The sequence below is a fragment of the Rhizobium sullae genome (genome assembly GCF_025200715.1).
GTDB lineage: Bacteria > Pseudomonadota > Alphaproteobacteria > Rhizobiales > Rhizobiaceae > Rhizobium > Rhizobium sullae.
On sequence record NZ_CP104144.1, the window covers coordinates 1881767 to 1997109 of the forward strand.

Annotated in this window: 106 protein-coding genes and 10 pseudogenes (1 of these 116 cut by a window edge); 44 read left to right on the plus strand and 72 right to left on the minus strand. The window is 58.3% G+C overall.

Annotated features, from left to right (window positions below; genetic code table 11):
* On the minus strand, positions 1–183 hold the beginning of the coding sequence (locus tag N2599_RS29630) for a C45 family autoproteolytic acyltransferase/hydrolase (RefSeq protein WP_027512828.1). It extends 876 nt beyond the left edge of the window; 183 of the gene's 1059 nt are visible here — the first part of the coding sequence; it begins with the start codon at positions 181–183; its stop codon lies off the left edge, out of view.
* 209 nt (positions 184–392) lie between these two features.
* Here N2599_RS29630 and N2599_RS29635 point away from each other — a divergent pair, with 209 nt between their 5' ends.
* The 5 genes from N2599_RS29635 (at position 393) to rctB (ending at position 3743) form a co-directional block, all read left to right on the plus strand.
* Positions 393–1121 carry a helix-turn-helix transcriptional regulator gene (locus N2599_RS29635; RefSeq protein ID WP_027512827.1) on the plus strand — a complete coding sequence of 243 codons (729 nt, stop codon included), beginning with the start codon at positions 393–395 and terminating at the stop codon, positions 1119–1121.
* Positions 1122–1196: 75 nt separating this feature from the next.
* A complete protein-coding gene (locus tag N2599_RS29640) occupies positions 1197–1877 on the plus strand; it encodes an acyl-homoserine-lactone synthase (RefSeq protein ID WP_063829627.1) in 681 nt (226 codons plus the stop codon).
* Positions 1878–1887: 10 nt separating this feature from the next.
* Positions 1888–2073: a hypothetical protein gene (locus N2599_RS29645; RefSeq protein ID WP_027512826.1), complete on the plus strand. Its 186-nt coding sequence runs from the start codon at positions 1888–1890 to the stop codon at positions 2071–2073.
* Positions 2074–2386: 313 nt separating this feature from the next.
* Positions 2387–2839, plus strand: coding sequence for a helix-turn-helix domain-containing protein (locus N2599_RS29650; RefSeq protein WP_037143374.1), 453 nt, complete (start codon positions 2387–2389; stop codon positions 2837–2839).
* A gap of 430 nt (positions 2840–3269) precedes the next feature.
* The gene (gene rctB / locus N2599_RS29655) at positions 3270–3743 is read left to right on the plus strand and encodes an SMa0974 family conjugal transfer regulator (RefSeq protein ID WP_156915351.1); all 474 of its coding nucleotides are present in this window, start codon (positions 3270–3272) and stop codon (positions 3741–3743) included.
* Positions 3744–4148: 405 nt separating this feature from the next.
* Here the strand turns inward: rctB and N2599_RS29660 are convergent.
* Positions 4149–4296, minus strand: a pseudogene (locus tag N2599_RS29660) (helix-turn-helix domain-containing protein); the annotation flags it as partial.
* Between the two features lie 419 nt (positions 4297–4715).
* Between N2599_RS29660 and N2599_RS29665 the strand changes: the two are divergent.
* Together N2599_RS29665 and N2599_RS37680 are read left to right on the plus strand one after the other, a co-directional pair.
* Positions 4716–5273: a hypothetical protein gene (locus N2599_RS29665; protein WP_027512823.1), complete on the plus strand. Its 558-nt coding sequence runs from the start codon at positions 4716–4718 to the stop codon at positions 5271–5273.
* A 501-nt stretch (positions 5274–5774) separates the two neighbouring features.
* On the plus strand, positions 5775–6044 hold the full coding sequence (locus tag N2599_RS37680) for a hypothetical protein (protein WP_156915350.1): 270 nt from the start codon (positions 5775–5777) through the stop codon (positions 6042–6044).
* 4 nt (positions 6045–6048) lie between these two features.
* Here the strand turns inward: N2599_RS37680 and N2599_RS29675 are convergent, their stop codons facing one another.
* Complete coding sequence (locus N2599_RS29675) at positions 6049–6396, minus strand: hypothetical protein (RefSeq protein ID WP_027512821.1); 348 nt, start codon at positions 6394–6396, stop codon at positions 6049–6051.
* Between the two features lie 126 nt (positions 6397–6522).
* Here N2599_RS29675 and N2599_RS37685 point away from each other — a divergent pair.
* From N2599_RS37685 to N2599_RS29705, 6 genes and pseudogenes are all read left to right on the plus strand, one after another.
* Positions 6523–6859 (plus strand): annotated as a pseudogene (locus tag N2599_RS37685) (hypothetical protein); the annotation flags it as partial.
* Between the two features lie 420 nt (positions 6860–7279).
* On the plus strand, positions 7280–9148 hold the full coding sequence (locus N2599_RS29685) for an alpha/beta hydrolase family protein (protein ID WP_027512819.1): 1869 nt from the start codon (positions 7280–7282) through the stop codon (positions 9146–9148).
* Between the two features lie 116 nt (positions 9149–9264).
* Positions 9265–9897: a hypothetical protein gene (locus N2599_RS29690; protein ID WP_027512818.1), complete on the plus strand. Its 633-nt coding sequence runs from the start codon at positions 9265–9267 to the stop codon at positions 9895–9897.
* Positions 9894–10088, plus strand: a complete 195-nt coding sequence (locus tag N2599_RS29695) for a hypothetical protein (protein WP_260308494.1) — start codon at positions 9894–9896, stop codon at positions 10086–10088. The genes N2599_RS29690 and N2599_RS29695 overlap by 4 nt, the downstream gene beginning before the upstream one ends.
* Before the next feature lie 583 nt (positions 10089–10671).
* On the plus strand, positions 10672–11835 hold the full coding sequence (locus N2599_RS29700) for a beta-barrel domain-containing protein (RefSeq protein ID WP_209444086.1): 1164 nt from the start codon (positions 10672–10674) through the stop codon (positions 11833–11835).
* Positions 11836–11944: 109 nt separating this feature from the next.
* Positions 11945–14020: a peptidase domain-containing ABC transporter gene (locus N2599_RS29705; RefSeq protein ID WP_051336774.1), complete on the plus strand. Its 2076-nt coding sequence runs from the start codon at positions 11945–11947 to the stop codon at positions 14018–14020.
* A gap of 21 nt (positions 14021–14041) precedes the next feature.
* Here the strand turns inward: N2599_RS29705 and N2599_RS29710 are convergent.
* Positions 14042–14187, minus strand: a pseudogene (locus N2599_RS29710) (IS5/IS1182 family transposase); the annotation flags it as partial.
* A gap of 325 nt (positions 14188–14512) precedes the next feature.
* Here N2599_RS29710 and N2599_RS29715 point away from each other — a divergent pair.
* A complete protein-coding gene (locus N2599_RS29715; protein WP_027512813.1) occupies positions 14513–14992 on the plus strand; it encodes a GNAT family N-acetyltransferase in 480 nt (159 codons plus the stop codon).
* 562 nt (positions 14993–15554) lie between these two features.
* Here N2599_RS29715 and N2599_RS29720 read toward each other — a convergent pair.
* Positions 15555–16145, minus strand: a complete 591-nt coding sequence (locus N2599_RS29720; protein WP_027512811.1) for a hypothetical protein — start codon at positions 16143–16145, stop codon at positions 15555–15557.
* A 785-nt stretch (positions 16146–16930) separates the two neighbouring features.
* On the opposite strand from N2599_RS29720, the gene N2599_RS29725 reads away from it, so the two are divergent.
* On the plus strand, positions 16931–17191 hold the full coding sequence (locus N2599_RS29725) for a YxzC family protein (protein ID WP_037143394.1): 261 nt from the start codon (positions 16931–16933) through the stop codon (positions 17189–17191).
* A gap of 213 nt (positions 17192–17404) precedes the next feature.
* Here the strand turns inward: N2599_RS29725 and N2599_RS29730 are convergent, their stop codons facing one another.
* From N2599_RS29730 to N2599_RS29805, 16 genes are all read right to left on the minus strand, one after another.
* Entirely contained in the window at positions 17405–18553 is a 1149-nt protein-coding gene (locus N2599_RS29730) for an alginate O-acetyltransferase AlgX-related protein (RefSeq protein ID WP_027512809.1), read from the minus strand.
* Positions 18554–18567: 14 nt separating this feature from the next.
* Entirely contained in the window at positions 18568–20004 is a 1437-nt protein-coding gene (locus N2599_RS29735) for an MBOAT family O-acyltransferase (protein ID WP_027512808.1), read from the minus strand.
* Between the two features lie 233 nt (positions 20005–20237).
* On the minus strand, positions 20238–21428 hold the full coding sequence (locus N2599_RS29740; protein ID WP_051336764.1) for an AGE family epimerase/isomerase: 1191 nt from the start codon (positions 21426–21428) through the stop codon (positions 20238–20240).
* A 15-nt stretch (positions 21429–21443) separates the two neighbouring features.
* On the minus strand, positions 21444–22832 hold the full coding sequence (locus N2599_RS29745; protein ID WP_027512806.1) for a tetratricopeptide repeat protein: 1389 nt from the start codon (positions 22830–22832) through the stop codon (positions 21444–21446).
* Positions 22833–22921: 89 nt separating this feature from the next.
* Complete coding sequence (locus N2599_RS29750) at positions 22922–24376, minus strand: phosphomannomutase (RefSeq protein ID WP_027512805.1); 1455 nt, start codon at positions 24374–24376, stop codon at positions 22922–22924.
* Positions 24377–24409: 33 nt separating this feature from the next.
* Complete coding sequence (locus N2599_RS29755) at positions 24410–25519, minus strand: alginate lyase family protein (RefSeq protein ID WP_084606626.1); 1110 nt, start codon at positions 25517–25519, stop codon at positions 24410–24412.
* Positions 25520–25587: 68 nt separating this feature from the next.
* A complete protein-coding gene (locus tag N2599_RS29760; protein ID WP_027512804.1) occupies positions 25588–28440 on the minus strand; it encodes a tetratricopeptide repeat protein in 2853 nt (950 codons plus the stop codon).
* 39 nt (positions 28441–28479) lie between these two features.
* Positions 28480–29148, minus strand: a complete 669-nt coding sequence (locus N2599_RS29765) for an alginate O-acetyltransferase AlgF (protein ID WP_027512803.1) — start codon at positions 29146–29148, stop codon at positions 28480–28482.
* A gap of 14 nt (positions 29149–29162) precedes the next feature.
* Positions 29163–30578, minus strand: coding sequence for an alginate O-acetyltransferase AlgX-related protein (locus N2599_RS29770; protein ID WP_027512802.1), 1416 nt, complete (start codon positions 30576–30578; stop codon positions 29163–29165).
* Entirely contained in the window at positions 30575–33592 is a 3018-nt protein-coding gene (locus tag N2599_RS29775; RefSeq protein WP_027512801.1) for a tetratricopeptide repeat protein, read from the minus strand. Before N2599_RS29775 ends, N2599_RS29770 begins: the two co-directional genes overlap by 4 nt.
* A 4-nt stretch (positions 33593–33596) precedes the next feature.
* Entirely contained in the window at positions 33597–37343 is a 3747-nt protein-coding gene (locus N2599_RS29780; protein WP_027512800.1) for a right-handed parallel beta-helix repeat-containing protein, read from the minus strand.
* A 12-nt stretch (positions 37344–37355) separates the two neighbouring features.
* Positions 37356–38351, minus strand: coding sequence for a hypothetical protein (locus N2599_RS29785; RefSeq protein WP_027512799.1), 996 nt, complete (start codon positions 38349–38351; stop codon positions 37356–37358).
* A gap of 20 nt (positions 38352–38371) precedes the next feature.
* The gene (locus N2599_RS29790) at positions 38372–39862 is read right to left on the minus strand and encodes a mannose-1-phosphate guanylyltransferase/mannose-6-phosphate isomerase (protein WP_051336762.1); all 1491 of its coding nucleotides are present in this window, start codon (positions 39860–39862) and stop codon (positions 38372–38374) included.
* A gap of 47 nt (positions 39863–39909) precedes the next feature.
* A complete protein-coding gene (locus N2599_RS29795) occupies positions 39910–40956 on the minus strand; it encodes a PilZ domain-containing protein (RefSeq protein ID WP_027512798.1) in 1047 nt (348 codons plus the stop codon).
* Complete coding sequence (locus N2599_RS29800; protein ID WP_027512797.1) at positions 40956–42485, minus strand: glycosyltransferase; 1530 nt, start codon at positions 42483–42485, stop codon at positions 40956–40958. Before N2599_RS29800 ends, N2599_RS29795 begins: the two co-directional genes overlap by 1 nt.
* A gap of 6 nt (positions 42486–42491) precedes the next feature.
* Positions 42492–43808: a nucleotide sugar dehydrogenase gene (locus N2599_RS29805; protein WP_037143369.1), complete on the minus strand. Its 1317-nt coding sequence runs from the start codon at positions 43806–43808 to the stop codon at positions 42492–42494.
* Positions 43809–44599: 791 nt separating this feature from the next.
* Between N2599_RS29805 and N2599_RS29810 the strand changes: the two genes are divergently transcribed.
* A complete protein-coding gene (locus N2599_RS29810; protein WP_156915349.1) occupies positions 44600–45820 on the plus strand; it encodes an alginate lyase family protein in 1221 nt (406 codons plus the stop codon).
* Positions 45821–45859: 39 nt separating this feature from the next.
* Here the strand turns inward: N2599_RS29810 and N2599_RS29815 are convergent, their stop codons facing one another.
* Together N2599_RS29815 and N2599_RS37690 are read right to left on the minus strand one after the other, a co-directional pair.
* Positions 45860–46213 carry a hypothetical protein gene (locus N2599_RS29815; protein WP_156915348.1) on the minus strand — a complete coding sequence of 118 codons (354 nt, stop codon included), beginning with the start codon at positions 46211–46213 and terminating at the stop codon, positions 45860–45862.
* 225 nt (positions 46214–46438) lie between these two features.
* Positions 46439–48202, minus strand: a complete 1764-nt coding sequence (locus N2599_RS37690; RefSeq protein WP_051336761.1) for a polysaccharide lyase family 7 protein — start codon at positions 48200–48202, stop codon at positions 46439–46441.
* A 284-nt stretch (positions 48203–48486) separates the two neighbouring features.
* On the opposite strand from N2599_RS37690, the pseudogene N2599_RS29830 reads away from it, so the two are divergent.
* Positions 48487–48867: pseudogene (locus N2599_RS29830) on the plus strand (NADPH-dependent FMN reductase); the annotation flags it as partial.
* A 57-nt stretch (positions 48868–48924) separates the two neighbouring features.
* On the opposite strand, the gene N2599_RS29835 reads toward N2599_RS29830, so the two are convergent.
* Positions 48925–49161 (minus strand): hypothetical protein, encoded by a 237-nt coding sequence (locus N2599_RS29835; RefSeq protein WP_027509820.1) that lies wholly within the window; start codon positions 49159–49161, stop codon positions 48925–48927.
* Between the two features lie 307 nt (positions 49162–49468).
* Between N2599_RS29835 and N2599_RS29840 the strand changes: the two genes are divergently transcribed.
* From N2599_RS29840 to N2599_RS29860, 5 genes are all read left to right on the plus strand, one after another.
* On the plus strand, positions 49469–51091 hold the full coding sequence (locus tag N2599_RS29840; RefSeq protein WP_084606448.1) for a putative bifunctional diguanylate cyclase/phosphodiesterase: 1623 nt from the start codon (positions 49469–49471) through the stop codon (positions 51089–51091).
* A 405-nt stretch (positions 51092–51496) separates the two neighbouring features.
* On the plus strand, positions 51497–52495 hold the full coding sequence (locus tag N2599_RS29845) for a phosphatase PAP2 family protein (protein WP_051336547.1): 999 nt from the start codon (positions 51497–51499) through the stop codon (positions 52493–52495).
* An 86-nt stretch (positions 52496–52581) separates the two neighbouring features.
* Positions 52582–53304, plus strand: a complete 723-nt coding sequence (locus tag N2599_RS29850) for a sterol desaturase family protein (protein WP_245209237.1) — start codon at positions 52582–52584, stop codon at positions 53302–53304.
* Complete coding sequence (locus N2599_RS29855) at positions 53301–53978, plus strand: methyltransferase family protein (RefSeq protein WP_037141837.1); 678 nt, start codon at positions 53301–53303, stop codon at positions 53976–53978. The genes N2599_RS29850 and N2599_RS29855 overlap by 4 nt, the downstream gene beginning before the upstream one ends.
* A gap of 5 nt (positions 53979–53983) precedes the next feature.
* On the plus strand, positions 53984–54142 hold the full coding sequence (locus N2599_RS29860; RefSeq protein ID WP_156915263.1) for a hypothetical protein: 159 nt from the start codon (positions 53984–53986) through the stop codon (positions 54140–54142).
* A gap of 93 nt (positions 54143–54235) precedes the next feature.
* Here N2599_RS29860 and N2599_RS29865 read toward each other — a convergent pair whose 3' ends face one another.
* Both N2599_RS29865 and N2599_RS29870 read right to left on the minus strand, forming a co-directional pair.
* A complete protein-coding gene (locus N2599_RS29865; RefSeq protein WP_027509817.1) occupies positions 54236–54415 on the minus strand; it encodes a hypothetical protein in 180 nt (59 codons plus the stop codon).
* 21 nt (positions 54416–54436) lie between these two features.
* Positions 54437–54595, minus strand: a complete 159-nt coding sequence (locus N2599_RS29870; protein WP_156915262.1) for a hypothetical protein — start codon at positions 54593–54595, stop codon at positions 54437–54439.
* Positions 54596–54816: 221 nt separating this feature from the next.
* Between N2599_RS29870 and N2599_RS29875 the strand changes: the two are divergent.
* Positions 54817–55031, plus strand: a pseudogene (locus N2599_RS29875) (IS21 family transposase); the annotation flags it as partial.
* A gap of 79 nt (positions 55032–55110) precedes the next feature.
* Here N2599_RS29875 and N2599_RS29880 read toward each other — a convergent pair.
* Positions 55111–55274: pseudogene (locus N2599_RS29880) on the minus strand (IS30 family transposase); the annotation flags it as partial.
* A complete protein-coding gene (locus tag N2599_RS29885; protein ID WP_027509814.1) occupies positions 55270–55779 on the minus strand; it encodes a hypothetical protein in 510 nt (169 codons plus the stop codon). The pseudogene N2599_RS29880 and the gene N2599_RS29885, both read right to left, overlap by 5 nt.
* Positions 55780–56067: 288 nt before the next feature.
* Between N2599_RS29885 and N2599_RS29890 the strand changes: the two genes are divergently transcribed.
* Positions 56068–56592, plus strand: a complete 525-nt coding sequence (locus N2599_RS29890) for a tetratricopeptide repeat protein (RefSeq protein WP_027509813.1) — start codon at positions 56068–56070, stop codon at positions 56590–56592.
* 141 nt (positions 56593–56733) lie between these two features.
* Here N2599_RS29890 and N2599_RS29895 read toward each other — a convergent pair whose 3' ends face one another.
* The 14 genes from N2599_RS29895 to N2599_RS29960 all read right to left on the minus strand — a co-directional run bounded on the left by N2599_RS29895 (position 56734) and on the right by N2599_RS29960 (position 69658).
* Positions 56734–57312: a hypothetical protein gene (locus tag N2599_RS29895; protein WP_027509812.1), complete on the minus strand. Its 579-nt coding sequence runs from the start codon at positions 57310–57312 to the stop codon at positions 56734–56736.
* Positions 57313–57376: 64 nt separating this feature from the next.
* Positions 57377–58681: a DUF8689 domain-containing protein gene (locus N2599_RS29900; protein WP_027509811.1), complete on the minus strand. Its 1305-nt coding sequence runs from the start codon at positions 58679–58681 to the stop codon at positions 57377–57379.
* 16 nt (positions 58682–58697) lie between these two features.
* Positions 58698–59642: a type II secretion system F family protein gene (locus tag N2599_RS29905; protein ID WP_027509810.1), complete on the minus strand. Its 945-nt coding sequence runs from the start codon at positions 59640–59642 to the stop codon at positions 58698–58700.
* A gap of 3 nt (positions 59643–59645) precedes the next feature.
* Positions 59646–60599: a type II secretion system F family protein gene (locus N2599_RS29910; protein WP_027509809.1), complete on the minus strand. Its 954-nt coding sequence runs from the start codon at positions 60597–60599 to the stop codon at positions 59646–59648.
* Positions 60596–62050: a TadA family conjugal transfer-associated ATPase gene (locus tag N2599_RS29915; RefSeq protein WP_027509808.1), complete on the minus strand. Its 1455-nt coding sequence runs from the start codon at positions 62048–62050 to the stop codon at positions 60596–60598. Before N2599_RS29915 ends, N2599_RS29910 begins: the two co-directional genes overlap by 4 nt.
* 16 nt (positions 62051–62066) lie before the next feature.
* Positions 62067–62633, minus strand: a complete 567-nt coding sequence (locus N2599_RS29920; RefSeq protein WP_027509807.1) for a L,D-transpeptidase — start codon at positions 62631–62633, stop codon at positions 62067–62069.
* A complete protein-coding gene (locus N2599_RS29925; RefSeq protein WP_027509806.1) occupies positions 62630–63772 on the minus strand; it encodes a response regulator/pilus assembly protein in 1143 nt (380 codons plus the stop codon). Before N2599_RS29925 ends, N2599_RS29920 begins: the two co-directional genes overlap by 4 nt.
* A gap of 28 nt (positions 63773–63800) precedes the next feature.
* Positions 63801–64442 (minus strand): TadE/TadG family type IV pilus assembly protein, encoded by a 642-nt coding sequence (locus tag N2599_RS29930; RefSeq protein WP_027509805.1) that lies wholly within the window; start codon positions 64440–64442, stop codon positions 63801–63803.
* Positions 64436–64915 (minus strand): TadE/TadG family type IV pilus assembly protein, encoded by a 480-nt coding sequence (locus tag N2599_RS29935; RefSeq protein ID WP_027509804.1) that lies wholly within the window; start codon positions 64913–64915, stop codon positions 64436–64438. Before N2599_RS29935 ends, N2599_RS29930 begins: the two co-directional genes overlap by 7 nt.
* Positions 64915–66522, minus strand: coding sequence for a TadE/TadG family type IV pilus assembly protein (locus tag N2599_RS29940; RefSeq protein ID WP_027509803.1), 1608 nt, complete (start codon positions 66520–66522; stop codon positions 64915–64917). Before N2599_RS29940 ends, N2599_RS29935 begins: the two co-directional genes overlap by 1 nt.
* A 93-nt stretch (positions 66523–66615) precedes the next feature.
* Entirely contained in the window at positions 66616–66957 is a 342-nt protein-coding gene (locus tag N2599_RS29945; protein ID WP_245209235.1) for a hypothetical protein, read from the minus strand.
* Positions 66902–68383: a type II and III secretion system protein family protein gene (locus N2599_RS29950; protein WP_027509801.1), complete on the minus strand. Its 1482-nt coding sequence runs from the start codon at positions 68381–68383 to the stop codon at positions 66902–66904. The genes N2599_RS29945 and N2599_RS29950 overlap by 56 nt, the downstream gene beginning before the upstream one ends.
* A gap of 60 nt (positions 68384–68443) precedes the next feature.
* On the minus strand, positions 68444–69355 hold the full coding sequence (gene cpaB, locus N2599_RS29955) for a Flp pilus assembly protein CpaB (protein ID WP_027509800.1): 912 nt from the start codon (positions 69353–69355) through the stop codon (positions 68444–68446).
* Positions 69356–69445: 90 nt separating this feature from the next.
* Complete coding sequence (locus N2599_RS29960; protein ID WP_084606447.1) at positions 69446–69658, minus strand: hypothetical protein; 213 nt, start codon at positions 69656–69658, stop codon at positions 69446–69448.
* A 262-nt stretch (positions 69659–69920) separates the two neighbouring features.
* On the opposite strand from N2599_RS29960, the gene N2599_RS29965 reads away from it, so the two are divergent.
* The 5 genes from N2599_RS29965 (at position 69921) to N2599_RS29985 (ending at position 76189) form a co-directional block, all read left to right on the plus strand.
* On the plus strand, positions 69921–70502 hold the full coding sequence (locus N2599_RS29965; RefSeq protein WP_084606446.1) for an A24 family peptidase: 582 nt from the start codon (positions 69921–69923) through the stop codon (positions 70500–70502).
* 1835 nt (positions 70503–72337) lie between these two features.
* Complete coding sequence (locus N2599_RS29970) at positions 72338–72880, plus strand: sugar transferase (RefSeq protein WP_167333896.1); 543 nt, start codon at positions 72338–72340, stop codon at positions 72878–72880.
* Positions 72881–73089: 209 nt separating this feature from the next.
* The gene (locus tag N2599_RS29975) at positions 73090–74532 is read left to right on the plus strand and encodes a GMC oxidoreductase (protein ID WP_027509798.1); all 1443 of its coding nucleotides are present in this window, start codon (positions 73090–73092) and stop codon (positions 74530–74532) included.
* A gap of 13 nt (positions 74533–74545) precedes the next feature.
* Complete coding sequence (locus N2599_RS29980; RefSeq protein WP_027509797.1) at positions 74546–74989, plus strand: hypothetical protein; 444 nt, start codon at positions 74546–74548, stop codon at positions 74987–74989.
* Between the two features lie 78 nt (positions 74990–75067).
* The gene (locus N2599_RS29985; protein WP_051336546.1) at positions 75068–76189 is read left to right on the plus strand and encodes a glycosyltransferase; all 1122 of its coding nucleotides are present in this window, start codon (positions 75068–75070) and stop codon (positions 76187–76189) included.
* Positions 76190–76226: 37 nt separating this feature from the next.
* On the opposite strand, the gene N2599_RS29990 is transcribed toward N2599_RS29985, so the two are convergent.
* Together N2599_RS29990 and N2599_RS29995 are read right to left on the minus strand one after the other, a co-directional pair.
* Positions 76227–77216, minus strand: coding sequence for a phosphoribosyltransferase family protein (locus N2599_RS29990; protein WP_027509796.1), 990 nt, complete (start codon positions 77214–77216; stop codon positions 76227–76229).
* Positions 77217–77293: 77 nt separating this feature from the next.
* On the minus strand, positions 77294–78790 hold the full coding sequence (locus N2599_RS29995; RefSeq protein WP_027509795.1) for a lipopolysaccharide biosynthesis protein: 1497 nt from the start codon (positions 78788–78790) through the stop codon (positions 77294–77296).
* Positions 78791–79363: 573 nt separating this feature from the next.
* On the opposite strand from N2599_RS29995, the gene N2599_RS30000 reads away from it, so the two are divergent.
* Positions 79364–80842 (plus strand): thiol-disulfide oxidoreductase, encoded by a 1479-nt coding sequence (locus tag N2599_RS30000; protein WP_027509794.1) that lies wholly within the window; start codon positions 79364–79366, stop codon positions 80840–80842.
* Positions 80843–81014: 172 nt separating this feature from the next.
* Here N2599_RS30000 and N2599_RS30005 read toward each other — a convergent pair whose 3' ends face one another.
* The 11 genes from N2599_RS30005 to N2599_RS30055 all read right to left on the minus strand — a co-directional run bounded on the left by N2599_RS30005 (position 81015) and on the right by N2599_RS30055 (position 91772).
* A complete protein-coding gene (locus N2599_RS30005) occupies positions 81015–81437 on the minus strand; it encodes a DCC1-like thiol-disulfide oxidoreductase family protein (protein WP_037141831.1) in 423 nt (140 codons plus the stop codon).
* A complete protein-coding gene (locus N2599_RS30010; RefSeq protein WP_156915261.1) occupies positions 81434–81610 on the minus strand; it encodes a hypothetical protein in 177 nt (58 codons plus the stop codon). The genes N2599_RS30005 and N2599_RS30010 overlap by 4 nt, the downstream gene beginning before the upstream one ends.
* Positions 81611–81831: 221 nt before the next feature.
* Entirely contained in the window at positions 81832–82872 is a 1041-nt protein-coding gene (locus N2599_RS30015) for an acyltransferase family protein (RefSeq protein WP_027509792.1), read from the minus strand.
* A gap of 112 nt (positions 82873–82984) precedes the next feature.
* On the minus strand, positions 82985–85174 hold the full coding sequence (locus tag N2599_RS30020; protein WP_027509791.1) for a GDSL-type esterase/lipase family protein: 2190 nt from the start codon (positions 85172–85174) through the stop codon (positions 82985–82987).
* 476 nt (positions 85175–85650) lie between these two features.
* Positions 85651–87645, minus strand: a complete 1995-nt coding sequence (locus N2599_RS30025) for a glycosyltransferase (RefSeq protein WP_027509790.1) — start codon at positions 87643–87645, stop codon at positions 85651–85653.
* Positions 87627–88859, minus strand: a complete 1233-nt coding sequence (locus N2599_RS30030) for an HlyD family secretion protein (protein ID WP_027509789.1) — start codon at positions 88857–88859, stop codon at positions 87627–87629. Before N2599_RS30030 ends, N2599_RS30025 begins: the two co-directional genes overlap by 19 nt.
* A 509-nt stretch (positions 88860–89368) precedes the next feature.
* On the minus strand, positions 89369–89767 hold the full coding sequence (locus N2599_RS30035; protein WP_027509788.1) for a type II toxin-antitoxin system VapC family toxin: 399 nt from the start codon (positions 89765–89767) through the stop codon (positions 89369–89371).
* Complete coding sequence (locus N2599_RS30040) at positions 89764–90015, minus strand: AbrB/MazE/SpoVT family DNA-binding domain-containing protein (protein WP_027509787.1); 252 nt, start codon at positions 90013–90015, stop codon at positions 89764–89766. Before N2599_RS30040 ends, N2599_RS30035 begins: the two co-directional genes overlap by 4 nt.
* A gap of 267 nt (positions 90016–90282) precedes the next feature.
* Entirely contained in the window at positions 90283–90708 is a 426-nt protein-coding gene (locus N2599_RS30045) for a GFA family protein (protein ID WP_027509786.1), read from the minus strand.
* 124 nt (positions 90709–90832) lie between these two features.
* Complete coding sequence (locus N2599_RS30050) at positions 90833–91309, minus strand: DUF2867 domain-containing protein (protein WP_027509785.1); 477 nt, start codon at positions 91307–91309, stop codon at positions 90833–90835.
* A gap of 58 nt (positions 91310–91367) precedes the next feature.
* Positions 91368–91772 (minus strand): hypothetical protein, encoded by a 405-nt coding sequence (locus tag N2599_RS30055; protein ID WP_198521566.1) that lies wholly within the window; start codon positions 91770–91772, stop codon positions 91368–91370.
* An 83-nt stretch (positions 91773–91855) separates the two neighbouring features.
* On the opposite strand from N2599_RS30055, the gene N2599_RS30060 reads away from it, so the two are divergent.
* Together N2599_RS30060 and N2599_RS30065 are read left to right on the plus strand one after the other, a co-directional pair.
* Positions 91856–92413: a TetR/AcrR family transcriptional regulator gene (locus N2599_RS30060; protein ID WP_027509783.1), complete on the plus strand. Its 558-nt coding sequence runs from the start codon at positions 91856–91858 to the stop codon at positions 92411–92413.
* A 569-nt stretch (positions 92414–92982) separates the two neighbouring features.
* Positions 92983–93174 (plus strand): annotated as a pseudogene (locus tag N2599_RS30065) (DUF4143 domain-containing protein); the annotation flags it as partial.
* 201 nt (positions 93175–93375) lie between these two features.
* Here the strand turns inward: N2599_RS30065 and N2599_RS30070 are convergent.
* The 5 genes from N2599_RS30070 to N2599_RS30090 form a co-directional block, all read right to left on the minus strand.
* Positions 93376–93597, minus strand: coding sequence for a hypothetical protein (locus N2599_RS30070; RefSeq protein ID WP_027509781.1), 222 nt, complete (start codon positions 93595–93597; stop codon positions 93376–93378).
* Positions 93572–94507: a pirin family protein gene (locus N2599_RS30075; RefSeq protein WP_027509780.1), complete on the minus strand. Its 936-nt coding sequence runs from the start codon at positions 94505–94507 to the stop codon at positions 93572–93574. The genes N2599_RS30070 and N2599_RS30075 overlap by 26 nt, the downstream gene beginning before the upstream one ends.
* 165 nt (positions 94508–94672) lie before the next feature.
* Positions 94673–95548, minus strand: a complete 876-nt coding sequence (locus tag N2599_RS30080; protein WP_027509779.1) for a LysR family transcriptional regulator — start codon at positions 95546–95548, stop codon at positions 94673–94675.
* Between the two features lie 40 nt (positions 95549–95588).
* Positions 95589–96620, minus strand: coding sequence for an LLM class flavin-dependent oxidoreductase (locus tag N2599_RS30085; RefSeq protein ID WP_027509778.1), 1032 nt, complete (start codon positions 96618–96620; stop codon positions 95589–95591).
* Positions 96621–96801: 181 nt separating this feature from the next.
* Entirely contained in the window at positions 96802–97461 is a 660-nt protein-coding gene (locus N2599_RS30090; RefSeq protein ID WP_027509777.1) for a hydrolase, read from the minus strand.
* Between the two features lie 153 nt (positions 97462–97614).
* Here N2599_RS30090 and N2599_RS30095 point away from each other — a divergent pair, with 153 nt between their 5' ends.
* On the plus strand, positions 97615–98529 hold the full coding sequence (locus N2599_RS30095; protein WP_051336545.1) for a LysR family transcriptional regulator: 915 nt from the start codon (positions 97615–97617) through the stop codon (positions 98527–98529).
* Positions 98530–98954: 425 nt separating this feature from the next.
* Here the strand turns inward: N2599_RS30095 and N2599_RS30105 are convergent, their stop codons facing one another.
* From N2599_RS30105 to N2599_RS30155, 11 genes and pseudogenes are all read right to left on the minus strand, one after another.
* A complete protein-coding gene (locus tag N2599_RS30105) occupies positions 98955–100277 on the minus strand; it encodes an NAD(P)/FAD-dependent oxidoreductase (RefSeq protein WP_027509776.1) in 1323 nt (440 codons plus the stop codon).
* Between the two features lie 9 nt (positions 100278–100286).
* Positions 100287–101171: an ABC transporter permease gene (locus N2599_RS30110; RefSeq protein ID WP_037141824.1), complete on the minus strand. Its 885-nt coding sequence runs from the start codon at positions 101169–101171 to the stop codon at positions 100287–100289.
* A 12-nt stretch (positions 101172–101183) separates the two neighbouring features.
* Positions 101184–102134: an ABC transporter permease gene (locus N2599_RS30115; RefSeq protein WP_027509774.1), complete on the minus strand. Its 951-nt coding sequence runs from the start codon at positions 102132–102134 to the stop codon at positions 101184–101186.
* A gap of 101 nt (positions 102135–102235) precedes the next feature.
* Positions 102236–103852 carry a peptide ABC transporter substrate-binding protein gene (locus N2599_RS30120; RefSeq protein ID WP_084606451.1) on the minus strand — a complete coding sequence of 539 codons (1617 nt, stop codon included), beginning with the start codon at positions 103850–103852 and terminating at the stop codon, positions 102236–102238.
* Between the two features lie 144 nt (positions 103853–103996).
* Entirely contained in the window at positions 103997–105328 is a 1332-nt protein-coding gene (locus N2599_RS30125) for an NAD(P)/FAD-dependent oxidoreductase (protein ID WP_027509773.1), read from the minus strand.
* Positions 105329–106027: an SDR family NAD(P)-dependent oxidoreductase gene (locus tag N2599_RS30130; RefSeq protein WP_027509772.1), complete on the minus strand. Its 699-nt coding sequence runs from the start codon at positions 106025–106027 to the stop codon at positions 105329–105331.
* A 21-nt stretch (positions 106028–106048) separates the two neighbouring features.
* The gene (locus N2599_RS30135) at positions 106049–106534 is read right to left on the minus strand and encodes a MarR family winged helix-turn-helix transcriptional regulator (RefSeq protein WP_027509771.1); all 486 of its coding nucleotides are present in this window, start codon (positions 106532–106534) and stop codon (positions 106049–106051) included.
* Positions 106535–106815: 281 nt separating this feature from the next.
* The gene (locus N2599_RS30140; protein ID WP_027510012.1) at positions 106816–108462 is read right to left on the minus strand and encodes an ABC transporter ATP-binding protein; all 1647 of its coding nucleotides are present in this window, start codon (positions 108460–108462) and stop codon (positions 106816–106818) included.
* A 105-nt stretch (positions 108463–108567) separates the two neighbouring features.
* Positions 108568–108878: pseudogene (locus N2599_RS30145) on the minus strand (type II toxin-antitoxin system HicB family antitoxin); the annotation flags it as partial.
* Between the two features lie 78 nt (positions 108879–108956).
* Complete coding sequence (locus tag N2599_RS30150) at positions 108957–109469, minus strand: GNAT family N-acetyltransferase (RefSeq protein ID WP_027509770.1); 513 nt, start codon at positions 109467–109469, stop codon at positions 108957–108959.
* A 3-nt stretch (positions 109470–109472) separates the two neighbouring features.
* Entirely contained in the window at positions 109473–109775 is a 303-nt protein-coding gene (locus tag N2599_RS30155; RefSeq protein WP_027509769.1) for a type II toxin-antitoxin system TacA family antitoxin, read from the minus strand.
* A gap of 179 nt (positions 109776–109954) precedes the next feature.
* On the opposite strand from N2599_RS30155, the gene N2599_RS30160 reads away from it, so the two are divergent.
* The 9 genes and pseudogenes from N2599_RS30160 (at position 109955) to N2599_RS30200 (ending at position 113268) form a co-directional block, all read left to right on the plus strand.
* Positions 109955–110257: a hypothetical protein gene (locus N2599_RS30160; RefSeq protein ID WP_156915260.1), complete on the plus strand. Its 303-nt coding sequence runs from the start codon at positions 109955–109957 to the stop codon at positions 110255–110257.
* A gap of 157 nt (positions 110258–110414) precedes the next feature.
* Positions 110415–110666, plus strand: a complete 252-nt coding sequence (locus N2599_RS30165; RefSeq protein WP_027509767.1) for a type II toxin-antitoxin system VapB family antitoxin — start codon at positions 110415–110417, stop codon at positions 110664–110666.
* A gap of 362 nt (positions 110667–111028) precedes the next feature.
* A complete protein-coding gene (locus N2599_RS30170) occupies positions 111029–111295 on the plus strand; it encodes a type II toxin-antitoxin system ParD family antitoxin (protein WP_027509766.1) in 267 nt (88 codons plus the stop codon).
* Between the two features lie 3 nt (positions 111296–111298).
* Positions 111299–111463, plus strand: coding sequence for a type II toxin-antitoxin system RelE/ParE family toxin (locus N2599_RS30175; RefSeq protein WP_156915259.1), 165 nt, complete (start codon positions 111299–111301; stop codon positions 111461–111463).
* Between the two features lie 23 nt (positions 111464–111486).
* Positions 111487–111612 carry an ABC transporter ATP-binding protein gene (locus N2599_RS37695; RefSeq protein WP_311319511.1) on the plus strand — a complete coding sequence of 42 codons (126 nt, stop codon included), beginning with the start codon at positions 111487–111489 and terminating at the stop codon, positions 111610–111612.
* A pseudogene (locus N2599_RS30185) lies at positions 111572–112096 on the plus strand (MBL fold metallo-hydrolase); the annotation flags it as partial. The gene N2599_RS37695 and the pseudogene N2599_RS30185, both read left to right, overlap by 41 nt.
* On the plus strand, positions 112087–112434 hold the full coding sequence (bigR, locus tag N2599_RS30190) for a sulfite-sensing transcriptional repressor BigR (RefSeq protein WP_100770458.1): 348 nt from the start codon (positions 112087–112089) through the stop codon (positions 112432–112434). The pseudogene N2599_RS30185 and the gene bigR, both read left to right, overlap by 10 nt.
* Positions 112431–112841: a YeeE/YedE family protein gene (locus N2599_RS30195; protein ID WP_027513909.1), complete on the plus strand. Its 411-nt coding sequence runs from the start codon at positions 112431–112433 to the stop codon at positions 112839–112841. Before bigR ends, N2599_RS30195 begins: the two co-directional genes overlap by 4 nt.
* Positions 112838–113268, plus strand: a pseudogene (locus tag N2599_RS30200) (DUF6691 family protein). Before N2599_RS30195 ends, N2599_RS30200 begins: the two are co-directional and overlap by 4 nt.
* Before the next feature lie 279 nt (positions 113269–113547).
* Here the strand turns inward: N2599_RS30200 and N2599_RS30205 are convergent.
* The gene (locus tag N2599_RS30205; RefSeq protein WP_198521567.1) at positions 113548–114060 is read right to left on the minus strand and encodes a cytochrome b; all 513 of its coding nucleotides are present in this window, start codon (positions 114058–114060) and stop codon (positions 113548–113550) included.
* 482 nt (positions 114061–114542) lie between these two features.
* On the opposite strand from N2599_RS30205, the gene N2599_RS30210 reads away from it, so the two are divergent.
* Positions 114543–114743 (plus strand): type II toxin-antitoxin system VapB family antitoxin, encoded by a 201-nt coding sequence (locus tag N2599_RS30210; RefSeq protein ID WP_027513968.1) that lies wholly within the window; start codon positions 114543–114545, stop codon positions 114741–114743.
* Entirely contained in the window at positions 114740–115123 is a 384-nt protein-coding gene (locus N2599_RS30215; protein WP_027513969.1) for a type II toxin-antitoxin system VapC family toxin, read from the plus strand. Before N2599_RS30210 ends, N2599_RS30215 begins: the two co-directional genes overlap by 4 nt.
* Positions 115124–115343: the final 220 nt, after the last annotated feature.

Below are 115343 nucleotides of genomic sequence, written 5' to 3' on the forward strand. Positions count from 1 at the left end.
GCCCAGAAGATATGTCCACGACGAACCAGCGACCTTTTCTGCAGCGCTCCAACCCGCCTCCCCCGCCCGCTCCCGGAGCGCGTCGAGAGCCGCTCGGATCGAAGAGGAGAAGAGAGACCCATGCTGGCGACCGCGCTCGAATGGAGGGCCATACAAAACTACGATAGGAAAGCGTCGCGACATGGAAAATCCGGATGGTGAAAGCGATTTTTCCATATTATGAGATTTCCACGTCGCGCGTCCATGGATGGCAATTTTGAGTGGTTCGAAAGTTGAACACACGGTAGAGAGTTCAACGCAGCTTTCAGCGGCAGGGACGGTCGACCAAGCGATTGCGACGTGTCCATATTTTGGAAATTTTTTTTGCCTGACTTGCGACGGAGTGATCTGGGGTGAACAGGATTTTAGCCAACCTCATGTTTGATTTTCTCAAGGCATGCGACGCAGCGCATGCGTCCATCGAACTGTCGGGTCTCGTCGGCAAAGTGGTAACGGAACTTGGATTTGAGAGCTTTGCGATGGCAGCATTGCCTCTTCGCCATGAACGGTTAGAGGGCCGCTTTTTGCTCAAAGGCTGGCCTCGGGAATGGTTCGAGAGGTATCTTCACAACAACTATATCCACCGCGATCCGGTCGTCGATCTCGTCAGACAAAACGACAAGCCGATCATCTGGTCGAAGGCGATCGACCACCGGGGACTCGCGCCGAAAGCGCGACAGATCATGAAGGAGGCGGCTCAATTCGGGTTGGTGGACGGCCTCACCATTCCGGTACACTCCAATGCCGGGCTGGACGGTGTTTTCTCAGTTTCCGGCCCACGCCTCGATATCTCGACGGAAGAAAACAACCTGTTGCGCATTGTTGCCGCGAGCGCCTTTGCCAGGCTTCTGGATCTCAAAGGCATCAAAAACAAGATTCGCAAACCTGTGGCTGTCACGCGCAGCGAGAGCGAATGCCTTGCATGGTGCGTAGCGGGCAAAACAGATTTGGAAATTGGCAGGATCACCGGCCGGTCGCAAAGGACCGTACAGATCCACCTGCGTAATCTCCAGCAAAAACTGCAGGCCAAAAATAGAGCCCAGTTGATCGCGGAAGCGTTCCGGCAGGGCCTGCAGCGATAAAAACTACGACAATTTGCGAATAGTTTTTGGGAACCGACGGTTGTAAACTCACGACGTGCGACCTGAGGTGACTTTATGCTTCAAATTATCCACGGCAAGCAGGCCAATGACCAAGCGCTCATGGAGGCCATTTGGCGTTATCGCCATCGCCGCTTTGTGGAAGAGCTTGGCTGGGAGGCCATACGCCGCGTGGATGAACGCGAGCGGGATGCCTATGACACGTCCCGCACCATTCACCTCGTTCTGACTCACCGGCACAGCATCATCGGCTACTCGCGGCTGCTCCCCACGACCTTCCCGCACCTTCTCTCAAAGGTATACCCTGAGATCATGGAGGGGAAACCGTACCCATGTGGCCCACGCGTCTTCGAATGGGGACGATGTGCAGCGGAAAAGGCGGCCCCGCGGATTGATAACGTTGCGGCTGTGGACCTGTTGATGACCGGCGTTCTGGAGTACCTGGTGCTTGTTGGCGCAGAGGCTGTGATCATCGAGGCGCATCCGAAGCTTGTCGAGATGATGAAGGGTAGAGGCTACCCTGTCCGGTACCTGTGCAAGCCAGCGCTTTACAATGGTGAGACGATGGTTGCCGCTGCAGTTTACCCGTCAGCAACCGTGCTTCAACACCATCGATTGGCTTATGGCATAACGCAATCTTTGCTCCCGCCCAACCTTCAATGGCGGCTGAATCGCATTCGCGACCTACCCGTCGATCATCACCCGATCTGGAAAGACTCAACTCGTGGGACTAGGTAGGAAATCACTGATGGATGCGACTAGCGCCGAGCGATTGATCAAGGCAATGGTGCACGACAAGACCCAGAACCTTCTCAGGATCGTGGAGGAAGTTTGCCGCCGCTATCCACCGATCGAAGACCTGGAGTTCATACGATATTTGCTCGGAATGATCGTTCACGCGACAGACGACGGAAATGACGAAGACCGGCACTGATGGTCCAGATGTTGCGGACGGCAGCAACAACAGAATGAACCAGCCGTTTTAAGATCTGATCTTAAAGTTCTTTGCAATCGTGAGTTACGTTGTTAGACTGCACTGGAGGCGACGCTGTTCGTCTTGGGGCGTGGAAACCCCTTTTGATTGATAACGCGCTTTGTGAGCGACTACTTCGCGACCTTTCAGGTCGGGGAGCCTGTGGAGTATACAAAAGGCCTTCGGGCTAAAGTCCACAGGGGCCGGTAATCAACGGCTTTCCAACTCCCCGACTGCTGGATCCGCCAGGATTTCTGGCTGTGGGAGCTCATATATGGCACAGAACTATCCGCTTGAAAGGCCGGCATTTCCGGTTGAGGAAACAGCCAGCAACCCGGTCTCACTTCACCCCGTCGACCAAGAGGTCGGAAGACGCATTCGTGTACGCCGTCAGCAATTGCGAATTTCTCAGGCCGCGCTCGGTGCGGGCGTTGGTGTTTCATTCCAGCAAATCCAAAAGTACGAGCGTGGCGTTAACCGCGTCAGTTCGTCTGTACTCTATGAGATTGCTGCGGTCCTTGACGTACCAATGGGCTATTTCTTTGAGACGCTCTCGAAGCCTGATTGTGGCAGCAGTGCAGCATTGAGCCGCAAGGCCGAAGTACGTGAGGAATTCATAGCGACTGACGAGGGTCAACGGCTGGTGGATGCATTCATGGCGATACCGAAGAAGATGCGTCCGAAGTTCATTTCTCTCCTGGCCACTTTCAGCAGCGCGGACGACTGAATTCGTTCCTACAAACCGGGCTGGACGCGCCTGCTGGACGTGTGGCGTTGGGCGCGTTTTATCGCATCCGACAGCTACTGACAGCCCGGTGGCGTCCGCCTCCGACTTTCCTCGACATCCCCGAAGCGGCATCGCAAAGATGGCTTTGAGAACCGCCGAAACCATCTAACGCGTGCCGCGCGGCGCCGCTCGCGAGCTTTCTCGAGGGCCACTGCGCAGAGGTCGAGGTCAGCGCGACGCCGAACTCGGCTTTCGATAGAAGCGCCGTCCAAGCTTCGTCATGCGTCGCTGCAGGCCCGGCTTGGCGACGTGGGACTCCGCATTTGTCCTCAATCGAGTGCCGAGGCAAAGGTCGCAATAAGATCGCCGGCGGTTGCGCCAGGATCTCTACGCATCGACTTTCCCGACAGACCAAGGAGGTAACATTGTGGTGGCAGCTGACGATCAATCAATACGAGAAGCCGGAGCCTATGGGCATGCTGTCGAGAGCTATGTCTTGGCGTCGAACCCGTGCGACCTCATTGAGCAGATTTCCCTGCCGATCTCCCATCTCGCCCGGAGGGTCAATGGCAAAGGGACGGAACGGACGCTAGTCTTCGATGAAGGCAAGGCAATCGTCCGGGGCTTCGAGGGAGGCCTCCTGCTATGGGTCTGTGCCAGCAATCTCGTCGTCCGCCACGCTCTTCAGATACTGCTTGAGAGCAGTCTCTTTCTCGCAACGTCGGAGAACCGGCTGATGATTTCCTGGTATCCAACTGCAGGCGAGCCTTTTGTGGTGATCGAGGGGCTGCTGGGACACATCATCACGATTCCACCGGTTAAGCGCGGCGATGACTGCCAGACCATCTGCAAAACTACCGCTAGCGACGTGAAGAACTGCCCAGCCTTGCGAGAGGATCAATAGATGACGATCGAGATTTCGGTGCATCCTGCATAGTTGGAAACAACGCAAGGAGAGGCGATGCTTCAGTCGGAAGAAGGTATGGCTATGGCCGCATCGCACAAGACGAGCTTCGAGGGATTGGCACGAGCGTCACTCGATTGCGGCATCGCCGGCTCCTGCGGTTGTTCCTCCTGCACCGGCAGGCGGCATGATGGGGCTCCGAATTCTTGTAGTGGCGAGACGAGGAGCCACCCCTAGACTTCGCCGTGGCTTTCTTTTCAGGACTGCTGAGTATTTCTTTTGCGCTGACGCCGGAGGGGTATTTTGCAAGCTTGATCGCCGCTGCCCCACCGGCTGCACTTAGGCTCCAGTCGATAGACGGCGTATCCTCGAGGCGCACATGGCCGGGCGCCTGGACACGTTCGTAGTGAAGATGGTCGGATTACGCTTTCCCCACTCCAGATCGCTCAAATACTCTTTGGGCGAGGCCCGACCGCGATTCCACCTCCTCCTGCGTCAGACCCTTTTCTTGGCGCAGAGGCGCAAAATTCGGCCGGGCAAGCGCGATATCCATGCGAGCAGTGGGGACAGCCGGGCTCGCGTGAGTTTGTCAGCTATATCAGAAGAGTACCAGAAAAGCGCGAACGCAAAGTTGCTTGGGGCGCTCAACGAACTTGTCTTCAGCAGGATCCCTTCCGATCCGACGTCCAGCGCCCATCCTTTCCTGTCGCCGAACGACGAGTTCGCCAACTTCGAGGCACGACGATGACCGTCACCGCGCGATCCTAATACCCCGCCGATCTGGTACACACCGTAAGCAGCGAGTCATTGCATGACGCACTCATTGACACGGGCGCAAAGACCAATGTTTAGTCTGAGTGAGGGCCGCAGCCCGGCAGCCTCGCGCTCAACGGCGGGCTCGCGAAGCTGCAGGAGAGCGGGAAACACGGACAAGCGCCTTGCGCGACCCTCACGGCCAATGGGAGCCGACTCATGACAGCAGAGAAAATCCGCTCGCCTGCGGCGATCGCCCGAAGAGCAAAGCGCGAGCTCAAGGAATATGCCTTTCTATCCGCGTATCTGTACGTCTGCTTCGGAGCACTCGTTCTTTACAAGATGGCGATCCTTGGCGGGCAGGGTGTGCATTTCTCGGCATTTGGCATCCCGGCTATCAAGGCGCTGATCCTCGGCAAATTCATCCTGCTCGGCCACGTCCTCAAGTTGGGTGAACGAGATACAAGGCGGAGGCTCGTTTCCGTTATACTCTACAAGGCGATGCTCTATCTTGTTCTGCTCATCGCCCTCTCGGTCGTCGAAGAGGCGATCGTCGGGCTCAGCAACGGCAGAACGATCGCCGCCACGCTCGCGGAAATTGGAGGCGACAAGCTGCCGGAGATGATGGCGACGAGCGTGATCATGCTGCTGATACTCATCCCCTATCTGGCTTCAAGGGAACTCGACGTCGCGCTTGGCGAGGGGAGGCTGTGGGATCTGCTGCTCGCATATCGCGACCGTATCGATCATGACCGACCAGTAGTCTCGAAAGAGTGACGTTTGCTGTAGCGGCCTGCACGATGTTGACGAGCGGTCAAGCTTCCGGAGGAACTCGACAATTCCAGATGCGACCGCTTTGGGCTTGTTCTAAGGGAAGGAGATGGGCTGCCGCAGGAACAGTGACGAGCGTGGTCGGCGGGGTTCACAGCAGGTCCAGAACTCGGTTTCGCCGACGGGACAGAAAGTGCGGGGTGCACCAGGTTAATCGCTTGAGCGATAGAACAGGGTCCGACCCGTCGGCAGCAACTGAAGCAGACAGTCGAAGTCACTCACATTGGCCGTGAGAACGGTGAGGCCGAGCTTTTGCGCCTGCAAGAAGAGGACGCAGTCGTGAAGGGCGCGTAGGCGGGCATCGCGCTGGTAGCCTTACAATCGACATAGCATCCCAGACAGGAGAGCCGCGCGTCTCAGTATATCGGCATCCGGCGCGAAGATGCGGTGCGCCGGCATTTCACGGATCATCGTCCTGATCTGCCGAACCGCCGTCCTCGCGCCGGGATGCTCGGGATCGAGCGCGCCGACCGTGTGCATCAGTTCCTGGACAGCGATTGTCGAATGATTGCTATGGCGGATGTCGAGCAAGTCCGCAACGATGTCAGGGGCACGTCCCTGCAAACCATCTATGTAGACGCACGTGTCGCGAAGGAGTTCTTGCCCGGCCTCCGCCACATCACCGAGGAACGGCAACTCATCATCATCGCGCCGCGCCAAGGTTTTTCCCGGATCGAACCGTGCCCAACGGACGGCCGCGTCGAAGTCGAGGCCTGACACATTAGAACCCGAGCTTCAAATCAGGATCGACGGTCCGCCGTGTCTTGCGGAAAGTGGATCCAAAATCGTCGTCGAGAGCTACATTCGCCAGGGCGAATTCGATGAGATCGGTATCGGTTTCAATGCCTGTGTGCTTCTTCGCCTGCTCAATAAGCGCGGGACTGATACGGCCCCCTATTCGCTTGCTTTTTTCCCCGAGCAGGCCGGAATGTTCGGCAGCTCTCATCACGGCATTAAAGCGTGCCTTACTTATCGCAACGAACTTTCCAGTTTTTACGTGACGTCCCGCCTTTGTCAGAAGCCCGTCGTCCCCTGTTGTCGGCTTTTTGGAGCTGCTTTGCTTTCTCATGACCTCGGACTCGTTCCATGTCCAACAAAATTAAGTCTTGTCGAACATAGCATTCACAGTCTTTTTTCAGGAAGGTGTTTCTTTGACTGTGCGCTTGAGTACTGTAGCGGACGCCAAGGCCCGCTTTGGGGCCGGTCCGACTTTAATGCGTCGACGCGTGGGAGGTTGGTGCTGGCGGTATTCTGGAACTGGGAGGACGTCGATCCAGCAAACGAGGTCAGCGATCAGTGGTTCGTCGCGGGGCTTGAATGCAGTGGTGACGGCGAGAGCTATCCAGGCGACACGGTCCAGACGGCGCCGGGTCGTCAATCTGTACACGAGCTTGGCGTTTCCCGCCAACAAGAAGGTCTGGGTTTACGTCGGTCTCGCTGACGAGATTTGGGCACTGCTCAACGACCTCAGCATCGATATCTCGATCGACCCGGCGTGGTGGCTCAACTCCATAGCCATCCGGTCAATATGAAACCAATAGGCGGAAAGGCAATCCACTTCTATCCGGCTCGGCGATTGGATTCAAAGCCTCTCCGCAAGAGCCAATGACGGAATGCTCGAGAGCCACTTCCTCTCGGACGTCCTCAAAATTTGTTCCTGCCAACGATGCCCCATGTCCTCTTCGACGCCAAGCGAAGTAACCAAAGCAGCATCTGTGTCACGACGACACCACCAGGCGGAGTCTTTCTTTTTCGCGCATCCGGAGCCGAGATCAGCCAGCAAAGCCGCTGAGCTATCTGGTCATCGCCCGTGATCATCCTGAATGATGCACTTGGCGCAGGTTCTCCAAAAAAGAGCAGCGGCACTTGAACATCGGTGACGCTGGACCATCCTCTCATACGCCCTAGGCCGGCGCTACCGCGCCCCCAATTGCGGACGAGTGAGGGATCGATTGCTTTCCACCAGCCGATTTTACGCTGACGCGCGCGCCGTATGGGGATACGAACCAAGCCACGACGGCACGCTGATGGCATGGTGGGGTTCCAAACTCGGCGTTCGTGCCGTGTTCGTTGGGGAGCTTGTTGGCGCAAAATTGAATCTGCTCGCCACTTTCAAAGGCGGTGTCGTCCATTTTGGTTGGCGACGATACGCGAACCTTCTTGTTCTCACCCAGAATGACCGCCTGTGGGAGGTCGATCCCAGGCGGCCGCAGACAAGAACCGACGTGACACCAAAAGGATTGCGAACCTGGCAGGTCATCGCGGAATCACGACATGCCGCCGACGGCCAATCGATCCTTTCATATGACCGAAACCCCACCTTTGCCGACCTTTACTCAGCGAGGGCAGACGGAAACGGCAAGCGGCTGATCGAACAAAATAATGGCCGGACGGAAAGCTGGCTGTTGAATGATGCCCAGGTCCCGTGCCTCCGCGTTGAACTCACCTCGTCCGGAATGAGGCGCTATCTTCACCGAGCCGGCGAGAAAGAGCCGTGGCGGGAACTCGCGATCATTGAACCCGAAGATACGCTCATCGTTTGGCGCACGGACAGAAACGGCAAGAGCTACGAGGCTCTCTCAAACCGGCAACGGGACAAAGTTGCGTTAGTGTTCCTGGATCCCGCAACCGGCGCTGAATCCGTTCTCGCCGGAGACAACAACGTAGACGTATCGGACGCATTCCGCTTCACGCCCGCCGAGCCGACGGATGTCGCCGTCATTCATGATGGCTATCCCCGGTATCTCGCGCTGTCGGAAAGAGGCGCGGTTTTCACTGAGCTCATTTTTGATCGCGGCAGGCATTGTGATGTTGAGATATCAGGCTCGTCAAAGAATGGCTCCCTCGTCACTGTCGCAATTTCTTACGATGAAGAACCCTATCAGCACTACCTTTTGGACTTAAATCAAGGGAAGAAGACGCTCCTTGCCCCGTCCGCTCGACGGCCGCTGCCCGCTCCATCAGCGGTAACCAGGCCCGTGAGCTTTAAGGCCAGAGACGGCGAGCGGATACCAGCGTTGCTGACACTTCCGGTGGATGCCTCCTGCCCCGTCCCAAGCATCGTGATGGCCCATGGCGGCCCTGCACGACACGACCGCTGGGGTTACGATGTCGAGAAAAGTTTCCTTGCAAGCCGTGGATACGCGATCTTATCCGTCAACTATCGAGGCTCCACCGGCTTCGGGAAAAGATACCAATCCCTGGGTTATCGGCAGTTCGGGCGACGGATCCAGGATGACATTGCCGATGCCGGGCTTTGGCTGATCGCAGAAGGCATAGCCAGAAAGGGAAAACTTGCTGTTGCCGGCGAAAGCTACGGCGGGTTCGAAGCCGCACTGGCGATGAGCAGTGATGACAAGCTTTATTCGGCGGCAATCATCGATTATGCGATTTTGGATCTACCCTACCAGATGCAGAACAACCCTGCCGGTTGGGGATTATTCCTGAGCCAGGTCATACGCTACTTCGGAGATCCGGACGAACCTGGGGAGCTTGCGCAAATGCGGACCTTCTCACCGGTCCACAACGTGAAGAAATTGCATGGCTCGTTCTTGCTCACTGCCGGCTTGGAAGATGCGGTCGTGGGATTTGAACAAACGAAAGCGTTCGAGAACGGATTGCGCGGCGCGGGCCTCGATGTCACGGCTCTCTACTTCCGGCGCGAAGGTCATGGGTACCTGGGCTGGCAGACCAAACTGGTTCGAGCACGCGAGATTGAGATGTTTCTGAAGCGGATGCTGGGTGGCAGGGCAAAAAAGATAGACGCATTCGCCTGGTTGTTAAAGCACTGGATTCGGAGGCGTTTTATGAAGCGACATTGAATAACTCGCGCTTTCCGTGCGCTAATTGCGAAAAACAAACCTTGATACCCTCCCTGATTGCCCTAACCTCCCCTCGTTCGCCCGATTGGCGGTTTGGCTTTACCTCGGAGGCACCTATGGTTGACGTTCAGAGTGTTAATGCGGATTCCAGCGAATATTACATTTATCCCCTTGAGGATGACGAAATCGACGCGGTGACAGGCGCCGGCTCCTGGGTCGGCCATGTCGATCGCGGGCTCATAGGTGGCGGATACGCGGCAGGCGGAACCTACGCGACGACCGGCAGCATCGGCAAGGCCGGTATCGCGGGCGGCGTGGGGTTCGCGGCGGGCGCGACTGGCAGTATCTATAACGGTGGCCTTTCCGGCGGTGGCAACAGTAGTGGTCGTGTCATCTGCACCCACTTCTTCCGTCGCGGGATGCTGGACCGCGATCTTTGGCGCGCGGACCTCGAATTCACGTATCAGGCGTTATCGCAGACAACCGTCCGCGGTTATCAATATTGGGCAATTCCTTACGTCCGCCTGATGCGGCGCAGTCCTCTGGCGGAAAAAATCATGTACCCACTCGCGAAGGCCCGTGCCGAGGAGATCGCTTATCAGGCCGGCCGCCGCTCCAGGGGGTCGCTGGGTGGGAAACTCGTGCGCCTCATCGGCGAACCGCTATGCTTCCTGATTGGCAGCGTGGTGAAGCAGAAGGACTGGGCTCCGCTTTGGGCCGAAGGCCGGCAATCGTCAGGAGGACAATGATGACAGCTCTTTCAAAATTGATCGCCCTGGAGATTGCCTTGTCGGCGCTATTGGCGGCCGTCGCAGTCATCGGCATTCCGAAACTGACGGATCCGAACACCACCGCCAACTATCCCTTGGCGATAGGCGTATTCCTGGCAATGTCCGCAACCTTCGTGGCATACGAGTTCCTAACCAGGAGACCGTCCTGATCGTATAGGACCACTCGCTATTCGTGGTAGATCCATGATGTGTCAGGGCCGAGAGAATAGATCTCTCGGCCCTTTTTCCTGTGCCGAATGTCGAGCGTAAAGCCAATAATCATCATCTTCAGGTTGACGTGATCGCCGCCAGGCCTAGTTTTCCCGTGCACGTGGTGCTTTCGACCCTTTCCGAAGAAACGAATGGTGAGTTAAGTGCAAGGCATCAAAGACCTCTCGAAAACGGAGATCGAACACAGTGCTGGTGGTGCCGTCAGCGCCGGCGTTCGAAGCGGAATCGACGCGACAGCCGCGCGCGCAGGCAGCCGTAGCCTGGCCTATCCCGCAGCCATTGATGCCGGTATCGGCCTTTCTGCCGTTGGTGTTGGAGCGCTTGCTGCGGCCGGTGTTGCCCGTAATGCATATGATGTTTGCAGATTAGCCAGAGCTTTCACCTGAGCATTGAAACAGGAGGCACTCCGTCCAAGAGGCGGGGAGCCTCCCCTTAGCCTAACGGTCGCATCTGATCAGCATGAGTCTGTTTCGTCGAGAGGCCCTCGAACGTCAGTCCCAGCGTTTAACGGGATCGGTGTCGATGGCGGTGCCCATGGGGTGGCACGCAACTGGCTATCTGATGGCCAGCGTTCTTGTTGCCGTTGTCCTGTTCCTCTCCATTGCAAGCTACGCCCGGATCGTCACCGCGACGGGCGTGATATTGCCTGATAGCGGCGTGGCTGCGGTGATGCCGCCGCGTTCCGGCGTCGTCATGAAGATGATGGTCCATGACGGCGACCTGGTAAAGGAGGCTCAAGAGCTCGTGGCTGTACGCTCCGAGGACTACCTGGTGAGCGGTGAATCGGCGTCCCAGAAAGTCGCACAGATGCTCGCCCGGCAAAACGCAAGTATTACCGAGCAGCTGATCGAGGTGAAGAACGATCAAGCCTCCCAGACTGCGCAATTCGACGCGCAAATAGCCGGCTACCGGACGCAAATCGAGAAACTGCAAAATCAGATCGTCTTGCAGCGAGACCTGGTCGCTTCGATCGAGCAGGACGTTGAGCGGATCCGGGGGCTGGTGGATAAAGGGATCGTTCCAAAACGTGACGTGCTTTTGCGCGAAGATTCGCTCACGGAACGGCGGCAACAGATGGCCGTCCTCGAAAGTACATTGACGGAGCGACGGTCGGATCTATCCGACGCCGAGCGGATGCTCGATCAGGTCAAGGCAAGGGCGAACGAGAAAATTGCCGCACTTCAATCTCAGCGTGAGGATATCAATCGCAGCATTGCCGCCAATGAACAGTCCCGCGCCTACGTCATCAGGTCCCCGATCGCCGGAACCGTTTCTGGGCTCACGGCCAAGATCGGCGAACCGCTGAACGCGCAGCAGGCGCTCATGAGCATTGTGCCCCTGAATGCCCCGCTGCACGCGCAACTGGACGTCCCGAACGCAGCAGTCGGCTTCGTGGAAGTCGGACAGGCGGTGCGCCTGGCGATCGATACCTTTCCCTATCAGAGTTTTGGAACGATCGCGGGGCGCGTCAAGAGCCTCTCGAAGAGCCCGGTCAATCGCGGCAATGGCACGAATACCAACCTGAATTATCTCGTAACGGTAGAGCTCGAGCGGCAGAGCATAATGGCCTTCGGTAAGCCGCAAGCCCTGTTTGCGGGCATGACATTGTCCGCCCGAATTGCGACGGCCCGTCAGTCGCTGCTCGAATGGCTGTTCGAACCCCTGTTCGCGTTGCAAAGACGATAGGATAGCGCGATTGTCTCCAACGCCACTTCAAGCCGGATTCCTGTCGATCGCGCGTATTCGTCTCATTCGCCAGAATGAAGTCAGCGAATGCGGCCTGGCTTGCCTGGCCATGATCGCAAGCTTCTACGGGCGCCAAATCGACCTGGCAACCATGCGCCGCCGCTTCACCCCCTCTTTCCGTGGAGCTCCGCTTTCAAGCCTGATAAAGATCGCCGACCAGATCGGCCTTCTTCCGCGCGCGGTAAAGCTTCCGCTCGAAGCGCTGGCCAATCTCGCGCTGCCTGCCATCCTTCACTGGAACATGAACCATTACGTCGTCATCGAACGGGTTTCGGGTGAAAAGGCGTTGATCCACGACCCCGCCGGCCGCAGCGAATGGCTGAGGATGTCCGAGATCTCGGAGCACTTCACGGGCGTCGCCCTCGAGCTGCGGCCGAACGAAACATTTGAGAAAAAGACCGAGCGCACCGTATTGGGCTGGTCGCAGCTCTGGACCCGGATCAACGGCCTTGGAAGCTCCTTTCTGCAGGTTGTCGTTCTAAGCGTCGTGCTGCAGGTCTATGTTCTTGCACTTCCCTACTTCCTGCAGATCGGAATAGACAACGCTTTGCCTGCACTCGATCACGACCTGCTTTCGGTCCTGGCGCTGGGCTTCGGCCTGTTCACGCTGTTTAACGCCAGCGCCAGCTTTCTTCGCTCCTTCGTGATTTTGGCCGCGGGGTCGGCCCTTGGCTTCGGCATTGCTTCCAACATCGCCAGGAAGCTGTTCCGGTTGCCGCTCGATTGGTTTCAAAAACGCGAGGTCGGCGACATTCTTTCCCGCTTCCAGTCGGTCGAGCCAATCCAGAAGATGCTGAGTGAAGGCGTCGCCGGAACGCTTGTGGACGGACTGCTTGCCCTGACGACGCTCGCCATCATGTTCTTCTACAGCGCCAAATTGGCGCTTGTCGCGTTGACGGCCTTCGTCCTTTATCTCGTTGTCCGCCTGCTGTCGTTTTCATTCGAACGCCGTGCCCGGGAAGGCGCGATCATTGCGCATGGCAAGGAGCAGACAGCGCTGATCGAGACGATACGCGGCATCCAGACGTTCCGCCTCTACAATCGCGAAACGATGCGTCATGCGATGTGGCAGACGCTTTTGACGGATGCGGTAAACGCAAACATTCGCGCTTCCCGCGTTGGCATTTGGCAGGCGACGGGCAATGCTTTGCTGTTTGGCCTTGAAAACATCCTGACGATCTATCTTGCGATCGGCTTCGTCATGGACGGCGGCTTCAGCGTCGGCATGGTCTTTGCGTATCTCGCGTATAAAGGCCAGTTTCTCGAAAAAGCCGGAAATCTCGTCGACCAAGGAATGGCGTTCATGATGCTGAGACTGCATCTCGAACGGCTGGCCGACATCGCCCTGGAGGATGACGACAGAAGCTTTGGAGCAAGCTCGGTCGCCGTTACGGAGCTCAAAGGGAGGATCGAGCTGAAAGGTGTGTCATACCGCTATTCCTCAACCGATCCTCCCGTCTTGAGCGACATCGACCTCGTTGTTGATCCAGGCGAGCATGTCGCGATCACGGGGCCATCAGGAACTGGAAAATCAACGCTTTTGAAGGTCATGCTTGGTCTTTTCGAGCCGCAATCGGGTGACGTCCTAGTGGACGGCATGGCCCTGCGACAGTTCGGTTATAAGAGTTTTCATAATCAGATCGCGGCCGTCTTGCAAGACGACAACCTCTTTGCCGGTTCGATAGCGGACAACATCACCTTGTTTGCCGAGCAGGCCGATCCCGTCGCCATTGCCGAGGCGGCAAAGGCTTCGGCAATTCATGATGAGATCATGAAAATGCCGATGCAGTACGAAACGCTCGTCGGCGACATGGGCTCGAGCCTGTCGGGCGGTCAAAAGCAGCGGGTTCTGCTCGCTCGCGCTCTCTATCGAAAGCCGAAGATGCTGTTCCTGGACGAAGGCACGTCTCACATGGACGCAGCGAACGAAGATCGCGTGAACCAATCCATCCGCTCGCTCGGCATCACCCGCATCGTCGTCGCTCACCGGCAGGAAACCATCGCATCTGCCGACAGGATACTCTACATGGACGGCAGCGGCCTGCAGGCGATCAGCCAGCCAAGCGAGGCTGGAAATCAAGAACCGGCCGAGTGCTCAGGCGCTCTGACGCAGGCAAAAATTTAGGTGTTCGGAAGCCGACGGGCATCGGGCCGGACTGTTTTCATAAGCGGTGTCGGCCATGACGATGTTGGCGGGCAGGCCTCGATCAGGGCATCGGCTTGCGGCGCATCGCCCTTCTGGCCTGCAGTCAGTTTGAAGCGGACCGGGCAGCCGAGACCACGCAGACCTAGGGGATCCATGTCCGCCGTCGCTCGACATCGAACACCTTCCGCTGGATAGGCGGAATATGCTCCTCTGGTATGCAGTGACACAGGCGCCGAGCAGCCGATGACGACAATTCATCCTCCTCCCCACGAAGAGCGCGACATAGATCGCGCTCTTCGTCAAGCAGCGGTGCTTGCAAGATCGCCGGCAAATCACATAATTGAGATGCAGGCGGTCAAGAAACTCCAATCTTCGCAATGCCGGCTGGTTTCAATTCGGTTGCGGACGGACGAAATGGGCGTGGGGCCGCGGAGCGCATTTCAAAAATCAAAGAGGCTGTGAGGGATTTACATGGCATTGACCATACGTGAGGCTGTGCGCGCAGACGCCGCGACGCTGTTCGGTTTTATCCGCGAATTGGCGATTTACGAAAAGGCCGAGGACGAGGTCACGGCAACCGTCGAGACGATCGAGGAATCGATCTTTGGCGAAGGCTCCGTTACGCGAGCGCTGGTTTGCGAACAGGATGGCCAAGCGATTGCCATGGCGATCTGGTTCTTCAACTATTCGACGTGGCAGGCTAGGAACGGCATCTATCTCGAGGATCTCTATGTGACGCCGAAGGCGCGCGGGTTGGGTGCCGGCAGGGCACTGCTGAAGCAGCTGGCGAAGATTGCGCAGGAAAACGGCTGCGGCCGCTTCGAGTGGAGCGTTCTGGACTGGAACGAGCCGGCGATCCGCGTTTACGAGGCGATCGGCGCAGAGCCGCTGCAGGAGTGGATCCGCTACCGGATGTCAGGAGACATGCTGAAGAGCTTTGCCGATACCTAAAATGTGGGATTCGCGTCCGGCATCTACATCGATCTGCGTTTCGCGCCACTTGCACTTGCAGGGCTTTTTGGCGGCGCGATTGCCGCTGCGGCTTGCGTCGCTGGTTCTTGGCTGGAGGAATCTGGGCCGGATTCCTGCGCCAATGACGGTTTCCCGCCGATTATTGCCCATATGGACCCCAAAAGCATTCGACGCATAAGGTTCAACGAAAGGCCTCCTGATTAGACGCAACGCATCACGGCGACGGCTCGAATGGGTCGAGCAACGCGTACGAGCGAATCTGAAAGATGCTGCGGGCAGCACCCGGCATCTTTTCGCCTGGAGGTAACTGAGAGATAGCCCTCAGAGCCACTGACACAGCTCCGTAACAAGCTGTCAGTCCACGACGGCTATGCGGAACGTCATCTCCCAACAAGCAGCGCCGATTTTGGTGCGCTCACTACTCACCACGCTTCTGCGAGCCTTGTAGCGCACCAAGCCGTCTGGACTGGTAGTTGTGCAACCAGACAGGGAGCGACATCGCGGCAATCGACAGAATGAATATACATGGTGACGGCAGGCGTCACTGCGTCAGCGACTGGATCCGATCATATCGAACGGTGAACTCGTCGGCCGTGCCTTCGTCGTAGACCTTCGCCAAAGTAGCCTGGAGTTCAGGCGAATAGAGCACGCTCAAGACGTCGATCTGTTCGTCGCCTTTCTTGGTGACCTGCTTGATCCGGAACACCTTATATTTGCATTCCCCGAGGCTGAAGCTTTCCTGTCCGGCGACCGTCAGTTCCAGGCTCCAGCGCGTATCAGCCGGTTCGATCGGACCAAGCGGCACGAAAGCGATGTTGGCATGGGAACGTTTCTTGAGCGGGAGAATGCGGCTGAGATCAGACAGCGGATGCATGACATATTGCTCATCCTTGCTGAAACGGGCCAGATCGAACAGACCGGCAAACGAGAACACCGTCTGCCGGGGTGAACCGTCAAAGTGATTGACGGTTTTGACGATTGGCCCTTCGGCCTTTCGGAATTCGCTTCGTGCGCCGGTGGTTTCCAGCACAAAACCTTTGTCGGCGGTATTTGCGGACGGGCAATCCGCGCCGTGGGCTGCGGCCGGCAGAAGGGCTGCGATAAGCAATAAAGTGAAACGGCTTCTCGTCATGGTCTCGTGTTTCCGAAGGGATTGGTTTGCTGTCCAGTTGGGGGTTTTCGGCGGCGAACTCGTTGGAGGCGGAGTCCCTCGGCGCTCAGCCCAGGCCGAACTTGCGCCCTGAGTGACGAACGAGTTTTTCATTAATGCCCTCAGCGAATCTCAACCCTGAGATGATTATGCACATCGTGCAATTGTTTGGAAGTTCAGAAAGCTGAGCCCACGTGTCGATCGTCATTTCAAGGCCGGCTCTCGGTAAGACGAATGTACCGCTGAATCGTCCGCCTGCACTCAAGGCAGGAATTGGCTGTGTGGAAACTTCGCCTTTATCGAGAACAACCGCGCTGACTGCCGTAGAACGTTCATCCAGCGGCGGTTAGAGCCCGGCGGTTTTGAATACGCAACCGGCGGAAACGCGAAGCTTTCATCTCGCGCAGCGTTGCCGGCTTATTGGGGATTAGTTCGAAAGCGGGTCTCGTCGCAAAGGAAACGAAGCCCGTAGCTTCGCTTGTCACTCAACATTTGAGGCCAGCTACAAAAATATGGATCGAAAGGCTTTAAGATATTGGAAAACGGACGGTTCCGATATTATGGAACCATTATGCCAGCATCCAAGCCCGGTACGATGATCGGCAGACGCTTGGTAAGGGAATGGAATCCGAGTACAGGTCTCACGCGAACATGGCATGAAAGCTTAGATGCTGCGGGAGCTGTACGCCAAGTTCGGCCACAGACCGGAGGTCCGAAGGTTCACTTCCTCTTTAACGAGACCCGTAAGCTCAGTAAAAGGTGGTGAAATGAATATAGATCTGAACCAAATACGCGATAAGTTTGATGGTTTGTGCAGCGGCTCCGCGAGTCGCGAGGAGGTCGCACGTTTTGCAAGTCGGGCAATCGAGGCGGATGATATTGGCAAATTGCACATGGAGAAGTCGAATGAAGCAAAAATATGGGAAGCGATCCTGTACCTAAGCGGGGTGGATTTAATGGACGTTCCGGGAGAATATTTGCACACGGTATCGGATTTTGAAAATGCACGACGTGAGCTGGGCGTGTAGTGCTCGCTTGATGCCGTCGAACTTGCTTACCCGTGAGCCGTCGTGCTGTCGGCGGCCATCTAGAGCCGTGTTTCCGAGCGGCCGCCCGGCAGCCCGCCTTGCCCTTCCTGCACCGCGATCAACTCTCCTCGGTGCGCCTCGTCACCGATGCCTCCGGCAATATCGATGCAGAACTCGGTCGGGAGCCAACATCGACCATTTAACGTACCCGCTTCAGTACGCCACCTCATCAAAATAGCGAAGTGGCATTTCCCATATGACATATTTGAGTTGCTTCTGCTGGTGGAGCTTCTCTTTGAGGAAGGTCTCCATCGGGGTGAACGGCCCTTTTCCTTCCTCAGCGAAATTAACAACGTCGACTTTCGCCTCCACCTTCAACTGGGCTTCGAAGCTCCATTTGGCATTGGCGCTGTAGCTAGAGCCCACTATCGCTATCTCGGGCCCCTCATCGTCGTCGGATATCAGGTCGTCAAGGCTGGCATCCGGGGTCACGGCGGCAAGCGACGCGAGAGGATCGCCGGGCATGGGGACGAAGCGCTCAAAGATCGAGAACTTGGCGAATTTGTAGAGGTCACCCATGTGCACGATTTCTCCTTCTGGCTTCAACGCAAATTCTTTGTGCTTCAGCTCGGAATCATGTGCTAGCACCTGCGCGACGGAACGGGCGGCCACACCAGCGCCTTGCACAGTCCAGTGAGTGTCGGACTTCAGGAAGACCGGCTTTTGTTCACGAGCTTGTCGGAAGGCCTTCTGCAGATCGGGAACCGGTGCACCCATATTGCTCAGCCGCAGCCGCACGCTTTCATAATAGTGCTCACGTGACGAAGGCTCGGCGGCATTGCCGAGCTTATCGCGATAAATGTCCGCCTTTTCCGGAACCAAAAGAAGAATAGGCTCCACACCGGCCCCTCTTAACGTGGAAAGCGTGTCCTCGACGAAGCTTAGATGCTTCTCAAGCATGCTCAAGGATTTGCGGTTCCAGCTGAATTCCTCATCACTGAAGAACCAGCCGTCGCTCCCCTTGATCAGTCCCTTGCGCGCTTCGCCAAATACCGTGAAGCTTATGAGGTTCAACAGACCGGTGGAGAAGTCCCTAATCGGGAAGGTATCTTTGTAAATCCTCTCGACCGCCAATGCCTCACGCCCCTGGACGACGTCGGCGAGGGAACGCTTCGACTGCATATGCTCAGCCACCTCCTTGCTATTCCAGAAGTGACCGAGGACCGCAACGCCGCAAGCAAACAGGATAAAAATCGACAGAGCTGGGAGATAGGCCAGTGTCCCCTTCAGACTAAGTCCGTCTTTTTTTGGCGTGAGAGTATCTATTTCGCCGGAAGTGATAACCTGAGAGATCTCGTCCATATCAGGGGCTCTCCTTAGAACTGAAAATAGAGGAAGGGTGTGTCGCTATCGGCCACGAGCTTGACAATCGCAGCCAGACCGAGAACGGCCGCGGTAACTGCCAGGACCGGATTGACATGCGGATAATCGATCCCTCCGACGTACACCAGTTCGTTGGTCGTTTTCAGACCGAAGAACCGGCGCAATTGCGGCTCGCCAAGCGCCGTGAGAACGCCGACCACCATCAGCAGAAACCCAAAGTTCGGAAACTCCCAGGCATAGTCGCTCCGCAAACCAAATCCATTCCGCCCGACCATGCCGGCGAGCATGCTCATCGCTTCGGTCATATTGGCCGACCGGAAGAAGACCCAGCCGATCACCACGAGCAGCATGGTGAAGAGCCAGGACGAAACGCGAAAGGGCGCACTAGCCGAAACCTTGAAATAGCGCTCCACCGCAAGCCAGAACCCGTGCCAAGCCCCCCAAACCAGGAAGGTCGTATTTGCTCCGTGCCACAGTCCTCCAAGCACCATGGTTGCCGCTAAGTTGAAATAGGTGCGTCCAACGCCTTTTCGGTTGCCACCCAGCGAAATGTAGAGATAGTCGCGTAGCCAGCTCGACAGAGAAATGTGCCAGCGGCGCCAGAAATCGGTAATGTTGACGGATCTGTAGGGCGCGTCGAAGTTCTCGATAAAATGGAAGCCTACCATCATGCCGAGTCCGATCGCCATGGACGAATAGCCGGAAAAATCGAAATAGAGCTGGAGCGTGTATGCAATGGCGCCGAGCCAGCTCTCTGCCATCGTCGGATTTGGGATCGAAAAGGCGGCGTCAGCGACCGGAGCGATTGAGTCGGCGATCAGCACCTTTTTGGCAAGCCCCGTCAGGAAGCGCATCGCACCGTAGTTGAACTTCGCCCAGTTGTGTTCACGGCCATAGAATTGCTCGGCAAGATCGGAAAAGCGCAGCACCGGACCGGCGATCTGATGCGGAAAGAAGGCGATGAAGGCCGCATAATCAGCGAAGGTCCGCGACGGTTCGAGATCGCGCCGATAGACGTCGACGACATAGCTGACGTTGTGGAAGATGTAGAAGGAGATGCCGATCGGCAGGATGACGTGCGGCAACGACCAGCTGTAGGGCTCGCCCTGATTGAACACATAGGCGCTGCTGTCGGCGAAGAAGTTGAAATACTTAAAATAGAAGAGCAGCGCGAGGTCGCCGGCGATGGTTGCCACGAGGAACAGTCTTCGCCTTTGCTGTGTTTGAGCCCCGTGGATCAATAGCGCCGCGCCATAATTGAATGCTGTCGTGGCCAGCATGAGCAGCGAGAAATCCACCCGCCACCAGGCATAGAAGCAATAGGAGCCAATCAGGATAAAATAGGACCTATATCGAACCGGGCAGGCGTAATAGAGCGCGAGGAACAGCGGCAGATAGACGAAAATGAAGATGACCGACGAAAAGACCATGTCCGCAACCTCTCCTAGCTCTGGCGGGAACTCGAGCGGCAACCGGCGCGGCTCGATATGGCCGGCGCAACCTCCCGCGAGAACGAGTAAAATGCGCATCCGGGCAAAGCTGCGCCCTCATGGTCAGAAACAAGATCAGTGGCCAAGTTGATGTCCTCATTTTGTGATTGCCGGCCGGCGGCGAACCATTCCGTTCGGCCTGTCGGGTCAAGTCAGACCGGCAAAGCCGGAATTCACTGCAACTCTTTTAGGGTGTCGTCGACTTCGTAGATCGAGCAAAGGATGTGGTAGAAACTGCTGGCAGGCGCAGGCTCGTTGACAAACTGCCCGCTCGGCGGGAGTTTGTCGTACCAGAGCCCTGGAATGTCTGTGGCGAGGAATTTGCGTAGCGCGGCTGCCGCCTTCGCTGCCTGGCGCAGATAGTAGGTCCGTTGCTCGCCGCGGCTGATCTGGGCGAGCAGCGCGGAAGCCTTCAGCCACTCGGTCTGCGGCCAAAGCCTGGCGACGTGGTCAGAAATCGAAAAATCGTCGAACAGCCCCATGAAGGCTACCTGTCGCTCCTCGCAGACGCCGTGTTCGACGCCGATTTCGAAAAGTCGCTCGGCGACTGCAATTGCCTTCGGGACATCGCGCGCAATCCCCCAGCGGGTCAGAAGCCATGCCCATTCAAATTGATGGCCGGGCTCGACGATCCGCCCCTTATCACCGGGAAAGGGTGTCCAGTCACGGTCGAAGAACTCCCTGAGCGCTCCGGTCTCCCGATCGATGAACCGCGTCATTGCGAGATTGGCGATCTCATCGGCCAATGCCGTCCAGGGTGTAGGATCGGCGGCGACCCGCTCCCAGGCGAGGCAGGCCTCGAAGAGATGCATGTGCGGATTGGAGCACAACGGCAGCTTGACGGGGCAGTCTTCCTCGAATCCAGCTTCCGGATGGGCATATTCCGCCTTCAGCGTGCCGAGCAGGGCGCGCGCCTTTTCTTCCATCGCGTCCTTCTGTTCGGGGGCGGACAGGGCTAACTGGGAAAAGGCGAACAGGGCGAAGGCCTGATTGTAGAGGTCGAAGCTTTCGTCGATCATCTCGCCCGAAGGGGACGCGACACTGCCGAAGAACGCATCGCCCCTGCGATAGACGCGCTCGAACCACGAAAATCCGTGCTGGATCAGTTCGCGCCAATCGACAGACAGATTGCGCGCGCCGGCCGCGGCAAAACAGTAGATCTGCCGCGGATGCACCCGAGCCCTCCGGTTGTCCGCCATGCAAGGCGTGCCATCCAGCCCGATCCGTTCAAAGAAGCCTCCAGCCTGCCGGTCGTAGCCGACCTCGTACCAGAGCGGCAGCGCGTCACAGTGCAACCAGTCGCGCAAAAGAGAGACCTCGTCCGAAAAGGCGGCCAAGGCGCGTGAATACTCAGCGTCCAACATTCGCCGATGCTCCCGTTAGGTCTTGGATTTGAGATAAGTCAGGGCGAAGGGGTCACCCTGCCCCGCTGCCTCGTTGAGATATTGCAACGCCATCTGCTTGGATTGCGGATTGCCACCATTCTCGTAGAGATCGACGCCGAGCTCGTATTGCGACTTGGCGTCGCCCGCGTCGGCTGCCCGTTGCAGCCACTTGAGGCTTTCCGTCCGATCGGCAGGCTTGAAGCCGCCGATACGGTAGAGGGAGCTTAGCGAGCGGGCCGCCTCGACATTACCTTTTTGTGCCGCCTCGACGACACCGTCGAACAGGATGTCAGCGGCCTGCCGCCCGGCTTCCGCACGCATCAGCTGGGAAATCATCAGGTCCAGTGCCTCGGGCTTGCCCTTGGAATAGGCCTTGACGAGGAGACCGTTGATTTCGCTTGGGTCGCCGCGCATACCGATGTAAATAGCGGCCAGTTCATAGGATGCATTCGGATCGTTGTTGCGCGCTGCTGCCTTCAGCGGTTCGAGGATTTTCGCCCGGTCCAGATCAGTCTTTGCGCTGCGATAAGCTTCCAACAACTGCTCTCGCGACAGCACGTTGACGCCGGCGGACGTCGCAACACTGATCAGATAGGATCCGTCACGCCCGCCCGAGGTGGCACGATAGACGCGTGCGGCCAGTTGGCCAGCGCCCTGCTTGTCGAGCTTACGCGCCAGTTCAAGCCAGGCGTGACCGAGCTTCGGGTTGGAGCCGCTTTCGAGGCCGAGATATTGGACCCGCGCTTGGCGCAGGGCACGATCGGCCTTCGATGTCTTGTCCGCCCCGTAGTAATAATCGGAGGCAAGCGCGACATTGCCGGACTTCTCGGCCCGCTCGGCCAGTTCGCGGAATGCCTTCGTTGAACCTGCGGATGCCGCTTCGTTGAGCCAGGCGTCGGCGGTGCGGAACTCCCCACCTCCGATCTCACCTCTCTCAAGCAACTGCGCCAGGAGCAGCCTCGTGTTTGCGTCGGACTTGTCCGCTGTCAGCGGCAGATAGACCGAACGAGCGATCATCGGGACGTTTGCCGGACGATAGACCCCATCGAGATGCCCCTTGACAAGGCGGCGGCCGGAGCTGGCATCGCCGGCAAGTGCAGCGCGCTCGAAAGCGGTATAGGCCTCACCGCTCTTGCCGCGACCACGCACCAAGTTGGCATAGGCGCGGTTGTAGCGGATTACCTCGTCCTCAGCCTTCGCATGCTGCGCGGCATAGGCAAGCAACGGTTCCGGATCACGGCGCGACTTGAAGCCCGCCTTCTCGTAACCGATCTGGGCCTTAGCGTCGTCATAAGCAAACTCAGGCGAACTCGTGCACGCGGCCGCTGAGATCACCATGGTTCCCACCATCAGTGCCTTACTCAAACTCATCATCTTCTTCATTGTCAGTTCACCCTTACCCCTCAAATACATCTAACGGCGGCCCTAACCGATCGAGCGTCGGTCGATTCAATCCACCACCAACGCCAGCGTCAGGCCGGCCCTATCCCCATGTTCAGCACCGATCGGGCTGTGTCGAAGTCGCGCAGTAATCCCATCCCTGTATCGAGCACCTGCGCCGTCTCCTCGAGGCTGCCGGCCTCGACATAGCAGCGCATCTCAGGAGCATTCCCGGACGGCCTGAAATGGACGATCCTGCCGTTGCTCAAAGTCACCCGCAGTCCGTCGAGCTCGCTGATCCCGGAGACTTGCCCCAGCGGGGCAGTAAAGCGTTCAAGATTAGTGTCATCAGCACGCAGCCAAGCCATCAATGCGGCACTCCGCTCAGTCGCAAAGTTCTCCAACCGATCGGCAGCTGTGAATGGCAGACCGAGGTCCAGTTTCAGCGTGGACAGCGCCTGGCCGGTAGCCGCCGCGGTGGCGAGCACGGCCAGAATGGGAAGGAACGAGTCACGTGTTGGCAAAGGCTCGAGCAAGCCTGACGCCACCGGAAAGGAGGAACCGGTCAACGTCCCACCATTGGCCTCGAAACCAACGACGCCTTGGTATGTCTTCAGTGCTTCTTGCATCGCGGCGACCACAAAGGGCGAGCCTACCTTGGTGCGCACGACGTGACGGCCAAGCGCCTCTATGCCCGAGTTGGAGGTGACCGGCGTGACAATCGCATCGGCGCCGAGAAAGCGGGCGGCGATCAGACCGCATACGTCTCCATTGATCGGCGTGCCGGTCTCGTCGGCAATCAGCGGCCGGTCACCGTCACCATCGGTCGATACGATTGCGTCGAGGCGAAACTCGGCGGCCCACTGTTGCAACGCCGCGATGGTTTGGACGGAGACGGCTTCCGTATCGACCGGAATGAAGACTTCGGATCGGCCTAGGCCGAACACCTCGGCCCCGTAATAGTTCAGGATCTCGTTCAGCAAGTCGCGCGCAACCGTCGAATGCTGGTAGACGCCGACGCGCATACCGGACAAGGCATTTTTTGGCAGCAAGGTCTTGTTGCGATCCATGAACAGCGACACGGCATCCGCCGCCCCATCGGCTTCCTTTGCCGGATCCGTCGCGACAGGCAGCTCCAAACCGACCAGTTCCTGGGCGATCGCGGAAATTCCCTGCTCGTGATTTTTGTCGATTTCTCCGTCGGGGAGGTAGAATTTGATGCCATTGCGATCGGACGGAATGTGCGAGCCGGTGATCATCATCGACGCAGCGCCCGTGCGGATCCCGTAGAAGGCGAGCGCGGGGGTAGGCAGATTGCCGCAATCGACCGGCTGCAGGCCGTGTGCGCCAAGCGCCAATTTGACGTTGGCGGCGATCGCCGGACTGGAGTCGCGGAAATCATAGCCGACCAGAACGCGATCGCCCGGTTTTGCGATCCGGTTTCGCAGCAGAAAGGTTGCAAACGCTGCCGAGTAGACGAAGGAGGGCTTCCCCTTCAGATCCACAGACAGACCGCGCAGTCCACTCGTACCAAATTTCAGGCTCAAACCAGCCTCCTTGAAGCAAAACGCAATTAAAGGTCAGTCTCGTTGTGATACGTTGTAGAGGACGCTGACGCGTCCTCCGAGATTCGAGGAGAACAACGCCCCTTCGAACAGTTTTCCGTAAGCCTTTCTGTCCTCTGGATAATAATGCAGGTAGGCATCCAGCCATGCGATGCGATCAGGGCGGATCAGGCCGTTCTTGTCGCGCGGCAGTTTGACCTGCGGTTCTCCCGCCAGCATCTCCATCTTCGACGGGTCGTTGATTGAATCCAAGGCGAAGTGCGCCAGCCTCTCCAGGCCGTTGTCGCATTGCGACAGCGCATCGTATCCGTTGGCCTCTAAAAGCGACGCCATCATCACCAGAGGCCCGGCGGCATGGAGGTGGTAGTCGCGCGCCTTCTTCTTGCGCATGAGTTCGAGAGGCAGCGCACCGTCGGCCGTCACCTGACAAACGCCCAACTTGTAGCTTTCGAAGCCGAAATCCAGGAAATCCTTGCGCCCGATCGCAACTCCGACCGCGCTCACGGCAAACCCGCCCCAGTAGCGATGATTCTGCTTGTTAGAGTTGCGGTCGCCCGATTCCGTGTAGACGGGGATCGTCCGTTCGGCGAGGTCGCCCAGCCACTTTTCGATGGCACCGGTATCGAACTTGAGCAGCGCCGCAGCAGGGCGAACCTGAACATAGGCTAGGGCGGCACCGGCCAGAATTCGCGTCGTGCTCAGATAACTCTGGCGCGTAGTCAAATCCGAAAGCGCATCGGCCCGCGCCCAACTGTCCAACGCCTTTAGGGCACAGCTTGCCGCATCCAGACGGTTGCCATCTGTCTCGGTATAGTTGCTCGCATATTTCGTGACAAAGGCGGCAAACTGGCGCGTCAGGGCAATTGCGTTGTCGTAGCGCTCCTTATTCTTGGGATCGATCGTCGAATGGCTCTCGTCTTCATCCTCGTAGATGCTGGTCAGACTGAGCGAAATCACCGGCAAAGGTAGGCTGACCGTGCAGGTCGTCTTGCCATTGTTCTTCGCGACATGCCTTGCGAGCTCAAAGGGCACCATCAATGTGGCGCCCTGAACGGCCTGTGTTGTGCCCACCACGATAAAGGCACTTGCCAGAAGGCTAAATCTCGAAAGCTCGACCATTGCCATTTACTCGGTTCATTTCGTTGCATCGCCGGTTTCCAGCCCCGGTCTTCACGACCGGTGCTGAATGCTCTTCATTGCCCCGTGGACAGGGCCTTGTATTTGCTGTCCCAATAGGCAGCCTTGTCGACATCGGGATCCAGTCCGACAACGCCGACCTTGTAAGCGACGGCTAACTCGCGCATAGCCTTGGAATTACCGGCGTCCGCCGACTTGGTCAGCCAGTCGACGGCCTTGGCGGTATCCTTTGCCGCGCCGTTGCCGAAGAAATAGGCTTGATAGAGGCGATACATGGCATGTGGCTCTCCGGCCTCGGCCGAAACTGTCAACCAACGAATGGCCATGGCATCGTCCCGGCTCCCTAGCTTGCCGTCGATATTGAGGCGCGCGATCTTCAGCAGATACTTGCTAGGCGCATTGATGTCCGGCCCAAGGAAAATCAGAAGCTGGTTCACTTCGGCCGGCGTCGACGCGATGCGTTCGCCGGCAATCTCGCTGATCAGCTTGTTGGCCGCATCCTTGTCGCCGGAGGCATAGAGCTTAAGCAGGTCTTCCTTGGCGTTTTCGGCGGAGGAGTCGGTCCACATACCCTGCAGATGGCCTTCGGCCAGGTCGCGCAGGACGGAGATGCGCCCAAGCGCATAGGAGCGCAGGAAGAAGCCTTCTGCCTTGCCACGGTTGTCTACGCCGTCCACCCCGTCGCGAAATGCGGCGCCGACCGCGTACAAGTCGTCGGCATCCTGATCGGACATGCTCTCGGCCACCGACAGCCAGTAGCGTGCCAGGGTCTTGGCCTGAGGATCCGGCAGGGTCGAATAGACACGAGCCACATTGACGATGGCATCGACCGAGCAAGCCTCGCCCGCGGCGGTCATTTTCGCCAGGTCCTGCAGCGCGTTCGGATCGCCGGGATCGACAAGCGAGATCCTCGCCTTCAAGTCGCCGGCATCTGCCGCCCTGCGCAGCCAGGCGCGACCGGGCGCGGCGTCCTGTGACAGGTCGGTAAGAAGGATCTTGCCGTATTCCCGCATGCCGCGCGGATCGCCCATTTCGGCAAGTTTCTTGTAGATGTCGTTGAGAGCCGCCGGCGTCGCCTGCCCGGCTCGCTGCAAGAGCTGTGCCCTCAGCATCAGGGCATCCCGGTCACCTGTCTCGGTCAGCGGATCAAGGGCGGCGATCTGGACAAGCTTGTCGCTGAGCTTGGTCATCACATCGAAGCGGTTGCTAACGATCGACAGTTGCGCCAGACGCTGCTGCTCCTTGTCCCTGAGCGACGAGACGAAGCGAAGCAGACGCTGCGCAGCTTCTGGGTTTCGCTCGAAGCTGTCGGCACCGGTCTCCCAGCGGGCAACGACATAGCCGATGGCGTCCGGACTACCCTTAAAGGCTGCCTGCTGGACGTATACGCGCCCCTTGGCGCGATCAGCCTCCTCCGCCTTGGTCAGCATGTTCAGACCTGTAACATAGATCGAATGGACCGACCCAAAGATCGCCGCCTTATGGCGCCAGTCGTTTGCCAGTTCAACGGAGATTGGGGCGCCCTGTCCGCAGGCGAACATGCCGGCGAGTTTTGCAGCACCGTCGGAATTCCCGGCCATCGCAGCTTCGCTGAAGAAGTGCATGGCTTTGCTTAGGTAGTTGGGATCCTTTCGGCCCATCTGCAGATAGATTTTGCCGATCTCGTCACTGGCATCGGAGGAGCCGGCCGCGGCGGCGGCTTGCAGGACCTTCAGTGCCTTCTCGACGTCATCTTTTGAGGCATCGCTCCTGGCAAGAAACTCGCCATACTGCACCGGCACATCTTTCGAACGGTCCGGGGCCTGCATGGCGCGCTCGAAGTAGGTTTTCGCCTTCGCGTCATCGCGGTCGCCGCCGAATTCACCCGCATAGATCCGGGCCAGCCACTCGTCTGCCGGACGAAGCCCGGCTCCGGAGGCGGCGCCTAAATATTTCACGGCCAGCTTGAGGTCCTGCGGCACCGAGATGCCGGTCGCATAAGCCTTGCCGAGGCTGAACTCGGCCGACGACATTCCTCCGTCGGCGGCCTGCTTGAGGTAAGTCATCGACTTCTGGATGTCGATCTGGTCGATCTGGTTTGAGCGGTAGAGTTCAGCCAGGTTCTGTGCCGTTTTCGGATCACCGGTTTTGGCGAAGGCTTCGAGCCACTTGAGCGCGGTTTCGACCTCTTTACTGACGAGGTTGCCGCGCAGATAGAGAAAGCCGATCTGGTTCAGGGCCGAGCAATCGCCCTGCTTGACCTGTGCCATAAGCCCGAGAAGGGCGTTGGTCACCGCACTCTTCTTCTGATCGTCAGAAGCCTGCGGGTCGAGCGTAACGATGCGGGCATATTCGATCATCCCCTGCGGGTCGGATGCCAGGGCCGACTTTTCCAGGTAGAAACGCGACTTTGTCAGATCACGAATCTCGCTTGGACCCTCCTCGCCATAGAGCTGACCGAGGACGAAAGCAGCACGGGTACTGCCCGAACCATAGGCATCGAGCAGATAAGACTCCGCCTCGCGGAGTTCATCGGTGGTCGATCCGTTCTCCATCAGCACGCGTGCGAGAGGAATGAGGAAGATGACACGCCGGGCGGGATTTTTCTCCAGGCCGGCGCGCAAGAGTTCCTCGGCCAAAGCAGGCGCCTTCTGCACCCGCTCGCTGCCCCGGCTGTATTCAACAGCAAGAGCAATGACATCCTGCGCCGGCAGCTTGATGTCGCCGATCGGACCCTTCGTCCAATCGCGATCGAGTTTCACGCGCGCCGCCTGATTGGTTACAGGCTTGCACACAGCCTTGTAATCGAGATTCGGAGGGTCGAGCGGGATTGCCGGATTGCCGGCCCGGACTGTAGTCGCAAACCCGACCGAAGCGGCCACGACCGCGACGGCAGCGACTAAAGACTGATGAAACTGAAATTTGCGCACTCTACTCGTCCCCACTCTCGTGCCCCATACGTTTCGAAATTATCGGTCGATGCCCGTCGCTGCCAGGAAACCGGCCGGACCGTTCGGCGTCTCAACGACAACGACATTCTGTCGGTCCTTAGCTGTCAGAGAAACTTTCGCCAGCTCGGTGACCTTCCTGTCCCCCTCAGAGACTTCCAGGCCGATGTCGATGACCGGCAGTTCTTTGGATGCCATGGCGGCTGGCGCAAGATTTTTGAACAGCACCTTGCTGTCGCCGTTGAGGCGCAGGGACAGGTTGGCCGGCTTTGTCGAGAAATTGTAAAAGCTCAAAGCTGACTTCGAGGGATTTTCGACCTCCTTGTCGGGAATAACCACGATGCCTTTTTGCCCGGCGCCGTCCGCGCCGACCGCCACGGTGTAGAATTTGCCGGGTTCGAGCGTGGCTTCGGTCGAGCTTGCATCGTCGGAAATCTTATAGGAGCCGTTGCCGATCAGCCGGTAATTCGACAATGCGACAGGATCGACGTCGAACTTCTGTCCCGAGAAGTCGAGGCTCACTCCGTTCTTCAGCTTCACATTGAGGAAGCGAACGAGGCTTTTGTCGGCCGGGATCGGCGCATCGTAGAGGCCGGCATCGTTTGCCAGAAGGTGCGTTGAGAAGGTGCCTGCGGAGGCTCCTCCCAAGACGAGTGCAATAAGGACTGCTTGGATTTTGCGTTTCATCATCTCATCATCACTCTTCAATTGGAGGTTGCTGCATTCTGGAAAATGCGTTCTGGGTAACGGCACAGTTTCACCGAGCCCGCCGATTTTGCCGCTCCCTCGATCTTGAGGCGAACGTGGACAGGTGCATTCCGCGTCCCTCCCGGGAGCGCCCGATAAAGCTTAGCAAGTCCGCTCACGCGCGATGGGTTTTCGAAGGAAGCGTTCTTGGCGGGACCGTTGGCGTAGCTATAGGTCGACTGGAACCCGGTCAGTGCTTTGTTGGTAAACGCGTAGGCGAGGTAATGATCGGACGCCTTGCCAACCAACGTAGGCAGATCAAGATCAACCGTATCGGTCTCATCAAACGTCTTCTCGGCGAGCTTTAATTTACCGTCGCAATCACCGACAATTGCAGGAACGATCGTCTCGTCAATATAGTCCACGCTTCGCAGCACCGACTGGAGATCCGAGTACTCCCACACCAGTATTTCAGGCTTCTTGGCCAATCCATTGGCGTTCTGCGTCCAGCCGTAAATCGACTGTGTCAAACCACCGCCAGCAATCGAGAAGCCAGATACATCGTGCTTCAGGGCCTCCCGAAGGAAGCCGTTGAAGTTGAAATCCATCCGCTCATCGGTAAAAGACGTGCCGACGACATGGACGACTTCCCGGCCCGGCGTGTCACCCTCGCTCAGCAGGGCATCCAAGTTATCGACATTGCGCTTAGTCGAATAGCCGGTGACACTTTCGGTAGGGATCTTCTCTTGGCATAGCTCATTGAGCGCTTTGCCCATATTGAAGCGTATCGGAGCGGCCTTACCAGTCAGTTCAGTCTTAAACTCAACCGTGTCAGTAATGTCCCCAGCCAAGCCACGAATCTTCTCCGCCAGAGCTTGGGCGACAACTTGCGCGCCCTCCGGAGTCCAGTGAATATCCCGCTTCAGATAATAGGCACTCCAGTCGAAATCCGGTTTGATGTCTTTGATTTTAGTAATGTCGATTGCATCAATCCCGACGTCGCGCAAAGACTGAACCATCGCTCGGAACTGCTTGGCGGAGAACGCCGGATCGTAGAACATGTCAGAAAATATGCCGCCATCGGGGATAGACTGCGCACCGGCAATGCCACGGGGCAGCATCGGCACCAAAATGAGGTGAATGCCTCGATGGCGCAGGGCGTCGCTCACGTCCTTGAATGCATCCAGTGTTTCCGCAGACAGCTCATACATGTTCTCCATGTCGCCTTCGCGGAAGAACCAGCCGCCATAACCTTGATACATTTTCACTGCCATCGAGGTCTGAGGAGACTTTTCCTCGAGCCCCTCGCACTTGTAGAGTATTTCACCGGCCGACACGGAAGCCACCGAAAGAGCCCAGGTAAGAGCTGCCATGCCGGCCATGGAAAAAACGCTCAATAAACGCGCCGTGCTGAAGGAGTTGACTTGCATCATTTCGAAACTCCTGCACGGGCTTCCTTGACGTAGGAGTTTTTCAGGCGCCGCGCGAACTGGCTGCCCAATTCCTCGGCGTGGTCGAGCAGGGCGAAGATCTCATCCTTGTTGGCGTCCTTGTCGCGGCCATAGAGCAGAACGGCTTTGCGCAGGATCATGTCCGGAACTTCGGCCGCAACGAGCGCGTTGAGCCAACGCTCGGCCTCGGCGTTCTGGTTGGTCGGGTTCTTGATGAAATGGTAGTAGTAGAGCTGAATCATCGCGTCGGTGTTACCGAGCTCGGCAGCTTTCTCCAGCCAAGCAACGCCCTTTTGCTCGTTCTGCACGGCACCGGCACCGGCAAGATAACTCCGACCCATCTCCGTCATGGCGGTGACGGACCCGTTGAGCGCGGCCTTGATGTAATAGGCGAAGGCTCGTGATTCATAGACGCGCGAGCTCGGTCCCTTGGAATAGTTGCGCGCCAGCGCCAGCGCGCTGCGGTTAGATCCCATGAAGGCCAGATCCCGATAGAGCGCTTCGGCCCGATCGCGATCCATCTCGACATCATGGCCGAAATAATAATTAGTCGCGATGCTGTTTAGAGCTTCCTCATTGCCCAATTCAGCCGCCTGCTTCGTCAGTTGGTCGGCCTTGGTGAAGTCCCTGGGCCTGTATTGGCCGTTCAGATACTGCCGGGCAAGGAACATACGCAGATTGCCGTTGGTCGGCAGATGCGGCAGTGCGCCTTCGACGGTATCGATCAAATAGCGGAAGCTCTCGTCGCCGACCACCTTGGGATTGACGTTGACGGCGACGCGCGTGAGTGGCCCGCCTTGTCCACGTTCGGCAAGGATGTTGCACCAGCCGACCACCTTGCGGAAGTTTAACGCTTGGCTCGACGGCCATTTCTGGCGGAGCTTGAACGCGGCGATGATCGCATTGACGTCACGCCGGTCCGCGAGTTGTGCCAGCCGCACTAGAATCGGTTCAGCAAAATCTTCGCTGAGGCCATCCTCCTGCGTTAGTTGCTGAACGAAGCCGAGTAGAGTGGCATCGTCGCCCTTGAAGGACACGACGACATCTTTCATTTGTCGATGCGCTTCAGCCGCATCCAGCTTGCCAGCCGCTCGCCTGACTTGGACCAAGAGAAAGCGGCCAGTCGGCAGTTCCAACATTTCCGGGGTGTCCAGCAGGACCTCTGCCTTGTCGAACTGCTTGAGCGCAAAATCGATCTTAGCGAGCTGCACATTGCTTTCCGGCGTCAGGATGCGCGGATCGAAATTTGCGTAGACATCAGCAAGACGTTTGAGCTTGTCGGCACTGCCGGTGGAAAGCGCGAGTCCGGCGGCATCCGGGCCGGCGGTAAAATAGCCTTGCGACAGCGCATTCAGAAGCAGAGTGAATCCGGCTTCCGGATCGGCTTCGAACTGCGGCGCCCCCTTGGCCAGCAGCATGCCATATTCCTTCATCGCCCACAGGTTATGCTGTCCGGCCAGCTCGCGGACCTCGGCATAGTAGGGCGAATAATTCAGCGTAACTTCGAGATCTTGCCGAACCAGCTTGGCAAGCGCCTCGCGCAGCTTGAGCTGCATCTCGGGCGAATCCGCATACTGCTGTTTCAATCCCTCGTAGATCGAATGGGCCCTGGCCGGCTCTGCCTTGACCAGCCGCCCCTCGCGAAAGATATCACCGAGGATGAGGCCTACCGAAAGGTCACCCGCGTCATAGGCGCTCGACAGTTCGGCGACGAGCTGCTCCGGCGAAATGGGCATCGCCACCGATGTCGCATAGTAGCCGGCCTTCTCGGCGCTGACGACTATGCGAGCCAGACGACCGATGACCGACGATTTTCCGCCCTTCCAGATGTCCAGGTAGATCGGCAGGGCGTATTTTGCGATCAGGCTGTCCGACAGGTTAATGCGGGCGAAGCGGTCTGCTACGACGAGACGCTCCTGTCCTGCCTCGGCGGCACCGTCCACCATGCGGTCCATAGCAGCGGTGGCGCGGGCCAGATCTTTCTCGACATAAATGCCCTGGTAATAGAGCTTGGCGATCAGGTAATTGGCACGGTAGCTTCTGGCCTCTTCAAGCATCGATACGGCCCACTTGGAATCGGCCTCGTCGAAGCCGTAGACGTTCTCATCAACTAAATCGAGCGCGATAAGCTCGGCTGCGCGGCTCGAGCCGCCGTCGACGAGCTCCCACATCAGATGACGCAGTTCGTCCTTGCCGAGGATGGAAAACAGCACATCCCGGTTCTTCTCGATGATCGCGACGGCACTATCGTTGCCGTAACCGGCGGCCAGTGCCAGCAATGACTTGAGCACATCGGGGTGCTGTTGTGCATCGAAGGAGGAGGTATAGCGTCCGGCGAGGCGGATAACCGCGCTGTCGCTGTCGAGTGCCGATAAGTTGGCCATCAGCACGAGCTGGCTGCGTAGCGTATCGGCCTCGGGGGAGTTCTGACGATTAAGGAGCAGAAGCAGCTCGAACGCCGCATCGAGCGAGCCCTTTGACATCTTGTCGCGTAGGGCCGCTTCGCCGTCCGTGGCAAGATCCTGTGCCTGTGCATCGGCGCCGGGCGGAGCCTGGGTAGCAGGTTCGGCAGGATGCAACGCGGCGCGCAGAGCTTGCGCTTCGCCTTCGTTTGCCGCACCGCCCTTGCGGACCAGCAGTTCGGCCAACCCCGCCGTCACCTTGGCATTGATCTTAGCATCACCGGCCGCCAACAGACTGCGATAGACGGCGATGGCCGCGTCGATGTCGGCAACCCTCACGGGGTTGTGATCGTTGGCGATCCTGCCGCGCGCCAGCAGTCGGGCATAGGCCAGGAGCGCGCTCGCCTCCGTCGCCGTGCTGTAGTCGGCGAGTATCTTCTGCTCGGCCTGATAGGCCCTCTTCGCCTCGGCCGCCAACTGTCGCGGCATTTCAGACGCCGTCGTAGCCGGCGCCACGCCAAGGAACACCACCGAACACGCCAATGCGTTGAGCAGCGTCACGGAGAGGTGCGACTTTCTCGTTGCGAGAATCATCCTCTCACTCCCCTTGTTGCGCGTTGAACGCAGCCGATTGCGGCGAGCCCACAGTGTTGATGCAATAATTGGTCGAGGCCCCGTCGGCGCGGAATTCCGGTTGCAGGGACTGCGCAATGATGATGCCGTTCTGCGTCAGCGCGCACTGCTTCTTCACCGGAATGCGCGGCACGCAGACCGACCGCACCAGCACACCCGTCTTCATATTGCGGGTGACGACGTCGAGCCCGAGTGGCTTGAGATCACCCGAAACGTAGCGAGGCAGCTGGTCGATGAACTTGTTGCGGTAGAACATCGCCTCGGACGCACCGCGGGTCATCAGACCGACGCGGTTATTCTCAAGGATGTTGTCACGGGCAACCATCGTCGCGATCGGATAATACGGGTCCTCGACGAAATCGCGGAACTCACTCTGCTCTGCAACCTCGAGGTTGTCGATATACGCTTCGATGCCGGCCGCCTTATTCTGGCGGATCTGGTTGCCCTCCACATGGACGTCCCAGGAATTGCGCACCTTCACGCCGGATCGGCCATTGCCGTAGAACATGTTGCTGTCGACGAGAGCGCAGGGACTTTCCATCGCGGCGAACCCGTCGCCTTCGTTGCGGCTGGCATCGTTGGCATAGACGATTGTGCCGTAGCTTTGGCGGTCGAGCATGATGCCGGACCCGTGGTTCTCGAACGAGAGGTTGCCGAGGATGAAGCTGTCGTCGACCTCGCGCGAAATGATGATGCCGTGTTTCTTCTGCGTCCCATAGGCCGTGTTGTAAGCCATCATCAGGTTCTTCGACCGGTCGTGCGGGTCGAGGCCATAGATCACGCCGTTGACCAGTTCGTTGCCGACGAAGACGATGTCCTTCGCCTCGAACGCGTAGAAACCGTAATAGAGGTTCTCGAATGAGTTGTTGATGAAATAGCCGGTTGGCGCAGGCGCCTGGACCTTTCGGGCGACTGCGTCGGTCGAACCGGAGGACAGCGACATGCCGTAGGTGCGGCCGCCGGCGTAGCCCAGCGCGACGAAGTGGGAATCCGCGGCAAGGGTCTCGCTGCCGCTCCAGCTAAGGATGAAGGGACGGAAGAAGATACCCTCCTCGTGGTCGTAGACATAGCTTGGCTGATCCGTCGTCACATCCACCGATGAGACAGTCACGCCATCGAAATAGATCTTGCCGCTGTTGACGATGAAGGCGCCGGCCTTGGTATTGAGCTTCAGCGACTTGATCTCTTGGCCACTGACGACCAGCGACGCGCCGTCGTTCACAGCAAGCGGCACGTTCAGGGTAACCTCGTTGCCGTCCAGCGAAATGGCATCCGGATCGGTCGCCCGCACCTGGGCGATGAGCTCGCTCATAGTCAGCACCCCACGCGTGACGAAGATGATGCGTGGAACGGTCGATTCAGAATTGAGGTAGAGATATTCCCGGACACCGAGGTTGATGATCTCGTCGAAATGTTCGGATGAGAAGCGGATCAGGCGGGTGGCGCGCGTCTCGCCGCGCTTGGAAATGTCGGCAAGCGCTTCGTTCGCCTCCCGCAGCGGCGGCACCGGAATCCTCGAGGTGACCGACTCGCGCCCGAGCAGCAGGTTGGGCATGAAGGGCCGGCCGGCCGTCGGCAGACTGTTTTCCTTCGGCGAGTACAGGACAATGCGCCCATCGCTGATGGTTGAGGCTCCCCCGACGTCGAGCGTATCGGGCTCTGACTTTGCCGGCGCGGTAGCGCTATTCAGCCAGCCCTTGTCGTCAAGCACGCCGGCGCGAGCCTCGGCCAAGCGGCGGAATTTGCCGACGCGTGCCTTGTAGTCGGAAACGGTCTTCAAGCGGGTGGTTGCCACGTCGATATTGCTGAAGATGGCGTCCGCCTCCTCGACCGCGACCTTGTCGGCATCGGCGACAGCTGCAAGCGGAGCCACGGACTGGCCGCTCGCGGCCAGATAACGCGCATAACGCGACAGCGCCTCGCCCCGCAGCTTGGGGAGTTCAGTCCCCTGACCTATGGACGCAGCAAGCAGCGTGTGCCCCTCGCCCGAAGTCGACGGCAACAGGTCGCCGATAGCGGCGACGAAGTCGGCACCTCGGCCCTCAGTGCCACGGAAGCCGGCAAAGCCTGTTACGCCGAGCGCAACCGCCTGCCTAAGATCGACATCGGCTCTGCCGCGGACGAATTCGGTAAGCAGTTCCCGACGACTGGAATATTGCCAGAGCCGCGCCGCCGCCTGCGACAGCAAGGCAATGTCGCCGGCGTTCGATGAGTCGATCTTGGCGAGCACCGCTGCATCCGGGACTTCTCCATTGATCAGACTTGCAGCCACCTGCAGAGCCTTTGTCGCAGCCGGACCGGTTGCAATGATCTCCGCTCCGACCGGTTGATCGACGGGAAGAGAAAAGACCGCCCGGACGTCGGCACGCAGTGCGGTGATTTGCGAGATCTTCGCGTCACCCGTTATGTCCTGTCCCAGCGCCCGGATGAAAGCGGGGTCACGAAGGATCTCAATGTCGCGGAACAACGCCACGGCTTGCCCGTCTGTCAATTGCAGCTGTTTCGACTTGGTGGCACTGGCGACGAGTTCCACCAGGGCCTTCACGTAGTTGTCGTAACCAGCCCCGGAGAAGCTGTGAATGAGCGCGAGATAGCTATCGATAGCCACGGCCGGCGGTAGTGCCAAATTGACCACCCTGTCGTAGCCCACCAGCGGTCGCTTTTCCCGGATGTCGGCCATGACCGCATCCGAAACCAGCCGATTGCGCGCCGCCTCATCCTTTTCTGCCAAAATCAGGAGCTCGAAGGCACGCGTATCGAGGCTGAGCCGCGCCTGTTCGCGAAGCGTCGCGATATCATCTCCAGCCTTGACGCTATGGGCAACTTCCACGGCATCGACCCATGCCGACAGGATCAGGTTGCCAGAACCGGCACTGTCACGGGCATGCCGGATGACGTCGACGTCGATCTGATCGAATACAAGCTGCGCGAGTTCGACCTTTTCGGCGCGCGGCGACATGCGCAACAGATCAGTTAGCACCCGGAAGACAGCCGGATCGGCCACCGCGCCCGCATTCGCGCTGGCGAGCTTCATCAGCTCCTGCCGATCAGCTGCAGAGGTCAGACCATTGAAATAGAGCGGCAGGAAATCGACATAAATGTCCAGTGCAAGTTCATTCAGCTTCGACTGCGCCAGCCGCTTGGCAAGATCGAGGCTGAGGTTGGCTACCTCGATCCCGGACATGTAGTCGAGAATAAGCGTATAGCGCACCTTGAACGAATCCGGATCCGTCGTCGACAACGACCTGTCGGAGCTGGCAATGAGAGTTTTCAATGCGCTGACACCGGCATCGCGCGCCGATAGCCCTTGCGCGTTCATCTGGTTGTTCAGCTCGGCGGCCACGACGGCCAGCCGGCCGTGCACATCTACGCCGGCGATCTGGGTGGCATGGTCGAGACTCTCGATGCGGGCCACTTCCCTGAATATCTCGAAATAGGCGTCGAAACTGCGTGACTTCTCGTCGTCGCGCAGGGCCCGCCAGCGCGTCAGCGCGAGCTGCGCCCCATATTTCAGGCTGTCCTCGGTGATTTCGCGCTCAGTCGGAGCGAGCTGGTCCAACTGCGGGCTCTGCTCGCCGACCGTCAATTCCTGCGCGCGGACAGCACGGAGGCTCATGCCCGTTGGTAAAACTGATAGGAGCGTTGCCAGGGCGGTCAGGCCGACAAGGCCCTTGACCACAAGCGTTGCAATCAGTGTCAAAGAGGTGCGCATGCCATTCGATCCTTACGACAGCAGCGAGAAGACGGTCTTCAGCCACTGCGGCGACATCACCGAGGGCCTCCATACCGACCGTTGGAATTTCACGATCACCGGTTCGTCGACAGGAATGTCAACGCCGTCCGGGATCCTGAGTTTAATTTCCGCTAGGGCCTTGCCGTCCTCGTCAGTTAAGACTTTGGTGCTGTTCACATAGTTGCTTGCATCGATCGGAACCGACACTGTACGCCCGGATTTGGGGAACTCGATCCAGGCCTCTGCCGCGTTCAGGGCAGTAACGGCATCAGTCAACCTGACATAGGCCGCAACATAAGGCCTTGCGCCGTCGTCTGCGAGGCGCACGACCGGCGCGCCCTTGCGCACATAGTCCTGTTGCGCAACAGCCTGAGCACTGATGTCGCCACCATTGCTGGCCTCAAGAAACTTCGGGTAATCCTGCGAGGTCTTCAGTGCAGCAAAGAATTCCCCCTTCGCTACCTTGCCGGCATCCTTCACATAGACGACCTGGCCCGCGGTATGGGCATCGAGCTCCACTCCCGGTACGGCCACAAAGGCCATCTGCGAGGTAGCGTTCACACTGCGTTGCGACACCAGCTGGAAGATTAGTCCGATCAATACAAGTGCGACCACGCCAAGACCGGCCAGCTTGGCGGATCCACCAAGGCCTGTGGAAACACGGCGAACATCCGGCGGTACGCTGTCGGCGAATTGATCGGCAAAGGACGGATTGCGCCCGTCATACCAGTTGAGCACGCTGACCAGCCTGCGATATTGGTCGCGTCCACCCGCGACAACGAGGTTAATCCCGTTGCCGGACCGCTCCGCCCGAACAAGAACATCTCCCCTCCAGGCCCCTTCGTTCTTGACCATGGCAACGCGAGCAACACCGCGATAACCCATGAGTTCCTGCGCCAGCGGAACGATGAGACCGCCGGAACTCAGGTCGAGCATGGGAAACGTGCGGCCAGAAATTTCCACCGTTATATCCGCAGGCGCGTTCATATCGTTTATATCCCTCGTGCTCAGCCCAGACGGACCTTGGGTGCTTCGACCTCGGCCACCTGGGGGAACCAGTCGTCGATCTTCCAGTTGAGATCAGGGTCCTTTCGGACATACGTGAACTCGGACAGTCCTGAAGCGTTGCGGATCGTCACCACCTGCCCCCTGCTGAAGGAAACCGGATTACCGGAGACGAAGGGTGTGAAGTGCCCGTCCACGCCGTACTCGGCACGCTGATCACCATGCAGGAACCATGTCTCGCGTTCGGCACCGGAGACCATGTAGGTGACGGAGTTCCTGCCTTGGAAACTCACTGCGCAGACCTGGCTGTCACCGTAGCTGCGGTCGATCCTGACCGCTCCCCAGCTTTTCACCGCACTACGGGTGAAGCTGACCTCTGGAGCGTCCATCTTCTTCAGCGAGTTGACGATTTCCTTCACCCGCTGCGCTTGCGCCTTAGGCAGCACGACGACAGCATCCTCGCAGTCAATGACCATGATGTCATCGATATGACTGAGAACGACGCGACGGCCAGACTGTGCATGCACGAGGCAATTACGCGACTGCGAGACGAAACTGTCGCCACGCAGCACATTGCCGTTCTCGTCCTTATCGCTGATATCCCAGAGGGCCGACAGCGACCCGATGTCCGCCCAGCCAATGTCGTCACAGGGCACAACCGCGACATTGGCGCTCTTTTCCAGGACCGCTGTGTCGATCGGAATGTCGAGCGGGCAACGAGCGAAGTGCTCCTCCGCAGGCATCAGCAGCATATGGCTGCCGAGGTCACGGCTCGTGCCGCCGGCGATCGAGGCCGCAACGGCTTCATAGACAGCCGGAGCGTGCCGCTTGAGTTCCTCGACCAGCGCCGATGCGCGGAAGAGGAAGATGCCCGCGTTCCAGAGGTATCCCATCTCGACGAACTGCTTGGCTCGCTCCAGGTCCGGCTTCTCGAGGAAGCCCCCGGGTTGGTTGACCAGCGCACCAACCTCCTCGCCGTCCACAACATAGGGATCGCCGGGACGGATATAGCCAAAGCCGGTTTCCGGTTCGGTCGGCACGATACCGAAGGTTACGATCTTAGAATTCTCGGCCAGCGGCACCGCCTTCTTGACAGCCTCCAGGAAGAAGGCCGGATCGTCGATGACATGATCCGCCGGCATGGCCAGTACAAGCCCATCCGCGTCGCCCTGACTGGCGGCAACCGCTACAGCCGCAAGCGCCGCGGCCGTACCGCGCTGGAACGGCTCCAGAACGATGCCGGCGAGTTCCTGCTCCATCTGCCGCGCCTGGGCATTGACCATGTCGATGAAGGCACGGCTGGTCAGCAGCCAGGGCGCCGAAAACATCGCGTCGTTGACGCGTGCCAGTGTGTTCTGGAACAGGCTGCGGTCGTCGACTAGTCGCAGGAACTGCTTCGGCATATTACTGCGCGACAACGGCCAAAGCCGCGTGCCGCTTCCGCCGATCATGATCGCTGGCGTTATTTTTACAGACTTTGTCGGTATGCTCATTGTCATGCCTCCGGCCTCATCAGCGCAATGGATCTCAATCGTGCAATTTAGTGCCACGGCGCCGTGTCGAAGGTCGCTAGCACCGGCTGGCCGACCATGGACGGGTCCAAGCTGCGACCGGGCTGCACCTGAATTTCAAGCTGTGTGGTGGTGTATTCGGTCACCTTCGGAATGGAGACGATCTCGACCTTCTTCGCCTTGACGCCGTCGAGATAGCTGAGCGAGATCTGCGGTTTCTCGGAGATGTTGGCGAGACGACGGAACGGCACGCGAACCGACACGTAGAGGGGCGCATCCTGGCGGACGAGCGAGAGCATCCGGCCGCCCGCGCGGCCATAAGTCGAGCCCGGATGGTCGACCGACAAGACATAGCAGTCGCAGGCAGACAGAACCTCCACAATCGACTTGCCGTCAGCGGCCGGCGCATCGAGGACAATCGTCGCTAGACGGTCTCCCTGCTTCACCTTCTGCGGCAGAGCGGCAAATTCGACCACCCCATCGCGTGGCTGATAGACCGTAACCGTCTCCGCAGCGATGCTCGCCGAAACAGCCTCGAAGGTGAACAGCCTCTTATAGACGATACTGGAGAGGAAGGAGAAAGCGGCCAAGCCGATGACAACGAATATCAAAAGCCCGAATATACGCCCTGCAAGACCGTTCCCGGTCGACGACGCCGTCACACCGACCACCGCAGCCTTAGCATCTTTTTTTTCTGCCATCTGATGTCCCAATACGTAAACTTTCGAACCGCTTTGAACGACCCGCCCGGCGAGATAGAGGTCGGCGAAATGCGACAAAGGCGCTGTTGTCTCCGCAGGGTCGAGAATTTGTAGGCCGGCGCGCCGCTCGTCTGCATCCACCCAGACAATGCGCGTATTAAGAGCCAGCTCGAGACAGGAGCCCTCGGTTTCTAAGAGCAGGGTCACGGCGAGGTAGTCGCCTGGAGCCTGCGTGAGCGCGACCGCGGCGAGCCCGAGACCGGTCACCGACCAGTCGCATACCTCGATGCGCTTTCCGTCGATTAGCGCCGCCAGCGGCAATTTGAAGCGCGGGAACTCCCGTTCGCGACGCTTGGGCACGGCAACCGCAGTCATCAGAACACCCTATCTGTGATTTTCGGCAAGCGTTCCGGTGCTTCGTCCGTGAAATAGCTACCGAGATTTGCGAGGAAGACGAGAACCGAGACGAAAACCAGCACGGCAACGGAATTGACAAGCCGGGACGACCATAACTTGAAAGCCGCGTCGAACTGAGAATCGGTCCGCTTGAAGGCAGTCTTCTGGCGCGTCCACTTCTGCCGGTCGAGCCGGAAGAAGATCAGCACCTTCACCGCCGAGCCGAAGATCTGATTGAAGTAGAGTAGCGGAATATAGACCAGATTGATCGATGGACGCACAGTCAGGAAGGTCAGCGCCAGGATGTATCTCGAGACAATGACCCAGAGGACATAGAAGGCGGCCGTCCATGGTGTGATCATCGCGGTCCCGAGAAGGGCAAGCGTGATGCCCGACAGGCTGGTCCACATCGACATGCGCTGATCGAGAATAGACCACCAAGTAAACGCGCCGATTTTGATCGGCCCAAGATTAAGGGCGCGAGCATTTGTGCGCAGCATGTTTCCGAACCAGCGGGTCATTAGCACATAGGCGGAGCTGATGAAGCTCGGGCTTGGCGGCTGCTCGATAGTCTCCACCTGAACGTCCGGCACGTAATACATGTTGTAGCCGTTCTTCAGCAGCCAGAACCAGCTCGACTTGTCGTCGCCGGTGAGCATGCGGATTCGGCCCAGGCGCCAATGGTCGATATAGTCGTTTTGAACATGATCAATGAAACCCGGATCACAAGCGAGCCGCGCGCGGAACATTGACATGCGCCCTGTCAGCGTCAGTACGCGCTCTGCAAGACCATGCGACGACATCAGAATCTGCCGCTGTGCAAAGCGCATCGAATACCACTGCTTGAAGATTTCCGCGCCCTCGACGGTGCACACCTCATCCGTGGTAAGCGCGCCCAGATTCGGATTGATCAGGAACATGCAAGCACAGCGCTCTACGAGATCGGGCGGCACAATGCTGTCGCCGTCGATCACCGAGACCGTGTCGTCGCCAGCCGGATTGAGCGCCGCGATGGCACGGAAACCGGCAGCGAGGGCATCGCGCTTGCCCGTCCCGGGAATGCGGACGATTTCCAGCCGGAACGGCGGGCTATCGCCATACATCACTTCGGCAAGGCGACGAATGAGGCGCTCGTCACCGATCTCGACAATCGAGCAAACGATCGTTGCGCCGGCAGGCGCATTGGCTGCCGCGATGAAAGCGCCGCGATAAACCTTGGTGGTGGTCGGGGCATCGATCCTGAAGCTCGTGATCAGAAAGTAGGCATGCCCCAACCCTTGCGCCTTTGCTGCCGCTTCGGCCATCCGACGCATCCCTGGAAAGCGGACCAGCCGGAACCAGAGGCTGCGCAGCAGATGAAGCAGTCCCCAAGACCATCGCCACAGCCCGATGACGCCGACCACTAATGCGGCGTCGCGTGCCTTCTCGTCGAATGCCTGCTGCGGCAGCATCGCTGCACACACAGCCAGCAGTAGGACGAAAACGATATGCTTGAGGATACCCAACATGACCGTTTACCAGACGAGACCTTCGTAATGCACGCCGGACGGCATATCGACGGGAATACGGACGAGGTCGATGACCTTGACGCCTTCCCGCGCTTTCTTCAGCGCATCCTTAGTGCCTTGGCCGTTGATGCCGACCACGATGGCCTCGCTCTCCGACACGACTTCGTCGGGCGACGAACGCATGAAGCTTGCCAGGTGCGAGATGTAGTTCCGGCCGCCATGATCGTTGACCGAGACGTTGGAGTCATAGATCGACAGCTCGTAACCCTTACCCATCAAGCGTTCGGCCAAAAGCACAAGCGGGCTCTCACGCAGGTCGTCCGTGTCCGACTTGAAGGTCAGGCCGAGAAGGCCGATTTTCTTGGCCCCGGAGCGGTTGACGAGGCGGAAGGCGCGCTCGAGCTGGTATTGGTTCGCCTCGACAGTGGCGTCGAGGACCGGCGTCGACACGTTCTGCATCTTGCCGAAATGGCGTAGCGCCCGAAGATCCTTCGGAAGGCAGGAGCCGCCATAGGCGAAGCCGGGCTTCATATAGGCGCGGGAAATATTGAGTCGCGTGTCGGCGCAGACAACATCCATAACGACGTGGCTGTCGATGCCGACGGATTTGCAGAGATTGCCGATTTCGTTGGCGAAGGAAATCTTTACCGCATGCCAGCAGTTGTTGGTGTACTTGACGATTTCGGCGCTGCGGATCGGGATGACATGCGGCTTTACTTCGACCGAGGCGCAGAGGTCGTGTAGGGCCTGAATGGTTTTCTCATCGCCTTCGTATTGGCCAAAGACGATCGCACCTGGGCTGTAGTAGTCGGCGATTGCCGTACCTTCGCGCAGAAATTCCGGGTAGTATGCCAGACCGAAGTCCACTCCGACCGTCTTTCCGGAGGCGCCTTCAAGGGCCGGGATGACCACGTCCTCGACCGTGCCTGGGAGGATCGTCGAGCGCATAACGACCATGTGGAAATCGCTCTTGTTGCGCAATGCAACACCGATCTGCTCGCAGACCAGCTTAACATAGCTCGTGTCCAGCGAACCGTCTTCACGGCTCGGCGTACCCGGGCAGCAGAACGAGATGTCGGTCTCGTTGATCGCGGCGATATAGTCGCTGGTTGCAGTCAAAAGGCCGTTCTCGGCGCCCGTTTCGATCAGGTCAGGCAGACCCGGCTCGAAGATTGGAGAGCGACCTTCGGAGATGCACTTGACTTTGTATTGGTCCGGATCGACCGCGACTACTTTGAAGCCGTCTTTTGCAAGACAACCGGCTGATACAGCTCCAACATAGCCCGCGCCAAAAATACTTACGCGCCAATTTTTCTTGCCCATAAGCTGCACCTTTCCCGCAATGTTTGTTCAAAAAAGAATAGAAATGCCGCTTTTCTTGCCGCCACATAAAATTCAAATAAATCTATATGTTGCGTCTGCGAAGAGCACCCCTCTCAATTTCGCAATACAGCATCTGTTTATGACGTCAACATAACGAATCTCAGTTATCAACATGCCAGGCCGGTAATATTTGCATCAAAATTGTGCAGACTCGTTTCGAGCTAATATTACGTGTAGTAATACATACGCGTGACATGCCGACTAAGATTTTGTTAACAATATCAATATATTAGAATATGATTAAAAGATGCGCACAGGGCGCTTACTTTTTGTGCGCCGCAGCATTAACCAAAGCTTGATTTCGGTTGGTTTTTTTCAACTGAGGCAACTGCGCAACGCTCGGGCATCTGTGCCAACTGAAAAACGAATCAGCAGCTGACGCACGCTCTGCGCAAGATCTCGCAACGGGGCGCAATGCTAAGTAGATCTTCGCCGCAATGCCGCGTGCCTGCCTCAAGATAGTGGTCGTCGAACGCATGGTGCCAATCCGTAAGCACAGTCAGCTTGGACAGCCAACGCTTCGCAGCCGGATAGCCCAACATCGTCGCTCGTATTGACGATGAGCGCTCTCAAAGGATGACACATAGACCAACTAAATATGCAGAAGCGTCCCGTAATTAACTTTCACTTAAACCATTCCATAAATTGCCGTCATCAAAGTTAACTTCCAGTATACAAAATAAAAAATCGATTGTTTAAAGTTTTATACGTCAAAAACACGAAATATTGCTTTGTATTTCCTATTGTCTTCCCAAAGCCGGGAGATAAATATGAGAATAAAAGCATTCCAAATCGGGACTATTATTGCACTCAACATATTCTCCCCAAACATCTGCGGCGCTCAGGAAGTGGCAACTGTGCCCGAAACGGTCACGATCCAATCGCCAAGCACCTCAAAGAGACTAACGGGTCTATTCTCAGATTTGCGTGGCCGTGTTTTCGGCACTTCTGACCAACAGGATGCCGCCACGTCAGTTGACAGCGCAACAGCGACAGCGGCTAGCACTGTCGACAAGGACTATACGATCCAAACGGGCAGTATTTCGTCCCTTTCCGCCGGCAACGGCGTCGGGACAGCCGGTGCGGAACCAGAGCAAGTTCCTCTTTGCGTCAGCATCCCTGCGCCACCCGCAACGCTGCAGACACAATCGAAATACAAGGCTGACGACAGTTCAAAATCCTCGATCGACGACGACGCCTTGCAAGCGCGCGATAGGACCGTGCAGCCAATCCGCAACTCTATTCGCCTGCTGACCAACATTGCCTATGCCGGATCGAACAGTTCGCTAGTGACCCAGGCGCGGGCAGAATGCGTGCTGCATAATGTTGATCGGTGGGCGTCTGCGAAGGCGTTGACCGACATGCGCACTGTTGACGCCTATCTTAGCCGCGACCGTTGGGTGGCCGAAATCGCACTTGCGGTTCGCTCGGCCAGCAAACGTGTGGAGCTCTCCAGTGAGCGCAAGGCGCTTTACTCGACATGGTTCAGCACACTTGCCCGCGATACCATGGACGCTTATTCGCTTCGCCTTGGCCCGAAGTCGAAGACAAATAATCACCGTTACTGGGCGGGTCTGTCGGTCGCTGCCGTGGGCTTTCTTCTCGATAGTGGTGATTTCAAGACATGGGGCAAAACGAGTTTCGAGATCGGCGCTTGCCAGGTAGATGATCGCGGTTTCCTGCCGGCGGAGCTGGCCCGCGGCGAGAAAGCCCTTGACTACCATGTCTATGCGTTGCGCCCACTCGCTGCCATCATCAAGCTCGCCTCGGACAACGGCGAGCCGCTTCAGTCAAAGTGCCTCGATAGGTTCAAACGTCTCACCGCGATGACGCGCGAGGCCCTACTGGATCCCACGGAATTCGAGCGTGTCGCCGGTCAGCGCCAATCGATAATCTCCTCGGAAACCAGCTACTCTGCAGCGTTGAAGCTCGACGCACTTCCGCTCCTATGAGACAGTCCGAAAGCGTTGCAAACGGTCGGGAAACTGACATCAGTTGCGCGTTGGCGAAGCCGGCAGTTTGATCTGTGCTGCTTCGCGCCATCTTTGCTGATCTTTAATGGAAGTGCTTGTCGCGGCATTGCTGCCTAGCAGTAGCGCGCTGTAGATGGCCTGTTTCATGCCGTCGGCGCCGAGCTTGGCGAATTGAACCATGTCCATACCAAGTGCCGCACTCACCTCATCGATATGTCTTGGCGCTGCGAGATTTTCAATATCTACAAGCGCCGCCTTCAAAATTGCTCTTTGCTGAAAGTTCACAGGATCCTCCCATCCTTTTCCTAAGCTGATTTTCCCCCAAAAGCCCATTAAGGCGAAGTGTGGATGCCCATTCTTCAATTGTGACACGAATTGAAAGATCCTACAACTTCTTATATTATAAAATGGTAATATCCAATTTACGAATACAAAGCCGTGACTTGCGCGTGGGGAAATACAAGCGGGTGGCCAAAATAGAAAGACGCTCAATGGCTGTAGATATGTCCTCGTCGGTTAAATCAATATGTGACCTCTTTTTGGGCTTGCCCCTAACTTAGACCTCTCACTTCGTGCAGTGCGACCACCTATTGTTCGTCAGAAGATAAAGTCACTGCTTTGAAGCTGAACGACGCCATCGACGTGGATCGAAAAGTCCGCAGTCCCATCCCCATTGATATCGCCGTAGATATAGGTCTCGGACCCTGTATTGACGTAGCGCAACTCGCCGACTTTCTCTGAGAATGCTCCAGTCCCGATGAAATCGAAGGCTTGACCGCCATTGACGGCGGTGTTCGCATCGATCACGCTGAGATTGATTATATCGCCTTCAGCCTGAGAAAACTGGTAGATGTCGTCGCGACCGATGGAGGTTAACGTCGACGGATCGAGCCAAGTGAAGACGAAGGTGTCGGCGCCTGTCCCGCCGTAGAGATTATCAGCACCTTCGTCGGCATAAAGTCGGTCGTCGCCGGCCCCCCCGTAGAGCGTGTCGTCGCCGTCGCCGCCCACCAGCTTGTCCGATCCTGCGTCGCCGTAAAGCCTATCACTATCGCTATAGCCATAGAGCGTATCATTGCCAACTCCCCCGACCAACCTGTCAGCGCCGCCCTGGCCCACGAGCATGTCGTCACCGTCTTGGCCATAAAGCCGGTCGGCGCCTTCACCGCCATAGAGCCGATCGTTATCCCCGCCGCCACTGAGGATATCGTCGCCCTCACCTGCAACGATCGTGTCGGCACCGGCGTCACCGCTCAGGTCATCGATTGCTGCCCCACCGTAGACGATATCGTCTCCGTCGCCGCCGGTGATCGTATTCGCGCCGGCTTCGCCCTTGAGTGTGTCGTTACCGGCACCGCCATCTATTGTATCGTTACCGGCACCGCCGTAGACGATATCATCGCCCGCCCCTGCGGAAACCACATCGGCGCCGTCCTGTCCCTGGAGCTTGTCAGCGCCATTGCCACCCACAATCCTGTCGTCGCCGGCGCCGGCGCGAACTACGTCATCGCCACCATAGCTGTAGATGACGTCAGCAAGCTCACCGCCTGTAAGCACATCATTGCCGATCGTACCGGTTGAATCTGCCGAATAGTCGCTCGTGCCGTCATCGGCTGTCACGGTGCTCACCAGGCCGCCCAACCCGTCTCCTGTTTCGTGAGAAAAATCAAACCCATAAAATGATACCTGGCCAGCGCCGGTACTGTTCGTCTCATTGTTTCCCAGATAGGCACCCGCCTTGAAGTAGAACTGTTCGCCGTCCCAGACAGAACTGACCGTTGTGACCGACTTGTAAGTGTACCCGTCGGCATAGACGATGACCGTCAGCGTATCGCCCTGGACGTCAATCTTGTAGGAGAACTGCTCCCCAAGGGAAACTTGCGGCGTGTCGCCGTCCGCATTGGTGAGCTCGAATTTCAAAGAATCGTTGCCGTCTCCGCCCTTGTCGCTCTTGAAATAGACCTCTCCATTGTCCCAATAGAGCCTGACCAGCTCCTCTTCCGAACCATGAATCTGGCCGACGACGATACGCCCATCCGCACCATCCATCGTTTGCGGCGCCTCATCGACCTTCAAGGTCGCGGTCATAGTGCCTCCTTCATCTACGCTCCAGGAGGCTAACGAGTGACCATCCATCTCGCGCAGCTCCGACCTCGCGCAGGTTGTACCCTTGGTCAAGGCGCCGTCAGTGATCGCGCGAAACACCATCGCCCCATCGTCGGCTGTATAAAAATAGGACGAATGTTCGAAACCCGTGAGATCTAGAACCTCCAAAGCCGTACCAACGGTTCCACCGTCCTCGTCGATCGGCAGGCAGAGTTTCCAGCTCACTAAATCGAAGTTATCGGAATTTGTCGCCACTAACTCGTCCTCAAAGGGGGGATAATATCTCGTCTCATCAGGAACTTGGGTCTATGCGGCCATCGAGACTGTTCGTCGAAGACGCTAACAAACTCTGAGAGCGCGCTTCGGTACGAATGATCTCCGACGAAAGAGCTGAAACCGCTCCATCAATCGTTTTGCTTGCCCTACTATGCAGGAAGAATTGCTACGGGAACGTAAAGGTCACCGCGAGGGCCTAACATTGCAAACGCCCATGCCGAGCATAGCGGTGCCTTGTATGGCCGGAGGCGCAAAAGCCCCAATCAATCGCGGCCGTCGAAGCCGTGCTGTTCGTCACGCCCGAATACAATCGATCCATACCCGGCGGGCTGAAAAACGCAATCGACTGGGCGAGCCGCCCCTACGGCACCAATTCGTTCACACGTAAGCCATCAGCGGTGATCGGCACGTCGCCGGGCGCGATAGGCACAGCAGTCGCCCAGCAGAATTTGCGCAGTGTGCTCAGTTTCTGCAACTCTCCCCAGATGAATGCCCCGGAAGCCTATATCCAGTTCACACCGGGGCTGATTACCGATGACGGTGAGGTGACCAACGACACTACCGCCGATTTCCTTCGCACTTTCATGCAGGACTTCCATGTGTTCATCGCAAGGGTTCGCTCAGTGCTGCCGAAAGATGCCTAGCGCATCGGCCCAAAATCGGAATCGATTTTCGGAAGCACGATGCGCAGATTCAAAAGCCTAATCTCCGTAGTAGTAGATCGGCTCCCGAGTGAGTTCGCCCTGCCCGATATGCCGGTACAGTTGCTTGCCGAGGAGCCAGAAGGCGATTGCCTCGGTCCTCATGCAGAAGACGTAGTCGCCGTCTCTCCAATACGTGGCGGCCGACGACGAGAGAGGAAACAGATAGTCGCCGGCCTCATAGAAAACTGCCCTGTCCGATTCACAGTCATAGAGGTACCTCTCCTGAGCAGCCACGTGACCCTCCCGACAACCGTCCCTGAGAAGCCTACACCAATGCTTCAGGCTTCGCGGACACACCGCTTGCCGGCGGTGATCGAGCGACTCGAGCCCGAACCGCAAAGCCCATTCCAATAGAGCTTGCTTATTTAGGGTTTTTCAACATGCCGATGGGTAGAATTTGATACCTTCTTCTCAGTCGACGCTCCATAGTTGTTCTTTTGGCAACCACAGCGAGATTTGATTGCAAAAATCTGCGGCAGCATGTTAGCAATGTCTCAAAAAGATTGATGCGGGAATGAGAGATTCTAATCTGGCTGCGTATATGCAAAGTCAAGCTAGTGAATTTGTTTCCTATTATGGGAATAGCCTAAGACTCGTAAAATGCTCTGCAAAGGTTGCCCAGGCCTACAGAATCGTAGGCGCGGGAGATGCGACCCTTTGGCAGGTCTATCCAGAGCTGCTGGTTTCCGATCGCAAGCCGTTTGTCGAAGCCGTGCTTGCCGGCGGCCTCCCGCGCAATATTGCGATTGAACCTGGCGCGTCCGATGAGGACCGCAATCTTCTCCTTTTCAGCACAGAGCGGGGACTCGGCGTCATCGAGACGCGAAATGAGGTCGCGCGCTCGCAAGCGTCGATCGCAGATACAGATCGGGCTCTGCTTCTCTATCAGGCCAGACACGACGCTTTGACGGGATTGCCCAACCGCCGCCAGTTCAGCAGCGATCTTGCGGCAGATCTTCCGTTGCGTGGCGGGCACAAGCTTGCACTGATGCAGATCGATCTCGACGACTTCAAGCCGGTCAACGACACCCTTGGTCACGGCGCCGGCGATATCGTGCTCAAGATGACGGCGGAACGAATTCAGGCGGTGCTCCGCAATGGGGAGACTGCCTACAGGCTCGCCGGCGATGAATTTGCCGTCATCCAATGCCATGACGATCAGCCTGCTGAAGCAGAGCGGCTCGCCGAATCGCTGGTCCATGCGTTCAAAGAGCCGTTCACCATCGACGGGATCGATGTCTTTGTAGGCGCAAGCGTCGGAATCGCCGTTGCGCCAAATGACGGAAACGACGGCGAGCAGTTGATGAAGGCGGCCGACATCGCCCTCTACGCCGCGAAGAACGATGGACGCGGCCGTGCGCGGACATTCAACCGCTCGATGCTCATCATGCTGGAGCAGCGCGAGATGCTGAGGCGCAGCTTACGTGTCGCGCTCCAGGAAGGGCAGTTCTTCATTGAATACCAGCCGCTCGTCGAACTGCCGGAAGGGATCGTCGGCTTCGAAGCGTTGCTGCGGTGGCATCATCCCTATGCTGGAGTCGTTCCGCCGAACCTTTTCATTCCCATGGCCGAAGCTGACGGCCTGATGGGAGAAATCGGAGAGTGGGTGCTGGAAACCGCCTGCCGCCAGGCGACAACGTGGCCCTCGCACTTCATTGTTGCGGTCAATCTTTCCCCAGCCCAGTTCCTACTCGGTGGGTTCACCGATCGCGTAGCGGGAATCCTTGACAAGGTCGGACTCGCGGCCGATCGGTTGGAACTCGAGATAACGGAAACCGTCTTGCTTGAGCGCACGACCAACAATCTTGACACGCTCAACACGCTCGAGGTCCTGGGTATCCGGATCGCGCTCGACGACTTCGGTACCCGATATTCGTCCCTGAGCTACCTGCAGAACTTTCCTTTCGATACGATCAAGATCGACAAGCACTTCATCAACGATGTCGAGACGAACCGGAACACCCAGACGATCGTGCGCTTCATCATTGGGCTTGCTCATGGATTGGGGATGCGGGTCACTGCGGAAGGCGTCGAGACTGTCGGCCAGGCTGCCTGGCTAGGCAGAAGGAAATGCGACCGGCTACAGGGAAACCTCTTGGGCGCCCCGATGGCTGCCGAAGCTATCGGGGATTTCTTGCATCATCCCTCGTTTGCTACTTTGTAAAGAAGATCGGAGTCTGGATCTGCTAGGGTCCGAACCCATAAGGGGGGTTCCGTTGGGCCCCGCTCAAGCCGCTGTAGCTCGCCGCGAATTTCCGGAATTTTGACAGCGAAAACCGGAAAAATGGATTCTCCGGCAAACCCGTCAAAATCATTCAGAACGCATCCTTGAAGCCGCCTCAAAGGCGGATTGAAAGGCGGGGCCTAGTCATTGAACCGAGGACGGTTCCAGTCGTGGCATATGCCCGCCGCGTCGCTGATCGCGCAGTCGTCCTGGGCGACGGTCAGTGGCACGCTCCAGACGGTCCCGACCATTAGGCGCTTCGTGCGTTAACTAACTCGAAATAATGTTCTTGCTGGAACCTGCAACTGGTGGTTCAATCTCGCCGGGATATGGGGTTCTGCGGATATGACCGAAGTCGTGATCAGCGTGGCCGCATCGCGTCGGCCGATGGCGTGGTTGAGCGTGTCTTGCGGCGTCTTCGCGATCGTCGCGTTCGGCATCGCGCCCGCACTTTACGTGCGGAACCTAAGTGCGTTCGCGTTGCAAGTCGTCCCGGCGGCAGCTGTTCTATCAATCGCTGTCCTCCTGGCTGCCTCCATCATCCGGCAGCCGGCCGTGCCCCTCTCCCACCTGGCCGGTATTCTTAGGCGCCGAGGCGGCGGAGTGCTTGGGATCGCCGCTTGGATGTGCATCGGCATGGCGGCCTTCTGGACGGTGAAGTTCCAGATCCCGCACGTCGTTCCGTTCTACGCCGACCCCGCCCTTGCAGCGATCGATCGCGCCCTTCACTTCGGTGATCCATGGCGTTGGGCTCATTCCTTTTTGCCAGCGGAGGCAATGCCCTCGATGCTTATCGTCTATTTCCCGCTTTGGCTGCTCGCATTCATTGGCTGCATAGCCCTGGTCGCCTTCCATCCGAGCGATCGGCTGCGATCGCGATATCTCCTGTCATTCGCCGCGACATACGTGTTTTTGGGGACAGTGGTTGCGGCTCTGGGCGCTTCCGTTGGGCCAATATTTTATGACCGATTTTTCGATGATGGCCGGTTCGGCGATCTCGTTGCGACGCTCAAACAGAACCCGGGCGAAAGCTATCTTTTCTTTGTCGCCGATCGGCTCTACACCGCCTATGCTTCAGGTGCCGAGGACATCTTCGCCGGCATATCGGCAATGCCGAGCATCCATGTGGCGATCGCGACCCTCAATGCGCTCCTGCTGGCACAGCTCAGCCGCTGGCTTGGGGTTGTCGGCTGGACCTTCGCTGCCCTTACGCTTTTCGGCTCGATCTACTTCGGCTGGCACTACGCGGTGGACGGGTATGTTTCTGCTGCTGCCGTTTTCTTTTTTTGGCGGCTCTTCGATGCGCCGAGCCAGAACAAGCAATCATCGGGTGTCACATGTTAGAACTCATCGACCTGAAGGCGATACTGATCATCGCCATGATCTTCATTCCGCTTGAGCGGCTTCTTCCGCTTTACGCTGATCAGGAAATGCTGCGAAAGCACTGGCTGAACGACGTGATCTATCTCTTCTTCAACGGTATCCTGATCAAGCTCGGTTTCGTCGCCCTGGTCGGCGCGATGATGTTCGCCATCCGGCTTGTCATCCCGGAAGGCATGTTCGCTGTGGTGCAAGCGCAGCCGATATGGTTGCAGGCGATCGAGGTCACTCTTGTTGCCGATATAGGCTTTTATCTAGCGCACCGCGCCTTCCATTCTGTGCCCTTCCTCTGGAAGTTTCACTCTGTCCACCACAGCATCGAAGAGATGGATTGGCTGGCCGCGCATCGTGTTCATCCGGTTGACCAAATCGCGACCATGACTGCCTCCATGCTCCCGGTTTACGCCCTTGGCTTCTCCGGATCTGCGATTGCGATCTATGCTTTCATTTATCAGGCGCAGTCGCTTCTCATCCATTCAAACACTCGGATCAGGTTCGGTCCTCTAAAATGGGTGCTCGCGTCGCCGCAGTTCCATCACTGGCACCATGCCAACGAGCGACAGGCCTACGACAAGAACTTCGCCGGGCAGTTGCCCTTTATCGATGCCTTGGCAGGCACTTTATACATGCCTGAGCGGATGCCGAGGGTCTATGGCACAGATGACCCGGTTCCTCCGCTTTACCACCAGCAACTTGCCTACCCTCTCAAACAGATTGCCGGTCGAGTGCCGGCGGCTGAGGTATCAGCGCAAACGGGAGACTCACGTCCATGATCGGCAGGCTCGAAGACTTTCTCGGAAAGGTTTTTCTGGTGCTTGTTTTCTTCTTCCTGGCGCTGCAGCAGATCGCCTCGATCGTCACAATCATTCGGCTTCGCGAGAGCGTGGAGTTCTGGCCGCTTGCTCTCTCTTCGCGATTGGCGGGCTTGCTGTTCCTGTGTCTGGTCGTCGGCCTGACGGTGGTTCGTCTGCCGCCACGGCAGAACGCGGACGGGATAGAGCCTCGACTGAGTGCACTCGCGGGGACGTTTGGCTTGATGGTCCTGATAGTACTGCCGCGAGGAACGGTAGGACCGGAGCTCTTGATCGCCGCGACCGTCCTGATGCTCGTCGGTGCTGCACTGTCGATCTACTGTCTGTTCTGGCTAGGGCGCTCGTTTTCGGTCATGGCAACGGCCCGCAAGCTCGTCACCAGCGGACCCTATGCGATAGTCCGGCATCCGCTGTATCTCGCGGAGGCTTTCAGCGCTGTAGGCTTTCTGATCGCCAATTGGTCGTTGGCTGCTTTGCTGGTGGGAACTGCTCATTTTGTCTTCCAATTCCGACGGATGTTCAACGAGGAACGCGTTTTGCGAAGCACCTTTCCGGAGTATCCTGGCTATGCCAGCAGGGTTCCGATGTTCATTCCGCGACCGCTGACCCCCGTCGCGAGGTCGGAAAGAGGATAACGGCTATGCCAACCAAATATCGACCTCCGAAACCGAAACCGGACCACGTCGCCACCGAATGGCGCATGCTCGCGCTCCTACTCATCCTCGGTCTCTTCGCGGCGATCAAACTAGGGCAGTTCGATGTTGACGCGGATTGGGTGCTTACCCTCCCTTACAACTGACGGTCTTCGAAACCGGAAGCACGGTCATCATCCGCATAGCTGGCAATAACCGCGATGCCAGTCGGGTGCTTCTGAGCCAGCGAGTCCCTCATGCTAGAGTCCCGATATCGGTTCCGGCGCGGCCTGATTAGGGTCGAGATAGAGGATCTTGTCGGGTAACGGCGATAGCCCGAAGGCCGATCGGAGCTTGCCCGTCGTCGCGTTCGCCAGCAGCTTCGCCTTGACCGCCTGCACCTGCGAGCGTGACGTCAGCCGGTTATGCCCTTGCAGCATGCAGGCGATAACACCGGCCGTTCAAGGGGCGGACAATGATGTCCCGCGGTACGTGCGGTAATCACCAACTCCCTGCACCGGGGCCGCCGCATAACGGACCATCAGTGCGGGGGCCATGATCTCGACGGCCGTCCCGAAGTTGGTGCCGTCGGAGCCGTAGTAATAGGGGGTATCGTTCATCCCTAGCCCGCCGGCGCAGATTGCGTCCGGTGCTTCCGCAGGAAGCATGTTGCGGGTTTCACAAAGTACGGGACAAGGATTTCAGTAAGTCGCGGACACCGATTTCAGTAAGTACGGGACAGCGATTTCACTAAGTCGCGGACAGATATAGCGACGGATTTAGATCGATTTTCGTGAGCGCCGATCTGGCACTTTGCCCTCGTGTTTTGAGCGAGGACATGATGCCCAGACGGAAGCAAGCGAGACATACGGACGTGAAGGACATCCGATCGATACTGCGGCTGACGTTCGAGCAGGGATTGTCGATACGCGCCGTTTCTGAACGGCTGAAGATGAGCAAGACGTCGGTTTCGACTATCTGCTGCGGGCGCGGGAAGCCGGGCTTGCGGTCTGGCCCCTTCCACCAGGCCTGGACGAGGACGATGTTCTCGAGCAATCATCATCCCCTTGAACAAGCTGGATGTGGACTCGAGAATCTACGCCAATGCAACATGCCGGATTACAGGGTGTGGGGATCAGCCACATTCCCGCAAATGGCGATGAACGCTTCGGCCGGTGTTTTGTAGCCGAGGCATTTGCATGGCTGCGCATTCAGATGATGGGCAAGGTCGACGAGCTGTTGCTGGGTGATGTTGGATAGGTCGGTGTCGCCAGGCATGAAGCGGCGGATCCGCCTATTCTGCACCCGACCGGTATATACGTTCGAGGATCCTTCGATGGCAGCAAATGCAAGCCGACAGCACGACGATAAAAAGAAGCGTCCCGAGCGGTGAGGATAGCGGCAGGAAAGACCAGTCGCCGCGCAGCAGTCGCGGCAACGAAAAGCTGGAAAGGCCGGCTTGCGCCACTGCCGCCCGCCCCATAGTGAGACCGATCGCGAGCAGCGCGACATGCGCATGGATGAAACCTGACCGCAAGTGTCGTTGTGGCTGCAAGGCGAGCTGAATCCCGAAGAGCGATGCAAGAATCAGTATCGCCGTAGCGATCCAAATTCCGACTCCAGGTACCGCAAAAAGCAGATAGATAGGCTCGCGCATGATCGGAAGAATCGCCATATAAAGCCACCAGGCGGATGGGCTTGAGGGAGAGTATTCCAACAGCAGCATGCTGATGAGGAAGACCGCCGCTGTCGCATAAGCCAGGGATGGTCCCAGTCGCACCAAAGTGAACATAGCGGTCCGCATATGACTTTTATCCTTTGGCCTTACGGTCACGCTACGACCGATAGGAGCAATATAGGTGACGCTTGATTAATTTTTACTCTACCAATCACAATCCGCGAAGCGCGTCTTTCGAATCGCGCGCTTCCAAAAACTGGCTCATTTTGCCTCATAACGGGCTGCGCATCTGTCGTTATTTTGCGACTGTTTATCTAAATTATTGAGTTATTATCTTTTTTTCAAGAAGATTTCTCGTGGACACATCCGAATGCTTGGCTAGGATGCTTGAAGGATCGGGGGATCAAATTGCAAATGCTGCAGGTTAGTGCTCGGATTAGGTGCATTGCATTCTTGCTTGCGAGTGGAGCGATCCTGGTCGGGTGCCAGTCGTCCGGCGTTGATAATCTGGCAGCTTATGGCGACAGCGCGAAGACCGTCGAGGATGATTCAGCCGTCGCCTTCTACAAGAACGACGAACTTATCACCATTGGCAAGCTGCAGTTTCAGGAAAAGAACTACGGAAAATCATACGCCATTTACAAGCGCGCGGTTAACGTCTTTCCGGAAGATCCGGCCGCCTGGCTCGGCTTTGCGGCCTCTGCAGATATGGTCGGCCGCTTCGATACCTCCGACCGCGCTTACCGGGAACTCGGAAGGATGATCGGCAATACCCCGGTCTACTACAACAACATCGGATACTCGCACCTCTTGCGCGGCGACCTTCCCGGCGCCAGACGGTACTTTCTGAAAGCCTACGAGCTTGATCCCGCAAACGAAGTGACCGCCCGGAACCTCGAATTGTTGAAGAACAGCGTGAATTTCGCACAACGGAGGTAGGTTTTCGGCGATTCGGGCTCCCAGTCGACACTCCGCCGACGGACAGCCTGGCGTCGTTGCCCCTTGTGAACCGACACGGTACGTACTAGGACGATTCGCGTCGCCGGGCGGTTGTGTTGGAGATTTCGGTGAAGTCGCGGTTTACTGCACCTTCCGGAGTATAAGCTTCCCTTCCGGTGAGACCGTTCGCTCGTAGCGCGGCAGGTCGTCGACCGCGACGCCCTTAGCATCGATGGACGTTAAACTTTCATCCGGAGTCTGATATCCAGCTGGCGGGGCAGCGGGCGATGGCGCGAAATATTGTGCCGGTTCCTTGCCAGGCGCACTCAGCACCAAAGCTCCGCCAACGCGCGAAGCAAACGAACCAGAGCGCATCCGTTCATTCATTATGAAAATCGTCTTTTGCAGGCTTTCCGTCTGCTGCCGGATGACTGCCACTTCATCAGCCTTCGCATTTCCGGCAAAATTGCGCCCCTGCTTGTCTACCTGCGCTTTCAGGCCATCGATCGACCTCTTGAGCGCGACAATCGTCTCGCGGCTCTCGCGCAAATCCGCTGCGTTTTTGGCAGTATAGATCAGAATACCTGCATTGATCGGCAGAAGCATCACAACCATGGCGATGAGCGGGGCATTTCTTGGGTGCCTCTGCTCTCCGGTCTTTCGCATACCGCGCAGTTTGGCGTCGTCCGCTTCGGCGTCGAGATTCGGGATGCTTGTCATTCGCTTTGCTCCACCGCTCGTCATCACGTCATTGTTTCAGGCATTCCTTAATAAGGCTGGCAACTTATTCCAGAGTGAACACCCCTTCCCAGGCCCGTTCCAGCATATCCAGCGACGCGACCTTCGGCATTCCATTGAATTCGCAGTAAGACCCGACGAAGTCGAGAATATACTTCGGATGATAGCAGGACGCGAGCATCGTGCCATGGTACTTGCGATCATAAAAATGGTTCAAATCAATATCACTGACATCTATCGCGGCACCGCCGGCATACGACTTGAAAATTTGGATGTATTCTTCGCGCGACGGGTTATTCACGAAGATCTTGTACTTCAGACGTCTAAGGCCAGCCTCGTCGGAAAGATCCTTCGGGGCGATGTTCGTCGAGAAGACGACCAGCTCGTCGAATGGAACCTTGAACTTCTTGCCGGTGTGCAGCGTCAGGAAGTCGTATCCACGCTCGAGGGGCACGATCCAGCGATTGATAAGCGATTGCGGCGCCACCTGCTGGCGCCCGAAATCGTCGATGATGAAAACGCCGCCGGATGCCTTCAGATGCACCGGCGCTTCATAGACATTTGGTCCTTCGTTGAAGGTGAGATCGAGCAGATCGAGGGTTAATTCCCCGCCGGTCTTGACCACAGGACGACGGCATTCGATCCATCGCTGATCGGCCCTCGGATAAGGTTTTGCGTCAGCCCCGGCTATGGGTTGATGCACAGCTTCGTCAAAGAAACTGATGACATGGCCGCCAACCTCGATGGCATGGGGCACAAAGATCGTTTGGCGAAACAGTTGCGACGTCCGCTCGGCAATGCTCGTCTTTCCGTTTCCGGGCGGTCCGTAAAGCAGGATGGAGCGACCCGAGTTCATGGCCGGACCGAGCTTTTCGACCAGCGAATCCGAAAGCACCAGCCCCTCAAGGCTCTCGATCAGCCGCTCTGGGGTCACGCGCTCGTCATGGATGGACTGTAAACTCACTTGACGGCAGAAAGCGTCCAGCGATACCGGCGCCGGTCCGACATACTGGGATTGACGCGACGCCGCGCGGGCATATTCGAGGCCATTTGTCGAAAGCGCATAGCGAATGTCGGATCTCACATCCTCGCCGGCCAGGCCCCGAGCCTCCAGGAGTGCGAGCTTCACAAGTTCCTTGATCAGGATATTGGCCAGCACTTTCGGCAATTTCATGCGATCGGCAAGGTGAGATGCCGTGATTGTATCCTGCTCGGCCGCACATTTTGCCGCCAGCCTAAGCAGGAACGACGATTCCAGGCCCGTCTCCTCCAGGCTTGCAGGCGCCATCGGCATCCGTGGATCGAGGGGTATTACGACATCTTGACGGTTCTGTTCGGGCGAATACTGCATACGGACCTCGCTTGGTTCAACCGCCGGGTTTCAAGCCGACAAGAATACTGACGACACGGATGACAATCGGAACGAGCACGATGATCAGGCTCACCGGGAACAGGAACGCTCCGAGCGGCAGCAACATTTTGATCGGCAGGGCGTTGGCCTTCTCCTCGGCCCGAACGATACGAAGATCGCGCATTTCCTTACTGTAGACCCGCAGCGTCTGCGTAACGCTCGTTCCGAGTTCCTCCGATTGGCGGAACAGTACCGAAAGCGCCCGCGCCTCATCTATCCGCAATCGCGTCGCAAGGTTGGCCAATGCATCGCGCAAGCGGCGCCCGCCGCGCACTTCCAGCATCATGATCGAGAGATGCAGGCCGAAGTCCTGCTGCTTGTCGATGAATTCCCGGGTAACGCGGTTGGCCGCCGCCTCGATGCTCATCCCCGCATCGAGGCAAACGATCAGCATGTCCATGAAGTCGGGAAAGAGCCGGCGATACTCCCGCTCCTTGGCGCCGCCGCGCCGGTCGATATAGATGTTGACCAGAATAAAGGTCACGCCGGCGGCAAACATGGCGATGATCAACGTAGCGATCCGCGACATCTCGGGCACGAAGCGATCGAATGCCCAGACCGCCGCGACAAACACGCCGATACAGATCAGCGCGCGAACCACCTGGAAGATCGTCACTGCGCTGGCATCGAAAAATCCTGCGCGGATCAGGCGGTTCTGGATGGAGTTCTGATTCGTGTCACGCCGGGTAATCTCGAAATAGCGACGGATCAGGCGGTTTTCCGCCTCGCCGAGATCGGCAATCGTCGTATCGCCAAGGTGGAGTTCCTCGCCTGCCGCCGTCGTGGCCTTCGACAGCCGCGCCCCGACCTCACGCCGCCGAAAAACCAGTTCCGATGCCGCTGCTGAAAATATCAGCACTGCAAAGAAGACGATGAAGTAAATTCCATATTCACTCGACATGGCTCAGTACTCGAAGTTGACCAGCTTGTAGAGAATGACATTCCCGACCGCCATGAGGGCCAGCAGCACGCACACGACGACGGTTCCGTGGCCGCTGTCCCAGAGGGGATCGAAGTAGGTCGGCGACAGCGCCTTGATCATCCCGTAGAGCAGAAACGGGTAGATCGACATGAAGATCGCGGTGATGCGTCCTTCTGAGGAGATTGCCTTGACCTTTGCCTTCAGCATCGTCCGGTCGCGCAGTGTCTTCGAAAGGTTCTGCAGGATTTCGACGAGATTCCCGCCGGTTCCGGCCTGTACACTCAGCGATATTGCGAGCAGGTTTAGATCCTCGACGCCCACCCGGTCGGCCAGGTTTGTGAGGGCGTCGTCGAGCGTCACTCCATAGGTGAGTTCGTCCGAGAGGAGGCCGAACTCGCTGCCGATCGGATCAGGCATCTCGCGTGCCACCAGAGCAATCGCCGAAGGCAGCGGATGGCCGGCGGCCAGGCTGCGGTTGGCGACATCGAGCGCTTCGGGGAGCTTCAGTGCGAATTTTCGCATGCGGCTCGCCCGGGTGCGCCAGACGACAAGCGCAGGGATAAGGAGGCAGATCAGGAGAAAGACCGGTACCCTGACCAGATTGCTCGGCACCAGAAACTGAACGACCATCCACATTAAAGGTGCGCCGGCGATCGCGAAGAGGCCAAATCGCCTCGCATCGAACTTAATGCCGGACTGGACGTAGAACTGCCGCAGCCGCTGCATCAAGGGGGTCTGCCGCCAGCTGCCGTCGGCACCACGCTCCTTCAGCATGTCGCGGTAGGTCTTACGATGATCATCGCTGACATTGAGCAGGCTCAGCCGATGGTTTACCGCGCGGTGACGCTCGGATGTCCTGAAGTAGCCGCGAACGATCGCATCGACGGCAACAAGGGCCGCGATGAATACGGCCGCGTAAAGCAGGATCAGGGTCATGGTTCAACGGGCCCCGTTTGCAGCGGTTTACCGGGATCGAAGATCATCGCAGGAATCTTGATCCCGAGTTCGGCAAATTCCTCGATGAAGCGCGGCCGTATACCCGTGGCGCGGAATTCTCCGTGGATCCGCCCGTGGTCATCGGTGCCGGTCTTCTTGAATTTCATGATCTCCTGCATCTGCACGACCTCACCCTCCATGCCGGTGATCTCTGAAATCGAGACGATCTTGCGGCTGCCGTCGCTCAAGCGCTGAACCTGCACGATAACCGTAATGGCGGACGAGATCTGCGAGCGAATGCTCAGCTGCGACATCGGCATCCCGGCCATGCCTACCATCTGTTCGAGCCGGCCGACAGCGTCGCGGGGCGTGTTGGCGTGAATGGTCGTCATCGACCCCTCGTGGCCGGTATTCATCGCCTGCAGCATGTCGAACGCCTCGTCGCCGCGCACTTCGCCGACGATAATGCGGTCCGGACGCATACGCAGCGCGTTTTTCAAAAGTTCGCGTTGACGAATTTCGTTGCGCCCGTCGAGGGTCGGCGGCCGAGTTTCCAGCCGGCCGACATGCGGCTGCTGCAACTGGAGTTCGGCCGCGTCCTCGATAGTAATCAGACGCTCCTTCGGAGAAATTTGCGACGAGAGCGCGTTGAGCAAGGTCGTCTTGCCCGAACCCGTGCCGCCCGAAATGACCATGGATACCTTGCCCTTGACGGCGGCGCTAAGAAGGACGCGCATCGCATTAGCCATGGCGCCATATTCCACGAGGCGCTCCATCGTCAGCGGCTTGCGGGTAAATTTTCTGATGGAAACGAGCGGTCCGTCGACCGTGATCGGCCTAATGGCGACGTTCACACGCGAGCCATCCTTGAGGCGGGCATCGACCATCGGCGTCGATTCGTCGACGCGGCGACCGACCGCCGAGACGATCTTGTTGATCACCCGCAACAGATGGTCCTCGTCCTTGAAACGCACGGCCGTGCTTTCGAGCCTGCCGCCCCGCTCCACATAGACGCTATCGTGGCCGTTGATGAGAATGTCGGCAATCGTGTCGTCGGCCAGTAGCGGCTCGATCGGTCCCAGCCCGAGCATCTCGTCGGTGATATCGCGGATCAGATCATTGATTTCCTTGGCATTGAGCGGAAAGTTGTTACGCCGGATGTAGTCCTTGACCAGAGGCCTGATCTCAGTTGCAATCTCCTCGTTGTCGAGCGTGTCGAGAATGCCCAGGTTGATACGATCGAGCAGGTATCGATGCAGATTGACCCGCTCCGACACCATGTCCGGCCCGAGCGAAGCTTCTTCGACATGTACCGGCGCTTCGCCGGACGCGGGTTGCCGAGCTGGGACGTGCGGAACCGCACCGGCTAGAGACAGTTCGATCGCCTCCGGATGCTCCCGGTTTTCCGGTTCCCGCTGCTTGTAGAAACGCCCGATGATTCCGTTCGTCATGCCTTCCACCCCTCGACTATTTTACAATGACCGTGGAACCGACCTTCACCCGCTCAAAGAGATCGATGACATCGGCGTTGCTCAGGCGGAAGCAGCCCGACGACGCGAAGGCGCCGACCGTCGACTGCTCGTTCGTTCCATGAATGCGGTAAAGCGTGTCGGTGTTGCCCTTGTAGAGATAGATTCCCCGAGCGCCCAAGGGATTAAACGGCCCTGGAGGTACAAGGTCCGGAAGTTGCGGCGAGCGCGCCTTCATCTCGGCCGGTGGCCGCCACTCAGGCCACTCTGATTTGCGCCCGACCTTCACGACGCCGCTCCAGCGAAATCCGTCGCGGCCGACACCGATTTTATAGCGGATCGCCCGATTTCCGGAGACGACGAGGTCGAGCGTCTGGTTCCCGCTGACAATGACGATTGTCCCTGCTGGGTAGCTTTGCTCGATGGTCACCATGGCGCCTGTCCTCGGTCCGAGACTTCGCGGCACAAGCCCGCCTGCTGCCGCATCCGCGACAGCTGTCGCGAAAACCACAAAACCTAAAATGGCGGCACAGGTCCTTATGCGCCGACGGTCGATCGCCTTCATCGCACCAGTGCTCCGAGTTTGCCGACCGCGCTGCAGAAGCGCGCTCGGGAATTCACTTCCACCGGCAGCACCCCGCGATTGACCGCCTCACTTAGGGTATCCCAATCATCCGCAATGACATGAGTGGGGATCTCCCCGAATATCTTCTGTGTTTGCTGCCGGCGCACCCCGAGGCCGAAAAGCTTGGTGCGATATTTGTTGATGACGATGAATATCTGATCCGAATTGCCGCGCAGCCGCACCAGATTGGCGAACAGGTCCTTGGCTTGCGAAAGCGCAGGAATCGTCATTTCGGTCACGATGCAGATGCTGTTGACCGAGCTGAGCACATCGTACTTCCACGGCGTATCGTAGTAGGGAATGTCGATGACGGTGTGATCGCTCTCGAAGGCTGCTACGTCCAGCATCCGCAACACCAGTTCGGAGCCCCTCGGCGTCAGAAGAACGGACGGCTGCTTGAAGGACAGCAGCGAAAAGCCGCCCGAATGACGCTTGCGGACCAGATCAATAAATTCCAGATCGACCCGGGAAGGATTGGCGATGACCGGCTTCAGGTCGTAGTCGTTGACAAGGTTGAGATAATAGCCGAGCGACCCCGATGAAAAATCCATGTCGAACAGATCGACCCGCGGCGCGGAATTCTTGGTCGGCTGGGCAAGCACATGCGCGAGCGACGAAGCGATCACGCTGGCGCCCGCACCGCCGACGGCCGAAACCACGGCATGGACCCGGCTGTCGCTTGCCCCGGTGCCGGGAGCATGGGTTGAGATTACCTCAATCAACGCGCGCCGCTCGAGCGGTTTCTTCAACCAGTCATTGCCATTCAGGCGGAAGAGCAGCCGCAGCATGTCGTCCGGTAGATCTTCGGAAACGACAACGAGCGGAATATCCCGATGGCTGGTGCGGAACGCGAACAGTTCCGGACGGTGCAGCGATTCGCCGTCGTCGACGTCGAGAACGATCAGGTCGAACCGCGTCGAATCCAACCGACCTTTTTCGCCAAGCGCCTTCAGCGCCACATGGCGCACATCGTAACGCGACAACGCACCGAACACATCGAGCATGAGGCTTGCGGCCGCAGCATCGTCGGAAAGGACCAATATCTTGGTGGATGCGGCAATGTTGATGTGAGCTGTCATTTCGCTTTCCTACGCAATATTTAAGGAGTCAGCAGGTTGAACAAGTCTTGAGGTCTTCCGTGGTGATCGTCACCGGATGGGCCGGCATGGGGATGTCGTCGAGGCCGAGGAGCGCGCCGAGGAACAACACGGGGACGGCAACGTCGTGGACCTCGAAGCGCATGGTCAGCACCGGCCCGTCTGGTCGGCCCCAATAGCCAAGCCCCGAGCGCTGGTAGGTCACTACGACATTCTCCGGCTTTATTCGGTATTTCGGACTGATCGACCAGTTCAGATCGCACATGCCCGGACGCGACGTGCCGACCGGCCCGCAAACGCCATCGCTCCCTAAGACGATCCGGTTCAATGCCGCCGTGCAGTTCTCAAGATCCGGTCCGCAGGTTGAGGAAATCGCCGCATCGTTCGGCGCGGCATTGCCGTTGTCGAGTGGATCGGCAGCTTCGATCGGGAAACGGGCATCGAAATTCGTCGTCAGCGGATCGGATACTGCAGCCAGGCGGGCGCCATATTGCAGTGCCTTGACGGTCTGGTTCCACTGCGCCATCGCATAGCCAAACTCGACGAAGGCAGCAAACACCAGCATAACGATCGGAAAGGTCACGAGCGCCTCGGTGAGGCTGACGCCACGGGTATCTTGCCAAAACGCCTCAAATGTCCGAGTGCTCACCATCCGATGTATCTCTCTTCATGGAAGGAACTGATGGTGATGGCATCGAGTCCGAGCCAGCCGAACAGAGGCGAAGTCTGGTAGAGGTGAGCGGTAGAAACAGTAATGTTTCCGTCGGCATCGGGCGCTGCGATGGTGATGTCGGCAGGATCCTTCCAGCCCGGCACGCGGGGTTTAGCTTCCGCTGCAGGAGTTTGCGTTCCGTAAAAGGCGATCGTCTTCGCCGTCGCCTGATTGCATGTCGGCTCATAGGTTGCCGACGCCGGCCGACAGCGCGACAAATAGCGCCCCGCATCGCGCAGGCCTGCATCGATCTGCATCCGCTCCCAAAAAATGTTGCCGAATTCGAAAATACCGGCGGCGAACAGCGTCACAAAGGGCACCGCCACCAGCGCTTCGGCCAGTACCGCTCCCTCCTGCCTTGACCAGAAGCCGAGACCGAGACCTTGCCGGACGAAATTGCGGAGCGCCATCATCATCGGACTAGTTCCGCTTCTTCGCGCAGAAACTCATCGAGCGTACCGCGCCCGCCCTTGCCGGTTATGTCGATCATTTCGAGCGAGAGGTATCGCTCACTGCCATCTTTGATCGCCGGCTTGGTCAGGAACATCCGGGCAAAGGCGACCGCGCGGGTGGCCTTACGGCCGTTCAAATGGTCAACGGAATGCTCGTAGCCGCAGTTTACGATGGCTGAGAAGATCTCGCGGCGATCGCCATATTCGGCCGCCGTATAGTCCGCGAGGCTTGGCCCGCTGTAGCACTGGCCGCCTGTCGCAGGCGTCCCCGTCTCGCCGTTCGCCGAGGCGTGGCTGATGAGCGCCGGGTTTGTGAGCTCGTAGCGGTAGACGTCGTAGGCGGAGGGCTGGGATGGCGTACCGGCTGCCTGCTGCGGATAACTGGAGTGGTTGCTTAAGATCGTGCTTGTTGAGGGAGCGGCCGTTCCCTGCGCAACGTTCCAGTATGTCGTATACTGCCAGTTGTTACCGCTGCTGATCTTGCCGCCGGAGAGGGAGGTCATGGCCGCTCCGTAACCTAGCGGTAAAGCCTTGGCGGGATCGCCGACAATGTCTTCGAATTTTACCGGATCGTACGTATCGCATCCCTTGCCGCCATTTCCGGTTATCGTTTGAGCAGAGCGCACGTTTTGGGCTGGGCGATAGCGATAATTGCCCCGCACTTTATTGAACGACGAGGAGTAGTAGCCGAAGCGCGTATTCACGCCGTCTTCGACCGGCCCCGCCTTTGCACCGGTCTCGGTATCGAGGCTGTCGCGTGTATAGCAGGTACCGGGATTGCCGGTGGCAAGAGCCTCCGCCAGCTCGGACGCCCCGTTACCCAAGGGAGTTCGCAAAAACCCGAAATTGCCGGGACCGGGGTTGGACGCCGAAGTGCTGTGAAGCTCGATCTGCACGCCATAGAGATTGCCGGCCGCAAAATTGGTGTGCAAGGCCTCTGCCGCATCTTCGCTTGCAGTCTCGCTCGTGTTCCCACCGGGTTCGAACGGATTGCAGATAAACAGGGGCGTCACGTCGCAGGCGCTCACCCGGTAGACCGCCACGGCATCCGCCGAGACATTGACTGTGTCACGTGTAAGGCCCGCTGGTATTGGGAAGATTGTCTGCATCGCCTGTTCTTTGGCGATGACCCAGGCATAGGAGGCTTCGTTGGAATTCTCCGCCTCCATCGTATCAAGGTCGATGTCGTCGTCATCCTGATCCGGTATGCTCTTGAGATATTTGACAATAACGGTGCTCCCGGCATCGTTTCCGGGGGCATAGCTCACCGTTATGTACGAGCCGAGCGACATACCGTTCCCACCACCGGAAAAAGCTGCACTGTTGGCAATTTTCTTGATTGCCGCGTCCGCCCGGTCGATCGCATCGTCGCGGCCGTCGAGTTCGCGGGCTCCGGCCAGCGCCATGGCATCGACGGCGCTTTGCAGGTCGGTATGCAGATTGCTGCTGCGGCCTACATCGATGACCAGCAACGAAAAGCCGAGAAGCAGCGGCATGGCGATAAGCGTCAAGGCGATGACGTAGCCATGATGATCATTCCAGAACTGTCTGATAACCCTGCTAAGCATTGGCATACCCCCATCGCAGCGCTATCGCCGTGACCTCCGTGCCTTGTGCGTCTTTTCCCTTCCGGCGTTGCCGCCGTTCATGCCTTTCGATAGTTACTGACTGATGGCCGCCCCGTTGGACGTCCCATTGACCGCCATGCCCGCTGTCGGCGCGATAACCGACCCGCCGTTCTGGTAATCGGTGACCACCCTGCGGATCACCTTGCCGTCGCTCGCGATACGGGTTCGCTGCGCTTGCGGCGGGAACGGGTCCTGCGTATGGATGGCCTTGTTGGCTTCCAGGGCGTTCCCGAGCCCGAAGGTGATCGAGTCGCGATGGTTCATGTAGTCGGCGCAGCCGGAAACCAGGCTGGCGATGATAAAGACGAGAAGCACGCGCTTATCTTTTTGCAACAGCAAGTTGGCCTCCCTGGTCCAGATCGAGACGATGGCCATAGGGCCCCTTCACACCTTCGCCGTTGCGAAAGCGCCGCAGCATGTCCTTGTCCACTTCCAATATTCCGAGCGCGAACAGCTCCGCGTCGTTCGACGAACGTGTCTGGTCGAGCGGACTGTAGAGGTCCTCGCCTGGCGAGGCCGGCCGCACGATATGCGGGGTGACGACGATGACGAGGTCGGATTCCTTTTTCTGGAAACTCGTCGAGCGGAACAGCGCGCCGAGAATCGGTATCTGCCCGAGACCCGGTAATTGCTGGATGTCCTTGGCATTGATCGACTGCAAAAGCCCCGCCATTGCGAAGCTCTGCCCGTCGCGCAGCGCCACCGTGGTGCTGGCAGCGCGCGAGATGAAGCCCGGATTGCCGTTGACGTTGATCGATGTGTCAAGCTCGGAGACTTCCGGCTCGATCTGCAGGTTGATGAGGCCGTCATCGAGAACCACCGGCTTGAAGGTCAGCCGCACGCCGAAGGGGCGATAGTCGGTCTGGGTGGCGACGGTCGCGCCGTTGGTCGTCGTGGTCAGGATCGGCACTTCGCCGCCTGCATGGAAGCTGGCGGTCGAGCCGCTCATGGCGATCAGGTTCGGCTGCGCCAGTCGGCGCACCACACCTTTCTGCTCGAGCGCGTTGATCACTACGTCAATTTGGCCGCCCGAGATTTCCAGCACCTTGGCGATTAGTTGGCCGAAGGGCTGCATACCCGTCGCTGCGCCCTTGGGGTCGAGCAGGGTGCGGACGAGGCTGCCGTCGTCCACTCCGATGCCCTGGCTGGTCGTTGCCTTGCCGATGCCGTTGTTGCCTCGCCCGGACCAACCAATCCCGAGGTCGCGGCCCGTCTGGCGCGAGGCTTCGATGACACGGACCTCCAGCATCACCTGCTGGCTGTCGCTGACCTTGAGCTGGTTTAGCACCGGTCGCTCGGAATAGGATTGGGCAATTTCAATCACCCGCTGCAATTCCACGGCATCACGTACGCTGCCGGTCAGGCGGATGCGATCATTGGAGTTGAACACCCTGACCTGAGCCCGGGGCGCGGCGGAGCGGATGGCGAGGGCCGCCTCGCTGAAATCGCTGGCGACGCGGACGTCGATGACGCCGAGCAGTCTCTTGCTGTCGTCATAGACCGAGATATTGGTAGCGCCGATCTGCTTGGCGCGAATGAACAGCGACCGGTCTGACAGCGGCACCACGTCGATCATATCGGCGCTGCCGATGACGAGATCGCCAAACGTCTGGCCGGTATTGAGCGTCAGCGTCTCGTTTGGAGGCAGCGTGACCTGCTGGACCGAGCCGCCGAGCGTCACGAACTTTTCCTGTGCGTCGGCGCGCCCGGTAAAGCCTGGCCCCCAGCACACACAGGCCGAAAACACTGCGACCAGTGCCGCAAGGCTCGACCTTGCGATTCCCCTCTTGCCCCTCGACATGCCTGCCTCCACCCCCCCATTCGGCCGCCGCGCTCGCGCTGCGGGTATCCCGCATCTATGTCACTGGATCAGGCCGACTCTGTGCTCCTCGCGCTTGGTCGTGTTCCAGACGCCCACAGTCGCCCACTTTGGCTCAATCGGCAATGCCGGTTCGACCTTGCTTTCGACAATCTCAACTTGTTTTTCGCGCTCCGGCGTCTTCGCCAGATCCTTGCCGAGTTCGGTCGCCGTCGGCCCACCGCCGAGATCGGCGACCGTGATCTGCCGGGTCTCTTCGACGGAGGACGAGGCGATGTTGCGAAGCGTCAGCGACAGCGTGCCGATTGTGGCGCCGAGCGTGAGACGCTGCGCCTCGTCGGTCGTCACCTCGAAGGTCACGGTTTTCACGACGGAAGGCTCGTCCTTGCGCTCGTCCGCGGTCTGGTCCACGGCCAACACCTTCACGCCCTGCAGCAGCACGTCGACAAAGGTTTGGTCGTTGCCGGCCGGGTCACGCACGAGCCGTGTCAGAAGCACATCGACGCGATCCGAAGGCCGCACAAAGCCGGCGACCCCCAGCACGTCGTTGACGCGGATGGAAACCGCCTTCATGCCCTGGTCGAGCGCCGCCGACAGCGTGGCCCGCTCGCCGGCTCCGGTGATCTTCGAGGACAGAACCGGCTCGCCCGGATCGATCGCCTCCATGGCATAGCGCGGCTGGGCATCGTCGCCGACTACGGTCTCGATGCTTGCGAACGAGCCTGTGGGCGTTTCGTTTGAGGGCCATGGGATGGCCTTGAGATTTTCGGGGCGCACCCGGTCGCCGAAGCGCATCGGCTTGGCGGCGACAACCAGCGTTTTTTCCTGCGTCTTGGTGCGGCCCATCGCCAGGAGCCGGGCCTGCTGATCGGCGAGATACTCGCGCATTCCGAAAACCGCTGCTCCTGCGAGCACGAAAGCAATAACGAGACTGAAAATCGTTGAAGAACGCATCACCGCTACTCGCTACACTGGGTGGGATACTTCCAATATGACTAAATTAGAAGAGAGGCGTTAACAAAACCCCTCTCTTCAGCTCCAAAATCAAGGAGTAGGAGTAGCCGCTGGTGCCGTGAGGGTTTGAGCTTGGAACCAAGTCGCCCACGATGCCCATGCCGTGTTGAGTTCCCCGCCGATCGTGAGAACCGATGCAACAACTCCGCCGACCAGCAAACCAAGCAGAATAAGATATTCAGTCAGTGCCACGCCGTCTTCTTCCCGCGCGAAAGCGCGTACACTATTTACAAGTGCTTTCATCGAGAATTACCTCCAGATTACTTGGCTCGCCGTCATTCCCCCGGCACCGCCTCTTGCCGTCGAGACCACCCCTCCGACTACGTATATTAATAATCTGTTAATTCTAATTTAGTCAATTAGTGATATTGCATACGAAGCGTCGTATATAGTTTATGGTTAAGACGCGGCTCGACAAATTGCGCCGCAAAAACTGTTCCATCGCGGCATGCATCGGCTTTAGAGCTGAATTTGTAGATTATCTTCGCCAATAGAGTTAGGTGGCATGGTACAAATAGTCAGCTTTACTACGTGGCTTTCCGTATTGCTTTTTCTTTATGCCGGGTGGACCGATTTCCGAACGTGGAAAATTCCCAACACACTCGTCCTCGCGCTCATAACCCTGTATGCGCTGCGCGCCGTGGCCGTGATGCTTGGCTCCGAGGATGTCGGCGCGACGCTGTTTGCCCCTACTGGGATCGGCGGCGATGTCGGTGCCGGCCTGCTGATGTTCGCGCTAGGTGTCGTGCTCTGGGCTTTACGGATGTTCGGCGCCGGTGACGCCAAGCTCTTCCTGCCGATCGGCCTTTTCGTCGGCTGGCACGGCATGCTGCCGTTTTCGATCTTTCTCCTCGTCCTCGGCGTCGCGACGCTGCTGATGCTGCGGCTGCCGGTGCCGCTGCCGTTTAGGCATCTCGCCTTTTTTATGCGCATCGAGGAAATCCGGGCGAGCCGCAAGGTACCGTATGGCGTCGTCATGGTCTTCGCGGCTCTCCTCACACTTGCTGTGCCCTCCGCAGAATCTGCCGCTTCGGCAACGTCCGCTTCCAGGGCACCAGGAGTTCCCGCACTACTGCTTCCGGTGTGATCACCAGCATGAAAGCGAAGAACTAGAGACCATAGCTAACGACTTAAAAATGTTGCCGCCCAGGTGCGTTCACGCACCTCTGTCTTGATCGGTCGAAAAGGGCCGTATCGGTCCGCAACGGGTGGTGGGAAGCGGAAATTCACGAGCAAATGAGAGGCGTTTTGCCGCTCGCCGAAACCGCTCCATATGGGAAAATCGCCCACCGCAAGAGCCTGCCAGCTTCCCAAAACTCAGGAGCACGCGTGACGTCCGAGAGGCCCCAAGCCAGCCATCTTCGAAGGGCGGGTTAGCTTCGATATTCTGAGGAGAACGAGATTGAGGAAATCCGTTAATCCAGCTAATCGCAGCACATCTTGCGGACGTAGGTGCTTGCGAACGTCACCATCGAATCCAGATTCGCACCGCAGGCAAGTTGATTGCATCGATGTCAGACGAGGTATGCCAGAACATTTCGTTCCCGCGGAAGCTCACGGCCAGTTCGGCAGGCACCGGCGACGTCGGCCAATCGAGGCATGGCGGAACAAATGGCCGCCATTATCCGTTGCGGTTGCATGACATTGGGACGCAGACAATGGGTTGGGTTGTCAGAGCTACCGATATCTTACGATGCGGTGCCTTCGCTGAGACTGATAAATACACGCGCGTCTCGGCGACCTGGAGGGGAAACGAATGCATGAGCATGCGATAGGATTCTTGGTTGCAGCGGAGCTGTCGGCCATGTTCTGGGCCGGTCTCTTTCTCGTGCTCGGACACGTTTGACACTCGCAATTGCGGCCGGTTCGCCGCCGCCCGCGACAAATCTGCATCGTGCATCAGCCCGCGCGAGCCCCCGCTAGTTGAGCTCCGACGTGCGAGAACGAAGTCTCGGCATGCTTCGGCATCGCAGACCGGAATAATTTCTAATGTCTGCAATCCGAAATCGATGCTTCACACCGGTGGCATCAACGAGCACAAACTCACCTTGAAATGTCAAACACGCAGATAGAAAAACTGCGCTCAGCCCCTATCAGGTATAGATACAACAGGCATATGATTAATACTGTTGAGTACTTACGATCAATTTTCTCTTGCAGACGGCAGTAAATTTAATGTTTCCACTTGAGGTGTGTAGAGCGAGCCGACGGTGATCAGTGCGACCCATCCGAGCGCTCCGGCATGGAAGCACAGTGCGAGCTTGATCCAATACAGTTATTGAGCGGCTGAGATCTTCGACTTTGGACATGATAGTCTATCTTTCCGGTTGTTCGTACGACGATGGGGCCACCTCGCCGCTTTCCCGCACAGCTTCTCATGCCTCAGCACCTCAACAGCAAAAGCTGCGGGGAAATTCTCGTTTACGTTGGAAGAACATTCTCACTCAATCGGTTTCCAGATCCGCGTCGCTTTTGCGTTTGTTCGCAACCGCGATCGTCGCGTCGTCGTCCCACAATACCCCTCGACCACTCACGACTACCTTGGCTCACACCTTGAAAATCAGCGCTGGGATAATCTGAGGCGGCCTTGTACCACATTGGTTTAATTCATGTTTTTATCCTTCCAGCACCAAATGTTTCGTGTTGTCGGCATCGTGTGTTTCGCTGGATAAGCCTCACCTTCCGTAGGAAGAATGGATATTCCCGAAATAGAAAATCCTCCCTCGGGCAGCAGAATATTCACGTTTATGTTGCATCGCGGCATATTTTTGTTAAGGTGAGTCCTCCAGTTCGCCACCCTGAGGTTGTGGAATGAAGGACTATGCCTGGTCAAGAAGCCCGAGGCTCCGACGCGCGCAAGTAGTGTCCCGGCGGACCGGCGACGGACTCATAAAGCGCGGGTTCGACATCGCGGGAGCCTTGTTGGCACTTGCATTCCTCAGCCCGTTACTGCTGTTGCTTGCCTGCCTTGTCGTGTTTGCCGACGGCGGACCTGTCTTCCAGAGACATCTCCGAATTGGGCGCGGTGGCTGCGTCTTCAACTGCCTGCGGTTCCGTACGGCGTTGGAGGAGGCGGGCGGCTTAGCGGTCGCGCAATTCCGTCCCGCCGCGCGGGCTCAGGCGTTCGAATACGATCCGCACGTCACTCCAGTTGGCGCTCTACTGACGAAGCTCAGCCTCGTCGAAGTGCCGCAGTTCATCAACATTTTGCGCGGGGAGATGAGTATCATCGGCCCGCGCCCGATGGCGCCGGGCGACCTTATAGTCCTAGGAAACGTAGCGGAATTCTACCTGAAGTCACGGCCCGGTTTGACAGGCCCATGGCGACTGGGTGCGAGCGACCAGGCGCGGCACTCGAACCAGCTGAAGTTTGAGCGGCTCTACGCCGAAACCTGGTCGTTCCTTGGGGACCTGCACATTATTTCCAAGTGTGTCGCTGCCGCCTGTTTGCCGCGTGGCGGCTGAATATCGACGCCGGCTGGCGTGAAGCTTTTGAGAAGTCCGGAACCGAGCGTGTTTCGCACCCTACAAAGGACGTGCCCGAAATGAACCTGGCGCTTGTTCAAGTTGGCCCTGTCGATCCTTCTTTGTCAGCCTTTGCCCTCAAGGACGACGCCCCGGCAGCGCTCGTTAAGACAGCATTCCAATCCACTTCTCGAAAAAAAGGCTAGCGAATGGTCCTAGATATCCGTCCTGAAAAGGTTGCAGGAGAGCATTTCGACGTTGTCGTGATCGGTTCCGGCTTCGGCTCGGCATTCTTTCTTCATGGCTTTGCCAAGCACCGCAGAGCCCGGGTTCTACTCCTCGAATGGGGCAGGCACAACACGCACGAGTGGCAGCTTGAACATGGTGCCAATACCGATGTTAAGGACGAGGAAACCTACAAGAGCAACTCGACAAAGCCGTGGAACTATACGATAGGGCTTGGGGGCGGAACGAACTGCTGGTTTGCCCAGACGCCCCGACTGCATCCGAATGATTTCAGGCTGAAAAGCCGTTATGGCATCGGCCAGGATTGGCCGATCAGCTACGAGGATCTCGAGCCTTTCTACTGTGAGGCGGAAATGGTCATGTCGATTTCCGGCGACCCGGACATGGCCGCGATCATGCCGCGCTCGATGCCCTTCCCGCAGCCGCCGCATCGCATGTCTACACCCGATCGCCTGATGAAGGCGGCCCAGCCCGACCGGCATTTCGTCATGCCGACGGCGCGTGCGCGGATCGCGACGGAACAGCGCCCGCCATGCTGCGCATCGCTTCGATGTTGGCTCTGCCCCGTGGATGCAAAGTTCACCGCGAACAACGGTTTGATGCATGTGTTCGAGCACCCGGACGTCTCTGTTTGCCTCGGCTCGGAGGTGCGCCGGCTGGACCACGCCGCCGGCTCCATTCGCGCCGTGACCTTCCGTCATGGCGGTAAGGAGCATGTGGTCACCGGCGACTTCTTCGTCCTCGGCGCGAATGGAATCCAGAGCGCGGCAATCATGCTCAGATCGGATCTCGGCGGCGAATTCGTGGGGCGTGGCCTGCACGAATCCTATGGCTGGAGCTTCGAAGCCTATCTTGATGACGTCGAGAATTTCGACGGCAGCACGATTACCACCGGACTGAACTTCGGCCTCTACGACGGAGCCCATAGATCAGAATATGCGGCAGCATTGGTCTATTTCGAGAATCGATGGCCGCATGGCTTGCGGCCGGAAAAAGGGCGGTTGCGGCAAACCCTGCCGATCATTGTCGTCACGGAAGACCTGCTCGAGCCGGAGAATTTTGTCAGTCTCGACGAGAACGAGAACGCGTACGTCACCTACAGGGGACCGGCCGATTATGCGGTTGAAGGGATGGCCCGTGCACGAGAGAAACTGCCCGAACTACTTGCGCCGCTGCCCGTTGAAAAGATCGCCGACCGCGGTCAGCGGCGAACCGAGTCGCATGTGCAAGGCACGCTTCGAATGGGCACGGACCCGAGCAATTCGGTCGTCGATCGAGACATGATCCATCACAAGCTCAGGAACCTGGTTGTCGTTGGCACAAGCACGTTTGCGAGTTGCTCCTGCGCCAATCCCAGCCTGACGGCCGCCGCTTTATCCCTGCGAGCGGCAAGCCGAATTGCATGAGAGGAGTGCACGAATGATCAGATTTTCCCGTCGCATGGTGCTTGCCCTGATGGCAAGCGGGGTTGCATCAACCGGTTTCGGTTATGCCGCAATGCGATCTTTCTCTGATGTGGATTTGGCGCGCGCCACGCTTGAAAAGTACCTTGGCGAGTTGAACATCACGGACGATCATCTACGGGCATTTGTACTGGATTTCCAAAAGCGAAATCCCTGGGACTTCCCCACGGGAAAACTCGCCGACGCGTCAACGCTTCTTGAACGGCTTCGACTGGGCGCCGTCGCACGCCCGCTTCTGCCCGAGAATGCCGCCCAGCGACTGGAGCAGTTCGAGCGCTGGTTACTGGCTGACTTTCATCTGCTGACCGACTTCGCTTGGCGAAGCGCACCGGACGATCCCGTACAGTACACAGGCTCACAGCATTGCGTGAACCCGTTCGCGAACTTCGAGTCAGCTTAGCGCAGTTCGGGGGCCGCCCCGCTCTCGCATTGGCCGCTGGGCCTCAAGGACATTTGCAACGCAGCAAGGAGTAGGTCGATGAAAATTCTGTTTGCAGGCGGAAACGGGTACTACCCCGAGTTCAGCGGTGGCGTTCAGTCGAGCACCCACCACCTCGTGAAGCAACTGCGCAACCAAGGTCACGAAGCGGCTGTGCTTGCCTCGCTGTTCGGGGACGGCATTTTCGGCTTCAAGGCGCGCGCCAAAATGAAAATCCTGCGCCAGCGCGCAGTGATTGATCACTTTCCGGGTTATCCCGTTGTCAGGGCCTGGTTTCCCTGGGAGGCGGCAACCTTCGCAGTCGAGCGGATCAAACCTGATGTCGCGGTCGTGCAGTGCCAAAGATCCGTACCGATCGGAAAGGCCTTGCAGGCCCAGAACGTGCCGCTGGTCGTCTATCTCAGAAACGTCGAATTCCATGAGCTGGCTGGCGATCTTCGCGAACTGCATTCAGCCCTCTATATCGCGAATTCGCAGTTCACAGCGCGAGCGTACAAGGAGAAGTTTGGAATCAAGTCGACGGTCATTCCCCCTACGATTGACGCCGGCCTGTACGCTACGCCCACCACGAAAGCATACGTTACATTGGTCAATCCCTATAACGAAAAGGGTTTCGATCTTGCCGTCCGCATTGCAGAGCAATGCCCTGAACTCCCGTTTCTGTTCGTAGAGAGCTGGAAACTTGCCGACGATCACCGGGCGCAAATCGAACAAACGATCAAACCCTTCACGAACATCCGCCTAGAAAGCCGCACCAGTGACATGAAAACGGTCTATGGGCGCACCAAGATCCTGCTCATGCCTAGTAAATGGGAGGAGGCATGGGGCCGCGTCGCATCGGAGGCCCATTGCAGCGGCATTCCAGTAATCGGATCGCGACGTGGAGGATTGCCGGAGGCAATAGGTGAGGGCGGAGTCGTGCTCGACTATGATGCTCCGACAGAGGAGTGGGTCGGCGCAGTCAGGCGGCTCTGGAACGACACTGACGAATACGAACGACTATCGTCGGCCGCCCGAAGGTTTTCGCGGCGGCCGGAACTGGATCCGCAGCGGCAGTTCTCGACCTTCCTGGATGTCGTCAACCGGGCGGCCGCTGTTGGCCAAACATCGTACCGGTTTCGGGTTGGATCGGCTGGGAGACCCGGTTGGGATTTCGTTTGATTCACCAACGTGGCGATTTGCGGTATAGGAAAGCCGGTCAGGCCGGCTTCCTGACCCGACTTTTCAGGGCCTCGTAGCCTCTTTCTCCGAGCACCGTCCGCGCCACCGCCTTTAGCATGGCCTGCCGCCCTTCCGCGGTTCTTGCCTGCTTCAATCGCACCGACAGCCCCTCTGGTGAGACCATCTCTTGCGTCTCAATACACAGCACCGGTTTTCCCGAGAGCTTCGCAATATTCACCGCCTGCTCGTATTCGCTTTCGATGAAGAGCACCGCGTCGGAGGTTCGATAGAATTCGGCCTTGAATTTACCATGGGCGGCCAGCCGCTGCCGCTCCTCCTTGCTTGGCAGGTCAAGCATGATCAGCTTGTTGTATTGAACTCCGTGTGCCGCGAGCCACTCTTCAGTCAAAGACCGGTATTTTTCCAGCCGACTGGTCACGAGATAGGCAATCTTCCGGGTCGGTCCGTGCAAGGGACGTGCCTGCGCCAAGAAGCGCTCATAGGCCGGCCCGTCGTCGTTTTCCGCATCCGTTGGATCAAGGCACAATACACCGTCAATGTCGACGCAACTCTGCTCAAGGAATTTATGATGCATGAAATTCCACTGGAACAGCCGCGGCTGAGGTACGGACTCGAATATGAAGTCCGCCTCCTCGTGATGGTCGAATGAGCCATAGACGGCCGCATATATCAGCAGCTCGGCGGCAGTGCCGGCCGCCGCGATCCTGGCCCTGGCGTCGTTCATAGCGGTGCCGCCGTTGATGCTGTCATCAATGACCAACACTTTGCGCATCTCCGATGTGCTGCGGTCGAGAGCCGCCCGTCGTTTCGTGACCCCTGACGAGAAGGTCTTTCCGGCGATGAAGCTGTCAAGATCGGTCATCGGAATGTTCGCCGTCAGGCTGACGAGATTGGCGGCGAGAATCCCGCTGCGCGGAATGCCAACCACCAGATCAATGTCGCGCGGTAGCCGATGCAGATTCCCGACAATCGTAGCGTTCATATCGGCGATTGATCGATAGTGCATGGATTCAGACCTCTTTCTGCTGGCGGCCTCGGGACGTTGTCGATAGTCGGCAAGTGCGGCGAAGGCGGTGTGTGCGCCTACTTTACCTGCCTTCCTACCGGCTTAGTCAACCTTGTTGATAGGAGCGTAAGCCCCTCTCGCAGCGTCTCACGGCCGGACGGAAAAAGCAGCGCCGCGACGAGAGCGACCAAATATGAAAGGATAGCGGCCGCTATAATCGCAAGGGTTTCCTGATGCGGCAGGCTCGGCTTGGCAAACCAGACTGCAGCCAGTGCCAGATGAGCACCGAGGACGAATGGGGTTGCCGCCCGCAGCATATCCCCGACCCTCAACGGGCCTTTCCTGCCGACATACATCCACAGGAAAGGGGTTCTCAGATATTCGCTCGCCGCGTAAACGACCGCCACACCCAGTGCGCCATAAGGTAATCCGATGGCAAACGCCAGAGCAGACGTCAGGGCCGTGACGATCCCCCAGCGCATGAAATCGCCGGACCGGCCTTGGCTGATAAACAGCCAGCCCGCCGGGTTGTTCAGCGGTTGCAGCAAGCCGGCAAATCCTAGGGCGCGAAAGATATCTGAGCTTTCCCGCCACTGCTCACCGAGAAAGAAGGGAATAAGGATGTCCGACATTGCCACAGCGGTTGCCACGCCGGGCAGTGCCACAAGCAGCATTAGACGCATCACGCGAAGGTAGGCGCTGCGATATCGGTCGGGCTCGCCGTTCAGCCGTGAAAGGGCAGGAACCATGACCCGCGAAAGCGGGTTGGCGATCTGGCTCAAGGGAAACAGAAGAAGCTTGTAGGCGCGATCATAAAGCCCAAGCTGCGCTTCGCCCCAGTATCTTCCGATCAGGATGTTGTCGAGGTTTCGGGCAAAGAAGTTGGCGAAATTGAAACCGGTAATCCCGGCGCCGAAATTGAGCAGTTGGCCGACACCGTCGACCTTTCGCGGAAATCCCGGACGCCATCGAGAATTCATCCAGTAGCAAAGTGCCGGCAGAACAGCGCCGGTCAGCGTACCTGCATAGAGCGCCCAGTAGGATCGGTCGATCAGCGTCCATGCGACAGAGACAGCCAAGCCTGCAATTGCGCCTGCGACTTCGATTATGGCGAGGCGGCCGAACGCCATGCGGCGATTGAGCAAGGCGAGGTGTTGGGCCCCGAGGCCATAGGCCAGAATCTGCAACGCCATTGCGGCCACCAGAAGACTGACCCGAGGTTCGCCATAAAAAGCGGCAATCAACGGCGCGATTGCAGCGAGAAGGCAGGCAAGTGCCGCACTGACCGCGACGTTGATCCAAAACAGATAGTTGACTTCATCGTGGCTGATCGAACTCTTCTGAACGGTCGCCTGGGTTAGGCCAAAGTCCTGGAACAGCGCGATGAAGACCAAAACGGGGGAGCACATAGCCACAATGCCGAAATCTTGTGGCGACAGCAGGCGGGAAAGGACAATGACCGAGAGGATCTGGGTCGAAACCTTGACGGATTGAGCGAGGCCCGTCGCGACAGCGCCGCGTCCGACGGACTTGCGAAGCGAGCCCTCGGGCGGATCGAATGGGCTGGCCTGCAAATTCCTACCCTTATCCCGGTTTTGGTCCAAGAGAGCGGAGTGAGGAATAGTGTGCGGGGTTTTCCACCCACATCCCGCGTCTCAACTCTTTAGAAACATCACTGTGATCGAACGCCCTGCAATAGCGGGATTTCAGTTGCAGCGCAACAAAAAAGCAATTTGCAATGCACCGCACAATGAATGTTGCCGCACAGCATCTCACGTATTAACGTGTCTCTGCAACCGAACCATAGGTGGCAAGACTCCCGCGTCTACTGCGCTTCAGAAACGGTATTTACAGTTTCAGGTTGATTGTTAGACTGCAGGTGTCTCAACTTAGCGGTTGGCCGCTCAAGGCCACAGCTTTCCGGCGACATTTGCCGTCAAGCGGCAAGGCTTCGGATCCGAGGTGCGAAGATGGTCGGACAATACGGAGGGATATCTATCCAACACGGCGGCCGCGCCGCTCAACCATCGATATCGCACACCAACGACTGCATGACGTTCCCTGAACCGCTTCCGGCTCAAGGGTCACGCAGGAGCGACGTTTGTCCCCAAAGGGACGCTCAATGGTAACTCGAAGTGGAATTCGTGATGACGGCAAGGGCGATACCTTTCTGGAATCTTGGTCGGAATAAAGCCACCAACGTCAGAGACCTGACTTACACCTATGACGGTCTCACCGCATTCACGCCCTTCTGGGCAATGGCGGCGATCTTCAGTATCGCCGGCGATACCCATGGCCTCATTGGCTACAAGGGCTCCGCCTATATGGCTCTGAGCTGGGCCGTGATTCTGCTCAGTCTCTTGCTTTTCCTTTACCCGCGACGCACCGGGATATTGTTGGCACTGGTCGCAGTGTCGCTTGCGTTGTACGCCATTCGCCTCCCGGTCGCCTCGAACAACAAGACGATAACCACCGTCATGAACGGCGCTATCCTGCTCAGCGCGGCCGTGCTCTACGTGAAGGCGGGCCGTGGCGGTTCCATAGACCGTGTGGCCCTTTACAACCAGATCCGTGTTGTTGCGCGCGCCCTGCTCGCGATCATGTACTTCTACGGCATCTTTCATAAGATCAACACGGATTTTCTCGATCCTACCGTCAGTTGCGCCGTGGGGCTCTATGCGCCGCTCGCCCGTCCCTTCGGTCTCGCGGACAACTTGTTCGGCCAATATCTGGCGATTTACGCCACCTTTGTTATCGAGGCGATCGCCATCGTCTCGCTCTATTGGAAGCGCTATTTCGCCGCCGGCTTCATCCTGGCGCTGATCTTCCACTACATCATCCCGATCTCTGCCTATTCCTGGTACATGGATTTCTCCAGCCTGGTTTTTGCGCTTTATGTGCTGAGCATCCCGACGCCTGCCAGCCAGATGCTCTATGGCATCTCGCTGAGCGTCGCCAATGCGCTGCGCGAAAACTTCGGGCGGATCGGAACGCTTGTGCCCGCGGTGGCGCTGGTGCTGGCGGCGGCTGCCGTCGTCATGCTTTTGGCCCTGGCCTTCCCGGAACGCTCCTTCGACATGGCCGTCCATTCCGTCTGGATCCTGACCTGGGCGGTCGTTGGCGGAGCGGCGATGGTCGTACTCACCTACGTGGCGCTAGCGAACTTGCCTTGCGAGGATGTTTCCGCGCCCCGCCCGCCGGCTTGGGTTTACGTCGTGCCTGGCCTGTTTTTTGTCTCTTGCCTGTCGCCCTATGTCGGCCTGAAAACCGAGAGCTCCATCAATATGTTCAGCAATCTGCATACGGAGGCTGGCCAGACCAACCACCTGCTCTTTTCCAAGCCGCCATATCTTTTCAACTACCAGAACGATGTCGTGAAGGTCGTCGACTCCTCCGAGCCGCGCTGGGTGCAGCAATCGCAGGCCGGCAATTACCACATCCTGCATGATCTGAAGCGGCAGCTCCGGTGGAACCCGCAAGCTTGGGTGACCTATGTGAAGGATGGCGTCACTGTAACGCGGGCAACGGCAGCGACTCTCGCAGAGGAAATGCCGAATATCCTCGAGCGCAAGCTGCTGCTCTTCAAGCTCGTGGACTTCTCCCGCCCGAAGGTTTGCACGCACTAGATCAGGATGATTTTGGGCCGAATCGGCCCAAAATCATAAACGCGATCGATTCTAATAGCTTTAGGCAGGACGCGGCCGGAAAGGCACCCACAGTCGCGTTCCATCCGGTGAGGGCAAATCCGACCGGCACCGTCAAGCTTTCCGGATCGTGGATCGGGGCAATCGTGTCGGTTCACCAGCCCTTGCCCGGATCGGGGGACTGGTCCAGATCGGCGGGAAGGAGCGACCGGCCGCGCAGTCGCAGCGTCAGGCGGCGGCCGAACTTGAGTGCGGGATAGATCAGCCTTGCGGCTGTCCTGTTGGAAAGGATCGCACGGTTGAGCCAACCGAACAGCGACGACGAAGAACTGAGGATCGCCAAAAGGTTGACGGCTTCGTCGCCATGGTAGACGCGATCTTCGAAGACGAAGAGCATCCCTTCGTTCAGGTCATAGCCCTCGCGTTGGAAGCTCGCAACGCGCGGATCACCGGAACGGGCATCGAGCAGCTCGACCGGCCCCACGGTTTCACGCAATCGCATGAAGCGAACATAGCTCTGGCAAAAGACGCAATCGCCATCATAGACGATGAGCGCCATTTTCGCGGGCGCGGTCATTGGGCCACCGGGTCGATGCCTGGATCCGTGGGCGGCGTCGAGGCGTCGCCCAAGGCGCATTCGCCGTAGAATGTACAGCCGGAAACGACGGGCAAGTTGACAAGCGCATCGAAGACCCCGACCGCCGCCAGACCGACGACGCCAAGTGCGATGAGCTTTTTGTAAACAGGCATGTCTCGAAGCATTCTCATTCGTTCCCTTGCTGGGTTCACGTCATTTGACTTGCTTCATTGACGACCAACGGGCACATAGGGACCAAGCGCGACCATAAGTTCCGTTACCAACGGCCCTAAGCCGCCCGTCGCCAATCTGGTGCGATGCACAATCTCGCTCAAATTTGGTGCAGGATCAAGTAAATTTATCCCCTACGGTTGTATTTAGGCGTCCGCGAAGCTCATCTCGCCCGGCCAGCAAGGCTGCGCTTCATATGATCGACGCTGAGCGACAGAGAGCCATATCCCAAGAACCAGGGGGAGAGAATCGCCGATGACTTCAGGAGGCGATAGAGGAGGTAAGGCAGCCCGACGGACAGGAGGATCAGAGTGACCTCGGATGACACCCCTGAATCGCGCAGCGTGAAATGAACGAACTGGTGGCCGAACATGATGACCAGCGAAGCTCTGCCGAGCTCCGCAACCGGCGCGACCGGAACGTTTGGCGTGGAGACCAAACGAATGACGCTGAGCACGGTGACTGAGATGGCCAAAGCGAGCAGCAGACCGAGGATCGGTGGACCGTATTTGGTGGCTTTCATGGTGACCGCAAAGTCGGCGCCCGCCCAGGCAGCGGCGATTGAGATCCCGAAAACTGCAATCGCAGCCACAGCAATTGCATTCGCGCTAATAAGGCGTTCTCGCAGGACATGCCCGAACCAGAAGGCGCCGATGGCGAGCGGGACATTGGTCAGCGCGAGAGGCGAGCGCACATCCGGCCAATAGGCCTGGATGACATAAGCGAGGACGACGGAAGCGGCCACGAAGATCAGCATGGCTGGGTCGGTCGGCCCGGCGGTTCTGAGCGCAACCTCATTGTAGAGAATCTGGGTCGCAAAGAGACAGGTCACGAACCAGAAGACGCCGAGTTCGCGGGTCAGGTACCTCCCACCCCAAATCGCGTTCGTCATCAGTTCCCTGATTTGCCATGGCGCCGGTACTTCACCTCGAAAGAGATCGACGAGCAGCAAGCCCGCGATGACAAGGCCAAGAAAGGCCACGTAGGGGATCAAGAGGCCCCTCACCCGCTTCGAAAGCAGAACCTTTCGATCGGACACCGTGAAGAGATAGCCGGAGATAACGAAGAAAAACGGCATATAGAAGAGGGCGATCGCAAAATAGACCCCTGGTGCCCATTGCCATTTGCTGTGGGTGAGAACGTGGGCGAGGACAACGAGAACGATGCCCACGCCTTTGGCGACGTCGAGCCAAGTCTGGCGCATTGTTAGCCTCCAGTGGCCCGATCGACCAGCCCAATCGATCGGCTCTTTCAAGAAGCATTGTGCACAGCAGAAGATCGATGACAACCCCCAATTGTTGATCGTACGGCCATGTTTACGCGAACAGAAAATCGCCGACCGAAAGGTTCGACGCAATCACAGCTTTCAACAACAGCGAGTCGCTGTCGGAGAGGACCACGAGCGTATCGTCTTCGAGCTGGCGCAGTTCCTCATAGGCAAGGTATCCGGAAATCTCCACGAGATCGTCGCCCGCTGTGTTGAAATCCGTGATTGCATCGCGACCATCGCCGGCACTGAAGACGAAGATGTCGCCACCCGACCCGCCCGTCAGGATATCGCCGCCCATGCCGCCCACCAGGCGGTCGTTACCGCCGCGCCCGTCCAGCATGTCGTTGCCGCCGCCGCCCTCGAGCCTATTGGCGCCGCTGTTGCCGTTGATCGTGTTGGCCAACGCATTTCCCTGGCCATTGAGATTGGCAGACGACCTCAAAAACAGGCTTTCAATATTGTCGGTCAGTGTCCAGTTCAAATAAGCGTGAGTTTCGTCAATCCCGCCGTCCGGCTGTTCGATGGTCTGGTCGTCGATGTTCTCGACGTAATAGCCGTCATTGCCGGTGCCGCCGACAAGCCTATCGGCTCCTGCTTTTCCATCCAGGACGTCGGTTCCACCCATTCCGTCGATGTGGTCAGCACCGCTGCTCCCCTTGAGTGTATTGTCTCCGGAATCTCCGACGATCGCACCAGGCGGAAGTTGATCGGCATCGGCGGGTGAGACCCAGATGAAGTCCTGAGCGCTCATGAAGGTGCTATCCACCCCTTTCAGAAGCAGCGTGTCACTGCTGGAAAAGACGACCAGCGTATCGGCGCCTACCTGGCGGAGCTCGCTGTAGCTTTGATAGCCGGCAATCTCCAGGGTATCGTTGCCGGAAAGGTCAAAATCGGTGATGACGTCGTGGCCGTCGCCGATGGCGTAGACGAACCTATCGTCGCCGGCCCCACCCGTCAGGATGTCGTTGGCGGCGCCGCCGATGATCCGGTCGGCTCCGCCACGACCGTCGAGGGTGTCGCCGCCGCCGAGCCCATCGATCCTGTTCGCGCCGCTATTGCCGATGATCCTATTGGCGCTGGCATTGCCGGCACCTGCCAGGTTGGCAGCCGACCTCAGGAACAGGTTTTCGACATGATCGGCAAGCGTCCAGTTGAGGTAGGCGTGCACTTCATCGGCACCACCGCCAGCCTCTTCAGTCGTCTTGTCTCCGGAATTGTCAACATAGTAGACATCGTCGCCCGCCCCGCCGATCAGCGTGTCGGCGCCTGTTCCACCGATCAGCACGTCGCCGCCGCCCCGCCCCTGAAGCAGGTCATCCCCGCCGAGGCCGTCCAAGGTGTTGGCTCCGCCGTCACCGCTCAGCTGGTCGACAAAGGAAGAGCCGGTGAGGTTCTCTATGCTGATGAAGCTATCGCGATCGGTTCCGATGCCCGTCTCGCTCAAGCCGAAATGCTGCTCCAGCGCGTCCAGCCAGTACGAAGCAATTTTCTCGTAGCCTCCGGCCGTCGGGTGCAATCCGCTATCTTGCGGCGGCGCCGTTATGTCATCGGGCGTCAGGCCGCGCATATCGACGAAAACCACCTTGCGCCCCTGTGCGGCCAGTTCTTCGATGAGCTCAGGCATTGCGTCGTTATAAGCGTCGACCCGGTCGGCCCGCTCCTGCGACTGCTGGCCGACGCGAACCGGAGGCAAGGAACCGACGAAGACCGTCGAGCTGGAGTTTTGAGACGTAAGGCTGAGCAACAGATCGCGCAGATCCTGTAGCATCGTCTGCACGCTGTCGGTCGAGCTGTCATTGGTGCCGGCGATAAGCAGCACGGCATCCGGCCGGGTCGCTGCCAGGACGCTTGCATCGATGCTATTCAACTGGTTGAGCGTCCAATTGCGATGTCCTTCGTGATCACGGTCTTCCATATCAGCGGGACCGTTGGACAGCGAACCGACGAGGTCGATCTGGACGTTGAGGGCATGCAGTCGATCTAGCATGAATTTGCGATATCCACCGCTCTCGGTATTGGTGGTGCTGCCGATCACGCCGTAAGTGATGGAATCGCCAAAAGGCAATATCGCGAGCAATTTATAGGCGTGCCCGGATTCGAGATCGGCAATGACCCCGTGCGAGGACCGGCTGTAGCTTGCGGTGTCCACTCCCCCGCCGCCATCGAACGTGTTCCGCCGATTATCGTCATAGAACACATCGGGGCCAGAACCCCCGACAATCGCGCTTTCTGCCATGGGTATCTCCTCTCAAGCAGCGCAGCCTCAAACTTCAGTGTGGCAAAGTCCTACGAGGTGCCGGGAAGCAGTTCAGGCCGGCTTCCGGCTCCTGCTCTTCAACGCGTTGCGGCCTTGTTCGCCGAGCGTTGCCCGGCAGATCAATTCAGCATTGTACGCCGCCTGCTGGCGGCCCATTGCTAGTCGTATAAGGAAATATGAATACAGCTTATCAGAGAATTTTCGCGTGGCAAGATAAAATCATGAGGCGAAATAATCACATTTCAGCGCTGGAGTGGGCGCGGATGATATCGCAGGCGTCAGGCATCTGCCGATCGTAGTTGCATATTGCAGCGCCAGGTTCGGTAAGAGGATAGCGATCCTCGCGCACGCTTCGGGTAGCCCGGAGTCTTCGGTTCCTTGGATTTTTCAAGTAACCGATATCGGGTCCACCGACTGTCACCGCTCTTGACGAGGCGAGCCGAGAAACATCACCCTCAAAGCGTCCGGGTTCGACCGAATGTCCGAAGCAGTAGGTTGATCGAGACAGCGACCTTGTCAATGTCACGAACGTCCTGGGAGTAACGCCCGGTATAAAGCTTGACGATCATCTTATCGCGGGCCGACCCGGTAAGATCGAAATGGAGGTGCAGGTAGAAGGCCTCCTTGTCGCCATGGCGAGCAACGCTCCTTCGTCTTTGAGTGACCATCCTTAGTTCCGTTTTGAAGGGTGAAAAACCCTCGAGCGACAGCGTGACATCGGCAGATGCAAAGCGCGTCTTTGTCGGCACGGCAACGACTGCCTTGTCGAGCGCCAGACTGACCATGCGGCCGGGAACGCCGTCGACGTGAACCTCTTCATCAAGCTTGAACGCATTGAAGAGCCGTCGCGGTTTTTCGAAGCAGATCAAGGACGCGATAGCGAGAACGACAATGTTGATGCCCGACCAACAAGCCGCAATCGGCGAGAATTGCGCATCGACAGGGGAGGTCTCAGGCACAATATTGATGACAAGACCGATGGCCGTCGCCAAGATCAACACTGCTATCCAGGCAAAGCTGTATCCATCAAATCCGATCGCCTCGTTGCCGCTGCCCTTCGGGGTCACCCTGAACGGTTTGCCGAAGGGACGCACCACACTGGAAATAACGGTTGGCAACATCCGAAACGTCGCAAAAGCTCCGACGGCACTCGATACGACGGGCAAATACCGCGTCGGTGTTATCCAGAGCATCAAAAGGAAATACGCCGTCAGCAACGGGATCTGATTGGAGATATAATCCACAGTGTTGGTGAAGTAGAGCGGCAGCAAGCCGAACCAGAGATATATGATCGGGATGAGCAATATCGTAAAGCGCACCAGATACTGCACCAACCACGACAGCGGAAGGAACATGATGCGTTGAAAAAGTGACAGACCAGGGCCGCGCAGCGGGCCGTTGTGAAGATAGAGTGTTTGAATTCCCCCCCGACACCAGCGCTCACGCTGTACGAAATAGCCAGTCAAATTCTCAGCGGCCAATCCCATCGACAGGCGCTCATTCAGGTAACCGGTCTTGTAACCCTTGTTGAGCATGGAAAGGGTGGTCAACAAATCCTCTGTGATGGATTCCGTCGGAAACCCCCCAATCGCATCGATCGCCTTGCGTCGCGCGATCGAGCATGACCCACAGCAGAAACTGACGTCCCAGATATCTCGGCTCGGCGCAATTTCGTCAAAAAACAAACGCTGCTCGTCCGGCCAGATATTTTCGAGACCGAGATTTGTCTGCACTGGATCGGTATTGAAGAAATGCTGCGGCGTTTGAACGATGCCGATGGTTGCATCGGAAAAGAAGGGAAGCGTGCGGCGCAGGAAGTGACGATAGGGCACGAAGTCAGCATCGAATATCGCGATGAAGTCGCCGGAGCTGACCTTCAGACCGTTGTTCATGTTTCCGGCTTTGGCATGGCTGTTGTCGGGCCGTGTGACGTGGATTGCTCCCCTCTCCTTGCAGTACGCCTTAAGCCAATCACGACGCTGATCGTCGAGCACGTAGACATTCAGCTTGTGTTGCGGATAATCGAGCGCAAGCGCCCCTATAATCGTCCTTTCCAGGACGTCGAGCGGCTCGTTGTAGGTAGGAATGAACACATCCACCGTGGGTAATTGTTCCTCGTCACCTCTAAAGAAGTCTCGCGCGAGCCTGTCCGCTTCTGCGCTCCGGTCCACGTATCGACTCATCAAGACCAGGAAGAGGACGACTTCAAAGAACGCGAGAATTTCGACGATGAACAGAAACCAGACCCAGTAGAAGTTAGGGCCATCGTTGGGATAAGGAAGTACCGTTTCGAATAACCGCCAGAGTATATAGCGCAATGCAACGGCGCCAACGACAGCGCATGTGATAGCGCGCGTCCAGCTGTGATTACGCGACCAGTTGAAAGGCCCAAGCAAAAAGAACGCCAGAACCAAAAACGTCGGCGCCAGTGCTATGAGATACTGAACCACAGCCCTTCCACCCAGTTCCATATGCGGATGTTAGGTTTGGGCAGGCGCACCTGAACAGAACGCCCCACCTGGCAAAAGTTTGCAAAATCCGTGTTGAGAGCGGAGGGGGCCAGGCCCACGCGGATTCGATCGTTGCGTTTGGTTGTTTCGGGCTGATTGGCTGCCAGTGTATCCTTCTCGGCGACCGCAGCGCTGCCTCTGACCGACAGGACCACGCCTTTGAAGACGTCGCCAGCGCCTAACACGCGCGCCTCTGCAGCAAGGCCAGGATAAATCTCTTGGTAATCGACCTCCGGAACCAGGATATCGACGAAAAGATCGCTGCAGTCGAGGATGCGCATCAGCTCGTTATTGAGAATGACGTTCGAGCCGTTGACGACGTTGCTACTCCATACGACTCCATCGAAAGGCGATGGAACTGATGCCGAAATGAGACTGCGGACGCGGTTTTCCTCCTCAATCAGCTGCTTTTGCGCCTGTGCGGCCCGTGTTTCGTTTTCGGCGACGCGCGTGTTGAGATCGTTGATACGAACAGTCACCTCATCCTGCCGCTGGCGGGAATAGGGCACATCGTTCTGGCCGTCACCGAGAACGAAAACTCCTTGGCGAACCGCCGCCAGCTTTTGTTCGAGCTGGGCAACGGTCAAGCCACTGATTTCGAGTTCGCCCCCCGCAGCTTCCCAGGCCGCTCGGGCGGACTCGACCATCTTGGTCGAGAGGATACCCTTCGCTTCGAGCGCCAGCCGCCGGTCAAAGTCGACTTGCGCGACATTGTCCTGCGCCTCGGAAACCTTGACCCGCTTTTTTAGAATCTCAACTTGTCGCTCCAGGTCGGCAATGGTTGTGCGTGTAAAGACTTCCATGCGTACAGCCAGCTGATCACGAAGCCGTACGAGCTCGTCGCGTTCCCGCTTCAGCGCCGCAGCATGTTCGACGGCAGTCATGTGGTCGGCGTGCAGCGAAGTCAGTATTGCGCGGTTCACGCGGGCATTGCGAATTAAGGCGAGCGTCTCTCCTGCCAACACGTGCGCACCAACTTTGGGGGGCGTTTCTACGACCTCGCCGTCGATCGGAGCGTTCACGATCGCAAATCGCGCATTTACCGTACCGTCGAGGCTCGTGAAGCCAGTGAGGCTGGGCAACATAAGAACGATCACAAGCGCGAGCAGTGATATGCCGACCAGAATGCGGGTGATGCGGCGGTTCCAAATCATTAGCGTTCCCGAAAATTATCAACTGCAAGGCATCCATGGCAGGGTTAACGCGATGCGAATGCAACCCAATCTTGTGGTGATCTAGGCTTGTCAGAGCCACCGGCAAGGGGAAGAGCTGGCTGCGCGCAATACGTGCAGTAAAATGTTGGATGTGGCTACCTTTGGACGAACTGTCCTCTATGGCGGGAGGCTCGTTTTGTATCATGATTGGACTGTCGACGCTTCTTTTGGCGAAGTTGCCGGTCGTTCCATGGTTCCTTCAGCCCAAGTCGTCCCAGTAGGATCAAGAGCAGCTCAAAACGAGCAAATCTGCGATTTGGGCTTTTCCGCTTTCCGGACCTGCAGCCTCGAGGCGGTTGAAGCAGTGGGTATCGCGATATTTCAGCCCGCTGGAGGCCTCCCTTAGCAAAACAGGAACAGCACCTATCGACAGCCATTATGACGCTGCCAGATAGGCCCAGTCGGCGCGCTGCGATTTAGGCCATAGGGAGCCGGAATAAGACAATCGGTCAGGACAAGAGCTGTGCCGTCTGCCCTTGTTGCGTTATCAGTTCGATCGCTTGTTTATCGAAAGAGACGAAGGTTTCGCCACGCAACCAATTGCCCTCATAGGCCATGATGCCATCCGCAAAATCGCCGCCAGCTTCGAGGATCGCAAGCCCGGCCTCGACAGCGGGACGGTTCATCACGACATTTCCAGCATCCAGCAAATCACGGATCGTCACGGCTACATCTTCTTTCGGGAGGTTCGCGCCCCGGCGCAGTATCCAGACCAGTTCACACAAGCAAGGCAAGGAAACCGCGATCAGCGAAGCCTCTTTCAGGAGCTTGCCGGCGGCGTGGCCCTGCTTTGCGTCGTCCTGCAAAACGGCTCGAGCCAACACGTTTGTGTCGACGGAAATTTTCATTGCTCACCCGCCCAACCAGAGGCGGCAATCTCGTTCATTTCTTCAATCGTCATCGGTTTTTTGACCTTGCCCGCATGCCGACCAATGAAACTATCAATGGTGCCAGTTGGCCGCGCCGCCCTCACCCGAAGCTCACCGCCCGGCAGCTTGTCAAAGACGATCCGTTCGCCCGGCTTGATGCCAAGGTGTTGCAGCAAATCCCGCTTTAGCGTGACCTGCCCTTTCATTGTTACCGCGAGTGAAGTCATGGGAAGTCCCTTTCGTTAGATGTGCCTACATGGTAATTGAAATTTTCATTACAAACAAACTGAATTGGAGGTTCGATCGTGTTGGGCTGAATTGGGCCGTGTTGCATGGAACAGATCGCAGATGAAATGATCCTGCAGGTATTCCAATCGGCTGGCTTTGCCTTTGAGGGGAACAGCGTTGATGTTCGCGCTCGCCGTTCCACTCCTCTCAAAAGGGAACAGATGCTTGACGGGGATGACGTGCGGCCAAGAGCCCGCATGAGAAAGCTATTCCTGAACGGCCTCAACGTGCTTTTCGAAGCGAGGAACATGAGGATTAATCCAGGCCCAGTCTGGAGCTGACGCCGTCCAGATCACACTCGTCGGCTCCGCGATGTTCGGCTGATCGAGTGTGCCCACGCGAACCACAATATAGCCCGGCTGTGACATGGCTTCGCTGAACATCTGGGTTCCGCAGGTCGGGCAGAAGCGGCGTCGGATAATCTGGCCGCTGTCAGCGACGCTTGCGTATTCTGCAAGCTCGCCTTTGATGACAATATCTCCGCTGGCGAAGACGACATTGATGGAAGCATTGCCACAGGAGAGATATTGGCAGTCCCTGCACCAGCAGGCGCGTTTGAGGATCGGTGCGCTGGATACTTCGAACTGGGCCGCTCCGCAAAAACACCGCCCTGTTATCGGTTTGCTCGTCATGTTTCACCTCAGTTGCTTGCTCAAGGTGTATATCGTTCGCGAACATGGGCACGTCCACGCTATCATAAAATGGTTCCTTCCCGGCTCTGCGAAACAGACGGGAAGTTGCGTCCGTAACTATCAGTCAAGCAGGCCTGATGAGGCGCGACAGGAGTGCGGGAACGAGGATTTTGTGGAACGGCAGGACGGCTGCGAGATAAACGCGGCCGAGCAGGTTGTTTCGCTGAACCAGCGTCGTGGCAGTAACCCGGAGCGTGGCGTCGTTCAAATCTGCCACGTCGACAATGAGCCGAAAGTTGAGGTGCCTGTCGTCAAGGCCAAGAACGATGCGCTCGGGAGACGATGAAAAGACCGGAAGACCTCTGTGCTGGGTCGACAAGTCCAGTTCGTCGCCGGACTTCAACCCAAAAGGAGCGACGACGAGATTGCGAAGGGCCAGAAGTTTCGCGATCCAGCCCGGCGGCTGACTGAATGCCAACTGTGCGGCCTGAGGCGCGCTCATCGCCGTATCGATCACGTCGACAGCAAAAGCGTCGCCGAAATCGGCGGACGGCAGGATTTGTCCGCAGTTTTCGGGGACGGATACAGGAAATGGCCGCACGGAATGCTCCTTTCGATCTGCTTGCATTGCGTCGAGTGGCGGCTGCGTCCGAAGGCATTCAGTTGGCAGAACCGGTCGCCGGCATGTTTCCCCAGACGATCAAAGCGAAGGCAACAGCCATCAGCACCCAGCCCGGATGGAGTCGGCGCACGCCCCATAAGGCGCCGAGAGCGCCAAAGAGAAACGAGCTGCCCGCGAAAAAACTGGCAGCAAGTTGCGCCTCACGTCCGTACCAGATGACAGCCGCGATCAAAGCAACGCCGCTCAGCAACCAGTTGAACGTGGTGAAATGCAGCAGCAGCGGTATCAGTCTTCGCATTGGTGCGGATGGTGTCGCTGCAGCGGTAAGTGATGCGTCGACCCGAGAGACTACGAGCCTTTGCAACAGGATACCGTGAGACACCGCTGTTCCGCCGCCGATGACCCCGGCTGCTATCAGGGCTGCGCCATGCAAATCCATCATCTCGAACCTTCTCCATACATATCTGTATGGTCAAGATGGAACTCATGTTGCCAATAGTCAATACATCTGCGTATGGTCGGCCCATGAATGATCGTCTTGCGAAGTCCGACTGGATCGACCATGGCCTGCGCACCCTTGCCGAGCGCGGCCCCAATGCCCTGAAAATCGGCGCCATGGCGGAGGGGCTGAACGTTTCCCGCGGCAGCTTTTATTGGCATTTTCGGGACGTAGCCGATTTCCGGACACAACTCCTGCAGCATTGGAGAGACTGGACAACGCAGCGGGTCATCCGGGAACTGGAGGCTGATCTCGATGAGCCGGACCGTCTGAAATCGTTGGTGAGCAGCGCATTTGCCGGCGAGCCGGGGAACGGTCGATCAATAAGATCACTGGACAAGGCTGTGCGTGCCTGGGCCATAGATAGTGACGAAGTTGCGGCGGTCGTTGCCTCCGTCGATGCCGACCGGGTGGCCTATATCGCAAGGTTGCTGGTGGAATCCGGGGTGGAAAGCGAAAAGGCGGCCTATCGGGCATCCTTCCTTTATTGGGCCTATCTGGGCCAGCCGATTGCGATGAACCCGGATTTTTCATCGGCCACATCGACCGCCATCGCCGATATCTGCGAGCTATTCAGGAGATGAGGATCAAGACGATGTTCAGATTGACGCTGCGCTTTCTTATCAACTTCACCGCTTCAAGTTTTGTATTCGCAGCTGAACTTCCGTCTTTGGATTCACGCTCTCCGGTTTCGGGAAGAAGCACCTTATCTCGGTGTCCAGGAAACGGGGGAGCAAGCCGTTCCACCGGTCGCTCAGGGTTCGTCTTCTCCGGACCGTAGTCCGATCAGCACAGCGCGCTGTGGCGTGCTGTAGCCTGGTTGCGGACCTCCCACCATTAATCAAGGCCTAAGTTGCGGCGGTAACCGCGCAAAGGCCGAGGGCGCTGCCGCTCCCTGAGAAGCCGAGCGTTAAGCGCAACCTGAAACATGTCAAAGCGGACCCAGATGCGGTTTCCGTTTTCATCGGGACACAGCAAGTGCCAGAAGCCTCTCTTCGAGCCGTCAACCAGTCACGACGAACCCACCTACGCTCCAATTTTAAGGCGGCGTCGTGGACTCTCCAGCGGAGGGGGTTCGCCAGCAACGAACCGCCGTTCAAAAGGCGTTCCCCTTCCAGATTGCGACTTTGTAGTTTCCAATTGGCGGGACATTGACTTCCAATCAGCCGGCATCGAGATCAAGGCGAGCGCCACGGTCAAGGCCGGCGATTTTGGGGGCCTCCGCGCACTTGCTGAAGCCTGCGGCGATCGTTTTGCCTTCGGCGTCGTCCTCTATGACAACACTGATGTGGTGCCGTTCGGCGACAAACTGGCCGCAGCGCCGCTGTCCAGCATGTGGGGCTGAGTGGTCGCAGAAGCCGACGTGGGGACCATGCAAACACATCGTCGACCAACGTGTCTCTGGCCGAGAAAGAAGAAAAGTAAAAATTCAGGAAATCGCTTTCCGGGTTTCCCGCTGCAGCACGATCAACTGGACGAGCGCACCTCATGACCTCTGCGCGCCAACCGAGGGCTCAACCTCTCAAGCTTTGCGGCGCATCGGCGCTCATACCGTTTCGCCGAATGCGGACGTATACGCCGGACCCAAGGACCACTCTTCCTCTACGGCTGGCCGCATTGTACTCAAACCATCGAGATCAATCACGACCGTCCCGCCAAAACAGGCATCTGCAACATCGATGCGCTCGGTAACGGATTGGGCAATCTTCTGCAATTTATCATCCGATGAACGGTCGCCCTCATCAGTCTGGAAGCGGGATGTGCTCATCCCGGTCATCGACCGGAAGATCGAAGCGCCCCTCGCCCCAGTTCTGTGCCCGCCATTCAGCCTTGGCTTCGTCGATACGCTCCCTGGATGAGGCGACGAAGTTCCACCAGATGTAGCGTGGGCCGGAAAGTGTCGCCCCGCCTAAGATCATCAGTCGCGCGCCTCTTTCCCCGGCTGCGACCGTGATCCTGTCGCCAGGACGAAACACCATCATCTGGGGTGCTTCGAACTCCCGGCCAGCGATCGAGATCGAGCCTTCGACAATGTAGATGCCCCGGTCCTCATGATTGTCCGGCATCGGCAGGCGAGCGCCTGCTTCAAGCTTAACATCGGCATAGAATGTCTCGGAAAACATGGTCGCGGGAGCGAACTTGCCATAGGCGTTCCCGAGAATGAGCCTCACCGACACACCATGGTCCTCGATCATCGGAAGCGTCTCCTTGCCGTGGTGTTCGAACATCGGCGCCATGTCCTCGTGGGCTTCCGGCAAAGCCAGCCAGGTCTGGATCCCGAACAAGCCGTTCGGCCCTGTCCGCGCCGCTGCGGATGTCCGCTCGGAATGGGAAACACCTCGCCCTGCGACCATCCAGTTCAACTCACCGGGACGGATGATCTGGTCAGCCCCGGTGCTGTCACGGTGGTGAAAGTCACCGCGATACAGATAGGTGACCGTGCCAAGACCGATATGGGGGTGCGGCCGAACATCGATGCCCTGGCCGGTCAACAGCTCGGCCGGGCCAGCCTGGTCGAAGAAGATAAACGGTCCCACCATCTGCCGCTTCGGCGCCGGCAGGGCGCGCCGAACCTCGAAGCCGCCAAGGTCACGGGCCCGAGGAACGATTAGGGTCTCGATCGCGTCGATGCCGACCTCGTCAGGACAGCCTGGTTCGATTGCAGGGTTCCAACTCATGCGCTTCACCTCATCCGTTTGGCGATCTCCTGCCTGCGTAGAGCGCAGGGGTCGCTGCGTGGGCCCAAGTGACTAACGGGTGAGCGCCCCCAAGACTAGTTGCGCGGCGCGGTGAGCTGTGTCGCAAAAAGCGGAACGCGCAGTCGATGTGTCAACACGCAGACCCTACAAATGCGGATTTCTTTCGAATGCTTCGATCAGGAACTCCGAGAGGATGCGCACTTTTCGCGCCGGGTGCGGACTGGGTGGCCGCACGACGTAGACCCCACCGACCGGTAGCGGAAAACGGGTCATGACTGGAACCAGCGCGCCGGACGCAAGATATTCATGGGTAACGCAATCGGGAAGCCACGCTATACCAAGCCCTGCTGCGGCCGCGCTGGCGAGCGCCGCGCCGTTGTCGGAACTGAAGCGCCCCTGCGGCTGCACAGTGATGATCTTGTCGCCATCCATGAAACGCCACGTTTCGGCGCCCACGAGGGCTTGATGAGCGGCGATTTCATCCGGCTTTTCAGGTGAACCATGTATCCTGATATAGTCCGGGCTCGCCACCAGCTTGCCGTAGATCTGACCAACCCGCCTTGCAATCAAGTTCGAGTTGCGCAGGGCGTCGACCCGGATCGCGCAATCGAACCCGTCCGCAATCAGATCGACGAACCGATCGGCATACTCGGCATGGATCTGAAGCTGCGGGTGGTGGCGTGCCATCTCTGCAAGCACGGGCGCGAAATGTAGCGGGCCTGATGTGAGAGGGACGGCCACGCGCAAGCGCCCGCGAAGATCACCGGCAGGCAAGATCGTTTCCCGCGCAAGGTCGATCTCGGCACAAATCCTGGCGGCATGTTCTCGAAACGTGCCCCCGGCTTCCGTCAGCCCAGCACCACGGGTCGTTCGTGCAAGAAGCTGGATACTGAGCGCTTCCTCAAGCCTGATGAGGCGCCGACTGACCATTGACTTGGAGATCCCCAGTCGACGTGCCGCGGGAGAAACGCCCCCGGCATCGGCAACTTCGACAAATGTCCGCAGATCCTCGATGTCCAATTGGCGTTCCCCGCTTTGCAATACAGCCTGGCGTCCATGCCTATCGCGCTGCCCTCACGATTGGCGCGACTTCAGTGCCGAGAAGTTCGATCGATCTCTTCATCGCTGCCGTGTCGAGAGAGGCTGTGCTCATCTGGAAGGTGATGCGCGAAACGCCGCCAAGCGTCTCACTGGCCTGCAGCATCTTGGCTGCGACCGTCTTCGGGTCACCGACCAGGAATGCGCCCTGCGGACCTGCCATGGCTTCGAACTGCTGGCGCGTCGGCGGTGACCAGCCGCGTTCGCGACCGATCTTCGTCGTCAGATGCGCCCATCCCGGAAAGAAGGCGTCCTTCGCTGCGGCGTTGGTCTCGCCCAAGAATCCCATCGCGTGGACGCCGACCTTAAGCGTCTCGGGGCTATGTCCCGCGCGACTGCCAGCTTCGCGATAGAGATCGACAAGCGGACGGAAGCGCTCGAAGCTCCCGCCGATGATTGCGATCATGAGCGGAAGGCCAAGCGAACCGGCACGAGCGAAGGATTGCGGCGTGCCGCCGACCCCGATCCATAATGGTAGCTGTGGTTGATGGGGACGCGGAAAAACACCTTGCCCTTTGAGGGCCGGACGGAAGCGACCTTCCCATGTAACATTGGTCGCCTCGCCAAGCTTGAGAAACAGCTCAAGCTTTTCAGCAAAAAGGTCGTCATAGTCGCGTGTGTCCAGACCGAATAGCGGATAGGCTTCCACGAAGGAACCTCGCCCGACAACGACTTCCGCACGGCCTTTGGAAATCAGATCGAGAGTTGCGAACTCCTGAAAAACCCGCACCGGGTCAGCGGCGCTCAGAACGGTCACCGCGCTTGTCAATCTGATCCGGCGGGTCCGGGCCGCTGCCGCGGCCAGAATGACGGTCGGGGCCGAATCGAGAAACTCGCCGCGATGATGCTCGCCTATGCCGAAGACATCGAGCCCGACGCGGTCCGCGACGACGACCTCCTCGATGAGTTCGGCCATTCGCTCGGTCGCCGAAGGAAGCTTGCCTGTGGTCGGATCCGGGAGGATGGCTGCAAAACTGTCGATACCGATTTCCATTTTTGGTCCTTGGATATTTGTCTGTCTAGGCCGGCGACTGACCCTGAAATGCATCATTCGCACAATCAAGCCGGTGCTTCAGATACTTCGACCTGTCACGAAAAAGGGACGACGAGGTACAATGCACCGTCCGGGCTTTTGCGACACGTTCATCGAGAAACCCGTCATCCCCGTTATGTTTTTAGTGCCCGCTTTGGGTGCTCGGCACCGGCGTGTTGAGAAGCTGCTGCTCCCAAAGATACGCGATGCCGCTGCCGCCGAAGTGCTGGATGAGAATCTCGGTCAGCTCCTCTGCATGCTCGGTGCGGGCCCAATCGCGTTGCCATTCGCCAGTGAGCGCCATCACGGTCATCACGTTTGCGCCGGCCGCGATCATTCGCTGGATGGCAACTTCATGAGACTCCTTCGAAATCCCGCCCGACGCGTCGGTGATCACGGTCACGTCCCAGCCTTCGCCGGCGGCCTGGATGACAGGCATTGCGACGCAGACCTCGGTCCACAGGCCGGCGATGATCAGCTGCTTGCGGCCGGTCGCCTTGACGACGTTCACCACATTCTCGTCCTGCCAGGTGTTCACCCAGGTGCGATCGATGACTTCCTGGCCAGGGAACACGTCGGTGATCTGCTTAAAGAGAAGTCCACCGCGCGCCGCGATCACGCTGGTGAGAATGGTCGGAACATTGAAGGCTTTTGCCAGCTTCGCCAGCGCGGTCGTGTTGTTGACCACCATTTGAGGATCATGGCTGTTCAGGTTCGCCAGCTGGTAAGGCTGATGATCGATCAGGACGAGGACGGAATCTTCGGGGCGGAGAAGTGAGTCAAGGCCGTTACGAAAGGTCATGGTTTCATCCTATGTTGACGGTTTATCGAAGCGCGTTTGCTCAAAAGACATGTGCCCTCCGAGGCGCTGCCGCGGGACGAAACTTGTCATTCCCGTTTGTGATGCGGTAGTCCTTGCCTTTGCTAAGCTGTGTCGCAGAATGAGGAACACTGAGTGGATATCGAAGATCTCCGGACATTCGTCGAAGTTGCTGATGCGGGAGGCGTCACCTCGGCCGCGCTGCGGCTTGGCATCTCCAAGTCGATGGTCAGCCGACGGCTTGTGCGGCTTGAAGCGGAGCTTGGTGTCCAGCTCCTAGCCCGATCCACACGCGGGGCTTCTCTCACAGAGGCAGGCGCAACCTTCCGGGACTGCGCAGCCAGGGTTTCCGCCGAGATAGATGTGGCGAGGGAGACCATCCTGCCGGCTGGTGAGCTTCGCGGTCGCTTGCGTGTAGCCGCGCCGATTTCCTTCGGGCTGACGCATTTCGCGCAAGTACTTGCACAAATGGCGCGTCGCCATCCTCATCTCCAGATCCAGACCTGTTACAGCGATCGCTTCGTAGATCTGATCGCAGAAGGATATGATTGTGGGATCAGGGTCGGCACTCTTCAGGACTCAAGCCTGATCGCAAGACGCGTCGGTCCCCTCTACGGGAATTTCGTCGCAAGCCCGGACTACATTAAGGTCCATGGCTCTCCGGAGACACCGGAGGAACTCGTAACCCATCAGGCTCTCATGCAAGGCACGGAAACCTGGCAGGTGATGGATGGGGACAAGATTATAACCGTTCGCCCGCAGGGGCGCTTCAAGGCCGATAACGGGGCGGCTCTCGCGGTCGCCGCAGCAGCCGGATTGGGCATCGCCGCGCTGCCTGACGACCTTATCAAAGATTATCTCGACTCAGGCGAGTTGGTTCCGGTCATGAAACGCCATCCACCGCCGCCGGCGGGAATATATGTCGTCAGACCGCCCGGGCAGCATCCTGCAAGAAAAGTCCGGGTGCTGACCGAAATGCTGATCGAGTGCTTTGACCATGGCCCGGTGTTGCCGCGCTCGGACGGTATCCCGACATCGAACTGTCTGTGACGAAAGGCAATTCTTCGGAACTATACCGCAAATTCGTGAATTCGGACCTCGATGGCACGATCCCCACGAACTTCTCCAAACTTGCCCGAATGTCGCGTCGTGAGGCTGCAGAGCGGTTCGGCGTTAGCGCTGCCAGTGCAGTTCGGTGGCAGAAGCAACTCAGTGAAACAGGCTCCGTCCGTCCCAACAAGCAGGGTGGTGATCGGCGCTCGCACCACATCGACGCGCATTGGGAGACAGTGAAGTAGCTGTCGTCGTGGACGATTTTCTCGCCCGCCTGCTTGGCTGCGACGACGACATCGCTCAGGGGTTTCTCGGCGTCGAGACATGCGCCAACGTGTTGTCACGGCCAGTAGTTCGCACTCCGCGAACCATCTCGATTTCAGGAGTTGCCACTGCGCAAAGCGGGCAGTTTATGGCCCGGATCAGGCGTGCGGAGGAAGGGGCGCGCCTGCGAGTTTGGTCTTGATCCAGTCTGAGACGCGATAGTAGCGCAGCGCCAATTGCGGGCCATAACTCATATAGAAGGGCGCGACGCTCAACGGCTCAAGCTTCAGCGCCAGGTCGTGCCTGGGCACACCTTTTGCCCATTCCGAAAGTATGCCGCCCAGCATACTACCGGTGGGCACGCCGCGGCCGGAAAGCCCGGTGACAGCCACGACACCAGGCGCCAGATCATAGAGGCGCGGGACAGTTTGGTATTGCATATCCAACTCACCAAACCAGAAATATTCCCAGCAGATATCCTGTTGGATCTGCGGGTGCAGCCATTTCAGCCGGTCGCTCATGACAGTGCGGGTATAATCCATGTCGCGGCCGCGCCGGCCCATGGGAAACATCGAGGCGACGATCCGTCCCTCGGCATTGTATTTGTAGACAAAGATATCGCCGCGTCCGTCATGAATGGTCGTATTCTGTGGTAGGACCGACCGGCGCTCATCATCGGAAAGCGGCTGTGTCGCTGCGACAAATACCTTCTGGATCTTGAATGTCTGGTCAAGCTTCGGCCAACCGCCGACCGTGTAGGCGCCGGTAGCAAAAATCACCTTATCGGCCAAGACCTTGCCCCTGTCCGTGTTGATCACCCAACCGCTGCCTTGTCGTTGGCACCCGGTGACAGGCGAATTCGTGTGGATTACGCCTCCTTCCTGGATCACCGCGCGAGCAAGGCCGCGCGAATAGCTGAGCGGGTTGAGATGCCCTGCTTCTTCATGCAGCCAACCGCCGTAAAAACGTCGGGTGCCCGTTACAGTTTCGACCTCGCCTCGATCAAGAACTCGCGTTCGGGCACCCACAGCGTTGTAGGTCCGAACCTTCTCCTCGATTGTCTTCATCATGCCGGGATAGGACGCCCCCATGACGTAGCCGTTCTGCTGCCATTCGCACTGTATCTGGTAGCGCTCTATCATTTCGGAAACGCGGTCGTTGGCACGGGTTTGGCGGACAATTAATCGCTCGGCCCAGGGCTCGCCGAGCATCTTGCGCAATTCCGGCAGGCTGTAATGGGTAAAGGTCGGGGTGCAGTGTCCGGCATTGCGGCCGGATCCCCCAAAGCCGATCTCTTCCTTTTCCAGAAGCACGACACGAAAGCCATCCTGGGAAAGTTCTAGTGCCGTCGTCAGCCCGGTATAACCACCACCGACAATGCAAACATCCGCGTCGACCGTACCTTGCAGCCTTGTCGTGTCGGGAGCTGGCGTGGCGGTCGCATACCACAATGTCGTCTTGAAAGGAGAAAACGTGCGCATCGCCTCCTCTCAACTAAGATCGCTGCGGGCGTCGAGTGCGTCGCGCAGGCCGTCGCCGATGAAGTTGAAGCTGGTGACGGCGAGTGTAATGGCGATGCCGGGGACGATCGCCAGCCATGGCGCCCTGTCGAGATATTGCTGCGCGCCGTTCAGCATGTTGCCCCAGCTTGGTAGCGGCGGCTGTATGCCATAGCCGAGGAAGCTGACATAGGCTTCAAGCAGGATCGCACGGGCGACCGTTAGGGTCGCGGCGACGATTATCGGGCCGATGGCATTTGGCAACAGTTCACGGAACATGATCCAGCTGTTGGAAAGGCCGAGCATGCGCGCAGCGAGCACGAAGTCGCGCTCGCGCAACGAGCGCACCTCAGCCTCGACGATGCGGGAAATCTCCATCCAACTCGTCACCGCGATGATGACCGTGATCATGAAAGGGCTCGGCTTGATGAAGGCCGCCAACGCCAGAAGCAGAAAGATACTGGGAAAGGACAGGAAGGCGTCGACGAAGCGCATCAGCGCTGCGCCGACGCGCCCGCCGTAATAGCCTGCACAGACGCCGATGACAGTACCGATGAAGGTGCTGAGCAACATGGCAAAGAAACCGACCAGAAGCGAAATACGGCCGGCCATGAACAGGCGCGCTGCGATATCGCGGCCCAGCGGATCTGTGCCGAAAATATGGTAGCCTGTCAGGGGCGGCGCAAAGCGGGCGCGCAGATCGATGTAAAGCTCGTCGTAGGGCAGGATAGAGGGACCGACAATGCAGGCGAGCGCCAGAACGGTGATCATCAGCAGTCCGAGCATCGCTAGCCGGTGACGGGCGAACCGGCGGAAGGTCCGGCTTTGCCACCAATGCGATTTCGCGGAGCGGGAAATGGGCAGGGTTACGGACATGGATTTTTCTCCCTAACCGAGCCGAATACGCGGATCGACGAAAGCGACGAGGAGATCGGCAATGAGACTGCCGATCAAGACGAGGATGGCGGAAAACATCAAAAGACCCATGACGACGGGATAATCGTTATAGCCGAGACTATCGAGGAACAGGCGGCCCATGCCAGGCCAGGTAAACACCGTTTCGGTGACCAGCGCGCCGCCGAGGATGGTTGGCAGCTGCAGGCCCGCAAGGGTGATCATCGGCAGCAGCGCATTGCCGATCACATGTTTCATCAGCACTCGTCGCTCGGAAAGCCCCTTGGCCTTTGCCGTGCGCACGAAATCCTGATTGATGACGTCGAGCGTCGCAGTGCGCATGTAACGGCTCCAGACCGCCACGTTGACGAACGCCAGAACCACGGTCGGCATGATGAGGTGAATGGCATAATCGGCGACGGAGCCGTCGCCAATCGTGTACATGTTACCGGCCGGCAGCCATTTCAGCTTGAGGGAAAACAGGTAGATGGCGATAAGCCCGAACCAGAAGGTCGGGATTGACAGCGCCACCATTGCGCCAATGGTGGCGGTATAATCGAAGATGGAATAGCGCTTTGTCGCCCCCTTGATCCCGACCCAGGTGCCGACAGCGATCGAAAGCACGGTCGAGGACCCCATCAACAGTAGCGTGGCAAAGAGGTGACCCATTATGATGCCGAGAACCGGCTGGCTGTCGCGGTAGGAGCGGCCCCAGTCGCCTTGCAAAAGGTGCCGCAGCCAGTCGAGATATTGTATCGGCAATGGCCGGTCGAGGCCCATCTGCCTGGCAATTCGGTCCAGCGCTTCTTGGGTCATTCCCGGTGTCAGCGCATACTGCGACAGCGGACCACCGGGCGCCAGATTGAGAACCGCAAATCCGATCATGGACACCAGAAACAGTAGGATCAGGCTTTGCCATAAACGGCCGAGAAGATAGCGCAGCATCGCAGTCTCTCCGATTGCTATTGGACATCAGGTCAGGGACGTCGAGACGCTTCGTTGGCCCCTCCCCCGAAACGGGAGAGGGTTGCTCAAACGCAGGCGGCTTAGGAAGCCCAATACCAGCTTCCGACGTTCCAGCTGTCGATGCGCGTATTGACATTCGGAACGACGCTTTCGGCACCCGTCTTGTGGCCGCGCACCTGCGCGTATTGGAAGACGGGCATGAAGGGCAGATCGGCGCGCATAATCTCCTGAATCTTGAGATAGATCTTCTTGCGCTCCTCCGGCACGAAGATCTGGCCGCCTTCGGTAAGGAGTTTGTCGACCTCGGGATTCGAATACTGCCATGTATTCTGTCCGGCGCCGCCCTTGGCGCCGATCGACGTCGATTTGAAATAGTCGGATGTATCGGGATCGGCGCCGGTCAAAAAGTCGATGCCGACGACGACGGAATCAAACTGCGACATCATCCAGTATTCGCCCCACATGACGGCGGGGGGCAGGTTGGAAATGGTCATTTCGACACCGATATCCTTGAACGACTGCTGCATGAACTGCTGCACCTGTTCGCGGATATGGTTGCCGGCCGTCGTCGAGTTGGAGAAGGAGAGCTTGACGCCATCCTTGGCGCGAATGCCGTCGCTACCCAATACCCATCCGGCATCATCAAGAATCTTCTTGGCCTTTTCTGGATCGTATTCGTGCTTCGGCAGGTCTGGATTTGCATAGAAGGACTGCTGCGGCATGTAGCTTTCGGTCGGCGTCGGCAGGCCATAATAGAGGGCGTCAATGATCGTTGCCTTGTCGAGCGCATGATAAAGCGCCTGACGAACTGCGAGATCCTTGAACTGTGGCTTCTCCATGTTGAAGGTGACGGATTCGACCGTAGAGCCGGGCACGACGAGAACGGCCTTGCCTTCAAGCGCTTTGGCTTCTTCATAGTGGTCAGGCGTGATCCACTGCAGGCCCACCACGTCGATGTCGCCCGTCTTGAACTGCGTATAGAGAACCGTGAGATCCGGAATATACTTGTAGATCACGCGCTCAAGATATGGACCGTCGCCGAAATAGTCGGCATTGGCTTCGAGCGTGATGTGATCGCCGGCGACCCGCTCCACCCATTTGAACGGACCTGTGCCGATCGGAGCAGCGTTGAAGGGCGCCGTGTTCTTGTCCTTTTCAGCTCCAAAGGCGTGTTTCGGCACGATGAAGGTCGACGCCAGGATCGACGGATAGGGTGCAAACGGCTTTTCCATTTTCCAGGTGAGCTCGGTCGGTGAGACCACCGTCAACTCGCGTACTAATTCATGTCCCGTCTTGCGCCAGCTGCGGAAATCCGGATCGACCAGCAGCTCCAACGTGAACTTGACGTCATCGGCGGTGAATGGCGTCCCGTCATGCCATTTGACGTCCTCTCGAAGTTTAACTTTCCAGGAAAGGCCGTCAGCGGAGATGCCGCCGTTTTCGACACTTGGCACCTCCAGCGCCAGCGCCGGCGTAAATTTGCCTTCGGGGGAAATGGCAAAGAGCGGATCGAAAAGGCTGAAATGAATGCCTTCATCGACTTCAATATGCGGCATATGCGGGTTGAAAACGGTTGGCTCCTGCGAAAAGCCTACAATCATCTGTCCGGTCGGCTTGGCAGGAGGCGCGGCTGCGAATGCCCTGTCGCGGCCGAGAAGATTGGGTACGACTAGGCCGGATGCGCCAGCCAGCGCCATCATGGTCAGCGCCTGACGGCGCGTAGGATGAGAATCGCATTCTTGGTTTCGTCAGACATCGGTCTGCTCCCTTTGCTGTTGCTCAGTCACTGTTCCACTTCGTTTTCTGCACGTTATGCGATCTGCCTTCTTTGTTCGGGCAGACTAGAAGCCGCTGATCAGCTCGACCTTCGAGCCATCGGAGAAGCGTGAAAAACGGAAATCCTTAGGATCGACGACCGGCGGCCTGCCGGTAACGATATCGGCCATCAGCCGTCCGGCGGCCGGCCCGATGCCGAATCCATGACCGGAAAAGCCGGTGGCTATATGGAAGCCTGGGATCCTATCAATCGCTGAAATGACCGGCACGGCATCCGGCGTCACGTCGATGTAGCCGGCCCAACGCTGGGCGATCTCCGCCTTCTCGAAAACCGGAAAGGCCTTCTTCAGGTTGGCGAGCGCCAGGTCGGAAAGCTTGGTTGCGGGCTTCGGGTCGAGCACGCGGTTGTATTCGAACGGGCTTGCCTCATCCATCGCCCAGCGGTTGGCGATGCGCGCCTCGTCGAAGAAGCGGCCTCCCAGACGGAACCTCAGCGAGCGCCACTCTTTGCCGAGCGCCGGCATGAAATCCTTGGCATAGCGGAAGGATTTCGGGACGATATCGACGACATTCTCATGACCCGATGCGATCGTGTAGCCGCCATCCTGGCGTTTGCGCACAGCAAACCCCTTGGACCAAATGGCCTGTTCCGGCCCTCCTTCCAGGGGCTTGGTGCGCAGCACCGAATTCATCACTTTCAATTGCGGCAGATCGATACCGAGATTGCCGGAAAACAGGCTCGACCAGGCGCCGCCGGCCAGCACAACGGCCGAGCAGGCAATTGGACCACGCTCGGTGATGACACCGGATATCTTGCCGCCCGATGTTTCAATGCCGCGGACCGCGCATTCCGTCAAAATAGTGGCGCCCTTGTCGCGCGCAGCTTCAGCGACCGCTGGAGCCGCTTTCTGCGGCTCGGCACGACCATCTGCGGTGGTGTAGAGGGCGCCCTTGATGTCCATGTTCGCGTTCGGGAACATCGCGTCGAACTCGGTGCGGCTGAGCATCCGTGAATCGAGCTGATAGCCCTCGAGGTTGCGCTTCCAGCGTTCATGATCTGCAAGTTCCTGATCATTGGCGCAGGTGAACATGATGCCGGCGCGGATATAGCCGGTGGCGCGGCCGGTTCTTTGATCTAGGCTGCTCCAGATCCGCAGCGCCTCCGCCATCAGCGGCACTTCGCGCGGATCCCGCCGAGAAATGCGCACCCAGCCCCAGTTGCGGCTGGACTGCTCGTGCCCGATGCCCCCCTTTTCGCACAGCGCGACCCGCAGGCCACGTTCGGCCAGTTCGAGTGCCGTCGAGGTGCCGATGATGCCACCGCCGATGACGACGACATCCACTTCCTTGGGCAGGTCAGCGTCCCCGTGGACAGGAACAACGTAAGGTCCCGGCATTCAGTAGGACTCCTCAAGCTGGCAATTGATGGTGAATTCGGCGACGCTCGCCTCATTCGGCAGGTCCAGCAGCATGGCAATGATACGGGCGAGATCACGCGGGTCGGTCATCTGGTCGTCGGCGCGACTGGTGATGCCGCGGGCCATATCCGTGGCAACAAACCCCGGACAGACAGCGGTGGCGCGAATGCCGAAATCCCAGCCCGCGTGGCGGATGCCATGCGCAAGTGCAACTGCGGCGAACTTGGACATCGAGTAGAGTCCAGCATTGGCACTCTTCACCCGCTTGCCGGAGAGGGAGCCGAGAATGATGACCCGGCCCCGACCGCTAGCTGTCAGCTGTTCCCAAGCCGCCTTGGCAAGTCGGCGCGGTGCCTTGACGTTGACCGTCATCGTTCGGTCGAAGTCGTCCTCGTCCGCCTCGATGACTGTTTTTGGGATCATGATGCCCGCATTCGCGATGATGGCGTCGACGCGGCCGAACGCGGCGATAGAGGCTTCGACCCAGGCTTTCTCACCTTCAGGATCATCGGCATCGTAGGGAAAGACGGCTGCCGAGGCGGAATCTGCCCAATCCGGCTGAATCGGCTTGCGCATGCCGAGCGACACGCACCATCCCTGACTGTTCAGCAGCCGGGCCGTCTCCGCACCAATGCCACGATTGGCTCCCGAGATTAATACGACACGTTTTGCCGGCATGGCACGATCTCCGGAAGTCGTTTACGGCAGGCCGGCGATCCGCCGGTAGGCTCTGCGCAGGATATCCATCAGCAGGCGTTGCTCGTCCTCGGGAATGAAGGCGAAAAAATCCTTCGATTGTTGGGTGACGAGGGCTCGCACCTGTACCGCCAATTGCGCGCCCTTCTCAGTGATATAGAGCTCTTGCGCACGGTTATCGTCGACCGACGTTTCGCGCGTTAAAAGCCCATGATTTTCCATCTGATCGACAAGCCGGCCCATCGCGGATCGATCCTTGAGAATGAGCTGCGCGATGACAGACGGGCGGATCCCCGGGTGGCTATCGACCATCAGCAGAGTGGTGATTTTCCCCGTACCGCGGGCGACATCTAAGCCCTCCAGCCGCTCGTCGAGATCGCGTGACACTGCCAGATTGACGGTACGGATATAGAAGCTGAGTGTATCTTCCAGCACATCGAGGTCGATGTCGCCGATCGATATGGGTGGTGTTTTCTTTGGCTCAAGCACGGCACTAACGCTCCGAAAAACAAAAAGCTAGCGTCCTGTTTTCCGGTAAGGAAACAGGTGTTTCAGTCTCAGCTCCAGCAGTGCCAGGCGTCGTTTCGACGTTGATGATTTGCTAGATAGTGGACAAATGCAACTATTTTTTCTGAGGCTTCGGCGCTAATTTGTTCACGACAAAAGAATGCCTATCAGATAGGCGAAGAGACCATGAAGGGGAGGCAGAAACGACAAAAACTGCCTTGCTTTTCAGCAGGACGGTTTAGTCACGCTCCGAAATTGATATGTCAGGCAGCCGGCTCCCACTCGCTGCCGGGGATCGCCGAGACGAGCTTGCGGGTGTAATCGTGATGAGGTGCGCGGAAGATCTGTGAGGGCGGGCCGTATTCGACGATCTCGCCCTTGTACATGACGGCAACTTCGTCGCAGATCTGGCTCGCGACCCGAAGATCATGCGTGATGAAGACCATCGCCACCTTGGTCTCCTTCTGGATCTTCGTCAGCAGCTGCAGAATCTGCGCCTGGATCGACACGTCGAGGGCCGATACCGCTTCGTCGGCCACCAGCAGAAGCGGGTCGAACATCAGCGCCCGGGCAATACCGATCCGCTGGCGCTGGCCACCGGAGAACTCATGCGGGAAGCGGTCATAGGCACCTTCGTCCAACCCTACCAGCGTGAGTGTGCGAAGCGCTTTTGCCTTGGCCTCATGCACCGAGACGCCATGAGCGATCGGTCCGACGGTCAGAACTTTGCCGATCGTATGGCGGGGGTTGAGCGAGGCGAATGGATCCTGGAAGATCATCTGGATATAAGGGCGCATCGACCGGAAGGCATCGCTCGACATGGGCGCGATATCACGACCGTCGAACAGCATCTTGCCGTCATCACAGTCCATCAGCTTGAGCAGAACGCGGCCGAGCGAGGACTTGCCGGAGCCGGATTCCCCGACGACGCCGAGCGTTCGGCCCTTGCGGATGGAAAAACTGACCTTGTTGACCGCTTTGACTGTCCGGCCCTTTGAAAAGAATCCGCCCGACGTGTGGTAGGTTTTGCTCAGATTCGTGACTTCCAGCACCACCGGCGTATCGGAGGCACCTGCGCGGTCCTTCGCCGTCATGCGCGGCACGGCAGCAATCAGGCGTTTCGTGTAGGGATGTTCCGGCGTGTTGAGCACCACATTCGCCGGCCCCTCTTCGACGACTCTGCCCTTTTCCATGACGACAACGCGGTCGGCAATCTCGGCGACGACACCGAAATCATGGGTGATAAACATGACGCTCATATTCTTGCGGCGCTGGATCTTGCGGATCAACTCCAGGATCTGGGCCTGTGTGGTGACGTCCAGCGCCGTTGTCGGCTCGTCGGCAATCAGCACGTCCGGGTCGAGCGCCAGCGCCATGGCGATCATGACACGCTGCCGTTGACCGCCTGATAGGCGGAAGGGATATTGATGTTGTAGCAGCGCCGGATCGGGCAGACCGACTTCATCGAGCAGCTCGAGGATCTTGATGGCACGGCTTTCTTGCGTCCCTATCTTGTGGGCCTCCATCACCTCGCCGATCTGATCGCCGATCGTCATCAGCGGATTGAGCGCCGAGAGCGGATCTTGAAAGATAATCGAAACGGCGCGGCCGCGCAGTGTACGCAATGCCTTTTCCTCCGTTTGTACAAGATCCATCCCTTTGAAAAAAATGCTGCCACTGGTTACGGCGATCGCGGATGGGAGCAATCCCATGATGGCATTGGCAGTCACGGATTTTCCCGAGCCGGATTCGCCGATGATGCAGAGAATTTCTCCCTGCCTCAAGTCAAAGGAGATATCGCGCACAGCATACGTCCGCTCCATGTTTTTGGGTAGGCTGACCGTCAATCCCCTGACAGATAACACCACGCTTTCGGCGGTTTCGCTTTGGACAGTTTCAGTCTGCGGCATGGCGAATCCCTTTTCTCTTGAGTGATCATGCCACAACAAGCAAGAATGGTGCCGTGTCCGCTGTAACCCCGCTCTAGCTCCAGAGACTGTTCGGTCTCGAGGAGTGGCTTGTTCCAGCGTCCGCGTCACACACTTGTTGAGGCTCACGCCTTCGCGCCGTGCGGCGCTCGACAAGCTTTGTGCACGCTCGGGTCGGTCCGGACGACGAATTGACCGGAAAATGGCTTCTCGGGTTCCTCGCCGCGTTCTTTGCAGAACGCCAGGTAATCCTCTACGGAATCCGCAAGAATTTGCTTCAACTCCGTAGCCGAGCTGCCTTGAAAGGTGATGACATCGCGCACGTTGATGACTTCGCCGTGGAAGATTTCGGCATCTTCATCAAACTCAACAACAGCTTCATAGCCCTTATAGTGCATTGTGGTCGTGTCTCCGCTTCGAGCAGGAAGCGCCGGACTGATTTCGCCGCTCCTTTGTCGGTTTCCTTTTGCTGGTGCTTACTTAAACAATTGAGCTATGTCCGCCATCGGCCGGAACAACTTCAACGGCTGGTCGGGAAACTGAAAAAAACTCTCCCGCTCATAGAAGAGGTGTGCATTCTCATCCTTGGCGTCAACGATGACCGCGAAAGAGGCGATTTCACTGCGGACAGCGCGAAACAGAGCATCCGCCAGAAGAAAGCGGCCGTACCCCTTGCCCTGCTGACGCCGGTCGACAGCGAGGCGCCCCAGCAGTGTTGCCGGAATAAGCGGGTAGCGTGGCAGCTTGCGGACAGTCTGAGCAGGCCACTCGCCCACATTCACTGCTGTTGACGACAGCGTGTAGTAGCCCGCCACGGCGCCATCGGGTAGCACCAGTACAAACGGCGCCGCCAAGTTCTTGCGTGCCTCCTGCCCCGCCTGAGTGCGGAAATACCGATCAAGCGGCTCTACGCCGCTCTCGAATGAACTCCTGTCATGCTGGGAACCGAGGATCTCGACCCGGATCGAATCCCTGACAACGTTTCCCACCTGTCAGGTGCCCGTAGCCTGCCGGTATCGGCGCACAGTATCGCGCAGACGGTCATTGACCGGCTGCGGGTTGATCAAAGCCTCCACAAAGGCATGGCTGTCGCGGACAGTGAGATCAAGGCGCTGATGCTCCTCGATAGCCCGGCGAGCCGCTTCTTGAACACTGGTCAGCACAAAGTCAGTCACCGTGCGGCCCTGAAGCGCGGCAGCATGTTCTATGAGGCGCTTCTGATCGGCTGTGACGCGCGCTTCCAAGCGCTCGGCACGGATACGACCACGAGGTGAGTTCAAAGCAGGTGTTGGCATCATTGTTCTCCTGATGACAATGTACGGCCAATGGCCGGAAACTCCAAGCCTCGTCTTATCGATGACTGGCTCCCAATAGATACGTCTCCAACCTTCAATCTTGCCAACATGCGACAGGGCTGTGAAGCGCACCGGCGAAGAGATGGCGCTGCTGGGGGTATGCCGTCAAGGGGATGGATATGGCCGTGGCGACCGAGGCGGGCAAGGATAGCAAGGACCGCATGCAGGCTGCCGAACTGGTAAGGGCCATCGAACATACCGGCCGCACCAGCGAACTCGCGGAGGCTTGGTCCGAATTATGGCGCGACAAGGCGAAGCGACGGAGTTTCGTCCTGCGCGGCGTCCGAGCACTGCCCGACGACACCATCGACATCATAGCACGCAGCGCTATCCGAAATGGAGAGGAACCGTTTCGCGATGGCGAACCGCCCGTGGTCACGCTTCGGAATCTCATCCACAGCAAAGCCGTCAGGGACGGCTAGGATGGCGGTTACGTCGAAGACGGGCAAAAAAGACCGTTTGCGAGAGCCGATCAGCCGGCATCGATCACGCAACCACCAGCGTTGCATCTCTCAAGACAGTCGCTTGTTTCAATCTCTCAAAATGTGGTTAATGACAACGATCTCTGAGATCAAGGCCATGTTGCACCTCACACACGACACTGAACAGCTCGCCCGCAGGCTTGCGGCCCGCGTCGGTCGCAAACCCGAAGACTTGATCCGCGCCGCGCTCGAACGCGAGGCCAAGGCGCTCGGCGTTTCCGACGAGCTACCGGCCAAGCGCCGGATGACGGCCGCTGAAATGCTCGCCTTCGGTAAGAAGGTCGCCGCTCGGCCGGTCCTCGATCCGCGCAGCCCCCAGGAGATAGCCGACGATCTGAACGCCCTATGATGGTTGTGGATTCGTCAGGCGTTATCGCGATCTTCCAGACAGAAGACGACGCCCAACAAATCGCTGACGCTCTGGAGGCCGTCGTGGCGAGTCAGGCGTTTAGTTCTACTTCGTAGATAACAACTGGGCGCTGCTTCGCAACTCGATCGTAAAGCCGTTTCGCCGCTTAGGGATGGGTATGGCCGTGGCGACCGGGAAGCTCGCAATCCGCCGGTCGAATTCCTGCAAGGCCGATCAGCTGGCGCAATATCGAGACAGCACCGCTTTAGGGCGCTTCGAGCTGGCCATGTCAGTCCAACATTGACATCTATTGCCATATGGGAACCTCTGTCCCATACTGGGCAGCAACGAAAGGGAAGCCCATGCCGAACGTCGCACTCGGAAATCACTATGAGGAATTTGTCAAGAAGCAGCTGGAATCCGGCCGCTACAACAACGCCAGCGAGGTCATCCGCGCCGGCCTGCGGCTGCTGGAGGATCGCGAGGCCGCCCGCGAACGCTGGCTCAACGAGGAGATCCCCGCGCGCTATGACGACCTGGTGAATAACCCTGCCCTTGGCATCCCAGCCGAAACCGTTCGCGCCCATTTCGAGGCGAAGCGCCGGAACGATGCGGCGAAAGCCAAGTAGGGCATGGCTTATCGCGTCATCTATCATCAGAAGACGGAAGCCGAACTCGACAAACTCTATGCTGACATCGCAGTGGAAGCCGGGACCCGTATCGCCGCCGACTTCGTTGAGGGTGTGATCACCTTCATCGAAGCTCTGGGGACGTTTCCGGAGCGGGGTACCGGATAATGGTCATGTATGCCGGCGCGATGATGGAGATCGGCACGACCGAGGACATCATCGGTTCCCCGCGCCATCCCTACACCCGCAAACTTCTCGATTCCGTTCCCTCGTGCATCGCAATGGGACCGGCTCTTCGCTCATGGCGAGACCTTTAAGGTCGGCTCCATCGATGCGAAGGTGCTGTTTTCGCCAGGACATACGCTTGCCTCCATCACCTACGTTATCGGCGACGCGGCCTTCGTGCACGACACGCTCTTCATGTCCGACAGCGGCACGGCTCGGGCCGACTTTCCCGGCGGCGATGCCCGCGTCCTGTGGAAGTCGATCCAGGAAATCCTCGCACTCCCGGACGAGACGCGGATCTTCACGGGCCACGATTATCAGCCGGACGGGCGCGCACCCCGTTGGGAAAGCACGGTGGCCGAGCAGAAGAAGTCCAACCCGCACCTTGCCGGCGTAAGCGAGGAAGAGTTCGTGGCGCTGCGGACAAAGCGCGACAAAACGCTGCCGATGCCGAAGCTCATCCTGCATGCCTTGCAGGTGAACATCCGCGGCGGGCGCCCGCCGGAGCCGGAAGCCAACGGCAAGCGCTACCTCAAGTTTCCCCTCGATACATTACAGGGAGCAGCATGGGAATGAGTACCGACCTTAAGGCAATGATGAAGGCGCGGCTTTCCCCCGCCGAAATGGCCAACCGGGCCGGAGAAGTCGCAGTCCTCCTGAAAACGCTGTCCCATCCGGCGCGCCTGATGATCGTCTGCACTCTTGTGGAGGGCGAGTATTCGGTCGGCGAGCTTGAAGAGAAGGTCGACGTCCACCAGCCGCATCTGTCGCAGCACCTGACGGTGCTGCGCGGCTCGGGCATCGTCGAAACCCGTCGGGAGGGAAAACAGATCTTTTACCGCCTGACGGAAGAGAAGGCCGCGCAATTGGTGGCCGCGCTCTATGACATCTTCTGCGCGAAGGAAGACAAATGAGCACTTACCTCCCACCTCTGCTCGGCGGCATGCTGATCGGCGCATCGGCCGTCATGCTTCTGCTCCTCAACGGCCGGATTGCCGGGATCAGCGGGATCGTCGGGCGTCTCGCCCAAGGCGTCGGCTTGACCACCAATCTCGCGTTTGTGCTCGGGCTGCTGCTTGGGCCGCTCACCTACCTGCTGGTGTTCGGCGGCTGGCCGGCCGTGCAGATCACCGCCGGATGGCCGCTGATCATCGTCGCGGGGCTGCTCGTCGGCTTTGGCTCGCGCATGGGATCGGGCTGCACCAGCGGCCACGGCGTTCTCGGGCTTGCCCTCCTGTCGCCGCGATCGATGGTGGCGGTCGCCACGTTCCTGACGGCCGGCGTGTTTGCCGTCGCAGTTCTGCGAGGTCTCGGACTATGAACAGGAACATCTACCAGTTCGGGCCGCTCTCGCCTCGGGCATCGTCTTCGGTTTCGGCCTGTCTTTGTCCGGCATGCTCAACCCGGCCCGCGTCCAGGGCTTCCTCGACCTGTTCGGCGCATGGGATCCGAACCTTGCCTTCGTCCTCGGCGGCGCCGTCGTCGTCGCCTTCATCGGCATGCAGGTGATGAAGCGTATGCGGCATCCAGCCTTCGACGACAGTTTCCATGTGCCTACGAGCCGGCGGATCGACGCGCCACTGGTGATCGGCTCGGCCTTGTTCGGCCTGGGCTGGGGGATCGGCGGCTTCTGTCCGGGTCCGGCGGTTGCGTCCCTGTCGAGTGGCATCCCGCAGACAGCGCTGTTCGTCCTCGCGATGCTGGTCGGCATGACCTTGTACGACAGAGTATGGAGCAGACGGACGTGAGCACCTCTATTTTGGCGGCAGTCGGCTCCGGCGGGATCGTCGGCTTCTCGCAACGTCGGACAAGCGGCTGGAGATCTCCTGGTATCCAATGCAGGCGAACCCTTTGCCGTGATCGAGGAGCTGCTGCGATGCATCGTGGCAACGACCATGCTTGCACTTTCACAAGTGCTCCATAAGCATGTCGAGGTTGCTGAGATAAATGGCCGCCTTCGAATCGGAATGTTGGCCGGAATGAAATCGGAATGACTGGGCCGGCTTCAGACGCCCGAGCCGGCGAAGTCATTCGGCAGCTTGCAGCTCGGAATTCCTTCGGTCGACGTTTCCCGCCATCCGCGCGAGCGTGTCGTCCTTCCATATGACCTGGTGAATAACGACCATTGCGGCGTGGCCGAAGACCAGTGCAAGAAGGGCCCAACCGGCGTTGGCGTGGACCAGGCTGCCCAGAGCGGTCATCCACTCGACGCGCTCGCCGCCTCCCTCAATGAGCGCGATCCCAAACGGAGCAAATGGGCGTCCGGAGCCGAACTGGCGAATTAAGGCCACGCTGGGGACGAGGATCATTAGCGCGTAGAGCCCCAGGTGGCCCAGGCGCGCGAAGGTTCTTAGGACACCTTGTTGCGGCGGACGCCGGCGCATGTTGATCAGCCCCCAGGCACCACGGGCAATCACCGTCACGAACAGGACGAAACCGACATCGCGGTGGAAGCCCCAGAAGAAATCGGCGACGGCTGTGTCGTCGGCAAGAGCATGAAGCGTGGCGCCTACGAATTGCCAGGCGAACAAGGCTGCCATCGTCCAGTGGAAAACCCTTGTTACAAGCCCATACCCGTTTCGGTCATCACAAATATGCTCCATCAGAAATCCTCGAGTTGTCAGCCTCAGCCGAAAATGGCCGCTCGTTTTTTTGATGCAATGCAACAAACAGTGAGAACACTGACTTTCTCGTGATCATGCGTCATCCGTTAGGAAAATTTTTGAGTGATAGTGGAAGGCTCTCGCTCGTCTACATGTCGAGACGGTCGTAAGATGCAATCAGCCGATGCGCGTTCCGGTCCTCAATTCAAACGCTCCATCCCCACTAAACAAATGAACGTTGGTCAAACCAGGGGCGATCGATATAGCGGTGCCGTGAGTCAAGTGTGCCTGCTTCACAAGGAAGTTGCGAAGGCGAAGGGGCTCCTTGCCATGGCGTCGGATATGCGGCAGGGGAAGCCGAGCGTAGATTTACTCACCAAATGGTGCTATTTTTCATGCCTGCGTAAGGGAGCCAGATCATGCGATCGACTATCAACCTCGATGACACGCTTATGGAAAAGGCTAGGTCCTTAACCGGTACTAAGGAAACCGCGGCGCTCGTCCGCCAGGCGTTGGAGACCCTCGTTCGTGTGGAGTCCGGAAAACGCCTCATCGCGCTCGGAGGAACCATGCCCGATGCCGAGGCAGCCCCGCGCCGCCGGAGCCCAGCAGCCAAGTGATACTAGCGGACACGTCGATCTGGATTGATCATTTCCGTCACGTCGATGCCGAGCTGCGCAGAATTATTGAGGACGATCGCCTACTTTGCCACCCGGCGGTGATCGGCGAGCTTGCGCTTGGCAGTCTTCGGGATCGCGGCAGTGTGATGGCTTTTCTGGCGGCACAGCGCGGAGCGGTTGTCGCCACCCACGACGAAGTCATGACAATGATCGATCGCCACGGCATTTTCAGCATGGGCATTGGCTACACGGATGCCCACTTGCTGGCGTCGGTCCTTCTTGACCAGCGAGCGGCCTTATGGACAAGAGACAAGCGCCTGCGGGGAGCGGCCGAAAAGGCGGGCGCTTCACTTCACATACCGGTCAACCTGCCCAATTAAATGCGGAAACAAAACTGTACCCGGTTCCGGACAGGCTTCGGATCCCTTGCTCTTGAAAGGAAACGAACTGCCGACCAGTAATTAAAGATGGAGTGCTGGGTCGTGCCGGACTTGGCTGACCTGTGGCTCGGCTTAGGGAAACCCGATGATGTCCGGGCTTATCCCGTGCCTGGACGAAGTAATGTTTTGGCCCCGACAGTATTTCTGCCGGTGGAGTATC

Excerpts from the sequence above, each read along its gene's own strand:
- N2599_RS29650 (WP_037143374.1), top strand. The coding sequence starts at position 2,387 with ATGGCACAGAACTATCCGCTTGAAAGGCCGGCATTTCCGGTTGAGGAA.
- N2599_RS29735 (WP_027512808.1), bottom strand. The coding sequence starts at position 20,004 with ATGGTCTTTTCGTCGGTCATCTTCATTTTCGTCTATCTGCCGCTGTTC.
- cpaB (WP_027509800.1), bottom strand. The coding sequence starts at position 69,355 with ATGCGTTCTTCAACGATTTTCAGTCTCGTTATTGCTTTCGTGCTCGCA.
- N2599_RS29795 (WP_027512798.1), bottom strand. The coding sequence starts at position 40,956 with ATGACTGCGGTTGCCGTGCCCAAGCGTCGCGAACGGGAGTTCCCGCGC.
- N2599_RS30010 (WP_156915261.1), bottom strand. The coding sequence starts at position 81,610 with ATGCCTGTTTACAAAAAGCTCATCGCACTTGGCGTCGTCGGTCTGGCG.
- N2599_RS30035 (WP_027509788.1), bottom strand. The coding sequence starts at position 89,767 with ATGAAAATTTCCGTCGACACAAACGTGTTGGCTCGAGCCGTTTTGCAG.
- N2599_RS30130 (WP_027509772.1), bottom strand. The coding sequence starts at position 106,027 with ATGCCGGCAAAACGTGTCGTATTAATCTCGGGAGCCAATCGTGGCATT.
- N2599_RS29950 (WP_027509801.1), bottom strand. The coding sequence starts at position 68,383 with ATGTCGAGGGGCAAGAGGGGAATCGCAAGGTCGAGCCTTGCGGCACTG.
- N2599_RS29675 (WP_027512821.1), bottom strand. The coding sequence starts at position 6,396 with ATGAGAAAGCAAAGCAGCTCCAAAAAGCCGACAACAGGGGACGACGGG.
- N2599_RS29920 (WP_027509807.1), bottom strand. The coding sequence starts at position 62,633 with ATGAAGGCGATCGACCGTCGGCGCATAAGGACCTGTGCCGCCATTTTA.
- N2599_RS29755 (WP_084606626.1), bottom strand. The coding sequence starts at position 25,519 with ATGGCAATGGTCGAGCTTTCGAGATTTAGCCTTCTGGCAAGTGCCTTT.
- N2599_RS30030 (WP_027509789.1), bottom strand. The coding sequence starts at position 88,859 with ATGATTTGGAACCGCCGCATCACCCGCATTCTGGTCGGCATATCACTG.
- N2599_RS29725 (WP_037143394.1), top strand. The coding sequence starts at position 16,931 with ATGAATATAGATCTGAACCAAATACGCGATAAGTTTGATGGTTTGTGC.
- N2599_RS29885 (WP_027509814.1), bottom strand. The coding sequence starts at position 55,779 with ATGCGGACCGCTATGTTCACTTTGGTGCGACTGGGACCATCCCTGGCT.
- N2599_RS29780 (WP_027512800.1), bottom strand. The coding sequence starts at position 37,343 with ATGCGCACCTCTTTGACACTGATTGCAACGCTTGTGGTCAAGGGCCTT.
- N2599_RS29800 (WP_027512797.1), bottom strand. The coding sequence starts at position 42,485 with ATGTTGGGTATCCTCAAGCATATCGTTTTCGTCCTACTGCTGGCTGTG.
- N2599_RS29870 (WP_156915262.1), bottom strand. The coding sequence starts at position 54,595 with ATGAACGATACCCCCTATTACTACGGCTCCGACGGCACCAACTTCGGG.
- N2599_RS37695 (WP_311319511.1), top strand. The coding sequence starts at position 111,487 with ATGGAGATCGGCACGACCGAGGACATCATCGGTTCCCCGCGCCATCCC.
- N2599_RS29990 (WP_027509796.1), bottom strand. The coding sequence starts at position 77,216 with ATGCACTATCGATCAATCGCCGATATGAACGCTACGATTGTCGGGAAT.
- N2599_RS29715 (WP_027512813.1), top strand. The coding sequence starts at position 14,513 with ATGGCATTGACCATACGTGAGGCTGTGCGCGCAGACGCCGCGACGCTG.
- N2599_RS30160 (WP_156915260.1), top strand. The coding sequence starts at position 109,955 with ATGGCCGTGGCGACCGAGGCGGGCAAGGATAGCAAGGACCGCATGCAG.
- N2599_RS29730 (WP_027512809.1), bottom strand. The coding sequence starts at position 18,553 with ATGGACGAGATCTCTCAGGTTATCACTTCCGGCGAAATAGATACTCTC.
- N2599_RS29965 (WP_084606446.1), top strand. The coding sequence starts at position 69,921 with ATGGTACAAATAGTCAGCTTTACTACGTGGCTTTCCGTATTGCTTTTT.
- N2599_RS29930 (WP_027509805.1), bottom strand. The coding sequence starts at position 64,442 with ATGGTGAGCACTCGGACATTTGAGGCGTTTTGGCAAGATACCCGTGGC.
- N2599_RS29945 (WP_245209235.1), bottom strand. The coding sequence starts at position 66,957 with ATGGCCATCGTCTCGATCTGGACCAGGGAGGCCAACTTGCTGTTGCAA.
- N2599_RS30020 (WP_027509791.1), bottom strand. The coding sequence starts at position 85,174 with ATGGCAGAAAGCGCGATTGTCGGGGGTTCTGGCCCCGATGTGTTCTAT.
- N2599_RS30165 (WP_027509767.1), top strand. The coding sequence starts at position 110,415 with ATGTTGCACCTCACACACGACACTGAACAGCTCGCCCGCAGGCTTGCG.
- N2599_RS30045 (WP_027509786.1), bottom strand. The coding sequence starts at position 90,708 with ATGACGAGCAAACCGATAACAGGGCGGTGTTTTTGCGGAGCGGCCCAG.
- N2599_RS29765 (WP_027512803.1), bottom strand. The coding sequence starts at position 29,148 with ATGATGAAACGCAAAATCCAAGCAGTCCTTATTGCACTCGTCTTGGGA.
- N2599_RS29980 (WP_027509797.1), top strand. The coding sequence starts at position 74,546 with ATGATCAGATTTTCCCGTCGCATGGTGCTTGCCCTGATGGCAAGCGGG.
- N2599_RS29915 (WP_027509808.1), bottom strand. The coding sequence starts at position 62,050 with ATGACGAACGGAATCATCGGGCGTTTCTACAAGCAGCGGGAACCGGAA.
- N2599_RS29640 (WP_063829627.1), top strand. The coding sequence starts at position 1,197 with ATGCTTCAAATTATCCACGGCAAGCAGGCCAATGACCAAGCGCTCATG.
- N2599_RS29975 (WP_027509798.1), top strand. The coding sequence starts at position 73,090 with ATGGTCCTAGATATCCGTCCTGAAAAGGTTGCAGGAGAGCATTTCGAC.
- N2599_RS29850 (WP_245209237.1), top strand. The coding sequence starts at position 52,582 with ATGCTGCGAAAGCACTGGCTGAACGACGTGATCTATCTCTTCTTCAAC.
- N2599_RS30170 (WP_027509766.1), top strand. The coding sequence starts at position 111,029 with ATGCCGAACGTCGCACTCGGAAATCACTATGAGGAATTTGTCAAGAAG.
- N2599_RS30205 (WP_198521567.1), bottom strand. The coding sequence starts at position 114,060 with ATGGCAGCCTTGTTCGCCTGGCAATTCGTAGGCGCCACGCTTCATGCT.
- N2599_RS29940 (WP_027509803.1), bottom strand. The coding sequence starts at position 66,522 with ATGCTTAGCAGGGTTATCAGACAGTTCTGGAATGATCATCATGGCTAC.
- N2599_RS29665 (WP_027512823.1), top strand. The coding sequence starts at position 4,716 with ATGACAGCAGAGAAAATCCGCTCGCCTGCGGCGATCGCCCGAAGAGCA.
- N2599_RS30115 (WP_027509774.1), bottom strand. The coding sequence starts at position 102,134 with ATGCTGCGCTATCTTCTCGGCCGTTTATGGCAAAGCCTGATCCTACTG.
- N2599_RS29720 (WP_027512811.1), bottom strand. The coding sequence starts at position 16,145 with ATGACGAGAAGCCGTTTCACTTTATTGCTTATCGCAGCCCTTCTGCCG.
- N2599_RS30120 (WP_084606451.1), bottom strand. The coding sequence starts at position 103,852 with ATGGCGCTGGCTGGCGCATCCGGCCTAGTCGTACCCAATCTTCTCGGC.
- N2599_RS29890 (WP_027509813.1), top strand. The coding sequence starts at position 56,068 with ATGCTGCAGGTTAGTGCTCGGATTAGGTGCATTGCATTCTTGCTTGCG.
- N2599_RS29855 (WP_037141837.1), top strand. The coding sequence starts at position 53,301 with ATGATCGGCAGGCTCGAAGACTTTCTCGGAAAGGTTTTTCTGGTGCTT.
- bigR (WP_100770458.1), top strand. The coding sequence starts at position 112,087 with ATGGGAATGAGTACCGACCTTAAGGCAATGATGAAGGCGCGGCTTTCC.
- N2599_RS29935 (WP_027509804.1), bottom strand. The coding sequence starts at position 64,915 with ATGATGGCGCTCCGCAATTTCGTCCGGCAAGGTCTCGGTCTCGGCTTC.
- N2599_RS29900 (WP_027509811.1), bottom strand. The coding sequence starts at position 58,681 with ATGCAGTATTCGCCCGAACAGAACCGTCAAGATGTCGTAATACCCCTC.
- N2599_RS29645 (WP_027512826.1), top strand. The coding sequence starts at position 1,888 with ATGGATGCGACTAGCGCCGAGCGATTGATCAAGGCAATGGTGCACGAC.
- N2599_RS29775 (WP_027512801.1), bottom strand. The coding sequence starts at position 33,592 with ATGATTCTCGCAACGAGAAAGTCGCACCTCTCCGTGACGCTGCTCAAC.
- N2599_RS29785 (WP_027512799.1), bottom strand. The coding sequence starts at position 38,351 with ATGAACGCGCCTGCGGATATAACGGTGGAAATTTCTGGCCGCACGTTT.
- N2599_RS29925 (WP_027509806.1), bottom strand. The coding sequence starts at position 63,772 with ATGACAGCTCACATCAACATTGCCGCATCCACCAAGATATTGGTCCTT.
- N2599_RS29845 (WP_051336547.1), top strand. The coding sequence starts at position 51,497 with ATGACCGAAGTCGTGATCAGCGTGGCCGCATCGCGTCGGCCGATGGCG.
- N2599_RS30140 (WP_027510012.1), bottom strand. The coding sequence starts at position 108,462 with ATGCCGCAGACTGAAACTGTCCAAAGCGAAACCGCCGAAAGCGTGGTG.
- N2599_RS29840 (WP_084606448.1), top strand. The coding sequence starts at position 49,469 with ATGCAAAGTCAAGCTAGTGAATTTGTTTCCTATTATGGGAATAGCCTA.
- N2599_RS30210 (WP_027513968.1), top strand. The coding sequence starts at position 114,543 with ATGCGATCGACTATCAACCTCGATGACACGCTTATGGAAAAGGCTAGG.
- N2599_RS30005 (WP_037141831.1), bottom strand. The coding sequence starts at position 81,437 with ATGACCGCGCCCGCGAAAATGGCGCTCATCGTCTATGATGGCGATTGC.
- N2599_RS30055 (WP_198521566.1), bottom strand. The coding sequence starts at position 91,772 with ATGATGGATTTGCATGGCGCAGCCCTGATAGCAGCCGGGGTCATCGGC.
- N2599_RS29790 (WP_051336762.1), bottom strand. The coding sequence starts at position 39,862 with ATGAGCATACCGACAAAGTCTGTAAAAATAACGCCAGCGATCATGATC.
- N2599_RS30090 (WP_027509777.1), bottom strand. The coding sequence starts at position 97,461 with ATGACCTTTCGTAACGGCCTTGACTCACTTCTCCGCCCCGAAGATTCC.
- N2599_RS29985 (WP_051336546.1), top strand. The coding sequence starts at position 75,068 with ATGAAAATTCTGTTTGCAGGCGGAAACGGGTACTACCCCGAGTTCAGC.
- N2599_RS30155 (WP_027509769.1), bottom strand. The coding sequence starts at position 109,775 with ATGCCAACACCTGCTTTGAACTCACCTCGTGGTCGTATCCGTGCCGAG.
- N2599_RS30175 (WP_156915259.1), top strand. The coding sequence starts at position 111,299 with ATGGCTTATCGCGTCATCTATCATCAGAAGACGGAAGCCGAACTCGAC.
- N2599_RS29865 (WP_027509817.1), bottom strand. The coding sequence starts at position 54,415 with ATGCTGCAAGGGCATAACCGGCTGACGTCACGCTCGCAGGTGCAGGCG.
- N2599_RS29905 (WP_027509810.1), bottom strand. The coding sequence starts at position 59,642 with ATGTCGAGTGAATATGGAATTTACTTCATCGTCTTCTTTGCAGTGCTG.
- N2599_RS30015 (WP_027509792.1), bottom strand. The coding sequence starts at position 82,872 with ATGCGCCAGACTTGGCTCGACGTCGCCAAAGGCGTGGGCATCGTTCTC.
- N2599_RS29960 (WP_084606447.1), bottom strand. The coding sequence starts at position 69,658 with ATGAAAGCACTTGTAAATAGTGTACGCGCTTTCGCGCGGGAAGAAGAC.
- N2599_RS30195 (WP_027513909.1), top strand. The coding sequence starts at position 112,431 with ATGAGCACTTACCTCCCACCTCTGCTCGGCGGCATGCTGATCGGCGCA.
- N2599_RS29745 (WP_027512806.1), bottom strand. The coding sequence starts at position 22,832 with ATGAAGAAGATGATGAGTTTGAGTAAGGCACTGATGGTGGGAACCATG.
- N2599_RS29690 (WP_027512818.1), top strand. The coding sequence starts at position 9,265 with ATGGTTGACGTTCAGAGTGTTAATGCGGATTCCAGCGAATATTACATT.
- N2599_RS29705 (WP_051336774.1), top strand. The coding sequence starts at position 11,945 with ATGATCGCAAGCTTCTACGGGCGCCAAATCGACCTGGCAACCATGCGC.
- N2599_RS29770 (WP_027512802.1), bottom strand. The coding sequence starts at position 30,578 with ATGATGCAAGTCAACTCCTTCAGCACGGCGCGTTTATTGAGCGTTTTT.
- N2599_RS30040 (WP_027509787.1), bottom strand. The coding sequence starts at position 90,015 with ATGACTTCACTCGCGGTAACAATGAAAGGGCAGGTCACGCTAAAGCGG.
- N2599_RS37680 (WP_156915350.1), top strand. The coding sequence starts at position 5,775 with ATGCTCGGGATCGAGCGCGCCGACCGTGTGCATCAGTTCCTGGACAGC.
- N2599_RS30070 (WP_027509781.1), bottom strand. The coding sequence starts at position 93,597 with ATGAGCACATCCCGCTTCCAGACTGATGAGGGCGACCGTTCATCGGAT.
- N2599_RS29700 (WP_209444086.1), top strand. The coding sequence starts at position 10,672 with ATGGCGGTGCCCATGGGGTGGCACGCAACTGGCTATCTGATGGCCAGC.
- N2599_RS30085 (WP_027509778.1), bottom strand. The coding sequence starts at position 96,620 with ATGGAAATCGGTATCGACAGTTTTGCAGCCATCCTCCCGGATCCGACC.
- N2599_RS29860 (WP_156915263.1), top strand. The coding sequence starts at position 53,984 with ATGCCAACCAAATATCGACCTCCGAAACCGAAACCGGACCACGTCGCC.
- N2599_RS30125 (WP_027509773.1), bottom strand. The coding sequence starts at position 105,328 with ATGCCGGGACCTTACGTTGTTCCTGTCCACGGGGACGCTGACCTGCCC.
- N2599_RS29740 (WP_051336764.1), bottom strand. The coding sequence starts at position 21,428 with ATGTTGGACGCTGAGTATTCACGCGCCTTGGCCGCCTTTTCGGACGAG.
- N2599_RS30075 (WP_027509780.1), bottom strand. The coding sequence starts at position 94,507 with ATGAGTTGGAACCCTGCAATCGAACCAGGCTGTCCTGACGAGGTCGGC.
- N2599_RS29895 (WP_027509812.1), bottom strand. The coding sequence starts at position 57,312 with ATGACAAGCATCCCGAATCTCGACGCCGAAGCGGACGACGCCAAACTG.
- N2599_RS30060 (WP_027509783.1), top strand. The coding sequence starts at position 91,856 with ATGAATGATCGTCTTGCGAAGTCCGACTGGATCGACCATGGCCTGCGC.
- N2599_RS29695 (WP_260308494.1), top strand. The coding sequence starts at position 9,894 with ATGATGACAGCTCTTTCAAAATTGATCGCCCTGGAGATTGCCTTGTCG.
- N2599_RS30105 (WP_027509776.1), bottom strand. The coding sequence starts at position 100,277 with ATGCGCACGTTTTCTCCTTTCAAGACGACATTGTGGTATGCGACCGCC.
- N2599_RS30000 (WP_027509794.1), top strand. The coding sequence starts at position 79,364 with ATGACGGCAAGGGCGATACCTTTCTGGAATCTTGGTCGGAATAAAGCC.
- N2599_RS30110 (WP_037141824.1), bottom strand. The coding sequence starts at position 101,171 with ATGTCCGTAACCCTGCCCATTTCCCGCTCCGCGAAATCGCATTGGTGG.
- N2599_RS29805 (WP_037143369.1), bottom strand. The coding sequence starts at position 43,808 with ATGGGCAAGAAAAATTGGCGCGTAAGTATTTTTGGCGCGGGCTATGTT.
- N2599_RS29910 (WP_027509809.1), bottom strand. The coding sequence starts at position 60,599 with ATGACCCTGATCCTGCTTTACGCGGCCGTATTCATCGCGGCCCTTGTT.